This is a genomic window from Leuconostoc sp. C5 (assembly GCF_056530425.1).
Map to the genome: position 1 here is coordinate 440,858 of NZ_CP134351.1, position 115,343 is coordinate 556,200.

103 protein-coding genes, 2 tRNA genes, 1 riboswitch and 1 other annotated feature (2 of these 107 running past the window's edge) are annotated in these 115,343 nt (G+C 38.0%); of the genes, 93 read left to right on the top strand and 12 right to left on the bottom strand.

Features of this window, described 5'->3' with window-relative positions; genetic code table 11:
- The 7 genes from RHP56_RS02380 to RHP56_RS02410 all read left to right on the top strand — a co-directional run.
- On the top strand, window positions 1–516 hold the 3' portion of the coding sequence (locus RHP56_RS02380) for an ABC transporter ATP-binding protein (RefSeq protein ID WP_011679323.1). Its footprint begins 270 nt before the window's first position; only the last 516 of its 786 coding nucleotides appear in the window; its start codon lies beyond the left edge, outside the window; its stop codon occupies window positions 514–516.
- Window positions 513–1,226, top strand: coding sequence for an ABC transporter ATP-binding protein (locus tag RHP56_RS02385; protein WP_042250808.1), 714 nt, complete (start codon window positions 513–515; stop codon window positions 1,224–1,226). The genes RHP56_RS02380 and RHP56_RS02385 overlap by 4 nt, the downstream gene beginning before the upstream one ends.
- A gap of 37 nt (window positions 1,227–1,263) precedes the next feature.
- Window positions 1,264–1,354: riboswitch (TPP riboswitch) on the top strand.
- 144 nt (window positions 1,355–1,498) lie between these two features.
- Window positions 1,499–2,278, top strand: a complete 780-nt coding sequence (gene thiM, locus RHP56_RS02390) for a hydroxyethylthiazole kinase (protein ID WP_014324356.1) — start codon at window positions 1,499–1,501, stop codon at window positions 2,276–2,278.
- Window positions 2,271–3,104 carry a bifunctional hydroxymethylpyrimidine kinase/phosphomethylpyrimidine kinase gene (gene thiD, locus RHP56_RS02395; protein ID WP_102753104.1) on the top strand — a complete coding sequence of 278 codons (834 nt, stop codon included), beginning with the start codon at window positions 2,271–2,273 and terminating at the stop codon, window positions 3,102–3,104. Before thiM ends, thiD begins: the two co-directional genes overlap by 8 nt.
- Window positions 3,097–3,735: a thiamine phosphate synthase gene (gene thiE / locus RHP56_RS02400; RefSeq protein ID WP_102753105.1), complete on the top strand. Its 639-nt coding sequence runs from the start codon at window positions 3,097–3,099 to the stop codon at window positions 3,733–3,735. The genes thiD and thiE overlap by 8 nt, the downstream gene beginning before the upstream one ends.
- 119 nt (window positions 3,736–3,854) lie before the next feature.
- On the top strand, window positions 3,855–5,261 hold the full coding sequence (locus tag RHP56_RS02405; RefSeq protein WP_102753106.1) for an NAD-dependent succinate-semialdehyde dehydrogenase: 1,407 nt from the start codon (window positions 3,855–3,857) through the stop codon (window positions 5,259–5,261).
- Between the two features lie 111 nt (window positions 5,262–5,372).
- Complete coding sequence (locus RHP56_RS02410) at window positions 5,373–6,113, top strand: DUF1003 domain-containing protein (protein ID WP_102753107.1); 741 nt, start codon at window positions 5,373–5,375, stop codon at window positions 6,111–6,113.
- 49 nt (window positions 6,114–6,162) lie between these two features.
- Here the strand turns inward: RHP56_RS02410 and RHP56_RS02415 are convergent, their stop codons facing one another.
- Window positions 6,163–7,974 carry a M3 family oligoendopeptidase gene (locus RHP56_RS02415; protein ID WP_102753108.1) on the bottom strand — a complete coding sequence of 604 codons (1,812 nt, stop codon included), beginning with the start codon at window positions 7,972–7,974 and terminating at the stop codon, window positions 6,163–6,165.
- 157 nt (window positions 7,975–8,131) lie between these two features.
- Between RHP56_RS02415 and RHP56_RS02420 the strand changes: the two genes are divergently transcribed.
- The gene (locus RHP56_RS02420) at window positions 8,132–9,061 is read left to right on the top strand and encodes an alpha/beta hydrolase (protein ID WP_102753109.1); all 930 of its coding nucleotides are present in this window, start codon (window positions 8,132–8,134) and stop codon (window positions 9,059–9,061) included.
- A 58-nt stretch (window positions 9,062–9,119) separates the two neighbouring features.
- Here RHP56_RS02420 and RHP56_RS02425 read toward each other — a convergent pair whose 3' ends face one another.
- Window positions 9,120–9,524: a Fur family transcriptional regulator gene (locus RHP56_RS02425; RefSeq protein ID WP_036090040.1), complete on the bottom strand. Its 405-nt coding sequence runs from the start codon at window positions 9,522–9,524 to the stop codon at window positions 9,120–9,122.
- Between the two features lie 122 nt (window positions 9,525–9,646).
- On the opposite strand from RHP56_RS02425, the gene RHP56_RS02430 reads away from it, so the two are divergent.
- The 4 genes from RHP56_RS02430 to RHP56_RS02445 all read left to right on the top strand — a co-directional run bounded on the left by RHP56_RS02430 (window position 9,647) and on the right by RHP56_RS02445 (window position 12,546).
- On the top strand, window positions 9,647–10,333 hold the full coding sequence (locus RHP56_RS02430; protein WP_011679331.1) for a VIT1/CCC1 transporter family protein: 687 nt from the start codon (window positions 9,647–9,649) through the stop codon (window positions 10,331–10,333).
- A gap of 14 nt (window positions 10,334–10,347) precedes the next feature.
- Window positions 10,348–11,031 carry a VIT1/CCC1 transporter family protein gene (locus RHP56_RS02435; protein WP_004164582.1) on the top strand — a complete coding sequence of 228 codons (684 nt, stop codon included), beginning with the start codon at window positions 10,348–10,350 and terminating at the stop codon, window positions 11,029–11,031.
- Between the two features lie 77 nt (window positions 11,032–11,108).
- Entirely contained in the window at window positions 11,109–11,969 is an 861-nt protein-coding gene (locus RHP56_RS02440) for a YihY/virulence factor BrkB family protein (protein ID WP_102753110.1), read from the top strand.
- Complete coding sequence (locus tag RHP56_RS02445; RefSeq protein ID WP_102753111.1) at window positions 11,953–12,546, top strand: DUF1054 family protein; 594 nt, start codon at window positions 11,953–11,955, stop codon at window positions 12,544–12,546. The genes RHP56_RS02440 and RHP56_RS02445 overlap by 17 nt, the downstream gene beginning before the upstream one ends.
- A gap of 43 nt (window positions 12,547–12,589) precedes the next feature.
- Here RHP56_RS02445 and RHP56_RS02450 read toward each other — a convergent pair whose 3' ends face one another.
- Window positions 12,590–14,677, bottom strand: coding sequence for a cation:proton antiporter (locus RHP56_RS02450; protein ID WP_084014725.1), 2,088 nt, complete (start codon window positions 14,675–14,677; stop codon window positions 12,590–12,592).
- Between the two features lie 53 nt (window positions 14,678–14,730).
- Window positions 14,731–15,720 carry a LacI family DNA-binding transcriptional regulator gene (locus tag RHP56_RS02455; RefSeq protein ID WP_041775228.1) on the bottom strand — a complete coding sequence of 330 codons (990 nt, stop codon included), beginning with the start codon at window positions 15,718–15,720 and terminating at the stop codon, window positions 14,731–14,733.
- 119 nt (window positions 15,721–15,839) lie between these two features.
- On the opposite strand from RHP56_RS02455, the gene RHP56_RS02460 reads away from it, so the two are divergent.
- From RHP56_RS02460 to RHP56_RS02510, 11 genes are all read left to right on the top strand, one after another.
- Window positions 15,840–16,094 carry a hypothetical protein gene (locus RHP56_RS02460; protein WP_010286019.1) on the top strand — a complete coding sequence of 85 codons (255 nt, stop codon included), beginning with the start codon at window positions 15,840–15,842 and terminating at the stop codon, window positions 16,092–16,094.
- A gap of 10 nt (window positions 16,095–16,104) precedes the next feature.
- A complete protein-coding gene (locus RHP56_RS02465; RefSeq protein WP_011679336.1) occupies window positions 16,105–16,848 on the top strand; it encodes a sugar phosphate isomerase/epimerase family protein in 744 nt (247 codons plus the stop codon).
- Window positions 16,849–16,863: 15 nt separating this feature from the next.
- Window positions 16,864–18,141, top strand: a complete 1,278-nt coding sequence (locus RHP56_RS02470) for a hypothetical protein (RefSeq protein WP_011679337.1) — start codon at window positions 16,864–16,866, stop codon at window positions 18,139–18,141.
- Between the two features lie 21 nt (window positions 18,142–18,162).
- A complete protein-coding gene (locus RHP56_RS02475) occupies window positions 18,163–19,125 on the top strand; it encodes a sugar kinase (protein WP_011679338.1) in 963 nt (320 codons plus the stop codon).
- A gap of 1 nt (window position 19,126) precedes the next feature.
- The gene (locus RHP56_RS02480) at window positions 19,127–20,071 is read left to right on the top strand and encodes a phosphoglycerate dehydrogenase (protein WP_011679339.1); all 945 of its coding nucleotides are present in this window, start codon (window positions 19,127–19,129) and stop codon (window positions 20,069–20,071) included.
- 81 nt (window positions 20,072–20,152) lie between these two features.
- Entirely contained in the window at window positions 20,153–22,687 is a 2,535-nt protein-coding gene (locus tag RHP56_RS02485) for a M1 family metallopeptidase (protein ID WP_462794724.1), read from the top strand.
- A gap of 142 nt (window positions 22,688–22,829) precedes the next feature.
- Window positions 22,830–24,602, top strand: coding sequence for an oleate hydratase (locus RHP56_RS02490; protein WP_102753113.1), 1,773 nt, complete (start codon window positions 22,830–22,832; stop codon window positions 24,600–24,602).
- Between the two features lie 72 nt (window positions 24,603–24,674).
- Window positions 24,675–27,005 (top strand): Xaa-Pro dipeptidyl-peptidase, encoded by a 2,331-nt coding sequence (locus tag RHP56_RS02495; RefSeq protein ID WP_102753114.1) that lies wholly within the window; start codon window positions 24,675–24,677, stop codon window positions 27,003–27,005.
- A 141-nt stretch (window positions 27,006–27,146) separates the two neighbouring features.
- Window positions 27,147–27,632 (top strand): PTS sugar transporter subunit IIA, encoded by a 486-nt coding sequence (locus RHP56_RS02500; RefSeq protein WP_010284928.1) that lies wholly within the window; start codon window positions 27,147–27,149, stop codon window positions 27,630–27,632.
- A gap of 2 nt (window positions 27,633–27,634) precedes the next feature.
- Entirely contained in the window at window positions 27,635–29,149 is a 1,515-nt protein-coding gene (locus RHP56_RS02505; protein WP_011679343.1) for a PTS transporter subunit EIIC, read from the top strand.
- 13 nt (window positions 29,150–29,162) lie between these two features.
- On the top strand, window positions 29,163–30,812 hold the full coding sequence (locus tag RHP56_RS02510) for an alpha,alpha-phosphotrehalase (protein WP_102753115.1): 1,650 nt from the start codon (window positions 29,163–29,165) through the stop codon (window positions 30,810–30,812).
- 43 nt (window positions 30,813–30,855) lie between these two features.
- Here RHP56_RS02510 and treR read toward each other — a convergent pair whose 3' ends face one another.
- Window positions 30,856–31,578 (bottom strand): trehalose operon repressor, encoded by a 723-nt coding sequence (gene treR / locus RHP56_RS02515; RefSeq protein ID WP_011679345.1) that lies wholly within the window; start codon window positions 31,576–31,578, stop codon window positions 30,856–30,858.
- A 9-nt stretch (window positions 31,579–31,587) separates the two neighbouring features.
- Window positions 31,588–32,934, bottom strand: a complete 1,347-nt coding sequence (locus RHP56_RS02520) for an HD domain-containing protein (protein WP_011679346.1) — start codon at window positions 32,932–32,934, stop codon at window positions 31,588–31,590.
- A gap of 61 nt (window positions 32,935–32,995) precedes the next feature.
- On the opposite strand from RHP56_RS02520, the gene RHP56_RS02525 reads away from it, so the two are divergent.
- The 11 genes from RHP56_RS02525 (at window position 32,996) to alsS (ending at window position 45,233) form a co-directional block, all read left to right on the top strand.
- Window positions 32,996–33,442, top strand: coding sequence for a YwiB family protein (locus RHP56_RS02525; RefSeq protein WP_004164570.1), 447 nt, complete (start codon window positions 32,996–32,998; stop codon window positions 33,440–33,442).
- 27 nt (window positions 33,443–33,469) lie between these two features.
- Window positions 33,470–34,057 carry a DNA-directed RNA polymerase subunit delta gene (gene rpoE, locus RHP56_RS02530; RefSeq protein WP_011679347.1) on the top strand — a complete coding sequence of 196 codons (588 nt, stop codon included), beginning with the start codon at window positions 33,470–33,472 and terminating at the stop codon, window positions 34,055–34,057.
- Between the two features lie 205 nt (window positions 34,058–34,262).
- Window positions 34,263–34,336 (top strand) — tRNA-Lys (locus tag RHP56_RS02535).
- 475 nt (window positions 34,337–34,811) lie between these two features.
- Entirely contained in the window at window positions 34,812–36,221 is a 1,410-nt protein-coding gene (locus RHP56_RS02540) for an amino acid permease (protein ID WP_004164568.1), read from the top strand.
- Window positions 36,222–36,302: 81 nt separating this feature from the next.
- The gene (locus RHP56_RS02545) at window positions 36,303–36,845 is read left to right on the top strand and encodes a biotin transporter BioY (protein WP_011679348.1); all 543 of its coding nucleotides are present in this window, start codon (window positions 36,303–36,305) and stop codon (window positions 36,843–36,845) included.
- Window positions 36,842–37,147 (top strand): CHY zinc finger protein, encoded by a 306-nt coding sequence (locus RHP56_RS02550; RefSeq protein ID WP_014324379.1) that lies wholly within the window; start codon window positions 36,842–36,844, stop codon window positions 37,145–37,147. Before RHP56_RS02545 ends, RHP56_RS02550 begins: the two co-directional genes overlap by 4 nt.
- Before the next feature lie 9 nt (window positions 37,148–37,156).
- The gene (locus RHP56_RS02555) at window positions 37,157–38,134 is read left to right on the top strand and encodes a biotin--[acetyl-CoA-carboxylase] ligase (RefSeq protein WP_014324380.1); all 978 of its coding nucleotides are present in this window, start codon (window positions 37,157–37,159) and stop codon (window positions 38,132–38,134) included.
- Between the two features lie 216 nt (window positions 38,135–38,350).
- On the top strand, window positions 38,351–39,964 hold the full coding sequence (locus tag RHP56_RS02560) for a CTP synthase (protein ID WP_102753116.1): 1,614 nt from the start codon (window positions 38,351–38,353) through the stop codon (window positions 39,962–39,964).
- Between the two features lie 117 nt (window positions 39,965–40,081).
- Window positions 40,082–41,881 carry an excinuclease ABC subunit UvrC gene (gene uvrC, locus RHP56_RS02565; RefSeq protein ID WP_011679352.1) on the top strand — a complete coding sequence of 600 codons (1,800 nt, stop codon included), beginning with the start codon at window positions 40,082–40,084 and terminating at the stop codon, window positions 41,879–41,881.
- A 165-nt stretch (window positions 41,882–42,046) separates the two neighbouring features.
- Window positions 42,047–43,366, top strand: coding sequence for a GTPase ObgE (gene obgE, locus RHP56_RS02570; RefSeq protein WP_014324382.1), 1,320 nt, complete (start codon window positions 42,047–42,049; stop codon window positions 43,364–43,366).
- 181 nt (window positions 43,367–43,547) lie between these two features.
- The gene (alsS, locus tag RHP56_RS02575) at window positions 43,548–45,233 is read left to right on the top strand and encodes an acetolactate synthase AlsS (protein WP_102753117.1); all 1,686 of its coding nucleotides are present in this window, start codon (window positions 43,548–43,550) and stop codon (window positions 45,231–45,233) included.
- A 514-nt stretch (window positions 45,234–45,747) separates the two neighbouring features.
- On the opposite strand, the gene RHP56_RS02580 is transcribed toward alsS, so the two are convergent.
- Window positions 45,748–46,977: an aminopeptidase gene (locus RHP56_RS02580; RefSeq protein WP_011679355.1), complete on the bottom strand. Its 1,230-nt coding sequence runs from the start codon at window positions 46,975–46,977 to the stop codon at window positions 45,748–45,750.
- A gap of 144 nt (window positions 46,978–47,121) precedes the next feature.
- Here RHP56_RS02580 and RHP56_RS02585 point away from each other — a divergent pair, with 144 nt between their 5' ends.
- The 19 genes from RHP56_RS02585 (at window position 47,122) to RHP56_RS02675 (ending at window position 63,410) form a co-directional block, all read left to right on the top strand.
- Complete coding sequence (locus RHP56_RS02585) at window positions 47,122–47,859, top strand: GH25 family lysozyme (protein WP_025267840.1); 738 nt, start codon at window positions 47,122–47,124, stop codon at window positions 47,857–47,859.
- Complete coding sequence (locus tag RHP56_RS02590) at window positions 47,856–48,860, top strand: Gfo/Idh/MocA family protein (RefSeq protein WP_050884039.1); 1,005 nt, start codon at window positions 47,856–47,858, stop codon at window positions 48,858–48,860. Before RHP56_RS02585 ends, RHP56_RS02590 begins: the two co-directional genes overlap by 4 nt.
- A 1-nt stretch (window position 48,861) precedes the next feature.
- Window positions 48,862–50,157: a DEAD/DEAH box helicase gene (locus tag RHP56_RS02595; protein ID WP_102753118.1), complete on the top strand. Its 1,296-nt coding sequence runs from the start codon at window positions 48,862–48,864 to the stop codon at window positions 50,155–50,157.
- Between the two features lie 190 nt (window positions 50,158–50,347).
- Entirely contained in the window at window positions 50,348–51,181 is an 834-nt protein-coding gene (gene mutM / locus RHP56_RS02600; protein WP_014324388.1) for a bifunctional DNA-formamidopyrimidine glycosylase/DNA-(apurinic or apyrimidinic site) lyase, read from the top strand.
- 1 nt (window position 51,182) lies between these two features.
- Window positions 51,183–51,917 (top strand): DUF975 family protein, encoded by a 735-nt coding sequence (locus RHP56_RS02605; protein WP_059441941.1) that lies wholly within the window; start codon window positions 51,183–51,185, stop codon window positions 51,915–51,917.
- Window positions 51,918–52,538 carry a dephospho-CoA kinase gene (gene coaE / locus RHP56_RS02610; protein WP_011679361.1) on the top strand — a complete coding sequence of 207 codons (621 nt, stop codon included), beginning with the start codon at window positions 51,918–51,920 and terminating at the stop codon, window positions 52,536–52,538.
- Window positions 52,525–53,814, top strand: a complete 1,290-nt coding sequence (locus tag RHP56_RS02615; protein WP_042250718.1) for a DnaD domain protein — start codon at window positions 52,525–52,527, stop codon at window positions 53,812–53,814. Before coaE ends, RHP56_RS02615 begins: the two co-directional genes overlap by 14 nt.
- A gap of 7 nt (window positions 53,815–53,821) precedes the next feature.
- A complete protein-coding gene (gene dnaI / locus RHP56_RS02620; protein ID WP_004164550.1) occupies window positions 53,822–54,769 on the top strand; it encodes a primosomal protein DnaI in 948 nt (315 codons plus the stop codon).
- Window positions 54,766–55,851, top strand: a complete 1,086-nt coding sequence (locus RHP56_RS02625; protein WP_042250713.1) for a YibE/F family protein — start codon at window positions 54,766–54,768, stop codon at window positions 55,849–55,851. The genes dnaI and RHP56_RS02625 overlap by 4 nt, the downstream gene beginning before the upstream one ends.
- Window positions 55,851–56,627, top strand: coding sequence for a YibE/F family protein (locus RHP56_RS02630; RefSeq protein ID WP_014324393.1), 777 nt, complete (start codon window positions 55,851–55,853; stop codon window positions 56,625–56,627). The genes RHP56_RS02625 and RHP56_RS02630 overlap by 1 nt, the downstream gene beginning before the upstream one ends.
- Window positions 56,628–56,667: 40 nt before the next feature.
- A complete protein-coding gene (locus RHP56_RS02635) occupies window positions 56,668–56,970 on the top strand; it encodes a hypothetical protein (protein ID WP_010289461.1) in 303 nt (100 codons plus the stop codon).
- A 127-nt stretch (window positions 56,971–57,097) separates the two neighbouring features.
- Window positions 57,098–57,168: transfer RNA gene (locus RHP56_RS02640), tRNA-Cys, on the top strand.
- Between the two features lie 338 nt (window positions 57,169–57,506).
- On the top strand, window positions 57,507–59,537 hold the full coding sequence (recG, locus tag RHP56_RS02645) for an ATP-dependent DNA helicase RecG (protein ID WP_096638974.1): 2,031 nt from the start codon (window positions 57,507–57,509) through the stop codon (window positions 59,535–59,537).
- A 78-nt stretch (window positions 59,538–59,615) separates the two neighbouring features.
- On the top strand, window positions 59,616–60,662 hold the full coding sequence (plsX, locus tag RHP56_RS02650; RefSeq protein ID WP_025267848.1) for a phosphate acyltransferase PlsX: 1,047 nt from the start codon (window positions 59,616–59,618) through the stop codon (window positions 60,660–60,662).
- Window positions 60,663–60,711: 49 nt separating this feature from the next.
- Window positions 60,712–60,960, top strand: a complete 249-nt coding sequence (gene acpP, locus RHP56_RS02655) for an acyl carrier protein (protein WP_010284595.1) — start codon at window positions 60,712–60,714, stop codon at window positions 60,958–60,960.
- Between the two features lie 185 nt (window positions 60,961–61,145).
- Window positions 61,146–61,598 carry a SprT family protein gene (locus RHP56_RS02660; RefSeq protein WP_004164537.1) on the top strand — a complete coding sequence of 151 codons (453 nt, stop codon included), beginning with the start codon at window positions 61,146–61,148 and terminating at the stop codon, window positions 61,596–61,598.
- 44 nt (window positions 61,599–61,642) lie between these two features.
- Window positions 61,643–62,476, top strand: a complete 834-nt coding sequence (locus tag RHP56_RS02665; protein WP_050884031.1) for a Cof-type HAD-IIB family hydrolase — start codon at window positions 61,643–61,645, stop codon at window positions 62,474–62,476.
- Entirely contained in the window at window positions 62,477–62,683 is a 207-nt protein-coding gene (locus RHP56_RS02670) for a hypothetical protein (RefSeq protein WP_102753119.1), read from the top strand.
- Window positions 62,676–63,410, top strand: a complete 735-nt coding sequence (locus RHP56_RS02675; protein ID WP_042250694.1) for a CPBP family intramembrane glutamic endopeptidase — start codon at window positions 62,676–62,678, stop codon at window positions 63,408–63,410. The genes RHP56_RS02670 and RHP56_RS02675 overlap by 8 nt, the downstream gene beginning before the upstream one ends.
- 40 nt (window positions 63,411–63,450) lie before the next feature.
- On the opposite strand, the gene RHP56_RS02680 is transcribed toward RHP56_RS02675, so the two are convergent.
- The gene (locus RHP56_RS02680; protein WP_462794725.1) at window positions 63,451–64,548 is read right to left on the bottom strand and encodes an aminopeptidase P family protein; all 1,098 of its coding nucleotides are present in this window, start codon (window positions 64,546–64,548) and stop codon (window positions 63,451–63,453) included.
- 201 nt (window positions 64,549–64,749) lie between these two features.
- Here RHP56_RS02680 and ccpA point away from each other — a divergent pair, with 201 nt between their 5' ends.
- From ccpA to budA, 6 genes are all read left to right on the top strand, one after another.
- The gene (gene ccpA, locus RHP56_RS02685; protein ID WP_011679371.1) at window positions 64,750–65,757 is read left to right on the top strand and encodes a catabolite control protein A; all 1,008 of its coding nucleotides are present in this window, start codon (window positions 64,750–64,752) and stop codon (window positions 65,755–65,757) included.
- A 108-nt stretch (window positions 65,758–65,865) separates the two neighbouring features.
- Window positions 65,866–67,728 carry an acyltransferase family protein gene (locus tag RHP56_RS02690; protein WP_102753121.1) on the top strand — a complete coding sequence of 621 codons (1,863 nt, stop codon included), beginning with the start codon at window positions 65,866–65,868 and terminating at the stop codon, window positions 67,726–67,728.
- 113 nt (window positions 67,729–67,841) lie between these two features.
- Window positions 67,842–69,188 (top strand): MFS transporter, encoded by a 1,347-nt coding sequence (locus tag RHP56_RS02695; protein ID WP_102753122.1) that lies wholly within the window; start codon window positions 67,842–67,844, stop codon window positions 69,186–69,188.
- A 172-nt stretch (window positions 69,189–69,360) separates the two neighbouring features.
- Window positions 69,361–70,317 (top strand): cation:proton antiporter, encoded by a 957-nt coding sequence (locus RHP56_RS02700; protein ID WP_102753123.1) that lies wholly within the window; start codon window positions 69,361–69,363, stop codon window positions 70,315–70,317.
- A 108-nt stretch (window positions 70,318–70,425) separates the two neighbouring features.
- A complete protein-coding gene (locus tag RHP56_RS02705) occupies window positions 70,426–71,346 on the top strand; it encodes a DMT family transporter (RefSeq protein WP_102753124.1) in 921 nt (306 codons plus the stop codon).
- 79 nt (window positions 71,347–71,425) lie between these two features.
- Entirely contained in the window at window positions 71,426–72,145 is a 720-nt protein-coding gene (gene budA / locus RHP56_RS02710; protein ID WP_102753125.1) for an acetolactate decarboxylase, read from the top strand.
- A gap of 70 nt (window positions 72,146–72,215) precedes the next feature.
- Here budA and RHP56_RS02715 read toward each other — a convergent pair whose 3' ends face one another.
- Window positions 72,216–73,070 (bottom strand): MurR/RpiR family transcriptional regulator, encoded by an 855-nt coding sequence (locus tag RHP56_RS02715; RefSeq protein ID WP_004164526.1) that lies wholly within the window; start codon window positions 73,068–73,070, stop codon window positions 72,216–72,218.
- A 129-nt stretch (window positions 73,071–73,199) separates the two neighbouring features.
- Here RHP56_RS02715 and gnd point away from each other — a divergent pair, with 129 nt between their 5' ends.
- The 14 genes from gnd (at window position 73,200) to RHP56_RS02785 (ending at window position 91,272) form a co-directional block, all read left to right on the top strand.
- The gene (gnd, locus tag RHP56_RS02720) at window positions 73,200–74,108 is read left to right on the top strand and encodes a phosphogluconate dehydrogenase (NAD(+)-dependent, decarboxylating) (RefSeq protein ID WP_011679377.1); all 909 of its coding nucleotides are present in this window, start codon (window positions 73,200–73,202) and stop codon (window positions 74,106–74,108) included.
- 107 nt (window positions 74,109–74,215) lie between these two features.
- Entirely contained in the window at window positions 74,216–75,754 is a 1,539-nt protein-coding gene (gntK, locus tag RHP56_RS02725) for a gluconokinase (protein ID WP_011679378.1), read from the top strand.
- A gap of 88 nt (window positions 75,755–75,842) precedes the next feature.
- Window positions 75,843–77,225: a gluconate:H+ symporter gene (locus RHP56_RS02730; RefSeq protein WP_025267858.1), complete on the top strand. Its 1,383-nt coding sequence runs from the start codon at window positions 75,843–75,845 to the stop codon at window positions 77,223–77,225.
- A 223-nt stretch (window positions 77,226–77,448) separates the two neighbouring features.
- Complete coding sequence (locus tag RHP56_RS02735) at window positions 77,449–78,879, top strand: APC family permease (RefSeq protein ID WP_011679380.1); 1,431 nt, start codon at window positions 77,449–77,451, stop codon at window positions 78,877–78,879.
- 74 nt (window positions 78,880–78,953) lie between these two features.
- A complete protein-coding gene (locus RHP56_RS02740) occupies window positions 78,954–80,288 on the top strand; it encodes an aspartate aminotransferase family protein (RefSeq protein ID WP_102753126.1) in 1,335 nt (444 codons plus the stop codon).
- A gap of 256 nt (window positions 80,289–80,544) precedes the next feature.
- Window positions 80,545–83,226, top strand: coding sequence for an alanine--tRNA ligase (gene alaS, locus RHP56_RS02745; protein WP_102753127.1), 2,682 nt, complete (start codon window positions 80,545–80,547; stop codon window positions 83,224–83,226).
- 96 nt (window positions 83,227–83,322) lie between these two features.
- Window positions 83,323–83,574 carry an IreB family regulatory phosphoprotein gene (locus tag RHP56_RS02750; RefSeq protein WP_004164519.1) on the top strand — a complete coding sequence of 84 codons (252 nt, stop codon included), beginning with the start codon at window positions 83,323–83,325 and terminating at the stop codon, window positions 83,572–83,574.
- Complete coding sequence (gene ruvX, locus RHP56_RS02755) at window positions 83,574–84,005, top strand: Holliday junction resolvase RuvX (protein WP_014324408.1); 432 nt, start codon at window positions 83,574–83,576, stop codon at window positions 84,003–84,005. Before RHP56_RS02750 ends, ruvX begins: the two co-directional genes overlap by 1 nt.
- Before the next feature lie 76 nt (window positions 84,006–84,081).
- Entirely contained in the window at window positions 84,082–84,381 is a 300-nt protein-coding gene (locus RHP56_RS02760; protein WP_011679384.1) for a DUF1292 domain-containing protein, read from the top strand.
- A 204-nt stretch (window positions 84,382–84,585) separates the two neighbouring features.
- On the top strand, window positions 84,586–86,064 hold the full coding sequence (locus RHP56_RS02765; protein WP_102753128.1) for a cytochrome ubiquinol oxidase subunit I: 1,479 nt from the start codon (window positions 84,586–84,588) through the stop codon (window positions 86,062–86,064).
- Entirely contained in the window at window positions 86,061–87,074 is a 1,014-nt protein-coding gene (gene cydB / locus RHP56_RS02770) for a cytochrome d ubiquinol oxidase subunit II (RefSeq protein WP_011679386.1), read from the top strand. Before RHP56_RS02765 ends, cydB begins: the two co-directional genes overlap by 4 nt.
- 111 nt (window positions 87,075–87,185) lie before the next feature.
- Window positions 87,186–88,913, top strand: a complete 1,728-nt coding sequence (gene cydD, locus RHP56_RS02775) for a thiol reductant ABC exporter subunit CydD (protein ID WP_102753129.1) — start codon at window positions 87,186–87,188, stop codon at window positions 88,911–88,913.
- Window positions 88,910–90,634, top strand: coding sequence for a thiol reductant ABC exporter subunit CydC (cydC, locus tag RHP56_RS02780; protein ID WP_462794726.1), 1,725 nt, complete (start codon window positions 88,910–88,912; stop codon window positions 90,632–90,634). The genes cydD and cydC overlap by 4 nt, the downstream gene beginning before the upstream one ends.
- Entirely contained in the window at window positions 90,634–91,272 is a 639-nt protein-coding gene (locus RHP56_RS02785) for a glycoside hydrolase family 73 protein (protein ID WP_011679389.1), read from the top strand. The genes cydC and RHP56_RS02785 overlap by 1 nt, the downstream gene beginning before the upstream one ends.
- A 23-nt stretch (window positions 91,273–91,295) precedes the next feature.
- Here RHP56_RS02785 and RHP56_RS02790 read toward each other — a convergent pair whose 3' ends face one another.
- The gene (locus RHP56_RS02790) at window positions 91,296–91,793 is read right to left on the bottom strand and encodes a GNAT family N-acetyltransferase (RefSeq protein WP_011679390.1); all 498 of its coding nucleotides are present in this window, start codon (window positions 91,791–91,793) and stop codon (window positions 91,296–91,298) included.
- Window positions 91,794–91,979: 186 nt separating this feature from the next.
- Here RHP56_RS02790 and pcrA point away from each other — a divergent pair, with 186 nt between their 5' ends.
- From pcrA to RHP56_RS02810, 4 genes are read left to right on the top strand one after another with little or no spacing between them, the layout of a single operon-like run.
- Window positions 91,980–94,229, top strand: coding sequence for a DNA helicase PcrA (pcrA, locus tag RHP56_RS02795; protein ID WP_102753131.1), 2,250 nt, complete (start codon window positions 91,980–91,982; stop codon window positions 94,227–94,229).
- Entirely contained in the window at window positions 94,226–94,714 is a 489-nt protein-coding gene (locus tag RHP56_RS02800) for a kinase (protein WP_025267864.1), read from the top strand. Before pcrA ends, RHP56_RS02800 begins: the two co-directional genes overlap by 4 nt.
- A gap of 8 nt (window positions 94,715–94,722) precedes the next feature.
- Window positions 94,723–96,765, top strand: a complete 2,043-nt coding sequence (gene ligA, locus RHP56_RS02805) for an NAD-dependent DNA ligase LigA (RefSeq protein WP_042252768.1) — start codon at window positions 94,723–94,725, stop codon at window positions 96,763–96,765.
- On the top strand, window positions 96,765–97,907 hold the full coding sequence (locus RHP56_RS02810; protein ID WP_102753133.1) for a CamS family sex pheromone protein: 1,143 nt from the start codon (window positions 96,765–96,767) through the stop codon (window positions 97,905–97,907). Before ligA ends, RHP56_RS02810 begins: the two co-directional genes overlap by 1 nt.
- Window positions 97,908–97,934: 27 nt before the next feature.
- Here the strand turns inward: RHP56_RS02810 and RHP56_RS02815 are convergent, their stop codons facing one another.
- Together RHP56_RS02815 and RHP56_RS02820 are read right to left on the bottom strand one after the other, a co-directional pair.
- The gene (locus RHP56_RS02815) at window positions 97,935–98,627 is read right to left on the bottom strand and encodes a MucBP domain-containing protein (protein WP_102753134.1); all 693 of its coding nucleotides are present in this window, start codon (window positions 98,625–98,627) and stop codon (window positions 97,935–97,937) included.
- Between the two features lie 78 nt (window positions 98,628–98,705).
- Window positions 98,706–100,760, bottom strand: coding sequence for an ATP-dependent Clp protease ATP-binding subunit (locus RHP56_RS02820; protein ID WP_011679396.1), 2,055 nt, complete (start codon window positions 100,758–100,760; stop codon window positions 98,706–98,708).
- 185 nt (window positions 100,761–100,945) lie between these two features.
- Between RHP56_RS02820 and RHP56_RS02825 the strand changes: the two genes are divergently transcribed.
- From RHP56_RS02825 to RHP56_RS02900, 16 genes are all read left to right on the top strand, one after another.
- Complete coding sequence (locus RHP56_RS02825; protein ID WP_179875943.1) at window positions 100,946–101,119, top strand: hypothetical protein; 174 nt, start codon at window positions 100,946–100,948, stop codon at window positions 101,117–101,119.
- Between the two features lie 96 nt (window positions 101,120–101,215).
- Window positions 101,216–102,223, top strand: a complete 1,008-nt coding sequence (locus RHP56_RS02830; RefSeq protein ID WP_004164494.1) for a rod shape-determining protein — start codon at window positions 101,216–101,218, stop codon at window positions 102,221–102,223.
- 161 nt (window positions 102,224–102,384) lie between these two features.
- Complete coding sequence (gene mreC, locus RHP56_RS02835) at window positions 102,385–103,242, top strand: rod shape-determining protein MreC (RefSeq protein WP_011679397.1); 858 nt, start codon at window positions 102,385–102,387, stop codon at window positions 103,240–103,242.
- A complete protein-coding gene (gene mreD, locus RHP56_RS02840; protein ID WP_011679398.1) occupies window positions 103,242–103,769 on the top strand; it encodes a rod shape-determining protein MreD in 528 nt (175 codons plus the stop codon). Before mreC ends, mreD begins: the two co-directional genes overlap by 1 nt.
- A 35-nt stretch (window positions 103,770–103,804) precedes the next feature.
- Window positions 103,805–104,030: a binding site (T-box leader), on the top strand.
- Window positions 104,031–104,255: 225 nt separating this feature from the next.
- Window positions 104,256–104,897, top strand: a complete 642-nt coding sequence (locus tag RHP56_RS02845; RefSeq protein WP_042252782.1) for an amino acid ABC transporter permease — start codon at window positions 104,256–104,258, stop codon at window positions 104,895–104,897.
- Window positions 104,898–104,901: 4 nt separating this feature from the next.
- Complete coding sequence (locus tag RHP56_RS02850; protein WP_004164488.1) at window positions 104,902–105,540, top strand: amino acid ABC transporter ATP-binding protein; 639 nt, start codon at window positions 104,902–104,904, stop codon at window positions 105,538–105,540.
- Entirely contained in the window at window positions 105,540–106,394 is an 855-nt protein-coding gene (locus RHP56_RS02855; RefSeq protein ID WP_102753135.1) for an amino acid ABC transporter substrate-binding protein, read from the top strand. The genes RHP56_RS02850 and RHP56_RS02855 overlap by 1 nt, the downstream gene beginning before the upstream one ends.
- Window positions 106,395–106,476: 82 nt before the next feature.
- Window positions 106,477–107,931 (top strand): cardiolipin synthase, encoded by a 1,455-nt coding sequence (gene cls, locus RHP56_RS02860; protein ID WP_102753136.1) that lies wholly within the window; start codon window positions 106,477–106,479, stop codon window positions 107,929–107,931.
- Entirely contained in the window at window positions 107,928–109,193 is a 1,266-nt protein-coding gene (yfmF, locus tag RHP56_RS02865) for an EF-P 5-aminopentanol modification-associated protein YfmF (protein WP_102753137.1), read from the top strand. The genes cls and yfmF overlap by 4 nt, the downstream gene beginning before the upstream one ends.
- Window position 109,194: 1 nt before the next feature.
- Window positions 109,195–110,466 (top strand): EF-P 5-aminopentanol modification-associated protein YfmH, encoded by a 1,272-nt coding sequence (gene yfmH / locus RHP56_RS02870; protein ID WP_042252789.1) that lies wholly within the window; start codon window positions 109,195–109,197, stop codon window positions 110,464–110,466.
- Between the two features lie 14 nt (window positions 110,467–110,480).
- Window positions 110,481–111,356 carry a helix-turn-helix domain-containing protein gene (locus RHP56_RS02875; RefSeq protein ID WP_014324424.1) on the top strand — a complete coding sequence of 292 codons (876 nt, stop codon included), beginning with the start codon at window positions 110,481–110,483 and terminating at the stop codon, window positions 111,354–111,356.
- 10 nt (window positions 111,357–111,366) lie between these two features.
- Complete coding sequence (gene pgsA / locus RHP56_RS02880; protein ID WP_010285285.1) at window positions 111,367–111,948, top strand: CDP-diacylglycerol--glycerol-3-phosphate 3-phosphatidyltransferase; 582 nt, start codon at window positions 111,367–111,369, stop codon at window positions 111,946–111,948.
- Window positions 111,949–112,087: 139 nt separating this feature from the next.
- Window positions 112,088–113,245 (top strand): recombinase RecA, encoded by a 1,158-nt coding sequence (gene recA / locus RHP56_RS02885; protein WP_011679405.1) that lies wholly within the window; start codon window positions 112,088–112,090, stop codon window positions 113,243–113,245.
- 82 nt (window positions 113,246–113,327) lie between these two features.
- Complete coding sequence (locus RHP56_RS02890; protein WP_011679406.1) at window positions 113,328–114,020, top strand: response regulator transcription factor; 693 nt, start codon at window positions 113,328–113,330, stop codon at window positions 114,018–114,020.
- Window positions 114,021–114,259: 239 nt separating this feature from the next.
- Window positions 114,260–115,168 (top strand): phosphate ABC transporter substrate-binding protein, encoded by a 909-nt coding sequence (locus RHP56_RS02895; RefSeq protein WP_011679407.1) that lies wholly within the window; start codon window positions 114,260–114,262, stop codon window positions 115,166–115,168.
- A gap of 83 nt (window positions 115,169–115,251) precedes the next feature.
- Window positions 115,252–115,343 carry the 5' end (the start) of a sensor histidine kinase gene (locus RHP56_RS02900; protein WP_102753138.1) on the top strand. Its footprint extends 1,249 nt past the window's final position, so the window shows 92 of its 1,341 coding nt (coding positions 1–92); it begins with the start codon at window positions 115,252–115,254; its stop codon lies beyond the right edge, outside the window.

Sequence of the window (115,343 nt, forward strand, 5' to 3'; positions counted from 1 at the left end):
CAAAATATTCGCTTGTTTGAAAGTCGAACAGTATTAGAGAATGTTATGATTGCTATGAATTCTAGTACTCAGGCACATGTATTCAGTTCATTGTTTCGTTTACCTTCATTTTATAAAAATGAAGAGCAACTAAAAAACGAAGCTCGTAAGCTGCTAAGTATTTTTGATATGCTGGAGGTACAAGATACGCTGGCAACAAACTTACCATATGGGCAACAACGACGTTTAGAAATTGTGCGGGCATTGGCCACAAAACCTAAAATCTTATTTTTAGATGAGCCAGCAGCTGGTATGAATCCACAAGAAACGGCTGATTTAACACGTTTAATTAAACAAGTTCAACAAGAATTTAAGATGACAATTATTTTAATTGAGCATGATATGAACCTTGTTATGGCTGTCAGTGAGCGATTATATGTATTAGAGTACGGTAAGTTATTAGCCAGTGGCACACCATTAGAAATACAGCAAAATGCCGATGTGATCCGTGCATATTTGGGAGAAAATAACGAATGAGTGCATTACTGACAGTTGAAAATTTAAACGTAAGTTATGGTGCCATTAAAGCGGTACAAGACGTTAACTTTGTGGTGAACAATAACGAAATCGTATCACTAATTGGTGCTAATGGCGCTGGGAAAACTACAATTTTACGTACGATTTCGGGCTTAGAAAAACCCACTAAGGGACGTATTTTATTTGAAAATCAAAACATATTGACTATGAATTCAGAGCGAATTGTCTCAAGTGGAGTTGCTCAAGTGCCAGAAGGACGTCGCGTGTTTTCTGGCATGACTGTTCAAGAAAACCTACAGTTGGGTGCTTTTACTCGAGGCAAGGGTATTAACTTGAAAGATGAATACGCACTTATTTACGATCAGTTTCCAATTTTAAAGGAAAGACGTAATCAAGATGCAGCGACTTTATCTGGTGGTGAACAACAAATGCTAGCCATGGGTCGCGCATTAATGGCAAAACCAAAATTGTTATTGTTGGATGAACCTTCCATGGGCTTGGCACCGCTATTTATTGAGAAAGTTTTTGATATTATTAAAAATGTTAATGCACAAGGAATGACAGTATTAGTAATCGAACAAAATGCGAATCAAGCGCTAAAAATTGCGGATCGAGGCTATGTTTTGGAAAGTGGAAAGATTACGATGACAGGTACGGGAGCAGAGCTACTTGCATCAGATGACGTGCGCAAAGCATACTTAGGCGGTTGATTATTCATATGGATTCAGGTACACTGAAGTAGAATTAAATAAATATCTGGGGTGCCCAAGCTGGCTGAGAGATACCCATTGAACCTGATTACGGTAATTCGTGCGAAGGAAGATTATAATAATGAACTATTCTAGTGTATAAATATGCCTATTTAGCCGTTAACTAATCTTTTCTGATAGTTAGCGGTTTTTTTATTCATTAATGTTAATTTTTAAAATTAATGAAGATATTTGTTTAAAAACACGAAGCCAAACAAAAAAGGAATTTAATCATGAATATTACAGACATTAGAACGAAATCACCTCTTGTCCTTACTTATGCAAATTTTGTTACACCACAATTTGTAGCTAATGTAGTTAATGTTGTTGGTGCCTCACCGTTAATGAGTCGCGAGCTAGCAGAATTTAAGGAATTAGCCGGAATTGCCAATGCGGTGATTATTAACACAGGGACGCTTCAAAAAGTAGAAATTAACGATATTATTAAACTTTCTCAGGAAGCATACCAATTAGGCAAGCCAGTCGTATTAGATCCGGTTGCTGTATCAGTTCCATTTAGGTCTAAAGCCATTACACAATTTTTAGCATCTGGTCATGTTGATGTTATTCGTGGTAATGCAGCCGAAATTGCTTGGTTTGCCGATATTGATTTTGCTAGTCAAGGTATTGATGCTACTGGAAAAGGTGACGTAATTGAAATTGCACAGCGTGCCGCCAAAAAAACAGGTGCAGTGATTGCGCTAAGCGGGGCTTGTGACGTTGTCAGTGATGGTCAATACACACAAACACTTGATATAAATGTTGAACAATTATCTTCTATTGTAGGTACAGGAGATGCCTTATCATCATTAATTGGTGCGTTCATTGCCGATGGGCTAAAGGTTCCTAATGTGATGAATGCAATGGCTACATTCAAACTTGCTGGACAAAAAGCCGCTACAAAAACGAATCAACCAGGTTCTTTTACAAATCAATTATTAGATGAATTATTTGTTATTGATAATATCGATGTTCAAAATTTTATTAAGGAAAGTGTGCTGAATCATGGTTAATAAAACACCCCAAGTTCTAACAATTGCTGGTATGGATAGCAGTGGTGGCGCTGGAGTTAGCGCGGATCTAAAGACGTTTGCCGCCCAAGGTGTTTATGGCGCTAATGTTATTGTTGCTCTAACAGCACAAAACACAATGGGTGTACAGCAAGTTTCGATGACTTCACCATCTATGATCCATGCCCAATTAAAATCAGTGGCTGATGACTTAAAAATAAGTGCTGTAAAAAGTGGCATGCTTGGTGATGTGCCCACAGTAGAATCAGTGTCTGAATTTTTACAACAAGCAGATTTTGGTAACTATGTATTAGATCCTGTAATGGTTGCCAAGGGAGGCGCTCACTTATTGAGTGATGAGGCCATAGTTGCTATTAAGTCTAGTTTGATACCGCTGGCAACGCTCATTACGCCTAATATGCCAGAAGCTGAAGTCTTAAGTGGGTCAAACATTACTAACCATGAAGATGTGATGCAATCAGCTTCAAAGATACAACAATTAGGAGTTGAAAACGTATTATTAAAAGGTGGACATGCCTCCGGGAAAGATGTTTATGACTATATTCTATTGGCTGATGGTAGTCATTTTTGGCTTAAAAGCTCACGGGTAGATACAATTAGAACTCACGGGACAGGGGATACAATTTCTGCGGCCATTACTGCTCGTTTAGCTTTGGGAGATGATATGAAAACGGCTATTATTCATGCAAAAGCTTATGTTGATGCTACCATTCGTGAAGGTATCGATGTTGGGCATGGGCATGGACCGCTTAATCACCAGGCAAGAATGACTGACAGGCATTTTCCAGAGGTGCTAGAAAATGTTTGATCCGAGCATATTAGTAAATTATTTTGTATTAGGAACTCAGGACACCAATGGAGAGAGACATTTTTTTGAAGTCTTAGAGGAAGCACTGCAATCGAAAATCAGTGTGTTTCAATATCGAGAAAAAGGGCAACTGGCTTTAAGTGGATCAGAGAAATTACGAGTAGCCAAAAAAGTCCGGCAACTAACAGCTGACTACCATGTACCATTGATTATTGATGATGACATTCAACTAGCACATGAAATTGATGCAGAGGGTGTTCATTTTGGGCAAAAAGATGGCGATATTATCAATAATATTCAATTAGCTGGGAATCTAGCTGTTGGGGTATCGGTGTCTGATGACAGCCAATATAAAAGAATAGAGAATATTAAAGGGATTGATTATATCGGAATTGGTCCTGTTTTTGCGACGGTAAGCAAAGCTGATGCAAATCCAGAGATTGGGGTTGAAGGTTTAAAATATTTGACAAGCAAAAGTAAATGGCCAAGTGTGGCAATCGGTGGAATATCGGAGACAAATTTGTCATCAGTTTTATCTACGGGTGTTAACGGTGCTGCTGTAATCAGTATGATTAGTCAAAGCGCAAATATAAGCGCTACCTTAAAATATTGGCGTTCATTACATTTATAAATAATGTGTTTTGCTGAAAATATCACAAACAAAATATACTTTGCGAATGAATAATGGTGTTATAGTAGGGGTGTTTAGAACAGAAATGTAATTTGTTAATTGAAGAAAGGTCGAATAAAATGAGCTATCAAACAATTAATCCCTTTAACGACGAAGTTATTCAAACATTTGACAATCATGATGACGCTTATGTTGAGAAGGCAATTGCCGAAGGTCATGCATTGTATAAAAAGTGGCGCAATGACCCGGCTAGTAGTCGCGCAGAGATATTAAACAAAATTGCTGACTTGATGGAAGAAGATGCTGATCATTTAGCTAAGGTACTTACTATTGAAATGGGTAAGCGATTTGTCGAGGCTCAAGGTGAAGTAGCATTAAGTGTTTCAATTGCTCGTTACTATGCCAAAAATGGTGCAGATTTCCTTAAGCCAGAACCAATCAAATCCTCGATGGGGGATGCGCAAGTAATTTCGCGCCCCACTGGGGTATTGATGATGGTTGAACCATGGAATTTTCCTTGCTATCAAATTATTCGTGTATTTGCACCAAATTATATAGCTGGAAACCCAATGCTTTTGAAGCATGCAAGCAATACGCCAATGGCTGCATCAGAATTTGAAAAAATTGTTGAACGTGCTGGTGCACCTACTGGTGCGTTTGCTAATTTATTCATTGATTACGATCAAGTGAATAAAATTATTGCTGACGATCGTGTACAGGGAGTGGCGTTAACTGGTTCAGAACGTGCCGGACAATTAATTGCTGCCGAAGCTGGTAAAAATATGAAACAAAGTTCGCTTGAACTTGGTGGAAGTGATCCATTCATTGTTCTGGATGATGCCGATTTATCTGAGATTAAAAAGATTATCGGGGGTGCTCGTTTGTACAATGCAGGACAGGTATGTACTTCGTCTAAACGGTTTATTGTAACCGAAAAAAATTATGATGCGGTACTTACAATGTTAAAAGATGCCTTTGCTGAAGCAAAACTAGGCGACCCATTGTTGGAAGATACGACATTAGCACCATTAAGTACCAGCAAGGCTAAGAAAAACTTGACCAAACAAGTGAAAGCGGCAGTTGATGCCGGTGCTACTCTTGAATATGGTAGTGTTGTCCAAGATAAACCAGCTGCACTGTTTGATCCCGTTATTTTAACTGGTATTACAAAAGACAACCCAGCTTATTATCAAGAGTTCTTCGGTCCAGTTGGACAAGTCTACAAAGTGAAAGATGAAGAAGAGGCAATTACACTAGCTAATGATTCTAATTATGGCTTATCGGGCGTGGTATTTGGTGGTTCACCTGAGCATGCGACGGAAGTTGCTTCTCGTATTGAGACGGGAGCGGTTTATGTGAATAGTTTTGGTGGAACATTACCTGAGTTACCATTTGGTGGTGTTAAAAATTCTGGCTATGGACGTGAACTAGGACGCTTTGGTATCGAAACCTTTGTGAACAAGGAACTTATTGTTACTAAAAAGGAACCAATTGATTTAGATAATGCTTTTGGTGGATTTGTTTAAAAATTACTAAATGCCGGTTATTACTGGTTAGACGATTAGATCTCGAATAATGCTGAGATTTAATCGTTTTTCGTTACTTCAAATTGAGAACTTGGTTGGAAAGGATAAATAATGACCAGTATGCAAAGAAGTTTTATATGTTTTGTGGATGGTGAAGAAAAGAATGTTGTCGATGGTGTCTTACTGGCAGAACTAGATATTGAACTACAACAAAAGATAAAGCATGATTTTCCTGACAGCATGTTGGCAGATTTTATTTGCTTTGATCATTTGCTTCAATACCGTTTAGAAAAAATCGATAAAATGATATTGGAGAAGCATAGAACAAACAAACATATTAATAACAAACTAACGCACATATTGACAGATAAAAGTTTTAAAGTTGTTAATGTGAATAAGCATCAAAGAGAATCCTATACATTTGGCCAAAAAATAGCAGATAATGTCGCACATTTTGGCGGTAGTTGGGGATTTATTATCGTGTCCATTTGTGCAATGATTATGTGGATCATCACCAATGTTTTTCAATTGTTCAACATGCATTTTGATCCCTACCCTTTTATATTATTAAACTTATTTTTGAGTATGGTGGCCGCATTACAAGCGCCGTTAATACTAATGAGTCAGAATCGATCATCTGATTATGACAGATTGCACGCGGATAATGATTACCATGTGAATTTAAAGACCGAGGAGGAGATGAGGGTACTGCATGCTAAAATTGACCGTATTATTCAAAAAGATAACCCCGATTTATTTGAAATTCAAAAAATGCAGACAAAAATGCTTGGAGAATTACAAAAACAGGTCAATGAGTTACATAGTCACCAAAAAATTAAAAATGTTGACTAATAAAAAGGCCTAGGTGTGATACACTTTAGGCCTTTTGTTCTGTCTATTTTTATTTTATAAATTGCTTAGAAAGTGACAAGAATTCGTCAATATCTTTTTTAACCAAATCGGCACCAGTCTGCCAAAATTCCGGCTTCGTTAGATCAACACCAAGATGCTTTTTTGCTAATTCTTCTGAAGTCATATTAGCAGTGTCACGTAGCAAGGCAATATATTTTTCTTCAAAATTGTCACCATCTTTTTGTGCTTGCGCGTAAATGCTTGATGAGAATAAATAACCAAATGTATAAGGAAAATTATAAAATGGCACAGAATCAATGAAAAAGTGCAGTTTTGATGACCAGAAGTGGGGATGACGGACATCTAAAATACCATCAAAAGCTTCTTTTTGCGCGTTATCCATTAGTTGATTGAGACGCTGTGGTGTCACTAGGCCATGCTTACGTTCTGTGTAAAACGAATCTTCAAATAAGAAGCGGGCATGTATGTTTAAAAACATAGCAATAGGATTAGTCATTTTTGCATCTAATAATACAATTTTCTCGGCATCTGTTGTTGCTTCTTTTACGTTAGCGTCATTAACAATCAATTCGGCAAAAGTCGAGGCTGTTTCGGCAACGTTCATAGCATAGGCATCACGCCAAAATGGTAAGTCAGTTAGCTGCGCAGAGTGAAATGCGTGACCCAGTTCGTGCGCAATTGTCGCAGCATCATTTACTGAACCTGTGTAGGTTAGAAATATTCGAGACTCGTGTAAATCTGGGACAGATTCCATATAACCACCTGGTTGTTTACCAGGACGGTTCTCTGATTCAATCCAATTATTCTCAAAAGCCTTTTGAGCAAACGTTGCCATCTTAGGTGAAAACTTACCAAATTGTTCGATAATAAATTTAGCAGCGTCATCATAAGAAACATCTGATGGTTTGTAGTCACCGATGTTGGTTAGTGGCGCGACTTGATCTTGCCAACCGATGGATTTCAAACCGAGTAATTGCTTTTTACGTTCAAAATATGGTTTAAACATACTCTTGTTAGCATCTACAACTTGCCACATAGCATCCAAAGTTCCGCGAGACATACGGTTGAGCTCCAGTGGCTGTTCTAAGTGTGATTGACGACCATGAGCTTCTTGATTGGTTAGACGAAATCCAGCCAAATGATTTAATGTATCACTCGTTAAATTTTCAGCTTTTGCCCACATTTTTTCATAGTTTGTCATGAGGTTAGCCCGCACCTCATTATCGGGTTCACCATCTAACATGTTCAAAGCTTGTCCAGCGGAAATTTGACGAGTTTTATTGTTTTCATCGGTATAGCTCATCGATAATGAAGCAGATATTGTGTCATAATGCTGGGACCAAGCTTGCTGTCCATCAAGATCAAATTTGTTAATTAACGTTTCTGTTTTATCGTCCAACAATCGTTTAGCATCAGTACGCAACTCTGTTAAGTAAAAAGCAATTGGTGCAAGACGGCTAGTAGTGATAGCTTTTTCAAATGTTTCATCATCTAATTTTGAAAGTAGTTTTTGAAAAGCATTTAAAGGAGATGAGAAAGAAACCCATAAGTTTCCTAATTTATTAAAATGAGGCGCATAAACACTGTTACCATAATCTACAGACGACCAACCATTAACAAAAATATTGGCAGTACCAATTCCAGCACCAATATTTTGTGCTAAATCAGCTAAATCAGCCAACACCGTGAAATCTTTATCCTGTGCGAGGCTGTAATCGGCTATCATATCAGTAAAATCATTGATTTGCTTTGCGATAAGATCATATTTTTGAGTGAGTTGTGGTGAAGTTATACCACCCGGGAATATACTTTCTAAATTCCATTTTTGTGAGTAGGTCACGTTAATATACCTCGCTTTCTTTATAATTTATGATACCATTCTTAATGAAATTCTAGGGATAATAATTTATTAAACTTCAATTTTAATCATAATTTATTTGCTCCATAACCAAAATTAGCGTACAATTTTATGGATTGATTATAAGGAAAAGTGATTTATGAAAAGAAAGTATAAGTGGTTAATTGGTTGTTTGGTTTTTATTGCTATTTTATTGTTATCAGCTGGTATGTATTTTTTTCATGTTGCTGAGGTCCGCGATGTAGCAGCAGATAAGCCAGACAAATTACGTGCTAAAACAAATTCACTTTACCACTACGAACATGATTTTTTGTCTCGTGCAAAGCAAACATGGACACAAAAAACATCTGATAATTTGAAACTAATTGCTTGGTACGTACCTGCTGAGAAAAAAACAGGTAAAACAGCTATTCTGGCTCACGGCTGGCACAACAATAAAACGACGATGGCCATATATGGTGAGCTATTCCATGAGTTGGGCTACAACGTATTAATTCCAGATAATCGTGCACACGGTGATTCACAGGGTGAAATGATTGGCTACGGTTGGTTAGATCGGCGAGACTATATCGGTTGGTTGAATCAAATTTTAGAAAATAATGGTCAAAAATCAGATATTGTCATGTATGGTATGAGCATGGGTGCTGCTACTGTGTTGTCAACTTCTGGTGAAAATGATTTACCGAATCAGGTGAAAGCAATTATTGCTGATTCGTCCTACACAAGTGTTATAGAAGAGATTAAACATGAAGCAGGAGATATGTATGGCTTACCATGGTTTCCACTTGTTAATGTGGTTTCGGGTATCTCGAAGGTACGGGCCGGATACTCATATGAGGAAGCTAGTCCTTTGAGACAAGTTGAAAAAAACACGCGGCCAACCTTTTTCATTCAAGGTGGGGCCGACACTTTTGTGCCAACCAAAATGGTTTACCCGCTGTACAACGCTTCTAGAGGACCAAAGCAGTTATGGATTACCAAGGGCTCAAAACATGTTCAAAGTTTTCATGACTACCCAGTCGCTTATAGAAGTAAAATAAAAGCATTTTTGGAAAAATATGATAAATAAAAGGATCAACTCATTAATGAGTTGATCCTTTTTTGGAACAAAGTTAATATCAGAAACACTACGAATCTTCTGGATTAACCCCAAAGATCTCAATATGATATCCTGTAATATTTAAACCGCTAGCTTTACGTGCTGCGTCAAACAAAGGAGCCATATCGAAATTATCTGCATCAATAATCTCACTAGTTTGTTGATTGATGATGTGATAATGTGGTTCACCATAATAATCAAAGTGGCGCTTACCATCATCATGAATGTCTATAGCGATGATTAATCCAGTTTCAATTAATTTATCAAGCGTGTTATAAACTGTTGCCAAACTAATATTATTTAAATCTTCGTGAATCATTTCTGCTGTGGGGTGGTTTTTATTTGTAGCGAGATATTCTAAAACGGCCATTCGTTGATACGTAGCTTTTAAACCGTGTTCTTGCAATATTGTACGCAATTTTTGATCAGTCATAAGAATCCTCCATATTTATTACTATTATATCATGATATGTAGAATTGTTCCAAATAACTTGATTTATGAAACTAGATGAGTTAGAATGTTCATTAGAATAGTTCTAACAACAAGGGGAAGTTATGTCTGAAAAATCTGAAAAAACAAGCTTTATGCAGCGAAATAATATTATTCGTGCAGCAGTTATGGGCGCCAATGATGGTATTTTATCAGTATCTGGTATCGTTTTAGGTGTTGCAGGTGCTACTAGTCACACAGATACAATCTTACTAGCGGGGTTTGCTGGTATGTTAGCTGGAACTGTGTCGATGGCAATGGGGGAATATGTTTCGGTCAATTCTCAACATGATGCACAAGAAAAAGTGCGTCAAATTCAAACTCGGGCTGTTGCAAATGATTACGATGGCGAATTTGAATTTGTACAAAAAAAATATGAAGAGACAGGTATATCATCAACGTTAGCTCAACAAGCTACGCAGGAGATGATGTCAAAAGATCCCTTGGTCACATCTGTCCGCGAACGCTATGGATTTTCTTTAAACCAAGAATTAAGTGCTGGCCACGCTGCTTTGGCGTCATTAGTTAGTTTCCCCATAGGATCAATATTACCAATGGTTGCTATTTCTATAGCGCCTCAGGGAACGCGAGAAATTGCCACATTTATTGCTGTTATTGTAGCATTAGCCATTACAGGATATGCAGCAGCTCAAGTAAATGGTGCAAACAAAAAACATTCCGTAATTCGTAATGTCATTGCCGGTATCTTTACAATGATTGTGACGTTCTTAATCGGTAGTTTGTTTAGATAAAAAAGGGGACTGAAATGGAAAAAGTAAAAAAACACGAAACCATGGATGAACGATTAAATGCCATTCGAGCAGGGGTTCTCGGATCTAATGATGGCATACTGACGGTTGTTGGGGTTTTGTTTTCAGTAGCAGCAGCAACGACAAATCAATTTGCAATTTTTATTGCTGGGCTAGCTGACTTAGTGTCATGTGCTTTATCAATGGCTTCTGGAGAATACGCCTCTGTCAGTTCACAGTCAGATAGCGAAAAGGTGGCCGTTGAAACTGAAAAAGAATTGTTAAAAACTGATATGCCAGGGCAACACCGTTGTGTACGAGACTTTTACATGGAACGTGGTGTGTCTGAAAAAACAGCAAGTGCAATAGCTGATGAACTGTTGCAGAAAAAACCTTTAGAAACAGTATTAAGTGTTAAGTATGATATTACACTAGGACACTATATGAGTCCATGGTCAGCTGCTTGGTCATCATTGTTTTCTGCAGCTTTAGGTGGTGCCTTTCCATTGTTGACGTTGTTAATTGTGTCAGGAAAGTATCAATTCGTTGCCACAATTGCAGCAACTGTAGTAGCAGTTGCACTTACTGGATTTCTTAGTGCGAAAATTTCTAACGGCTTAGTTAAGCGTGCAGTGATTCGTAATATTATCATTGGTCTTATTACGATTGCAATCCACTTTGGCATAGGAAAAATATTCTAACTAGTATAAGTTAACAATATCTGTTATATTTTTAATTAATGTTGCTGAATACGGGCTATGTTTGAGATAATAGTATTATGAATAAGAAAATTATGCACAAATGGCGTGTTTTAGATGCACGATTAAAAATATCAACTTTAACTACTTTTTTTACGCGCTCACAAATTGGCTATGTTGGACCGACATTTGCTTATTATTCACTTTTAACAGTCTTTCCTATATTGATGGGGGCAGCTTTAATTGTCTCTTTCACGAGCATCAGTACTGCTGATTTACTAGCAATGATGCGTAATGTATTACCAAAAAATATTGAGAATATTGTGATTCCAATTATGGAATCCGTTTTATCATCAAGAAGTACTTCGCTACTTTCTTTTTCCGTCCTGTTTACGATTTGGTCGATTTCACGTGTGATTGCGGTCTTTCGTCAATCATTTAATGCCATTGCAGACGTTAAAGAACACATTAATAGTTTGTTCACACGAGCTTTTTCATTTATATGGTTGTTGTTTATTTTGACATTATTTGCTTTGTTAATGGTTGGTAGCAATGTTTTGACCATCGTCATTCAGCACTTGCCGTATTCAGAATGGACTAACTTTTTACAACATCAAACGCGTTGGTTTATATGGTTGGGTATTTGGCTGGCTTTAGTCATGATGAATTTTTTTCTGCCGGCAAAAGACGCTCGAGCACCATTTCGTTTTGTTTTAGTTGGCAGTTTTCTTGAATTAGTGATGTTGAATCTCTTGAATAGAGGATTCACGTTTTACGCTCAATTTGCTTTGGGGAAATATGATTTTTATCAATCCGTGAGTTCTATGATTGCTATGCTGATTTGGTTAAACTTGATTGCTACAATTTTGGTATTAGGTTATGTAGTCATCAAATGGTTATCGGTCATTAATTGGAGGAAAGAAGATGTTTCGAAACAGTGATTTTGATATTTTTGAAGACAAAACGTTAAATGGTCGAATGGAAAAAATAAGAACGATTATTGATCCAAAGTTTGAAGAGTTTGCGTCGATTGTGTTGCCTATATTGAATACAAATGGGCAAGAATGGTATGCACATGTAGCTAAGCATTTACGAAGAACAACTTATGCGCCGGATAATACGTGGGTAGCCTTTGCGCCAAATAAGCGCGGTTATAAAATGTTACCACATTTTGAATTAGGCATGTGGGAAGATAATGTTTATTTTTATCTTGCTGTTGAAGAAAATATGAAACCTGCTCAAACTAACGTAATCACTCAAAAATTGCGTGAGGTGAGCCCGTTAGTGAGAGAATTACCAGATTCATACCGATTAAGTCAAGATCACATGGTAAACAAGACATACTCATTATTACAATATGACGATTCAGTAGAACGTTATGAATCGGTTAAGCATAGTGAGGTATTGATTGGAGTAGAAATAAAACGTGGTGATAAACTTTGGGATGGCGATGGCATTGTAGATACCTTGGTTCTAGCAATGAAAAATTTGTTACCAATCTACGAAAAAATTAAATAAAAATAATGGCTAGACTTGAATATTAAGTCTAGCCATTATTTTTTTAAGAATTCATTGCTTCTATCTGGTTAATTTGTTGTAACTCTAGCGTTTGGGCTTCATTTATTTCATTGTATAGTACGGCTGCCAGTGTATTGGGAATAATGCCTGTCGAGCTGGCTTGTTGAATATAATTATATTCAAATTGAAATGCTTGAATATATAAATCACTGTTGATAGTTGGCGTTTCTTGATTATATTCACGTTTTATTAAATTAAAATAACGATCAAATCTTTGACGAACATAACTAATGTATTGGTGGTCATCAGTGTCATTCTCTAAACTATTACGTAAGAGATTATCCAAGTGCTGATTAACTTCACCAATGACGTCGTTATTTAATAGCAGTAATCCTTCATGAATATTTTGCCATTGTTGTGCACTACCTTGATGCTCTTTGGCCCATTTTTTACGACCCTTTAGCCGTTGTTTTTTCGTAATTTGGCCATTTCGGACGTGCCACTTTATATGACGATATCTTGCCTTTACATAGTGAAAAAATCTTTGTAGGGGGCTGTGTTGGAAAAAACTGCTGATTTTGAGACGATTAAGAATTTTTTCATATGCATCAATTACTTCAGAACTGTATTTTTGTTCAACACTGTCACTGTGGAGATAATGAATAATAAAATCTTTCGTGTTGTTTAGCAAACTATTATATTTTTGAGAATTATAATTTCTTGTTGAATGGTTGTCGTTTAACCAGCCTTTTTGCGACTGTAATTGTATCATAATTGCCTCTCGAACTGCTGGGTTTGCAGTAGTCTCAGAAACCTTTAATGAGGCATAGTCAACCATTTTGTTACGTGTGTTTTCAAGGTCAGTCTTGGTATAGGTGACCGCTTTCTTTGGTAGGGCGATAGGTAAAATAATTGCACTCATTAACATACTAATTAAGATAATCAAAGTGGCAACTACAATAAGTTCAGCACGATAAGGGAAAGCATGATTGGCAATAGTTAACGGTAAAGAAAATGCCATGGCTAGCGTCATGGTTCCATGTACGCCACTGATGGCGAATATATGGGACAAAAAACGATGTTGTTTGGGATTGCTGTGGCTGTCAAAGAAAGTGTTAGCCGACTGGTTGTCTTCGCGAAATGCCCAAATATATCGCACAGCATACATAGCAATATAAATTAAGATGCTTAAACCTAATAGTTGCATGATTCCAACTAAGCCCATATGAATAATTTCTTGCCAAACAATCGGTAAAGAAATACCTAAAATAATGAAAACAATACTATTTAAGACATTCGATATTGATTCCCAAATAGTGTTGGAAGTCAGTTGTACTCGTGTCGATGTTAAGCGAAGCTTATTAGATTCCCAATTGTGCACAATACCAGTAGCAACCACGGCTAAGATACCGGAAGTGCCAAATGATTCTGCTAAAAAGTAAACAATAAACGGGGTTAAGAGACTAATCGGGATGATCGTTGTTTCTGGGCTAACGGTTCTGAAAGTAATATTGGTTCGGATAGTGACGAGTAGGAAACCAGTAATCACACCAATTAGCGCACCACCAACTGCAACAAACAAGAAGTGACCAATGCCTGCGATGAGAGAAAATTTTCCTTGTTCAAGCACGGATAGGGCTAAGTCTAATAAAACTAGTCCTGTTGCATCGTTGAATAGTGATTCCAATTCAAGAGCCTCGCCCACACCATTGGGCATATCAACTGACGAGGTCATTGATTTGACGGCAACAGCATCGGTAGGCACAACAATTGCAGCTAGAGCAATTGCTAATGGTAATGTCCACTGTACTTCCACGCGATTAGCTATTAAGCCAACAACGATTGCGGTGGCCACAGCTAGGACTACTGATAGGAGAAAGATAATTGAAAAACGTTTTTTTATTTTAGAAAATGATTGTTTTTGTCCATCTAGAAACATTAACGGTGCAATAATCATTAGCATAAAAAACTCAGGTTCAAGTTCGAAATTTTGAAATATCGGTGTAAATGACAGGAAAATACCAACAATAATTAGGATGAATGGTTCCGGAATTTTGGGGAAGAATTGTTTAATTAGGTTAGTACCAATCACACCGATTAACAATAAAGCTAATGTATATAGTGCTGTCATATATCCTCCTTAAGAATGAAGTTTTAGTGGTTACATGGTTACAATAGTTCTAGTCAAAGAGATTCTCTCATTTGGATTGTTGACGGGATTCGAATTGTTTTGGACAAAGTGGTTTTATCATTCATAATCTGCATTAAGTTGGCTGCAGCCGTTCGACCTATTTCTTGGGGGTTTTGTGATACAGAAGTAATTTCGGGTGAAATCATGTCAGCAAACATGTCATCATCATAACCAATTACACCAACATCATCAGGTATAGCAATATGATGTTTCTTTAAAAATCGAACAATTTCCCACAAGACTTGTCCATTGAGCGCATACAGCGCTTTTTTTGTGGGTGATTCAAGCATGGATTGTAGTGTGTTTTGCCAGTCCTTATTGTCATCAATTTCGATTAGTTTAATTGTAATATTTGTGTTTTCAATACCAGTTTTTAGGCCATTGTAGCGATTCATACGGCTAGACACACCGTTGATATGATTGGATAAAACAATAATTTCTTCGTAATTTTTTGATTTCATTAGATCTGCCACTTCTAGTGATTTTTGAAAATTATCCGATACCACTGCTGGCCAAGTAAATGGTTCAGTATAACGATCAACTTGAACAACGGGGATATTTTCATCAATTAATAGTTGGTAGTGATCAGGTTGGTGAACCAATGGTTGTAAGATAATACCGTCGATCCTTTCGGTGACCATCTTTTCCAAATTACTATATTCACGTTCAATTGAATTGTCGCCGTCCATAATCAAAACTTGATAGATTGTATTTTGAAAATAATCACTGATGCCTTTTAAAAGACGCGAGGTATACATATTGGAAATATCTGCTACAGAGATACCGATTAACAGAGAGTTTTTGGCTTTTAAGGCTTGTGCTTGGCGACTAGGATGATAATCTAATTCAGCAATTGTTTCAGCAATACGTTCTTTTGTTGCTTCTGACATATTATCAAATTTCCCGTTTAAAAAACGGGAAACAGTTGTCTTTGAAACCCTTGCCATTTCAGCTATAACGTTGATGGTCACTTTTTTACTCATGAGAACATTATACGACAAATTAAAAAAAGGGGTTGACAAATATTTGGAAGCGTTTACAATATATCATGTAAACCGGTTTCCGAAAACGATACACGTAATAAAAATAAAGGGATGGAAAAATGGAAAAAGAGCAGTTACATATTGATCCAGAAAAGTTTGCGTTACAATTTCTTGAATCTTTTAAACTAAATTTTGATGCTAAAAATCTTGAGGGTATGGCTAAACAACAACTTGCGGCCTATCTATCTGCTTACTTTCTAGTTGAAAAATTTAATAAAATTGAAGGCGAAAACTTTGATCGGTCACAACCTAATCTATCAGATTTAGGATTTGACGAGTTATTGAAACATGTAACAGAACTAAACAAGTATTGAGGAGCGGATAATGAGAAAAGAACAAATTGTTTTAAATAATTTAGTATTCATGAATGATCATGAGAAGGGAATGCAACAACTTGAAATGTTAAAAAAAGCTGTGTCTTTCGGTGTCTCATCGGTTGAATTACGACGGGAGTACTTTGATGACATTGTTAAAGAAACTCCAGCCATTGCACAATATGCAGTTGATAACAAGTTGCGGTTATTTTATTCCGTACCAGATGAGGTATTTGTGAACCATCGTCTTAATCCAAAATTGGCACAATACTATAATGAAGCACAGGCGCTTGGCATTTATGCAATTAAATTTAATATTGGAGATTTCGAAACGTTATCTTCGGAAGATGTGTCTGAATTAAACCAATTATTAGCGCGCGGCATTCAAACAAATATTGAAAATGATCAAACCCAAGTTTCGGGAAAAATAAAAGCGATTGAAAAGTTTATGTCTGCTGTTACCGAAAATAATTTAGATATTCGCTATGTTTATGATATGGGTAATTGGCGTTATGTTGGTGAAGACGAAGTTGTGGCAGCTGAAAAACTAACACAGTATGTACGCTATATTCATGTTAAAGATGATCAAGGACACGGTGATAATTTGGTAACCGTACCGCTTAATGAAGGAGATATTGCATGGCAATCAATTTTGAACATCTTGCCAAGCAACGTTCCCGTAGCGGTTGAATATCCAACAGTTAATGACAAAGTTATACAAGATGGCGTTCAGGCACTCGCCATCTTTAATTAAAGGGGTGTAAGACTTATGACTAATATAATTATTAGTATTTTGCTCTTACTAACATTTGTAGGCTTTATCTATTACATTGTTAAGGGTGGCAATTTAGTTATTGGTTTCTTTGTAATGGCGCTTCTCTGGTCTGTTATTGGGCTGGTACCTTTCGACCAAGTTGTTCAAAAGGTTATTGCAGAGCCAGCATTGAATTATGGACCAACAATTATTTACATTGTTTTTGGTTCTTGGTTTGGTCGTGTACTAGTTGATTCTGGTATAGCTGGATCCATTTCGGCGCAGACTGAAAGAGTTGGACGAAAAGCGCCTATTTTTGCAACGATATTAGTTGTGCTCGTCACAGCATTGATTTTCTCGTCGGCATACGGCGTTGGTTCGGTTATCGCCATTGGTGTTATATTAATTCCAATCTTGTTGTCGATTGGGGTCCCTAAAAAGGTCGCCATTCCAGCATTCACAATGGCTATTGGTGCGCCAATGTACATTAACGTAGTCCTATTTAATCAAATAAAAGCGTTCTTCCCGTCAGTTAGTTTTTCGGGAAAATACTTGATTTTTGGATTAGCAGCCATGGGGGTTCAATTATTAGGCGTTATTGTCTTCATATTGCTTAATAGTAAAAGCATCAAAAATGGTGAAATTGAAACAATTGATGACAGTAAACAAGCAACCTTCCAGAAAACGCATCCAATTACATTTATCATCCCTGTTTTACCGGTGGCCTTGAATATGTTCTTCCATTGGGATGCTATTCCTGCTCTGTTATTGGCAACTATTATTGCGTTGTTATTGACAGGGCAAATGAAATCTTATAAAGGATTAGTTGCTTTTATCAACAAAACAGTTTCACAAGCAATCAATGATATTTCTGGTTTGATCATATTCTTGATGGCATTGGTTATGTTTGCCGGCGCAGCTACTATGAACGTGCCCCATTTTAAAAGCATGATTGAAGTTATTTTACCAAGTAGTCCATTGGTTTTGGCAATTGCCATTGGTATATTAGCACCATTGGCTTTGTTCCGCGGACCTTTGCATGTTTGGGGTGCCGGAGCGGCTACGGCGGCAGTTTTAGCTGCTACAGGTACTTTCCAACCAATATTTTTGCTACCACTTCTTTACACGGCAAGTATTATGGCAGTTTCCATTGATTTAACACAGTCATGGAATACATGGGCGCTAACTTATTCAAAGTTGGAAACAAAGGAATACTTAAAAATGGGCATACCAGTGATGTGGGTAGTATCGTTTGTGAACGAACTATTGGTTTATGGCTTTTTTGGACATTAAAAAGGAGTTAGGAGAAACAAGATGAGTGAAATTTTAACATTAGGTGAACCGGTAGTGACGTTTGCTTCCACCGACTTAAATAAGGGTTTAGTTGATAGTATTAATTACTATAAATTTTTGGGTGGTGCTGAACTAAATGTCATGATCGGTGCTACTCGATTAGGTCATAACACGGAATACATTTCTCAGGTTGGTGCAGATCCGTTGGGTCAATTTACGATTAAGGAAATAGCGCGTTATAATGTTGGTAATCATTATATTGCTACAGATGAAGGCAATTGGACGGCGTTTCAGTTAAAAGAATTAGTTGATCAAGGAGATCCATCAACTTTTAATTTTCGCAGAAATTCAGCTGCGGCACACTTTGACAAATCGTTAATTGATCAAGTTGATTTTTCCGATGTAAAGATAGCCCATTTATCAGGGATTTTCCCCGCAATTTCGCTTCAAGCACGTGAAGCATTCCGTTATTTTGCTGAACAATTAATTGATCATGGTATTAGAACAACATTTGATCCAAACTTACGCCCTGCTTTATGGGAGTCTAGAGAAGTGATGATTGAAACGATCAATGATTTAGCAAAATATGGTGAAATTGTTTTACCTGGTATTGATGAAGGTGAAATCCTAATTGGATCAAGAGACCCAGAGACCATCGCCGATTTTTATCTGAATAATAGTGACCGCACACAAACTGTCGTTGTCAAAATTGGTTCTGATGGAGCCTATGTCAAAAACAAGAGCGGTGAGAGTTACATTGTTAATGGGTTTAAGGTTGAAAAGGTCGTTGATACTGTTGGCGCAGGGGATGGATTTGCGCTTGGCTTGATTACCGGTTTGATTGAAGGATTGACCATGGCAGATGCTGTAAGACGGGGGAACGCTGTAGGTGCTCTACAAGTTCAAACACCGGGTGACAACGATGGGTACCCAACACAGGAAGAACTAGAAGCATTTTTGGCAGATAATAAGAAAGAGGCATAATATGACAAAACAAGTATTCTTACCAGATGATATTCCAGCAGTTGGGAAAAAGATTCTTGAAGAAGCAGGATTAGAAGTAGTTGTTGGTTCTGGTCGTGATCATGAAAAGATGAAGGCTGAAGGGGTAGAGGCAAGTGCTGTATTGATTGGTACACAAAAGTTTGATGCAGATATAATGGACGCTATGCCAAATTTAAAGGTTATTGCACGTAACGGCGTTGGTTATGATGCTGTTGACGTGGATGCTGCAACCCAGCGCGGTATCTATGTTGTGAACACACCTAAAGCTTTATCAGGATCAGTTGCTGAAACGGCTGTCTCTGAGTTATTAGCTATCAGCAAGAACTTATATCAAGATTCAAAAGCAATTCATGATGATAATTGGAATTATCGAAAGGCACACCCAGGCCGTGATATTGAAGGGAAAACTGTTGGTATCTTAGGATTTGGTCGTATTGGTCAGCAAGTTGCTAAAAAATTAAGTGGGTTTGATGTTAAGGTCATTGCCTTTGATCCCTTTGCCAAGGATGTGCCTGGTGTTGAATTGGTTGATCGTGAAACGATTTTTAAAACTGCCGACTATGTGATGGTCCATTTGCCGGCATTACCTGAGACTCAGCATTCAATTGGCGCAGATGAGTTTAAGTTAATGAAAAATGACGCATTTCTAATTAATATGGCTCGTGGTTCTATTCTGGTTGAATCTGACTTGGTCTTGGCTCTGAAATCGGGTGAGATAGCTGGTGCGGCTTTAGATGTTTTTGAAGAAGAGCCATTGCCTGTTACAAACCCATTAGTTGCATTGGAAAATGTTTTGCTCACACCACATATTGCTTCTAATACTGTTGAAACTAAGGCGCGTATGGCGGTTGATGCAACCAATGACATTGTTCGGGTATTATCTGGCAAGAACCCAGAATCAGCTGTGAATAAAATTGGTAAATAACTAGAAAAACGACTGATTAAAAGTCGTTTTTTAATTTCAAGGTGTATAATGTAGCTATTCTAATAGATTACAGGAGAAAACATGACACAATTCACACGGCTTTATAATAATTTTCAACCTGAACACTATGATATCTATTTAGATATTAATCGTGAGACGAAACAGTTTAATGGTAGAACAAAGATTAGTGGTAATGCACTAGTCAACAATATTGCCTTACATCAAAAAAATTTGCAAATTCAGTCTGTTCACATTAATGAAAAAGAGATTCCTTTTGTCATTGATGATAACGCTGATTTGATTAAAATTTCGACAGAAACTATTGGTCAGATAGATATCACTGTGACTTATAAGGCGACGTTAACCGACACAATGATGGGGATTTATCCTTCGTATTACGAGCTAGATGGTGTTAAAAAACAAATTATCGGTACACAATTTGAAACAAGTTTTGCTCGTCAAGCTTTTCCAAGTGTGGACGAACCGGAAGCTAAAGCGACATTTGATTTATCAATCAAGTTTGATGAACAACCAAATGAAACAATTTTAGCCAATATGCCAGAGATACGCACAGAAAATGGCGTACATTATTTTGATACAACAGTGCGGATGTCAACTTATTTAGTGGCCTTTGCCTTTGGTGAATTACAAAGTAAGCAAACGGTTACTAACACAGGGGTAAAAGTTGGTGTATTTTCTACCAAGGCACATGCTCCCAAAGAATTGGATTTTGCACTAGACATTGCTAAACGATCGATTGAGTTTTTCGAAGATTTTTATCAGACACCTTACCCATTACCACATTCTTGGCAACTAGCCTTGCCTGATTTCTCTGCAGGAGCAATGGAAAACTGGGGATTAGTAACTTATCGTGAAGCTTATGTATTGCTTGATCCTGAAAATTCAGCGTTGAATACCAAACAAATTGTTGCCACAGTTATTGCTCACGAATTAGCGCATCAATGGTTTGGCGACTTAGTCACGATGAAATGGTGGGATGATTTGTGGCTCAATGAAAGCTTTGCTAATATGATGGAGTATGTGGCAATTGATGCCATTGAGCCTGATTGGCACATTTGGGAAAGCTTCCAAACAAGTGATGTTGTTTCAGCATTGAAGAGAGATAGCACAGATGGCGTACAATCAGTCCACACTCAAGTAGAACACCCAGCTGATATTGATGCTTTATTTGATCCAGCAATTGTTTATGCCAAAGGGGCAAGACTGTTGGTGATGGTTCGTTCTTTGATTGGGGATAAGGCTTTACGTGAAGGACTAAAAAGATACTTTGCTCGTCATCGCTATGCAAACGCAGCAGGAGCTGATTTGTGGGAGGCTTTGGGTGAAGCTTCAGGTCAAAATATTAAAGCAGTGATGGATTCTTGGTTGGAACAACCAGGATATCCAGTGGTTTCAGCAAAAGTTATTGATGGCCAGTTAACCATATCTCAAGAACAGTTTTTCATTGGTGAATACGAAGAAAGTGACCGTCAGTGGCAAATACCCTTAAACAGTAACTATGATGTGGCACCCCAAATACTATCCAGTAAGCGTGTAGTGATTGGTGATTATGCTCAATTACGTGAATCAGTTGGCACACCTTTTAGGCTGAATGACGGTAATGATTCGCATTTTATTGTTAAATATGATGCCCAATTACTAAAAGATATTTTAGAACATCTTGATGAATTGGATAATATTTCGCAAAGACAAATTCTTCAGGATCTACATTTGCTAGCTGATGGTAGGCAAATTACCTATGCTGATATCGTGCCACTGCTGGTCAATTTTGCGCACAAAGATGCCATGTTGGTTAATGCAGTACTATATAGTATTCTTTCAGACTTGAAGAAATTTGTTACACCAAATTCAGCTGAAGAAAAAGCTTTGAAGGAATTCTATGATGTACTAAGTAGAAAACAAGTAAAATGCTTGGGCTGGGCCGGTCAAAGCGGTGAATCATACGACAATCAGCTCACACGTCCTTATGTTTTGAATGCTTCTTTGTATGCAGAAAATCCTGATACAATTGCAACGGCTCATGAATTATTTGAGAAAAACAGTGATAATCTACAAAACCTATCTGCTGATATTCGTCACTTCGTACTCGCCAATGAATTGAAGCACTTTGGCAACACGTCATTGTTTGAACAACTGTTAACTACTTACCGAAAATCCTCTGATGCTAATTACAAAGCTGACTTACGTTCGGCCTTAACTAGTACCCTAAAGCCAGATTTAATTGTAAAATTGATTGATCAGCTAAAGGACGCTGACACGATTAAACCGCAAGATCTCCGTGGTTGGGTCTATGGCTTGCTAGTTAATGATAAAAGTCAGCAGTTAGTCTGGGATTGGGTTCGTGAGCAGTGGCAGTGGCTAGAAGACACGATCGGTGGTGACATGGAATTTACGATGTATATTACTGTTATTGCCATTGTGTTCCATACACCAGAGCGACTAGCTGAATTTAAGGCGTTCTTTGAACCTAAGTTGAATACGCCTGGATTAACACGGGAAATTACTATGGACATTAAAGTAATCTCAAGCCGTGTTGATTTAATCGCAGCTGAAAAGGATGGTGTGAATAAAGCCATTTCTGAGGCTATAAAATAAACTAGTTAAAAAGCAAACGGTTATATGTTTGCTTTTTTGATATAAATCATTTTGTGGTAATCCTTTTGAATTGCTAATTAATACCGACTTAGAGTAGAATGGGGTTGTATTGAAAGCGTTTTCTATTAGAAAGGGGATCACGATGTATTATAGCAATGGTAATTATGAAGCATTTGCAACACCACGCAAGCCGAAGAACGTAGATCAGAAATCAGCATATATTGTCGGTTCGGGGCTAGCAGGATTGGCTACTGCAGTATTTCTTATTCGTGACGGTCATATGAAGGGAGAGTCAATTCATATATTTGAAGAACTCCCACTGGCTGGTGGTTCATTGGATGGTATTCAACGACCTAATGTTGGTTTTGTCACACGTGGCGGCCGTGAAATGGAAAGTCATTTTGAGTGTTTATGGGATTTATATCGCTCAGTGCCATCATTGGAAATCCCTGGAGCCTCTTACCTTGATGAGTATTATTGGCTGGATAAGGATGATCCTAATTCATCAAATTGTCGGTTGATTTACGATCGTGGAAATCGTGTGCCAAACGACGGTGACTATACGTTAGGTAAATCATCTGAAGAAATTATTAAATTGATTATGACGCCTGAAGCAAAATTAGGCACAACGACGATTGAAGATTATTTTTCAGAAGACTTTTTCAAAAGCAATTTTTGGATATATTGGGCAACAATGTTTGCTTTTGAAAAGTGGCATTCAGCGATCGAGATGAGACGTTATGCAATGCGCTTCATTCACCATATTGATGGGTTACCGGATTTTTCTGCATTGAAGTTCAATAAATATAATCAATATGATTCGATGGTCTTGCCTTTGATCAAGTATCTCGAAGATCATGGTGTTGACGTACAGTTTGATTCTACGGTTGATAATGTCATGGTGAATTTTGATCACGGCAATAAAGTTGTCAAGGAGCTACAGCTCACTGTTGCAGGGAAGCCAGAAACTAAACAGCTTACAGCAAATAATTTAGTTTTCATAACGAACGGTTCCATTACTGAAAGTACGACCTATGGGAGCCATTTTGAACCAGCGCCAGTGACAAACGAACCCGGTGGGTCGTGGCGTTTGTGGGAAAAATTAGCTGAACAATCAGACGAATTTGGTCATCCAAGTGTGTTTTATCAAAACTTACCAGCAAAAAGTTGGTTTGTTTCAGCAACAGCAACAATTAAAAATACTGAAATTGATCCCTATATTGAACGACTTACCAAGAGGGATCTGCATGACGGTAAAATCAATACCGGTGGCATTGTAACCATTACCGATTCAAACTGGTTGATGAGTTTTGCTGTCCATCGTCAACCACATTTTAAGCAACAAAAGCCCAATGAAACAACAGTTTGGATTTACGGACTATATTCTGATGTTCCTGGTAACTATGTTAAGAAGACTATTGTAGAGTCTTCTGGTCAAGAAATTACACAAGAATTTTTGTACCACCTAGGTGTCCCTAAAAGTAAAATTAATCAATTAGCACAGCAAGAATCAATTAACACTGTTCCAGTGTACATGCCGTTTATTACAAGTTATTTTATGCCACGTGTCATGGGTGATCGTCCAAAAGTAATTCCGGATGGCTCTGTCAATTTGGCATTTATTGGAAACTTTGCTGAGTCACCTTCGCGAGATACAGTCTTTACTACGGAATATTCAGTACGGACTGCTATGGAGGCTGTATATAGCTTGCTAGATGTTGAGCGTGGTGTACCAGAAGTCTTTAATTCAATCTACGATATTAGAGAATTATTGCGAGCTATGTACTATATGAATGATAAAAAGCCACTGAGCGAAATGGATTTGCCAATTCCTAAACTAATACAAAAAGTTGGACTTAAGAAAATTAAAGGTACTTGGTTAGAAGAATTATTGGCAGAAGCACACTTATTATAAACTTTGTCAGGCACTCGTCCGCAGATGAGTGCTTTTGTCGTATAATGAGATAAAAACAATAAAAGGTGTATTATGATTAATCAATATGGTCGAATTGCTGTTGATTCAGCAACCGAATTAGAAGAGCTAAGAGCTGTTGGTTTTAATAGTGAAGACTTTGAAACACTATTGCGACGTGCTTTGACAAATTATAAAACGTATGAAGCCCAAAATGACTGGTTACGGGAACATGTCGCCACCGATGAGCAAAATATTTTTCTTTTCTTAGAAACAAAGCAACCACTCACACAAGCCGTCTTTTATTGTATTGCTGCCCAACTGCTAGGATTTACGGAGGCCTTGGCGGGTAACGGATATAATGGGGTGGCTACATTTCGGCAATTAGGTTTACCAATAGCGACGGTAAATAATTTACGTCACGCATGGTATGAGTTGCTAAACAGCCACACAAATAATGGTTTGTTATTTATTGATGAGCTGGCAAGCCAAGGATATTTTGAATCTAATAATCATCGCCTACTCTTTAATGGTAAGTCTTTGCCAACCTATAATACAAACGATTTAATCCGTGAGTCGGTTTGGGTGGAAACTTCTGTTGATACTGATAATGACGGGCGATTTGATTTAGTCCAAGTAGATATTATAAGACCAAATACAAATGAAAAATTACCGGTTCTATTTACAGCATCACCTTATTATCAAGGTTTAAACGAAAAAGAAAATGACGCCAAGGTTCATGACGTTAACGTACCGTTAACAAGAAAGGATACGCATCAATCAGCCCTGAGTAATTTGAATCAGATGGAAGAGACTGTGGCAAAACCGCTTGCACGTCAAATTAATGGTTACGCTGAAGAAGCTTCTGTGATTTTTACTCAAGAAGCAGGGAAACCCGTTGATTTGAATCAGTATTTTTTGTCCCGTGGCTATGCAGTTGTTTACGCTGCAGGTATTGGCACACGTCATTCTGATGGTATGCAGGATACTGGATCTCCCGAGCAAGTTGAATCAATGAAAAATGTTGTTGAATGGTTAGCTGGTAATAGAGTGGCCTTTACTGATCGCACAAGTAATATTGCCATTGTAGCTAATTGGTCAAATCACAATATTGCTATGACGGGACGCTCTTATTTGGGAACTTTGGCTACGGCAGTTGCCACCACAGGAGTTTCTGGTTTAAAAACGGTTATTTCGGAGGCTGCTATCTCTAATTGGTATCAATATTACAGAGACAATGGTCTGGTTGTCGCACCCGGTGGCTTTCCAGGTGAAGATATGGATGTATTAGCCGAATTAGTATATTCACGGATAAAAGATCCAGCTGACTGGTTAAAAACTAAAAAACAGTGGGATGATTTTCAAGCGAATACTGAAAAGTTCACTGACCGTGTAAATGGCAATTATGACTACTACTGGGATACACGTAATTATTTAAATCAAGTCAAGAATATTAAAGTGGATATGATAATGGTTCATGGTCTAAACGATTGGAATGTTAAACCACGGCAAGTTTATCAATTATGGTCAGCACTCCGCGATTTACCAAACGTTAAAAAAATATATTTACACCAAGGCCAACATATCTATATCAACAACAATCGCTCTTTGGATTTTTCAGATCAGATGAATCTTTGGTTGACTGAGAAATTATTGGATAAAGATGTCAAAGCTAACGAAATATTACCTACCGTTACATGGCAAGACAACACTACAGAAGATGCTTGGCATGTCCTAGATGAGTGGGGAGCAAGCAAAAAGGGTAAGTACTATATTGGTAATAATGTGCTTACCACCAATCAAAATAGCGGTGAACTCAATTTTAAGGATTGGTTACCTGAAAATCAGTTCGCTTATTACTGCGAGCATTTTGATAAATGGCGTGACGACACGATTACTGGAAAATTGCCAACAAATCAGATATTTGAGAGCGAAACTTATACGAGCGAACGAACAGTAGATGGGGAAATCTTATTAAACCTGCGAGTGAAATCATCACAGAATATAGGATTGATCAGTGCAATGGTTGTCGACTATGGGAATGACACATATCTCAAAGAAACACCTACTAACCAAGGAGTGGTGATTGACCGTGGTGTGAATTTTAGTCCGACAGATTTGATGTCGTTTGAATCCGAAAAATCTGCTTACAAGATGATTACTATTGGTCATATTAATCTACAGAATCGGACAAGTCCTCGTCAAAATGATGACTTATGGCCCAATCAATATGTCGATTTACATTTTGAGTTACAACCAACCTACTACAAAATGAGACCAGGACATCAATTGGGATTAATTATATATGCGACAGATTTTGAAATGACAATTCGGGGAAACCAATCCATCGCGTACACTATAGATTTATCAAAGAGTTCGCTAGATGTACCATTCACTTGTAAATAATAACTATAAAACATGAAGTTTTATCTTGTAATTAAGATAGGCTTCATGTTTTCAATTGTAACCGTTTACATAATTGCCGGATTGTGTTATCCTTAAGATAGTAACTAGTACGTACAAGTTGTTTAATTAAAGGAGAAGGCTATGTTTGGATTTGGGAAAAAAATAAGCGAAGATGAGCACGTTTACGCACCAGTAACCGGTGAAGTAATTCCTTTAGACAAGGTTTCGGATCCTGTTTTTGCACAGAAAATGATGGGTGATGGATATGCAGTCGAACCTAATGCTTCAAAAATTGTTTCCCCGGTTTCTGGGAAGGTGACGATGGTTCAAGGTCATGCTGTTGGTTTGAAACGCTTTGACGACCTAGAGCTGTTAGTGCATATAGGTATCGATACCGTTTCTTTAAATGGCAAACCATTTACAACGGCAGTGAAAGAAGGCGATATTGTTGATGCAGGTGATGACCTGGTAACAGTCAACTGGGAGCAAGTGGAAGAAGCTGGTCTTCCAAAAACAACGCTAGTGTTGATTACAAATACAGCAGATAAATTAGAATCAATCACAGTTCATTATGGACCAGCAGTTGCAGGACAACAGTTGGGTAGTGCTAAGGCAAGGAGAGACTAATTATGGCTAAGGAAGACTATGAAGGCATGGCTCAAGACATCATTAAAAATGTGGGCGGTAAGGACAATGTTGATAAAGTGATACATTGTATTACACGCTTGCGTTTCTATTTAAATGATGAAACTAAGGCCAATACAGAAGAAATGTCAAAAGTACCAGGAATAGCTGGTGCCGTCTATAACAGCGCGTTGGGACAGTATCAAGTAGTTATCGGACCAGCAGTTGCTGACGTCTACGATAAGGTTGTCGAGCATCTAGGATCAAGTGTAGTGGACAACGAAGCAACGAATGCAGCAGTAGAAGCAACAAAAGCCAAAGAGCAAAAGCCAAAAAATGTACTTGACTGGTTTAAAGGTGCATTCCAAACGCTAATTGGTACAATCACTGGATCAATGATTCCGGTGATTGGATTATTAGCAGCAGGTGGTATGTTAAATGGATTTCTGACTTTATTGTCAGATCCAAATTTGCTTGGTTTAATTAGTACCAAGTCAGATACGTTTACGATTATTCAGTCGATGGCGATGGCACCATTTTACTTTTTACCAGTGTTAGTCGGATTTACAGCAGCGCAGCAGTTAAAATCAGATCCTTTGGTTGTGGCGGCGATTGGTGCGCTGTTAGTTAAACCAGAAATGATTGGGTTATCAGCAGCAAAGGCCTCAGGTGTGTTGTTAGGTATGCCAATCAACGCACATTTCTTTGGTTTACCAATTACAATTCCTAACTATGCTTATTCAATTTTCCCAATTATTTTTGCAGCTTGGTTGGCACGTCCCATTGGGAATTGGCTAAAGGACCATTTGCCAGTTTCAATTCGATCAATCTTCCAACCTTTAATCACTATATTTATTGTTGGTTCTGTTGTATTAGTAATCATGGGACCCGCAATTACAATGATTTCATCCGGTATATCTGTTGCTATTAATGCGTTGCTTAACTTTAACTACGCATTATCTGGTTTGGTTATCGGAGGTTTGTATCAAGTATTAGTTATTTTCGGATTGCATTGGATGGTTGTGCCGCTAATTGCTAACGAAATTGCGCAAACAGGGCAGTCACAATTGAATGCGCTGGTTAACTTCACAATGATTGCACAAGGTGCTGGTGCATTAGCAGTCTTTGCAAAAACTAAGATTGCTAACTTGAAAGGTTTGGCCGGTGCTGGTGCGTTGTCAGCCTTTGCTGGAATTACTGAGCCTGCCATGTATGGTATTAATTTGAAATATGGTCGAGTGTTCTGGATGGCTAACTTAGGTGGTGCCACAGGTGGTTTGATTGCCGGACTATTCAATCTTCATATGTATGGTTTCACCGGCTCATTAATTGGTTTCCCATCATTTGCTTCTCCACAAGATAATCCTAATAACTTATTGATTTTCGTTATCGCCTCAGCAGCAACAATTGCCGTTTCGTTTGTAGCAGTTTATCTATGGGGATTTAAAGACAGCGACACGGAACAAGCAGCCGCACAAGTTGAAAAGAAGAACGTCTTCAAAGATGCCATTTCAAAGTGAGGGATAGAAGATTATGACTGAATTAGGAAAACATGTTGTTTACCAGGTTTATCCCAAATCGTTTCAAGACAGTAATGGGGATGGTGTAGGTGATTTGCCTGGTATCATTCAAAGGCTGCCCTACTTGGCAAAGCTGGGAGTTACCATGATATGGTTGAACCCAGTGTTTCCATCCCCACAAAATGATAATGGCTATGATATAAGTAATTATACGGCGATTGATCCATTATTTGGTACGATGACTGATTTTGAGAACTTGGTCAAAGAAGCTAAAACATACCATATGGGTATTATGTTGGATATGGTATTCAATCACACCTCAACTGATCATACTTGGTTCCAAAAAGCGCTTGCAGGTGATCAAAAGTATCAAGATTATTATTACTTGCGACCTTACCGTGATGATGGACATGAGCCAACTAACTGGGTATCGAAGTTTGGTGGTTCGGCGTGGGCTAAATTTGGTGATACTAATTTAGCCTACCTTCACTTATATGATCCAACACAAGCTGATTTAAATTGGCATAATCCAGCAGTTCGTCAAGAGCTCTATGATGTTTTAAATTTTTGGTTAGCAAAGGGGGTTCGTGGTTTCCGATTTGATGTGATTAATGTAATCGGTAAATCTGAAGTACTAGTTGATGATGAAACTGATAACGGCGGAAAGTTTTTATATACTGATACACCAATCGTCCAAGACTATATACAGGAGATGAACGCAGCCACTTTTGGGAAATATCCTGATGTCATTACTGTAGGTGAATTAAGTTCAACTACTGTGCAAAATACAGCTGCATATACAAATCCTGATAACAAGGCGTTAAGCATGGGCTTCAACTTTCATCATCTAAAAGTTGATTATGATCATGGTAACAAGTGGACAAAAGTGCCTTATGAGTTTGAATCATTGCGTCATATTTGGCATGAGTGGAGTCAAGGATTAATGGAGAATCACGGTTGGCCAGCTTGGTTCTGGAACAATCACGATCAACCACGGGCAATAAACCGTTTCATTAAAACACCAAAATATTATCGTGTCGGTGCCAAAATGTTGGCTATGCTTGTTCATTTAAACCGAGGCACACCATATGTGTATATGGGCGAAGAAATTGGCATGATTGATCCAACGTATCATAAAATTGAAACGTATGTTGATGTTGAAAGTAAAAATGCTTATCAAATGCTATTGGAGCAGGGGTTGACGAAACAACAAGCTTTTGAAATTGTTCAAACAAAATCACGCGATAACTCACGTGTTCCAATGCAATGGCGCAATGAGGATTATGCTGGTTTTTCAACGCATGAGCCATGGCTACAAAATGCGAATTACGAACAAATTAATGTTGCTCAAGATGAAAAATCAGCTGACAGTTTGTATGCATTTTACCAAAATTTGATTCGTTTACGTCAAGAAAATGAAGTGATTGCTGATGGTGACTATACACCAAAGTATGAGGAATCTGAAGAAATCATTGCCTTTGAACGACAATTAGCAGGAAAACATATTTTGGTTGTTACACATTTTGGTGAAACGCCAGTGTCAATATCTATTTCTGATGAGATTGTTAAAAATGGTCAAGTGTTGGTTACTAACTATCCAGCGCAACCTGTTTCGGGGACAATGCTTTTGAAACCCTATGAAAGTTTTGCAATTGCTTACTAAATAAAAAACAACTGCTCAAGTACTTAGTATTTGAGCAGTTGTTTTAAGTTGTTTGTCGTCGTGCAAATTCATTAAACTGAAATTGATCAGGTCTATGTCTTGCAATAGTGCGTTGAAAATATGTTGTGTCAGTTAAGTGACCTTGGCTTTCAACTTGGATTAATCGATTTTCGTCCTCAGGCAAGCCGACCAATAATTTGCGATCCATTGCTGTAACTAGTTCGGCAGTAATTGTTTTTTCAGCATAGGCAACCGACAAGTGTAGGGTATTCTCAATATAAGCATAAATAGAATGCTTAGCTATGTCTTTAGTGAGGCCAGGAACAATGTCTGCACGGATATAATCTTCGTCAATAACACTATAGATACCGTCGATAATGCGAACACGAACAATATGATATAAAGGGGTGCCAACAGGAAATAAAGTTGTTTTCTGAGTCTTTTTTGTGACGGTAAGATGTTCGAATACAGGAACCTCAGTAACAACATGGAAGTGTTGCAGCTCTTCCAATTCATGAAAACTGGTGAGCCCACTGATTGGAAAGTGACGTAACTGATGAGAAATGACTTGTGACCCCTTACCACGCTGTTTTTGAATAAGTCCCTCTTCGTCTAATTTTGCGAGCGCTTTACGGATTGTATCGCGAGATGTTTGAAATTGAGTCACCAACTCATTTTCGCTGGGTAGAAAAGAACCAGCGGGGTAAGTATGGTCACGAATGTCATCTTTAATCTGCTGATATATTTTAAAGTATAATGGAATCATGTTGAACCTTTAGGATTCTGGATTTGGTGTAGTTAATGCATTGTTACGAATAAAACTACGGAATTTTTTGAACGTATCTGCGAATAACTCGTCTGGTTCAATATTGAGCATTTCCTTTGGGAAAAAGAAGCGCTGATCTATGGAGGCCTTACCTTTAATAGCTGCAACTAATGTGGACATATCTGATAATTCACGATGTGAACCATCGGCTAACAAAAAGTCAATTTGTGTCCTGGGCTTGGCGACATTTGGTTTGTAATCATCATAAGGCAAGTCATAGGCATTATTACGCGCCGTGTAAAATCTAGGATTAAATCCAGCATTATCCACAAGTTGCTCGAGTTCTTCAAGCAGTGGGGCCGTTTCGTCGGTGATTTCCATTGATTTTAGTGGGCGACGTCCCATGAAACGTTGTGATAAATCAGACAAAATGGGATCAGAATGTGATTGCCAAATATTAATATAGGTCATAAAAACATTATCATCGAGCTTTAAATATTCAGATAAAGTTAGTTTTTTGTCGCTAAATAAAGGCGCTAGTAGCGGACCAACAAAATCGTTTTCCGCAAACTCGCTAGTTGTATTAGAGCGATACAGTTCTTGTGCGCGTTGTAGTAAATGTTCTAGCAAGACTTCCATGCCACGAGATACTGGGTGGAAGTAAACTTGTAAATACATTTGATAACGTGAAACAATATAATCCTCAACGGCATGCATACCAGCAATGTCAAAGGCAATGCCATCAGGGGTTGGTTGCATAGTACGTAATATTCGATCAATATCGAATTCACCATATTTTGTACCAGTAAAATAGGCATCACGTAGCAAATAATCCATTCGGTCAACATCGATTTGACTAGAAATTAGTTGAACGACTTGTGGATTTTCATAAGTTTTCGCGATAACACTGGCAACTTTGTTTGGAAAGTCTGGTGAAACTTGAGCCAAGACGCGGTGGATTTCTGTATCACCCGTAATAATCTCACGAGTCATCGCCTCGTGATCTGTATGAAATAAGTGTTCAAAGGTATGCGAGAAGGCGCCATGACCAATGTCATGAAGCAGTGCGGCTACTAGCGTTAGTAGGCGTTCTTTCGGTTCCCAAACATCACTGTAATACTGTTCAAAGCGTTCCGTGATACGACGAGCAAGTTCATAGACGCCGACTGAATGGCCAAAGCGAGAATGTTCTGCTCCATGAAAAACAGAACTTGTTATACCTAATTGTTTTACACGGCGCAACCTTTGAAATTCAGGTGTATTGATGAGATCTAAAATAATAGGATCTTCAACATGTATGAAGTTATGGATTGGATCACGCAGTACTTTTTCTTTAGGTAATTTTTCTTTTAACATAGTAAGCCCTTTTGCCGTTTCTTATATTATAATAGATTTTAGATTAAAATAGGGGTAAATTATGGCAATTAAAGACCAAATAGATGTTGAAATTCATCTAAAAACGAAAATTCGTCAAGAAAATGATCTTGAAGAATTCGAATTTCATACAAATGGACAACTTTTTTTGAAAAACGATACACTTTATTTACGATATACAGAAGTAATTGAGAATCAAAAAACACAAATTATGTTTAAGTTTGAAGAGAACCGTGTACGTATGAATCGATCAGGTGACATTTTAACAAAGTTCTCTTTTGTTAAATCACAGCGTATCCCTGCTTTGTATCAAACACCAACTGGGCAGATGCAGTTGGAAACACTGACCACATTAATGGCGCTAAACATAGATCACGAAGAAACGCATGGTGAAGTTGCGATTGACTATGTTCTTTATGCTATGCAACAAATTGTTGGGCAATATGAAATTCGGTTGCAATTTATGCCCAAATCTAGTATGCTAGATTAGTTAGAAACCCCCGAAAGGACGTAGAACATGTCACTTACAACATTAGGCAATCACCCTAAAGAAGAATTTGCATTGGTTGAAATTGCAACAGCCATTTTGACAGAACATAAAGAAGCGATGCCTTTTAGTTCATTAGTTCAAGAAATCCAGGAATTTTTGGAAGTTGATGCAGAGACGTTTAAATCACGTCTTTCACAATTTTATACAGATTTGAACACTGACGGTTCATTCATTTCACTTGGAAATAATGAATGGGCTTTGCGTGCGTGGTATCCAGTTGATGCAATCGACGAATCTATCCATGAGCTTGACGATGAAGAAGACGCTCCTAAGCGTAAGAAGTCAGCAAAAAAGAAGGTTAATGTATTTGCTGATAATGCTTCAGATGATGATGTTATTGATTATAATGACGATGATCCTGAAGACGAAGACTTTGGTACGGTTACTGATGATGATACAGAGACTGACGACGAAGAAACTGAAGTTGAAGTTGAAAGCGATGATGAGAGTAATGAAATCGATTTATCAGATGATGAATCAATTGATGCCAATATGACAGAGTTATCTGGCGGCGATGATCTTGATGATCTGAGCGATGGCGACCAAGAAAAATAATCTAGAATGAAAACTACCTGCTGGGTAGTTTTTTTCTATAATATTAACAAAAAATTTTAATTTTTGTAAGTGACAACGGCTATTTGAATGCCTTTTCAGTTAAATGATAAACGCCAATCAAAAAAAGTAATTTAAATTGAAAAAAAGGGTTGCTTTTTGTTTGGAAAGTCTGTATTATATATAAATGTGCTAAGGCATAAGAAATGCTCCTGTAACTCAGTTGGTTAGAGTAGGGGATTTTTAATCCCAAGGTCCTCGGTTCGAATCCGAGCGGGAGCACTGACGTAAAGTTGGCGACCTTTGGGATAATCCATTTAAAAAGAATTGTTCGTTCAGAACAGTTCTTTTTTTGTATATCAATTAGGATATATAGGGGGGAAATGTGTTTTAAATACTGGTTAAAATTGACTTTGCAAAATAAGCCAATATAGTGTATTATAGGTAAAAACGTTGAAAAGGAAGAGTACTAATAGTTGTTGTTTGAGAGACGTCATGGCTGGTGAAAATGACGCAATGCTGTTTGGAAAACTACCTTGGAAGTGACATACGAGTAGCACGAGTGAAAGTATGACCGGAGTCATTGGTCGTTAACCTGATGAAAGAGTTAAGATGAAGCGCAGCTAATAAGGAATTAATTATTTTTGCTTAAGCTTTATCTTGAACTATTCATGAGGTGGTACCGTGCAAAAAGCGCCCTTAGATTTAAGATTCTAAGGACGCTTTTTTTATTCGTTTTAAAGAAAAGGAAACTGTCATGGCAGAGAAACAGAATAGAGAACTAAGCAGAGATTTATCATCTCGACAGATGCAAATGATTGCGCTTGGCGGCACAATTGGTGTTGGCCTGTTTATGGGATCATCAGCCACAATCAAATGGACTGGTGTGTCGGTATTATTAGCCTACGCGATAGCGGGATTGGTTTTGTACCTAGTGATGCGTGCTTTAGGTGAAATGCTTTATGTCGATCCGTCAGTTGGGTCATTTGCTAATTATGCAACAAAATATATTCATCCGGTTGCTGGATATTTGACCGTTTGGGCAAATGTTTTCCAATGGCTCACAGTTGGTGTCAGTGAGACGATTGCTGTCGGAATGTATTTAGATTATTGGTTCCCGCACATTCCTGGTTGGGTCACTGGGGTGGTAGTATTGGCTATGCTAACAGCCGCGAACCTAGTGACTGTTAAAGCATATGGTGAAATGGAAACATGGTTTTCGTTGATTAAAGTGGTTACTATCATATTTATGATTATTTTAGGCTTGTTGGTTATTGTGTTGGGTTTTGGTAATCATTGGCAACCGATTGGTTTTTCAAACCTTTGGACGCATGGACCGTTCTTTGCTGGTGGTGTTAAAGGATTTTTCTTTGCACTGTCAATAGTTATCACATCATACCAGGCGATTGAGATAATTGGTATAACTGCTGGGGAAGCGGATAATCCACAAGTAGCTATTGTAAAATCAATTAAATCAATTGTGGCGCGTATATTGATTTTTTACATTGGTGCCATATTTGTTATCATTACTATTTATCCTTGGAACGAATTAGATCAAGTCGGTTCCCCATTCGTCGAAACATTTTCACGAGTAGGTATCACAGCTGCTGCTGGAATTATCAATTTTGTGATGATGACAGCAGCTATGTCAGCTTTGAACTCAGGAATCTTTTCGTCTAGTCGGATGCTTTACACATTGGCAATTGGCAAAGAGCTCTCACCAAAATTTTTGAAATTATCAAAGCACCGTGTACCCACATTACCAGTACTAGCAATTTCAGGTGGTATCCTACTAGGGATTATTTTAAACGCCGTATTACCTTTATTTTGGCACGGTAGTTCAAGTATTTTCGTATTAGTTTATTCAGCAAGTACATTACCAGGCATGGTACCTTGGTTTGTTATCTTGTGGAGCCAGATAAAGTTTAGAAAAGAAAATGCTAGTCAAATGGTGAATCATCCTTTTAAAATGCCATTCGCACCATATACTAACTATTTTGCGATTTTGATGTTATTGGTAACACTAGTATTTATGGTATTTAATCCAGATACACGAGTGCCGTTGTTTATAGGCCTTGGATTCTTAGTGATCATGTCAATTGTATTTTTTGCAACAAGAAAGAGTCACCGACGAAATAGTGAAGTAAGTTCATCGAAAACGCTCTGAGCGTTTTTTATTTGCTGTAAACTTGACAACAACATTTTAGTAAACTAAAATAATTAACATGGTTTACTAAAGGAGAATATTATGAAAACAAAAGCCCTTTCGGCTTCGGCTATTTTATTAGCAGTAATTATTGTAATGGGCGCTATTCCAGGGATTCCATTAGGATTCATACCGGCCCCAATTATTTTGCAAAATATGGGTATTATGTTGGCGGGTGTTATTCTTGGAAAAAAATACGGATTCTTCACAGTTCTTGGGTTCTTGATTCTAGCAGCCCTTGGATTACCTATTTTAAGCGGTGGTTCGGGCGGATTTGTTGTGTTCATTGGACCAACAGCAGGGTATTTATTTTCTTATCCAGTTGCTGCATTTTTAATTGGTTGGGTAACAGAATGGTTAGAGAAGAACAACAAGCTTAGTTTTTTAACACTGTTGATAACATTACTCATTTTTGGAATGTTGTTCATTCTTGTATCTGGTGCGATTGGATTAAATATAGTGGCACACATGTCATTAAATAAAGCGTTGATTTATCAAGCAGCCTTCTTGCCGGGAGATACTATCAAAGCTGTCTTGGCAAGTATTATTGGCATTATCTTGCATAAAAGACGTTTGACATTGTGATTAAAGGAATAAATTTAGATCAACAAGGCCGTTGCAAGCATTGGCATACGGATGTCGATGTGGTGGCTAATCGTTGCGCTAAATGTCGAAAATACTATGCTTGTTACTTATGTCATGATGCATTAAATACGCATCCATTCGTGCCAGTTTCTCTAGATACTGAAGAGACGGCCGTCTGCTGTGGCGTTTGTTTGCATCAAATGACACCCGCACAATATCTACATGCTCACTATCAGTGTCCCAAGTGCCATCATTTGTTTAACGCGCAATGTGCATTGCACAAAAATACCTATTTCTGCTAAACTAAAACTATGAAAACAACTGATCAGCTTTTAAAATACTTTCTGAAACACGAAGGTGAATATTTAAGTGGCGAGACGTTAGCTAATCGATTAGGTGTGAGCCGCGCGGCTATTTGGAAAGCAGTTCAGAAACTAAATGAAGACGGGCATCAAATCGATAGTCAACATAGAAAAGGCTATCGCTATGAAGAAACAGGCGTTTTGAGCGTACCAGCTATTAAGGCGCTGATTGCCACTAATTGGGACATTCAGGTATTTGATCAATTAGATTCATCAAATTCATATGCTAAGGAAGCCCTAGCGGCTGGGAAGATAGTTCACCCAACTGTTATCATTGCCGATCAACAAAATGCCGCATACGGCCGCTTTAGACGCTCTTTCGTTGCACCGGAAAAAACAGGGTTGTATTTATCCATTGCGTTACCGGTGATGAATGATAGGGTGTTAGAGCCAGGACTACTGACCACCGCTACAGCAGTAATTGTTCGACACGTTATTGCATCATCCTTAGGATATCAACTCTCCTTTAAATGGGTTAATGACTTAATCTTTAATGATAAGAAAGTTGGCGGTATTTTAACAGAAGGTGTTCTCGACATAGAGTCGCAAAGTTTGACATCTTTGGTTGTCGGTATCGGTTTAAATTTAATTCAACCCACAAATTTACCTGATCAGTTGGATAAAAAAGTTGGTGGCATCGTTTCGGATTTAGTTTTTTCACGAAACATGATGATTGCAAAGTTGGTTGATGAATTTGCTGACATGATTAATCAATATCAGACAGGAAAGTATTTGCCTGAATATAGGGCGCACAATATTGTCTTGGGACACGAAGTTGTAGTTCAATATGCTGGTCAAAAAATTCATGGAAAAGCGGTTGAAATAAGCGATCAAGGTGCATTAATTTTAGTGACATCCGCTGGCGAAAAAATCACAATATCCTCAGGCGAAATTACCAAACTCAATGTTAATGGTAAGGAATATTGACTGAGCACCTTTTCCTCAACCCAAAGTTAAAAATAATTTCAATATTTATTTGACAAATCTACAGCAACTCTGTAATATATATTAGGGCTCCCGTTAATGGGACAGACGTTAAAAGCTCCCAAGTTGATCTTGGGGGCTTTTCTATTTTATTTTTACCCCTAGTTGTCGCAATAAAACGTGTTAAGCCAATGCGCGTTTGAATTATGAGGAGGCATTATGGCAGATAAACAAGTGAAGTATATTTTTGTTACCGGTGGTGTTGTTTCATCTCTTGGTAAAGGAATAGTTGCAGCATCATTAGGTCGATTGCTCAAAAACCGTGGATTGAAATTAGCTATTCAAAAATTAGATCCATACATTAATATTGATCCCGGTACAATGTCACCATATCAACACGGGGAAACATTTGTTACTGGCGATGGTTTAGAAACTGATTTGGATATGGGGCACTATGAGCGTTTCATGGATATTAATACAAACATGTATTCTAACGTGACAACAGGGCGTATTTATTCTGAGGTTTTGGCAAAGGAACGTCGTGGTGATTATAATGGTGGTACTGTACAAGTGATTCCTCATATCACAAATGCCATTAAAGAAAAAATGCAAAAAGCTGCTGAATCAACTGATGCCGATGTCGTGATTGTTGAAGTTGGTGGAACAGTTGGTGATATTGAAAGTTTGCCATTTGTAGAAGCATTACGCCAAATGAAGTCGGATTTGGGTAGTGAAAATGTTTTCTATATTCATACTAGTTTGATTATTTACTTAGCTGCGGCTGGTGAAGCCAAGACAAAGCCAACACAGCATTCTGTAGCACAATTACGTTCGTTAGGTATTCAACCTGACATGATTGTCTTGCGTACACAACGTCCTCTAGAAGAGAATTTGAAGCAAAAGATATCAACATTTACCGATGTTAATGAAAATGCAGTTATTGAATCTCGTGATGTAGAAACTCTTTATGAGATTCCGTTAAATCTTCAAGCACAGGGCATGGATGATGTTGTATTAAATAAGTTAAAGCTTGATGCGCCAAAGGCAGAAATGTCTGATTGGTCAAAGATGGTTGAATTAATTAAGCATCCTAAGAAGACAGTTAACGTGACTTTGGTTGGTAAATATACTGATTTGCCTGATGCTTATATCTCTGTTAACGAAGCCTTGAAGCATGCAGGTTATGCCCAAGATGCCGATGTCAAGATTAATCATGTGAAATCAGAAAATGTTACACCAGAGAACGTTGCTGAATTGTTAGCAGGTGCTGATGGTGTGATTGTACCTGGTGGATTTGGTGAACGTGGTACTGAAGGTAAGATTCAAGCCATTCGTTATGCGCGTGAAAACAATATTCCTTTCTTAGGCATTTGCTTGGGTATGCAACTAGCATCAATCGAATTTGCTCGTCATGTTTTAGGTTATAAGGACGCGAATTCGACAGAATTAAATCCTAATACTTCAGCGCCAATTATTGATTTGATGAAAGATCAAGCTAACGTCGAAAACCTAGGTGGTACGCTACGTCTGGGATTATATCCAGCAATGCTATTACCTGGCACATTGACAGCCAAGGCTTATGGGAATCAATCAGAAATCGGACAACGTCATCGTCATCGTTATGAATTCAATACACAATATCGTGAAGAATTTGAAAAGGCGGGTATGTTATTCTCAGCAACATCCCCTGATAACCGTTTGATGGAAGTTATTGAGTATCCTAAGAATGATTTCTTTATCGCAGCGCAATATCATCCAGAATTTTTGTCAAGGCCAGATCGTCCCGAAGGCTTGTATCATGACTTCGTGGCTGCCTCAATTAAAAATAGTTGATTCATAGCATTTTTTAGTTAGATAAAATATCCCTTTAACACTTTTCGTGTAAATGGGGTATTTTTTAATTAAGATTTTGGGAGCTGACAAACTTGACAGACAAGGTATAATGAAAACATGTTAGCAAATACAACACAACATATCGAACAAAAATTAATTTTATTACCCAGTGAGCCTGGTTCATATCAGATGAAAGACCAGAATGGCAAAATTATTTATGTTGGTAAGGCAAAAAATCTAAAAAATCGTGTTCGTTCATACTTTAAGCAAGATCATGACGGAAAGACAGCCGAATTAGTATCCAAAATAGTTGATTTTGATTTCATCGTGACAAATTCTGATAAAGAAGCTTTTTTGTTAGAAAACGAATTGATCAAGAAGTATAAACCATACTACAATATTCGTTTGAAGTATGGTACAGGATATCCTTATATCAAGATTACAAAAGAACGTAATCCAAAAATGGCTTTAGTCAATGAGGTAAAAAAAGACGGTGGTTTTTATTTTGGACCATACCCAAACGTCTATGCTGCCCAAGAAACGCTAAGGTTTCTAGAGAAGAACTATCCATTGCGCCGCTGTAACGGACCACAAGGTAGACCGTGCTTGTACTATAATATGGGTCAATGTCTGGGCGCTTGTTTCCGTGATGTTCCTGTTCAAGAATACAATGATCAGATCAGCCGCATCAAAAAGTTTCTTGATGGTGATACAAAGATTGTCAAGAAACAAATAGCTGAAAAAATGCAAGTTGCAGCATCGTCATTGGAATTCGAACGGGCTGCAGATTTACGTGATCAGTTAAAGTATATCGACGAAACTGTTGAGAGCCAACGTGTGCTATCAAAAGACACTACACCAAGAGACCTATTCAATTATTATATGGATAAGGGCTGGATGACCGTTGAGGTATTCTTTCTACGGCAAGCCCGTTTGATTCGTCAATTTAAGCGAACGTTTTCCATTGTTGGTGAGGCTGATGAAGAAGTTTCCAGTTTTATTCAGCAATTTTATTCGCAAAAAAACATTCAAAAGCCACGCGAAGTTTTGGTACCAAAAGGTATTGATACAAAAGCACTTTCTGCTGTTCTAGAGGTTCCAGTTAGAATTCCTGTGCGTGGTGAAAAACGGGAGTTACTTGATTTAGCTGCTAAAAATGCTCGTATTGTGTTAGAGGAAAAATTCCGACTAATGCAATTGAATGAGCGAAAAACGACTGGGGCAATGAAGGAAATTACTGATGCACTTCAAATACCTATGGGTCATCGAATTGAAGCATTCGATCACTCTCATACACAAGGAGTTGAGATTGTCAGTGCCATGGTTGTTTTTGACGATGGGATCCCTAATAAAACAGAGTACCGTAAATATAAAATTAAATCGACAGATCATGCAAATGAATGGGCAGAAACGCAAGAGGTTATTCGTCGCAGATATTCTCGTCTATTAAGGGAAGACGGCGATTTTCCTGATTTAATTTTAATGGATGGCGGCGAAATTCAATTGCATGCGGCGCAAGAAGTGTTAGAGGATGAGCTTGGGTTAACAAATATACCAATTGCCGCAATGGTTAAAAATGATAAGCATAAGACGGCTGATCTAATCGATGGTGTGACTAATCAGATAGTTACTCTTGACAAACAGTCAGAGGGTTTCTTTTTAATACAACGCGTACAAGAAGAGGTACACCGATTTGCTATTAGTTTTCATCGTCAGTTACGTTCAAAAAACTCACTTGCTTCACGTTTAGACACGATACAAGGTGTTGGTCCGAAAACAAGACAAAAGCTTTTGCGAGAGTTTGGGTCGTTACCCAAAATTACCGCAGCAAGTGTTAGCGACTTAGTTGACATTGGTATTAATGAAAAATTAGCACGTGTGATTCATTTGTCGCTCTCGGCAGGTGATAATAGCTAAGATGGCTTATATATGTTAAACTAGAGTGTTAATTATTCGCAAGCTCTTCGTTGTAGAGCAGTAAAGGAGAAAAGGCGCCGCAGGATAGTCAGCTAAACGATTAAGTTAAATGTTAATTTTTTGGTTTACAAGCAAAGAATATATCTGCTCGCGCTCTATATAGATATGGCATTCGTAGATCAAGCACAAATAGAAGTAAAGGCCGGAAAAGGCGGTGACGGTATTGTTTCATTCCGTCATGAAAAATTCGTAGCAATGGGTGGACCGTTTGGTGGTGATGGTGGTCATGGTGGCTCAATCATCTTTAAAGTAGATGAAGGCCTGCGCACACTAATGGATTTTCGTTATAATCGGCATTTTAAAGCTCAACCAGGCGGTAATGGTGGCACGAAAGGGATGACCGGTGCTTCAGCTGATAACCGTGTCGTTAAGGTGCCACAAGGTACCACCGTTAGCGACGCTGATACAGGTGAAGTATTGGCTGACATGCTTGAAAACGGCCAAGAACTTGTGGTCGCTAAAGGTGGGCGTGGTGGACGTGGAAATATTCATTTTGCTACGCCAGCAAACCCAGCGCCAGAATTGTCAGAAAACGGTGAACCTGGCCAAATTAGGAATCTAAAGCTAGAGCTTAAGGTACTGGCTGATGTTGGTTTAGTTGGATTTCCTTCTGCCGGTAAATCAACGCTCCTGTCAGTTGTTTCAAATGCTAAACCAAAAGTAGCGGCTTATCATTTTACAACATTATCACCAAACATTGGTATGGTTCGTCTAGACGACGATCGTGATTTTGTTATGGCTGACTTGCCAGGATTAATTGAAGGGGCTTCTCAAGGTATCGGGCTGGGGTTCCAATTCTTACGTCATGTGGAACGAACTAAAGTTATTCTGCATCTAGTTGACATGTCAGGTATTGAGGGAACAGATCCCTACACACAATATCGTAAAATACTAGATGAGCTACAACAATATGATGAAACGATTTTAAACCGACCACAAATTGTTGTACCAACTAAGATGGACATGCCTGACTCTGAAGAAAATCTTGCCAAGTTTAGGGAAGAAGTTGCTACTGATTCTGGGTTACCCATCCAACCAGAAATTGTACCAATATCATCAATCACACGTGATGGTGTCAAGGACTTAATGCGTTTAACAGCAGATATGTTAGCTACAGCACCCGCGCCTGAAAGTTATCGACCAGAGACCAAAAATGATACATCTGAAAAGAGCTACACGTTCAAACCGGAAACACATGATTTCACAGTCGAGTGGATTGCGGATGAAGAACGTTGGTTGCTTAGCGGTGCTGAAATCGAGAAGTTATTCTTAATGACTAATATTCAGCGTGACGCAACAATTATGCGATTTGCTCGTCAACTACGTCATATGGGCGTTGATGATAAACTTCGTGAAGCTGGAGCTAAAGATGGTGACGATGTTCGCATCAATAATTCCGACTTCGTATTTGAATTTAGTGAATAAAATATTCTCAAAAAGGTTTGTCAACAAGACGAACCTTTTTTTTACAATTTTTAAAGAGCTATATCTGTTCTTGTGAAAATAATACCTTGTTGTATAAGCGATCTTCACAATTTTAAGGCTACTCAAATTTAATCAAGAGTGCTATGATGAAAATACTAAGATAAGGTGAGGCAAATGAATCATGTCAAATAAAAAATATGGTGCAGATATTGTTACCGATAGTTTAGTCAATCATGGTGTTGATTTAGTTTTTGGAATTCCAGGTGCTAAAATTGATCGTTTATTCGAAACATTAGAACATCCAGCCGAAGGTCAAAGAGTACCTAAATTAGTTGTTGCACGTCACGAACAAAATGCAGCTTTTATGGCACAGGCATTTGCTCGTATAACAGGAAAAACAGGTGTTGTTATTGCCACCTCAGGTCCTGGTGTCGGCAACTTAGCTACTGGATTAATGACAGCAACCGCTGAAAGCGATCCTATTGTAGCCATTGGTGGTCAAGTACCGAGAAATGATTTATATCGTTTGACTCATCAATCAACAAATTCAGTTGCATTGTTTAGTCCGATCACAAACCTCGCTTCAGAAATTCAAGATCCAAATAATATTTCAGAAATTATTGCTAATGCTTTTGCAGCCGCTAATGGCGCTAAAAAAGGTGCGACTTTTGTTTCATTGCCACAAGATGTAGACGATGCACAAGTAACTATTGAAGCACTTCCTAAAATTACCCCTGCACAGCAAGGCGCAGCCGCTATTAAGGATATTGATTGGTTAGCTGAACAAATTAAGGCTGCAAAATTACCGGTGTTGCTTGTGGGATCACGTGGATCTGATGATGCTACCGTTACTGCACTACACCAATTACTGAAACAAACAACTTTGCCAGTCGTTGAAACTTTCCAAGGTGCTGGTGTAATTTCACGTGAATTAGAACCGGAAACATTTTTCGGCCGTATTGGCCTATTCCGTAATCAAACTGGCGACAAACTGCTAAAGCAATCTGATTTAGTGATTACACTGGGTTATGACGCGATTGAATATGAGCCACGTAACTGGAACAAAGAAAACACTCTGAACATTGTCGCTTTGGATACAACACCGGTTCAAATTGATAATAATTTTGTACCGCAACGGCAGTTGGTCGGGGACTTAGCACAGAGCCTACGTTTGTTGATAGAACGTCTTAACGGATATGAATTGCCAACCACTAGCAAAGAAGTGCTAAAAAAATTGAAAGCAGATCTACGAGCATCTGACGAACCTTCTTATACCCCAGCACAAGGAAATTTGAACCATCCGTTGGATGTTATTAAGTCGATTCAAGCCCATGTGACAGATGATATGACAGTATCAACAGACATCGGTTCACACTATATTTGGATGGCACGTCATTTCAAGTCTTATGTTGCGCGTCACTACCTTATCTCTAATGGCATGCAAACACTTGGGGTAGGGTTACCTTGGGCTTTAGCGGCAGCAATGGTTCGTCCTAATGCCAAATCGGTATCAGTATCTGGTGATGGTGGTTTCTTCTTCTCAGCGATGGAATTAGAAACAGCAGTACGTTTAGGATTAAATACAGTCCACATCGTTTGGAATGATAATGCATATTACGATATGGTCAAGTTCCAAGAGGAAATGAAATACAACGGCCAGTCAGCAGGGGTTAAGTTTGGTAACATTGATTTGGTTAAGTATGCTGAAAGTTTTGGGGCCAAAGGCTTACGCGTTGAAACACCAGATGACCTTGATACTGTGCTAGACGAGGCATTTTCAACACAAGGACCTGTTGTTGTTGATATTCCGGTAGATTATTCACATAACTATGAGCTTGGTTCACAATTGATTGGTTCTGAAGGATAACATTATTACTAAGTTTTATAATTAAAAAGGAACAGGCGCAACATTAGCCTGTTCCTTTTTCTATATGTTAAACTGGTTTTTCTATAGTTCGTGTTAATAGGATGCTTTCAAAGACCACAAATACAATTAACTGAGGCCAAAAGGTAAGGCCAAGAATATTGTTTGTAAAGATATTAGTGAGTACGAAAGTGCAGCCGATATAACAAAAATAGTATAGCGACAATAATTTATAGGGGACACTAGAATTATTTGTTAAACGAGGCAACTGAAGTAAATAAATTAATGCAATTAGGGTTGTAATGATTATCATAAATCGGAATCTTATACTACTTTGGGGATGAAAATACCAAAAATCAACATGACCTATAATTGCGATAAAAATAATGAAAAATAGATCATAAAGTCTTTTTGACCTTGGTCGGCCACCATCCCAATTATCTAATAGATTATTAAACATACGTAAACCTCTAACCTAGTGTATCACTTATTCGAAGTTTGGGTAGGATGCAGGAACTTATGCCCAATCACCTGAACGGAATACTGGTACAACCTCACCATCTTGAGTGACACCATCAATGTCCATATCATTTGATCCAATCATAAAGTCAACATGTTCATCTGAAATATTCCATCCGCGCTTCGCTAAATTCTCCGGTTTTTCTGTTTTCCCACCTGAAATATTAGAAGCATAAGCAGCACCGATGGCCAAATGATCGGAAGCATTTTCATCAAAGAGGGTATTGTAGAATAAAATACCACTTTGTGCAATTGGTGAAGGGTCGGGTACTAGAGAAACTTCACCTAGTGATTTAGACCCTTCGTCAGTATTGATGATTTTTTCTAATACATCTAATCCAGAAGTAGCTTGTGCTTTGACAATGCGACCGTCTTCAAAATCTAATTCAATATTTTCAATGACATTACCTTGATAAGACAGTGGAAGCGTTGCTGCCACATGACCATGGATATTACGGTTATCTGGTGCTGTAAAGACTTCCTCAGTCGGCATGTTTGGAATGAAGATGTTGCCGGCTTTATCTTGGGAGTAAGCAGCCTCCCAGACATGACCTTCAGCTAATCCAATTGTGAAAGCAGATTTTGCGTTTTTGTAATGTAGTTCTTTGAAATTTTGTTCGTTTAACCAATCGGCTTTGTTTTTGAGTTTGTTGATGTGTAGATCCCAGTTATCCACTGCATCACTATCATCATCAATACGCACATCTTTGAGAATTTCTTCCCACAAGCGGTTCACTGCATCTTGTCCTTTTAAATCTGGGAATACTTTTTCTGCCCATTCTTGACCAGCTGCTGCCACAACAAGCCATGAGATATCATCTTTCATCGTTGCTTCACGAACGCGGAATAATGCTTTTTGATTGGCTTTTGTCAATGTAGCTAATCTTTCTGCATCAACGTCAGCCAAACCATCAGGATCCTGTGAAATTAATGAAATGCGGGAGGCGTATTTGTCCATTAATTCATTTGCTTTAGTTACCTGATAATTTGGTACTTCCTTCAGACGGTCTAGCGACGTATGATTTAGAAATTCTTTGGCGATCGTTTGATCTGACCATTCCATAACAACCTCGTGAGCACCTGCTTTATAAGCTTCGGCAACAATTTTACGAGCAAAATAAGCTTCGTCAACTGCTGCGTAAAGGATTATTGTTTGTCCTGGTTGGACGTTAACCCCTTTTTTTACGATGAGTTCAGCGTACTTGTTGAGTTTTGTTTCTAAAGACATGTTTTCTCTCCGTATGAGTAAATTTAGTTTGTCTGTCAATTTTCCCATTAATGCACCATGTTAGCAAGTTTTTTGTTATTGATTTATCATTTTCGTAAGGCATGTTAATAGGCGTAAGTATCTATTTTCTTGTATAATAATAGTATGGAAAATGTATTTGCAAGTGCCTCACAATATAAAACTAAAAAATTACTAACATTTACTTCTTGGCTATTGATTCTGTCTGGTATTGTTTGTTCATTTACTGTCTGGGTTTTTGCGAAACCAGTGGTGACACAAACAAATACAATTCCTAGCGGCTTTTCAGTGCAGGGTGTGTCAATTAACCAAACATCTAACTATGTTGATTTTAATAATCTAGCAAGTAATGGTGTGAGCTTTGTTTATATGCGCACGACATCTGGTAGTTCGGTCATGGATGGTGGTTATAAATCGAGTTTTTCCCGCGCTAAATCAGCCCATTTGAAAGTTGGGACCATTCATGTTTATGATGCGAGCGTCACAGCAGCGACACAAGCACAATACTATATTGACAATGTGGGAAACAATATTGGTGAGCTGCCAATTGCAATTTCAGTGACTGCTGATCAGATTAGTACGGCAACATCCAAGCAACGTTTAGCATCGCTAGTCCAAATACTAGCTTCGCACTATAATCATGACATGATTATTTATACGACACCAAATGTTCAAAAGAAGTTGTCGTCCACAATATCCAAAACAAAATATTGGTTGATTGAAGACAATACAAAAAATACAGACAGCAAGAACTTATTTATTCAATATGATGAAGATCAAACAATTGGATCAGGGTTGAAGGCAATTAAAATGCCAACGACAGTGTTTAATGGCACGCAAAAACAATTTGAGGTGTACAAATGATTAAATTGGGTATTATTGGTACAAGCTGGATCACAGCAATGCTCATTGATGCAGCAATAAAAACAAAAGCGTATGATTTAACAACAGTCTATTCACGTTCACAAGCTAGTGGTGAAAAATTTTTAGCATCATTAGACCTTGATACAGACAATGTTGATGTAGTTACTACTTTAAGTGATTTATATCAAAATATTGATGTGGTTTATATAGCATCACCGAACGCTTTGCATTTTGAACAGGCTAAGGTAGCCATTCAGTCCGGCGTTCACGTGATTGTTGAAAAACCTTCGTTTAGTAACCCAACAGAGTTTGAAAAAATAGAATCTCTGCTAGCAACACATCCAGATGTGCGTTTATTTGAGGCTGCTCGCCATGTTCATCAACCAAATTTCAAGGCCATTCAGGAAACAGTCGCTAAGATGGATCAGTTACAAGGGGCAACGCTAGTTTATCAAAAGTACTCATCCCGTTATGATGCTTACTTAGCTGGGCAGGAGCCAAATGTTCTGACGAAAGAGTTTAGTGCTGGTGCGTTATATGATTTGGGCGTCTATCCAATTTACGCAGCGTTGGCTGTTTATGGTGCGCCTAATGCCGTACAGTATTTACCTAGACTATTACGCAACGGGGCCGATGGTAGTGGTGTAGCCAATCTATTTTACGACAATTTTAATGTAACTGTTATCTTCGGTAAAACTTCAAATTCGTATTTACCAAGCGAGTTTTATGGATTAAAGGATACAATTAGTGTCAGCAATATTGCAGAGCTTGAAAAGGTTACTTATTATGATGGTGAAGGAAACAATAATCATTTAGGAGATGTACCCGAAGAAAATCCCATGATTCGTGAGAGTCAGGATTTTGCAAATATTATTAACGACCCAACTAAAAATCACGCTGAATATAGTCAGTGGTTTCAGTTGGCGAAGCAAGTGAACCAGACATTGTTTGACTTGCGTCAATCTGCAGGCATTGAGTTTCCTGCAGATATAAAGGAATAAAATGAAACCTGAACTTTTAGAAAAATTTAACGCCTCTTTTGATACACCAACGCCTATACAAAGTGCTGTTTGGCAACGCTTGACGGATGGCGATTCAATATTTGGTTTAGCACCAACTGGAACTGGTAAGACATTAGCTTTTGTATTACCAGTTTTATCTCGTATTGACACGAACTTGAAACGTACACAAGTATTGATCCTAGCGCCCAGCCAAGAATTGGCCATGCAAACAACACAGGTCGCTCGAGAATGGGGGAATGTTGTTGGTGCAAGTGTAGCTAGTTTAATTGGTGGCGCAAATGGCCGTCGACAAGCTGATAAAATCAAGAAAGACAAGCCGCACATTGTAGTTGGCACTTTGGGTCGTGTGCTGACAATGGTAGACGGTGGCGTACTAAAATTAGATCATATTGCAACCGTTATTTTTGATGAGGCTGATGCAATGTTAACTGAGGAACGTCATGACAGTTTACAGGAGCTAGCAGATAAGTTGCCTTCACATATTCAATTAGGATTGTTTTCAGCAACTTCTGGTGTGGATCTAAACTATGTCAGCGACACGTTTGAACAAAAAGTGCATCCGATTTCTGTAGGAACAGATGCGCCGGTATCTATTAAGCATGAATTCCAGTACGTGGATCAACGTGCAAAAGAAAAAGTATTAATACAATTAGCCCGAAATAATCAACAGGCTTTGGTATTCTTTAATACAATCAGTGCTTTAGTGAATATGCAAGCTACCTTGCGACACGCTCATGTGAGTGTTATGAGCATCGGTAGTAATGACAAGCGCCAAGTGCAACGTGCAGACGCTTTGCGTTTATTCAAAAAAGGGGAAGTAACTTTATTGTTAGTAACTGATGTTGCGGCGCGAGGATTAGATATTGAAGATCTCCCATTAGTAGTGAACGCACAATTGCCACAACGTAAGAAAACCTATGTCCACAGGACGGGACGAACAGGACGTATGGGAAAAATAGGTCGTATATTGAATCTTGGTAACGATCATGACATTCGTGACCTGAAAAGAGAATTAGGGGATAGCTTTAATCTAGACAAAGCAGAAAACTTGTTTGAAAAAAGTATAAAGTCCCAAGAAAAGACTGTCACAAAAGATACAAACACAAATGATGTTTCATCTGTCTCTAAAGCCAAAAAGTCCTCAAGTGCCGCTCCTTTGGTAACAAAAAAAGAAGTTATAGTTGAGCCTACCACAAAAGTTAAAAAGAAGAAACGTGCAAAAAGTTCCAAAGATAAGGGAAAACCAAAGTGGGCTAAGAACGGGAAAACGAAGTGATTGGGTTAGCTTGATACTTGGTTATTTGCGTGACAATATGATATAAAGTTAAAAGCGCACACAATATTTGATTGGGTGCGCTTTAGTGCCTGTGTGTTAAAATAATGTAATATAGAAATAATGCAAGGCAAATTTATAAAATCAAGCTATAAAACAATTAGTCTTGTTTTACAAGACAGCAGGAGGGAAGATGCCAGAACTACCAGAAGTTGAAACAGTCAGACGTGGGCTTGAAAAACTAATTATTGGCAGCAAAATTATTGATGTACAGTTACCTTACCCAAAAGTTATTACTGGTGATGGGCAGCAGTTTATCACCGGTGTCATGAACACAGAATTTAAACAAATTGATCGTCGTGGCAAATATTTATTACTACGTTTAGCGAATAATCATACGATTGTTTCGCACCTACGAATGGAAGGACAATATTCAGTAGAGTCCCTTGAGACGGTCCCTTATAAACATACAGAGATTGTCTTTGAATTATCTGATAAGCGAGCTTTGTTTTACAATGACACGAGACGCTTTGGGCGCATGGCGTTGACCACAACTGGTTTTGAAAACACAGAAGTGCCTTCGTTGTCCAAATTAGGACCAGAACCGACAGAGGAGCAGCTGACTTTATCTTATATGAAGGCCATTTTCTCAAAGTCTAGAAGGCCTGTTAAAACATTTTTATTGGATCAAACACAAATAGCTGGTATTGGCAATATTTATGCTGATGAGGTTCTGTGGCAAAGCAAAATTCATCCCAAAACGCCGGCCAATGTACTAGATGAAGTTCAACTGAGTGTTCTTAGAGCAAACATCATTTCAGAAATTAAACGAGCGATTAAGCATCACGGTACAACAGTGCATAGTTTTAGTAATGTTTTTGGTGAGGTGGGCAAGTTTCAAAATGAATTACAGGCTTATGGGCATGCTGGCGAACCATGTTTACGTTGCAATACGCCAATGGTTAAAATAAAAGTTGGTCAACGTGGCACGACATTTTGTCCATTTTGTCAAGTGGAGAAGGATTAATATGAATCAAGAACCAATAAGTATTATTGACGTCAAACGCGACGCAAAGAAATTGATGAAGGGTCGACTAGGAACAGCTATCAAAATTAATATTATCGCGATTATTGTGACAGTGACGACCTTATCAATGATGACTTTCACAGTGTATGCGATGATCAAAGACACCAATCTAATGTCTAGCGCTGATGTTTCTTCAACAACAACATCTCTAGGTCTGAATCCGAGCGAAGTAATTGTTTCAGTATTTCAAGATGCAGCTGGGCTAACATTTATGTGGTCTGTTTCTTGGACAATTATTGATTGGTTTAATAATCCTAAAAAGAATCCAAGATTCATTCAAACTTTTCAAATATTTAATAATGGTAAATTTGCGCAAAGTCTGCTATTAGCCGTCGTGCAGTCCATGCTGACTTTTCTTTGGACGATGCTGTTTACAATTCCCGGATTGATTAAGCATTATTCCTACGCTCAAACGTATTTTAGTTATAAACTAGATTTGGATGCTGGAAAACAAGCCAATGCATTGACAGATTATATTACACGTAGCCGAAAAATAATGAATGGCCGTAAGTGGGAATTATTTTTATTAGACTTGAGTTTTATTGGTTGGCATTTATTAGGAATATTGACAGCTGGCTTGGCTTACATTTATGTTATTCCTTATCTGAATGCTACTAAGGTAGCTTATTCACGTCGGTTATTTAAGCTAAATAATGAAGTAAGCGAGGAACAGTAAATGTTGACAATTGGTTTAACAGGTGGAATTGCTACAGGGAAATCAACAGTTAGCGCTTTGTTGCGTCAAGCAGGTTTTCCAATTGTTGACGCAGATATAGTGGCTCGTGAAGTTGTTGAGCCAGGAACACCAACGCTTGAGAAAATTAAATTAGCGTTTGGTCCAGGGATAATTGACAATGGCGTATTAGATCGACGTAAGCTTGGTCAAATTGTCTTTGAAGATGGTGCCCAATTAAAAAAATTAAATGATATTATGCAACCAGCCATTAGCAGTGCTATGGCAGATAAAATTAATTTTTGGCGTTTACAAAATGTGCCAATATTAGTCCTGGATGTGCCATTGTTATTTGAACGAGACTATGATAAAAATAAGTCAGTAGATAAAATAATTGTTGTTACTGCTAGCAAAGAAATCCAATTATTTCGTTTGGAAAATCGTGATCAACTTAGTAATATGGAGGCACGTAATCGTGTAAAGGCACAGTTACCAATGTCGCAGAAAATTGCGAGAGCTGATTATGTTATAGACAATAATGGCCGTATCGAAGAGCTACAGGAACAAGTTACAGTTTTAATCAAAAAAATAAAGGAGATCGCGTCAACGCATGATGCAAAATGATGGCACAATTGAGTTTCACGCTAAGGCTGGTGTTTTTGTGCAGTCAAACACACCAATCACATTGACTGATTTAGATCGTGCTTTTGATTTATACACGCCGTTTATTGGTGCAACTGGATATGCATTGTACCATATGTTGGTAAGAGAATTACCCTACAATACACGACTAGATGCACGTGAAGATCATAATTTTATTTTAGATAGTCTGAATGTCAGTTTACCCGATTTTGTTAAGGTTCGTCGTCGTTTAGAAGCGGTTGGCCTATTGACGACACTTTATACGGAAGATGCTTTGGGAGAAATTTATACGTATCAATTATTTGCTCCGCTTGACGTTGACAGTTTTTTCAAAGAAAAATTATTGGCCGGACTATTGTTTAAATATGTTGGGGAAGAACGTTATTTAACACTCCAGAAACGATATGCTACACAAGGACAACCAAACGTGAAGGGTGATAATATATCCGCCAAGTTTTTACAGGTCTTCAAGCACGACACAGCTACCTCATTACCAACAGTTGAAGTAAAAGCAAGTCATGGCAAAATTGAAATAGAAGATGACTTTAATTTTGAAAACTTTACCGGCTTAGTGAGAGGTACAACAATAGAAAAGTTGGCACAACATCGTGATTTCTTAGTATCGATGCACGTGATCTACGGTGTTGATGAGGTGACGCTGGCTGGCTACACCTCCCAGGCAATCTCATTAGATACGCATGATGTTGACGAAAAGATTTTGCAGCAAGTTATGCGTCAGAATCGTACAACCGTCGTTGCAGAGCCGGTGGTCTCACAGCCAGTACAACAAAACCGTTCCAGAGAAATGTTACAATTAGTTCAAGATGCAAAAACATTAGCGCCTAATGCCTTTATTGAAGATGTTAAGTTTAAAAAAGGTGGCGGATTTGTGACACGAAATGAATATTATTTCATCAGTAAAATGATCAAAGATGTGCGCCTCAAAGCAGAGGTTGTCAACATGTTGGTTTGGTACGAGTTGGGTAAACGAAATCGTGATACTGTCAATGTTGATACAGCGGAAACAATTGCTAATTCATGGTTGAAAATGCATGTGAATTCGGCTGAAGCAGCACTAGATGCAATTGAAAAATATCAACCTAGTCGCCCTACAAAGCGAAACTATACCAAAAAAGTGACGCGTGTCGAACCAAAAATGCCTTCTGATACTTCCCAAAATAAGCCAGCAACTTCTGTGGATGAAGTAGCGGAAGCCTTAGCTGAACTAAAAAAGTTGAATATTAAGACTAAGAATTGAGATTAATATGCAGAATTTATCTGAAGTACTCAAGCAATTTCAGCAACAATATGCTAATAAAGCTAATTTATCGGATATTATTGAATCCATTGGAAAGGATCAAGATATACGTTCTTTTTGGAATGAGCATCAAGATGAATTGAACTCAGATGCTTTTCAACTTAAAATGGGTGATCTGTATGAGTACATTCAACAAAAGAAAAGAATTGCAGCTGGGGAAAAAGTTCTCTATCCAGGATATTATCCACAGTTAACGATTGAAAAAGGTTATCCAATAGTTCATTATGTTGCTGATGAAAAAACACGCAAACAATTAATGCAACGTGAAAAACTGACTTTGTACAAAATGCCAAAATCTGTTCGTTCAGCAGATTGGAGCACTATCGGGCAGGAAATCATTGATCATGCCCAAGAGGAACAGGGTAAAACGGAAGCATTTGTTTCGCTCAATAAAATTCTAAAAAGCTTAACTAGTACGGTCCAAAACAACTTTGTTCAAGGTATTTATTTATACGGTGATTTTGGCGTAGGTAAAACATATATGATGGGGGCTCTTGCTAACGCATTGGCCGTTAATAACATAGGCGTTATGTTATTACATTTCCCTTCATTTATTAGTGATTTGAAGGCAACATTTGATCATAAAAATGAATCTTTGGATGAATTATTAAGTAAGGCAAAAAGTGTTTCTGTGTTAATTCTTGACGATGTTGGCGCAGATACGTTGACAGCGTGGAGCCGAGATTCGATTCTTGGTATTATTTTGGAATACCGTATGCAAAATGAGTTAACAACTTTTTTTACCTCTAATTTTGATGCGAATGGGTTTGAACAATATCTGTCGCAAACTAGGGAAGGTAATGAACCTATTAAAGCTGCTAGACTCATGCAAAGAGTGAAGTTTCTAGCTAAGCCGGTCCAAATGACAGGAAAAAATAAACGGTTAGAAAATTGATATTCCTAAAAAAAACAAAAAATTATTGGTTTGTGGCCATTGCCGTAATTGCTGCTTGGTTTCTATTGAGATCTGATTCATTTTTGTATCAAGAGCCAGTAGGGCAGGTTACGCATGTCAAAGTTCAGTCCAAACAAAAAACGACAGATGAGCATAATAATACAGATAATATTTATCATCAACAATTAACGGTTAAACTGTTAAACAGAAACAAAATCATTAAGTTGACAAATCAATACACCGATTCGCAAACTGTGACACATAAGTACAAAGTTGGAGACCAGCTATTATTAACAGGGCATGCGGGACATTTTCGCATTATATCTCTTAAACGTGACGCAGTCATCGGATCTTTAGTTGTTTTACTATTAGGGCTGTTATTGATTTACGGAAAATGGCGTGCGACGTCATGGCTAACCCTCAGCCTTGTCGCTAATGTGATTCTTTTTGCAATTGCATTATATATAGATGTTCATCTTAAAAATCCGAATGTCATTTTGATTTTTAGTATTTTAGCTATCGTTGTAGCCTCACTGAGTTTGGTATTAGTATTGGGCAGAACCCTTCAGATGGTGGTGACGCTTTTGGCAACTCTTTTATCAACGGTCCTTACGATGTTCATCATGTTTGCTGCCCTTAAAATTACAGGTAATGAAGGTGTTCATTTTGAAACAATGTCGTATGTAACGCAAGTGCCAGTGACTTTGTTTATCGCCCAAACGATTATTGGTGTTCTAGGAGCGGTTATGGATGAAGCTGCAGATATTGTTGCTGCGTTATTTGGTCTGCGTCGTGAAAAAATCGAGCGACACTTCAAGGATTATTGGCATGCGGGAATGAATGTTGGGCGCGATATTATGGGTACATTAATTAATGTACTATTCATGATTTTCATTGCGGAAACAATGCCGATGGTTTTTTTGATGCTACGAAATGGCAATAATTGGCCCTATATACTTGACCAAATTATGAACCTAGGTATTTTACAGACAGTTATTTCTGGAATCGGCATTGTATTAGCTGTCCCTGTCACTAGTGCTTTGGTTGGCTGGATTGCTGAGCGATACAAGGTGGTGGACTAATGAATGCAATTGGATTATTAATAATTATTTTATTTATTTTAATGGTATTTGTTGGCGGTGTTCAGGGAATGAAAGCTTTTGTAGGCTTGGTGTTGAACTTTATCGTCATTTTCATTTTAATGATTTTAATCAATTGGCAATTTAATGCTTACATTGTTACGGCTTTAATGAGTGTCATTATTTTGGCTCTTGCAATTTATTTAGGTGCAGAAAATCAATTTGTGACTAATACAGCTTTTAAGACAAGCTTGATAGTTGTGTCAATTTTGATGGTAGTGGCGATTTTGGTTCAGCATTTAGGCCAGTTTCAAGGATTCGCAACCGAAAATTCGGAAGAACTGGAAGGCTTATCGTTGAATGTCGGTCTTCCTTTCACAAAGGTCGCTGTAATTGTAATGGTTATATCCATTTTAGGGGCTGTTGCTGAAGCCGCAATGGCTATTGTGGCGGACTTGAATGAGGTTATAGAGCGCACACCAAATTTGAGCAAAAAAAGTCTATATGCGCATGCACATATTATCGGTGGGCAAATATTAGGTACAGCTATTAACACACTTTTCTTTGGGGTTTTAGGGGCCAATCTACCGCTTTTAATCTGGTTTATTCGCTTACGATATTCAATCGCAATGTTTTTTAATGCAAAGTTATTAATGATGGAAGTTGTTACAATGTTGTTGGGTATGCTAGGAATTTTGATGAGTATCTGGGTAGCTAGTCGATTAGTTGTACATGAATATGTGAAAATACAAAGCAAAAATATGAGAAAAGGAGAATGAAGTCCACTTCTAAGACTTCATTATTAAAAATTAATTCACTATGAAAGAAACTTTTGATTTAATTGAACGAATCACACGTAATGACGGCAGTTCTTATTTTGAACTAGGAAACATCCCTCATAATGGTCGTGCTGAGTATGCGGCTGAACACGGGTTTATTCAAAGTGTTCAGATTTTGAAAGTGAACATACCACGCTCCACTCACGTAGAAAAAGTGGAAGAGTATATTAATTCACACTATAAACTATTGCCTCTGGAATATGATGGCTGGGAAGAATGGGTTAAGACACCTGAAATTGAAGAAGAGTTACAAAGAATACTTTTGGATAATCGGTTGGGCTAACTGCAAACCGTGTTTAAAGACCGATTAGTAACAATGTATATGAAAAGTAACCAAAATGTTGTAATTTTGATCAATTTTATATATAATTAAGAGCGTTGTTGTTTGATGTGACAACGCAAATAAGTTTGGTAGTGTAGCCAAGTGGTAAGGCAACGGTCTGCAAAACCGTGATCGCCGGTTCGACTCCGGTTACTACCTTCTAAATATGATAAACGCTGTAAAATTTTATGGATGCTAGTTTAATTGAACAAGCTGACATTATAATTTTAGCAGTGTTTTTTATATAAGAAATAGTTATGATTGAAGATTTTGCCTGCAAGCGAATAAAAAGCTATTTGGTGAAAAAATAGATAACATGAAAAATATTGTTGATGTCTTTCAACCATTGAATTGATGTTAGCGTTTGACGAGCAAATACAGGCAGACACTGCCAACTATTTTTTTAAAAATGAAGTCAAGAAATGATATAGATAGCATTGCTCTGCTGTTGCTGTTGCCACGCTATCGGTACTTTTTTATATGTTATAATATTCAAGATGATAACCCTAAATGACAATGTGAATATTTTGCCAGGTGTAGGTCCTAAGCGCCTAGATGCGTTACATGAAATTGGTATTTTTACCATTGAGGATTTAATCAATTATTTTCCATTTCGTTATGAAGACTTAGGAGAACGGCTACCCTCTGAAACATTGGATGGAGAAAAGGCTACTTTTAAGGGAATTGTGAGTACACCCGCTGTTGTGACTCGTTTTGGCAAACGATCTCAAACACGTTTTGGACTAATGATAGAGCATGAAAATGTGCGTGTATCATTCTTTAATCAGCCATGGATTGCTCAAAATGTCGAGGTTGGCCAAGAAGTTGCTGTTTATGGTACTTATGATGCTGCTAAAGCGTCCTTGACAGGAATGAAAGTGATCTCCAAGGCTTCCAATGAACTTGACCCAATTTACCCTTCGTCAAAACAAATAAGCGCTAAAACAATACGTCATTTGATAGAAATTGCGTGGGCCGATGTACGTGGTACAGTTGGCTCGTTAGTGCCCGATAAAATTCGTCAAAAATACCGTTTACTAGACAGAAATACGCAAATTGAAAATATGCATTTTCCCGCTGACATGGAGCAAGCTAAATTAGCACGCCGAAGTATAGCTTTTGAGGAATTTTTTATATTTCAAATGAGATTACAATTGCTCAAATTAGCTGATAAGAACTTTTCCGGTGAAGGTATTAATTATGATAGTAAAGCGCTAAACAAATTTGAAGCTGGCTTACCTTTCACATTGACGGGGGCACAACAAAAAGTTGTTTCTGAAATTTTGAAAGATCAAAAACGTCCAGTTCACATGAACCGCTTATTACAAGGTGATGTAGGTTCTGGTAAAACGGTAGTTGCAGCAATTGCATTATATGCTGTTGTCACCGCAGGAATGCAAGCTGCATTGATGGCGCCGACTGAAATTTTGGCTCAGCAACACGCCATTAATTTAGCTTCAATGTTTGAAAAATCAGGCGTTGACATTCGTATTGAACTATTGACCAGTGGTATGAAAGCTGCGGCTCGACGTCAACTATTAGAAGATTTAGCTGACGGAACAATAGATATCTTAGTTGGCACACATGCGTTGTTACAACCGGATGTAATGTTTCATCACCTAGGTTTAGCAGTGATTGACGAACAACATCGATTTGGTGTCAATCAACGTGCAAAATTACGTGAAAATGGTGTGAATCCTGATATACTAGCAATGACGGCCACGCCAATTCCTCGTACCTTATCTATCACTGCCTATGGAGAAATGGATGTATCAATAATTGATCAACTACCCAATGGTCGCAAGCAAATTCAGACACGAAAGATTAGTCATAATCAAATTGACTCGGCAATTAATTTTCTTAAACAACAACTCTCAGAGGGCGCGCAAGCATATGTTGTGACGCCTCTGATTGAAGAGTCAGAAGCATTAGATGTGCAGAATGCGCAAGCAATGTATGAAGCATTACAACTTGAACTGCCAAATGACACAATTGGCTTACTTCATGGTCGGCTCTCGAACGACGAAAAAAAAGCTTTGATGGCCGACTTTAAAAGAAACAAAATTCAGGTTTTAGTTGCTACTACAGTCATTGAAGTGGGTGTTGATGTACCCAATGCTAGTATCATGTTAATTATGGACGCAGATCGATTTGGATTGGCACAATTACACCAATTGCGCGGTCGAGTTGGTCGTGGTACGAGACAATCGTACACGATTTTAGTCGCAGATCCAAAGACCGATTATGGCCGTGCTAGGCTTGATGCAATGGTTGAGACAACAGATGGTTTTCTCTTAGCGCAAAAAGACCTAGAACTACGCGGTTCTGGCGATATATTAGGAACCAAACAGTCTGGTGTACCAGAATTTGCCGTTGGGGATCCGATTAAAGACTTGAAAATGATGGAAGTCGCTCAGCAAGAAGCAATTAGTATGGTTAGTACTGACGATTGGGATAAATCCTCTGAAAATCAGGAACTAGTGGATTACTTATCAAGAACAATGGCGCATTATCGGCACTTAGATTAAGCAGTGTTGGCGTAAGAATAGAGATTAAAAATGGAAAGGAACGTGTTCAGCTAATATTAGTTGACACATTTAAAAAATATGAAAATCGCAATAGATGCAATGGGTGGCGATTACGCACCGATGGAAATAGTCAAGGGTGTAGAAATAGCTCGTGATCGTTATCCAGATATTGAATTTTTACTCTTTGGAACAAGTGAACAGGTTAAGCCACTTGTAAAGGATTGGTCACATATTACCTTAATTCCCACAACTGAAGTTATTGAGATGGGTGATGAGCCGGTTAAAGCAATGCGACGTAAAAAAGACTCATCAATGGTTCGTGCCGCAAATGCCGTTAAAGCTGGCGATGCCGATGCTTTATTTAGTGCTGGAAATACAGGGGCCCTACTATCAAGTGCTATTTTCTTGATTGGTCGTATCAAAGGTGTTGACCGTCCAGCTTTGGCCACCGCTTTACCAAGCTTTGCTGGTGAAAATGATCAATTTGTATTTATGGATTTGGGTGCAAATGCTGAAAGTAAAGCCTCACATTTATATCAATACGGAATATTAGGGAGCTTTTATGCTTCTCATGTTTTAGGAATTAATGATGCACGAGTGCGTTTATTGAACAATGGTGCAGAAGAGGATAAAGGGGATGAGGTTCATAAAATAGCGCATCAGCTGATGAAAAACTCACAATCTTTTAATTTTTTGGGTAATGTGGAAGCACGTGAATTATTAGAAGGAACTGCAGACGTAGTGGTAGCTGATGGCTTTTCGGGTAATGCAGCATTGAAAGCAACGGAAGGCACTGCATTGATGATGTTGAAGCAAATTAAGCAGGCTATTATGCAAACAGGGCTTCGTGGTAAGATGGGCGGTCTCTTGTTAAAGCCAGCTTTCAAAGATATTCAAAAGAAGTTGGACTATAATGAAGCTGGTGGTGCAGTAATCTTAGGTGTTAATGCGCCTGTCGTTAAAACGCATGGTTCTGCCAAAGCTAATGCAGTTGCTAATACAATGGGACAGATTAAAAAAATGATTGAAAAAAATCTAGTGCCAGATATTCGAACATACATTGCAGACCATAAGGATGAGTTGCAAGCTGCGAAGAATGAATTGCAGTCACAAATTAGTGAATAAGTTATGGTATAATAGTTCTTTAGATTAAAGATTCTGGGAGTAATTACTGATGGCAATGGAAAAAGAAGCAATTTATAATATGATGGCGGATGAAATTGCAGAACGATTTAATGTGAAAAGAGATACCATTACGCCGGATTTGAATTTTTTGACAGATATCGATGCGGATTCTATCGACTTTGTTGAGCTGGTATTAGAAGTAGAAGATATGTTTAATGTCGAAATTTCTGATGATGATGCTGAAAATTTGGTTACGTTGCAACAGACAGTCGACTACATTGTTGAACACCAAAATTAAATGTTTAAATACTTTGTGTCATTCATTGGACTAACAAACATTTACAATATAGATACCTTTTAATGATTGCAGGCATTGTACTGAATCATGATATATTTTTGTTAAAGTAAGTCCTCACAAATTGTTATTTGTTTGGGGACTTTTTGTATGGTTGGCCAAAATATTAATTGAAACGATGTGTTAAAATGACAGATAACGAATTACAAAATCTTGTTGAGAAAATATCATTTGATAGTTTTGATCGTCCATTTCAACATCATGCAACATTCAATAGTCATCTACGAACAACAGGTGGTCGCTATCTTTTGAAAACACATGATTTAGAATTCAATCCTAAAATGGTTACATTAGAAGACTTTAACAAAATTATCAAGCATGAATTGGTACACTATCATCTACATTTAAGTCATCAAGGGTACCAACACAAGGATAGCGATTTTAAACAATTATTAGTACGTGTGGGCGGTATTCGATATGCACCTGATATTGGTGAAAGACAATCATCTAAGTGTCAGTGGTTATATCGTTGTGAAAATGGGCATGATATTATTCGAAAACGCCGATTTCAAACTGAACGCTATCGATGTGGTCAGTGTCAAGCACGGATAAAATTTATTGGTAAATTATCGAATAAATAAACTGTTTTGTTATAATGAATGTACAAACACAATTGGAGATTATAATGATAAAATTGATTCTTTCAGATTTAGATGAAACGTTGCTCGATGATGATGGTACGATTAATTCTCAAAATGTCACTGCTGTTCAAAAATTTGTGAAAAATGGCGGCTATTTTGTTCCTAATACTGGGCGTTCTTATAAGTCTGTTTTTGGTACATTAAAGGATCTAGGCTTAAACAAGCAAAACAAACAGTACGTGGTTTCATACAACGGTGGTGCAATCGTGGAAATCCATGAAGATGGTGGCGAAAAGATTATTGTCCAACACGGCATGGATTTAGAATTAGCCAAGAAAATTTTCTCTCTTGGCCAGATTCAGGCGGACATTGATACACACATCTACACGATAGATACACTATTCATTTATAATATTTCAAAAAATGATGAACAATATATGAGAGAACGTAGTGTGCCATATCAAGAAATGGCCAACGATAAGTTAGATTTTCTTTCGAATGAAAAAACGATAATGAAAGTTATTTTTGAACATCATGATCCAGATGTATTACAAAAAATTGCTGACACGGTTAATGCTCAGCTTGCTGATAGGGTATTGACAACATTCAGTTCCAATCGTTATGTTGAGTTCAATCCCAAGGGGAGTGACAAGGGTTCTGCCGGATTAGAATTAGCTGACATGCTGGGAATATCACGAAACGAAGTTGCTGCGTTGGGTGATAATTTGAATGATGCAGCTCAAATCAAAGCCGCAGGCGTAGGTGTTGCCGTGGCAAATGCTAAACCGGAAATTAAAGAAATGGCTGACTTGGTATTGTCAAAAACAAATAATGAAGGCGCGGTTGCGGAATTCATTAATGAACATACAGGAAAATAAATGGGTAATTTAATTACGAGAATCATACTGTCGGTTGTTAGTTTCGCACTTTTTGTCGTAATATTCTTGTTGAGTGACCAACAAAACTGGCCATTATGGGTAACGATAACGCTTGTTGCTGTTTTGTTCATCGTGTTTAACATTTGTTTTGTATGGCTGTATTGGCAAAAGAAAAAGCGCACACTGGATGAGGATGACGATGCTTGAAACGACAAATGAAGTAAGACCAAAATCTTTACTGCTTAGAATAATCAATGTTGTTTTTACGCTATTTTTAATAGTTGTGGCACCCATCCCTTTGGTCCTTGCTACAAAAACAGATAATATATTTTTACAAATATTGTGTGCCGCAACAATGTTCATTTTTTATATAGGCATTGGGTTCTATGCTTATAGACTACTAAGAAAAAATGTATCTGGCCCAGTCTTTACCAAACCAGATATTCGAAACTGGCGAGGCCTCTGGTGGCTAGTAGGTATGTGGTTTGTTATGATAGCCATCGAGATGATACTAGCTCAATTACGGGTTCAACTAACAGGGGTTACCACAACCGAAAATCAAGAGGCTATTAATGAGCTAACTTCAAATTTAAATGTGACAATGGTTGCTATGGTAATTTATGGTACGTTTTTAGCACCTGTAGTTGAAGAATTAGTTTTTCGTGGGCTTATTTTAAATTATTTTTTCCGCAAAAGTTGGTGGTGGGCAAATATTATTTTGTCGGGGGCAGTTTTTGCACTGCCACACATGGATACGATTCCCACTAATCTCGCCGACACCTTAAGTTATGTGATATACGCTAGCATGGGGATGGTGCTCGCCTACATTTACAAAAAAACTGGTGATTTGAAAAATAGTATTGCCGTTCATATGTTGAATAATGGTATAACAATGATACCATTGCTAGTTGTAGCAATTATGAATGCTATATAATAAAAGACCAATGACTTAAGTCATTGGTCTTTTATTTATTTCAGAATTGTAGTAGTTCTTTGGTTGTGTGTGTATAAGGAATGAAACCTTCTTTACTCATATAACCACTATCTTCAATACGGACACCAGCAACACCTGGAACGTAGATACCAGGTTCAATAGAAAAGACCATGCCTTCTTCAAGAATCATATCATTTCCCGCCATGATTGAAGGAAACTCATGTACTGATGAGCCTAAGCCATGTCCGAGTCGATGATTAAAATATTGACCATAGCCAGCTTTTGTAATGATATTTCGTGCGATGGAATCCAGTTCGCTGGCTGTCATACCAATTTTAGCTTGTGATTGGGCCGTGAGTTGTGCTTCGAGCGTAATAGCATGTATTTTTTTGGCTTCGTCGCTCACGTTTCCAAAAGCTACTGTCCTTGTGGCATCTGAGGCATATCCTTCAGTCATCGTTCCTAAATCAAACAACGCCATTTCACCATTATTGAGTGTATTTGTTGATGTTGAACCATGTGGGTCAGCGGCGTGGGCCCCAAATTGAACTAGCGTTTCAAAACTCATGCTAGATACGCCTGCTTTTTTGAGTTCATATTCTAATTCAGCGGCAACAGCTAACTCTGATATACCACTCTCTAGTGCGTTAAAGCCAATCTCAAAGGCGCGATCGGCATCACGACCAGCGGCCTTCATATGTGCTATTTCGTCTGGTGTTTTTATTAGGCGAAGTTGATTAATTTGATCTGTAATGTCAATAGAAAACTCTCCATCAGGAAAAGCGGTTTGCAGTAATTTAAGACGTGCAACTGTTAGATTATCGGCCTCAATGGCAAACTTTTTACCGTTGGTTAATGTTCTAATATGGTTAGTTAATTTTAACCAAGGATTTTCATGGTCTTCATAGCCAAAAGCAGCATAGCGCCAGCCACTTTCTTTCATACTGTTGACTTCCAGTGCCGGTCCAAACAAAAAAGGTTCACTATTTTCCAGTAGAACGAGCGCTAAAACACGTTCTATTGGATCAGATTCAAAACCGCTTAAATAGGCAACACTGTGGTAATTTGTAATGATAGCGCCTGACAACTCTTGTTTGGTCAGCCAGCTAGTTAATGCGCTGATTTTTTCTGCATTCATGACACTAACTCCTGTGAAATTTTATATAAATACATTGTATCACTTTCATCATGATGAATCTTTTCTTGTAACAAAGTGAAACAATGATGAAAACACTTATAATTAATGTTGTAAGCGTTTGCAATTTGATTCTGATTTGATATAATAGTGTAGATAACTTCTAAAAAAAATAATAATAAATGTATTAAAGAGGAATAAATTATGCAAAAAAAGCAAACGGCTACAATTTATGATGTTGCTAGTCGAGTTGGTGTATCACTAGCAACAGTATCGCGAGTTGTAAATGGCAACAGTAATGTCCGTGAATCTACGAAACGTAAAGTATTGGATGCGATTGAAGAATTAGGTTACCATCCCAATGCTGTAGCACGTGGGCTGGCTTCAAAAAAGACGACTACCATTGGTGTTGTGATGCCAGACGTAACAGACATGTACTATTCAGAGCTGGCACGAGGCATTGATGATGTCGCTAATATGTATCATTATGATGTCTTGCTAACAAATACAGATGAAGATCCTGTGCGTGAAACAATGGCTATTAACAATCTTGCCAGCAAGCAAGTTGATGGCATTATTTTTATGGGCAATGAATTGGATCGTGAAGTTTTAAAGACAATCTCCTCTGTTGATGCACCGGTTGTTTTAGCTGGTTCTATTGATGCTGAAAAGGTTTTGCCAAGTGTTAACATTGACTATATTGCAGCTACTAAAGAAGCGGTTGAAATGGTAGTTAAAAATGGACATGAACGTGTAGCGTTAGTTACCGGACCAATGGAATATGCAATTAACAAACAACATCGCTTAGTTGGCTACCAAGCAGGTCTAGAAGCTGCCGGACAAGAGTTTGATGAGGATTTGTTATTTGCCTCTCATCAGGACTATTCTGCTGGCTATCAAATCGCTGATAAAATATTTGCAACTAATGCAACAGCAGCCATTGTTCATGATGATGAAGTTGCATTAGGAATCATGAATTATATGCGCGATCAAGGGAAGTCAGTTCCTGAAGATTTTGAAATCATCACATCAAATGATACAAAATTTGCAATTGTGACGCGTCCTGCGCTAACATCAATCGGTCAACCTAAGTACGATATTGGTGCAGTCGCAATGCGTATGTTAACTAAATTGATGAATAATGAAGTGGTGGATAACATGCAAGTTACGTTACCACATACATTTGAAAAACGAGGAACAACAATTAATTAAGAAATAATATTGAAATATTTGACATGTTACGTTAATAAAAGTAAAATTAGAGAAATGATGTAGATTTCGTGTATTTGAGATTATTGAGGGAACATAACGGTCAAAATTATGGAAAGTCCAAAAAGACGTTATATCAAGGGATTTGATGGCTTACGTGCTTTAGCTGTCATTGGTGTTATTTTATTTCACTTAATGCCCACAAAATTTGTCGGTGGCTGGTTTGGCGTGCCACTTTTTTTTGTGATTTCAGGATATTTAATTACTGATCAATTGATACAAGAGTTTGATCGTAATCACAAGATTGCAATTTTTAAGTTTTATAAACGCAGATTAAAGCGTTTGTATCCTGCTTTAGTAGCCATGATGTTGATAGTGACTGCGGTGATTTTGCTTTTTGATCATCAGTTAGTCTACAATTTACGTCCTACTGTTGAAACTAATTTATTGTATGTCTTTAACTTTTGGGCAATTGGCCATGGACCGTCCTATTTTCAACAATTTGGTGGTGCTTCGCCTTTCACACATCTATGGTCACTTTCGATAGAGGGACAATTTTATTTTATTTGGCCGATAGTTGTTTGGGCTATTTTACGATTGGGTTTGAAGCGAATAAATATTGCTAGAGTACTAATTTTGCTTTCATTAATTAGTGCAATATTAATGGCTGTTTTGTATGATCCTACTGCTATTAATCGAGTATATTATGGCACGGATACCCGACTATTTGCTATCCTATTGGGCACAGCCCTAGCATTTGTTTGGCCCTCGATTAAGCTCTCTAATCATGTTAGTAGCAAGGTGCAACGCTATCTTAATATTGCGGGATTCTGTTCCTTTTTACTTTGGGGATTAGGAACACTATGGTTGAATGGGCAACATCCTGCGACTTATTATGGATTAATGTACTTGTTAACTATAGCAAGTACTGTTTTGGTTGCTGTAACAGCTCATTCGGCTTCCTGGCATGCCAAAATATTGGATAACAAACTTTTAAATTATTTAGGGAAACGTTCCTATAGTATCTACTTATATCAATTACCAGTTTTTGTGTTTTACGAAAAATTTATCCCACATTATCAACCAAGTGTTTTGAATATATTGATTGAAATTGCGCTTGTTCTGCTGCTAAGTGAAATGAGCTACCGCTATGTTGAAAATTTGTTCCGTAATGGAGAAAACCTGCGCCAAGTTGGTCACTGGTTGGTGCAATCACGTAATCGATTTTTCTTAATTTTAACGCCTGCGCTGATTTTTTTGCTTTTCATAGGTCATGGATTAGCAAGTCAAAATGCTGGTCAACCGCAACCACAGACTGAATTACAAAAGAAATTACTCAAAAATAAATTGGCGGTGAAAAAAAGTAATCAAATCGCTCAAAAATCGGCTAAACACTCTTCTAAGCGATCAAGTAATAAAAACATGTCGGCAGCTGATAAAAAAGTAATTGCAACATATGATTTAAACGCTGCACAATACATGAGCTTCAAGAATATGTCATTTACAGCTATTGGTGATTCGGTTATGTTAGATTCAGCACCATATCTCCAAGACATTAATCCCAAGATAGTGGTCGACGCAAAGGTGGGGCGCCAAGCCTATGAGGCACCGAATTTAGTGAAAAAAATGGCTCGCAACGATGAGTTGGCACCGAACATCTTGGTAGGATTAGGAACAAATGGTGAGATTAGAAGACAAGATTTAGATTGCATGATGAAAACCTTTGGTACAAAGCGACAGGTTTATTGGATTAATAATTTAGTACAGAGTAAACCTTGGCAGAAAGATAACAATGATATGTTGGCGAAAGCTAATAATGATTATAAAAATCTACATATTATTGACTGGTATCGTTTGGCAAAAAAACATTCGGATTGGTTCGCTGATGATGGTGTCCACCAAGGACCTCTTGGCGCACGAAATTACGTCAGATTGATTGTTGAAAAAACAGGTGATGTGAACAAAATCAAGTAAGAATTAGCGCATGCAACGTTTTAACACAATATCATTATAAATTATCCGTCAAAAGTTGAATTTTATACTTATTTATATTAGAATGAATATAAATAAGTGTTTGAGGGGGTATTATGTTTAAAAACATCAGAAAATTAACACCATTTTCACTTGCGTTATTATCGATTGCATTTATCATGTCGATTAGTCAATCTACTATGACAACGGCTTATCCGATTTTGATGAAAAGTTTTAATGTTAACGCGAGCACTGTTCAGTGGTTAACAACAGGTTTTATGGTTGCAATGACACTAGTCATGCCGCTAAGTCCTTGGCTTTTGGATAATGTGTCCTTACGTAAATTACTCAATGGAATTGTAGCCCTTTTTTTACTAGGAACGTTTTTGGCTATGGTTACACCCAACTTTACCGGTATTATTATCGGTCGATTGTTAGAAGGTTTAGCGGTGGGGGCCTTATTTCCAACATTTCAAAGTGTCATCATGGAAAATACTGATAAAAATCAACGAGGTGTCGCTATGGGCGTAGTTGGTTTAGTTATGGGTTCAGCCTTAGCTGTTGGTCCGATTATTTCTGGCGTTGTCCTGCAATGGATTTCTTGGCGTGCTTTATTTATGTTATTTTTTGTCATATTGCTGATTTTGATTATTGTTTTGCAAAATAAAATAGAAAACACGCACACTATGAAACCATCTGAATTCGATTGGTTTTCGGCTATAACCTTACTCGGATTTGGCGGCATTTTGTATGACATTTCAATCATTCCAACATCAGGAATTAACTTCTCGTGGTGGTTGATTTTAATAATTAGTGTCAGTTTATTAGCCATATTTATCGTTCGTCAAGTAAAGTTACCTCAACCGTTTTTAGATTTAGCGGTGCTCAAATATAGAGGCTATGTTCCAGCTATGTTTTTAACGGGATTATCATATTCAGGACTAATTATTGCAACGGTTCTGATGCCTTTGTTTTATCAAAAAGTTTTTCATTTTAGCCCATTGTGGTCAGGACTACTCATGGTACCTGCAGCAATCTTTCTCAGCCAATTGAATCCAAGATCAGGGGCGATGCTCAACAGAATTGGGTTAAAAAAATTAGTTTATATTGGTATGGCAATGATGCTTGTAGGGTATGCGATTTTGGGTACTTTAGGGTCATTTTCGTGGATAGCGTGTTTGATAGCAGCTATGTTACTTGAAGGTGGCAATGCTTTCATTATGATGCCCGCAATTACTGCGGCAAATAACGCACTACCTAAAAATTTAGTTAGTCATGGTACTGCGATTATTACTACGATGCGTCAAGTCATTGGTGCAGGAAGTGTGGTTGTTGCTTCTATTTTAATCACCGCAATTAATACCAATTCATCATTTGTACATGCGTTGTTAATGACAAGTCGCTGGTTTATTGTTGTGCCACTCATTGGATTACTACTGACAGTCAGAATCAAGTCGAATTAACTATTCGGTTGAGAAGACGTGATGCCGACTTGATTGCGTTCCACGATAAAGCATGCTAGTATTGGATATAATAAATTATTAACGGTTGGGCGAAAGCTTCAAGAAGTTAACTAGTCGGGGAGCTAGTTGATTTTTGAAGCTTTTTTCTTTTTGTTTAGGAGAAATAAACGATATGATAAATGTTCTATTATTAATCACAGTAACTCTATTTTTCGGGAAAGTAGCTGTAAAACTAGGCCTTTCAGAGGTCATAGGTCAATTACTTGCTAGCATTGTCTTGGGCATGAGCTTTTTAAACGTCGTTCATAGCACACATTTAGTTCATGTGCTGTCTGAAATTGGTATTTTTATATTGATGCTAAGTTCTGGATTGGCGTCAGATATGAAAACAATGAAAAAATATGTCAAAGCTTCATCATTAATAGCAATCATGGGTGTTGTTATTCCGATGATTGCATTTCCAATTGCGTTTATTTTAATGAGATATAGTGTATCAGTCTCTTTGTTTTCGGGTATAGTTTTTTCTGCCACATCAATATCAATTACATTAGCTGTTTTAGCTGAGCAAAAAAAATTAACATCAGCAGTTGGCGCAATAATATTGTCAGCCGCCATAATTGACGATGTTATTTCATTGCTAGCCGTTACTTTATTTTCCGTATTTATTGGTAATGGTGGCTTCAATATGAGTAGCCTGTTACCATTAATTGCTTTTGTTATCGGCATTTTTCTGAGGAAAACATTGATTGCGGATCAAATATTCGAAAATACAAATCGGGTTGGACAGTGGATTTTTTATCCTATGTTCTTTGGATCAATAGGCTTGAATGTTTCGATAGGACAATTGAACAATAAAATTGTAGCGATTGCCTTATTTATTTTGTTAGCGATTATCACAAAATTTGTTGGATCATGGATTGGAGCTAAAATATCTGGCTTGAACGATACAGCTGCAAAAGCTATTGGTGCGGGTATGGTATCGAGAGGGGAAATGGCATTAGTCATTACACAGATAGGTTTATCATCACAAGTCATTAGCGCTGCAGTCTCAGGAGAGCTTATCTTGGTGATTATTTTTTCTACGCTCATTGCGCCAATTTTAATGAAACCATTATTTGCTAACATATAAAAAGCTTATTTTATATTAAAAAAAGAATATAATGACAAAATAGGTATACGAATCTCATCGATTAGGTTATTCTAAATTATAACTAGTATTCGAAAGGGATCAATTGGGATGAAAAAGCAGGGCATAATTTGTGGGGTTTTAAGTGCGACTTTATTTGGGATTAGTGGCATATTGGCAAGTATTTTATTTCGTAATCAAAATATTAATCCGGAGTGGCTGGTTGGTGTCAGAATGAGCTTGTCAGGAATAATTTTGTTAATTGTATTATTTTGTTTTTCAGGCCGTCGGGTTTTTGAAATATGGTTGAACAAAAAAGATGTTGTTCTAATTATTTTATACGGTATCGTTGGTGTTTTGTTAGCACAATCCAGTTTCTTTTTATCTGTATACTTTGGTGACGCAGCAACAGCAACCATTCTGCAATCACTTGGCCCAACTATCATTGTTATTTTATTGAGCTTAGCGACGAGAACGCTTCCTTCTCGCTTAGATATTTGGTCAATTCTGATTGCCTTAACTGGTGTATTTTTGTTAATTACTAATGGCAACATCAATCAGTTAGTAGTAAACTCTAAAGCTTTATTTTGGGGTATACTATCTGCATTTGGTTTAGCTGCGTATACACTTATTCCAAAACCTTTGCTTGAAAAACAGTCACCCTTGGTTGTAGTTGCTTGGGGGTTATTGGTGGGTGGAACAGCTGAGAACTTTTTTCATCCCATTTGGTATATACCATCTCAGGTGAGCACTAAAGACTGGATTATCATGGTGTTTATTATTATAGCTGGCACATTACTACCATATGCTTTATATGTTATGAGCCTGAGCCAATTAAAACCTACTACAGCAAGTTTATTATCTACCATTGAGCCGATGGTGGCGACTCTTTTGTCGGTGACACTTTTACATGTTCACTTAAGGATGTTTCAAGTTGTAGGAATCTTGTTCATTATTTCAACAATATTTTTAATCAGCTTACCCCTCGAACGTATCTTTAAAAAAAGGCTTAGTGATCCCAAAATAAATTAAGTATTTGCTCAATTTTTCTGGTTTATTTGCATTATTATACTGATAAACTTAAAATGATAGGTAAGAAGTGAGGCAAAACATGACAACAATATATCAACATGGTACATTAGCACAATTAGTAGCGCGCCAAATGTCAGGGACAATAACAGTCGCTGAAATGTTGGAACATGGGGACACTGGCATTGGTACTTTTGAGGGCCTCAATGGTGAAGCTATTTTTCTAAACGGGGAAGCCTATCAAGCTGATAGTACAGGAAAAGTTCACCACATTACTGATAAACAAACTACATTACCTTTTGCATCAATCCATTTTGATCAACCGGAGGCAAGCCAAAAATTACCTTTTAAAAAAATAAAATATAGTAATTTGACTCAGAACTTGAAAGATAAGCAGTTATTTAACGTTTTCTCTGCCTTAAAACTGCGTGGTGAGTTTTCCCACGTTCACGTTCGTATTGTAACAAAACAAGAGAAGCCATATCCAAGTTTGTTACAAGTAGCTGAACAGCAGCCTGAATTCAAAGCAGACAACATAACTGGTACATTAGTTGGATATTATGCACCAAAAGTTTTTGGCGGTCCAACCGCAGCAGGGTGGCATTTACACTTTTTGTCAGATGATTTAACCTTTGCTGGGCACGTTTTGGATTTTGAAGCAACAGATGTCGATGGTACTTTAGAAGTTTTTGATAACTTTTTGCAACATCTACCTATTAATAATGCTGACTTTAGAAGCATGAATCAGGATATAGCTGGTTTGGATAAAGCCATTGAGGCCAGTGAAGGCGGAAAAAATTAGCAGTATTTCCTTTGGCGAATGCTATGTGAAAAGTAATAATATCAAAAAAAGGAGCTCATTGAGCTCCTTTTTAATGTGATCTTGTTTCTTCAATAACATCGCGCATGGTATCAACAACACTCTGAGTATCTTGCGATAAATGTGAACCAACTAAAGTAAATAAAGTATCGATGATTGTAAGTTGTGCGATTAACGAACTCATGGATTCACTTCGGAAATTAACTTCTTCTGCCAATGATAATAATACTAGATCCGCTAGTTTTGCTAGCGGCGAATCTTTAAATGAAGTTACTGCGATAATTTTAACATGTTGTTCGTGCAACTTTTTTGCGATGAGAAGTGTGTCTTTATTTCGACCGGAATGTGAAATAACAACTGCAGTATCATTTGAATTAAGTTTAACGGCTTGCATTAATTGAACATCGTAATCTGGATGAGCGATGACGTCAATTGGAGTACGCAAGAACTTATGGTAAGCATTAAAAGCAACAATAGATGATCCACCGATACCAAAAAAGCCAACGCGACGAGCTGATATTAAAGCCAATGTGGCTTCGTCCAACTGTGTTGCTGTTAAGTTACTAACGGTTGCTGCTAAAGCATTTTCTGCACCGCCAAAAACTTTTTGAGCAACCGCAATGGTATCATCTGTATCAGCTATTTCTCCAAATAAATCGACAGATGCTGCCATTTGCGTGGCAGCACTTGCTAGTGAAACAGAAAATTCACGAAATGATTCTAAGCCGATTTTTTTGACAAAACGTGAAATAGTGGCGGTAGAAACACCTGATAATTCAGACATTTCCTGAATGTTGGCCTCTCGAGCTTCACTAACATGATTAATAATGAAATCAATTAATTTTTGTTCAGTTGTATTATATTGTTTACGTTGTGCCCGTAATTGGGCTATGATGTTATTTGCCATTTTTAATGCTCCAATAAACTAATAATACAAGATTAGAAAACAATTTTCAATAATAAGGTTGCAATGTGTAAATTATTTTCATATAATAAAAGTGTATTAAAAACTCAAAAAACAAAGAGGTAAGTAGACATGAAGTTTGCGATGATCGGCCTTGGTAAGATGGGCTTGAACTTGGTAAAGAACGCCGTTGATAACGGTCACGAAGTTGTTGCGTTTGATTTAAACGCTGACTTTGTTAAGGAAGCAACTGACTATTCAGCATCAGTTGAAGCTGCTTCTGACATTGATGATATGTTGTCAAAGTTGCCATCTCCAAAGGCAGTTTGGGTTATGGTGCCAGCTGGTGTACCAACTAACTCAACAATCGATACATTGATTGAGAAGATGGACAAGGGTGACATCATTATTGATGGTGGTAACTCTAACTACAAGGATAACTTGGAACAAAACAAGCGCACATCTGCTGCTGGTATTAAGTTCTTTGATGCCGGAACTTCTGGTGGAATGAATGGTGCCCGTAATGGTGGTAACTTCATGATTGGTGGCGATGATGCCGAAGCTTGGAAGATCATCGAACCTTTGTTTAAGTCAATTTCTGAAGAAGATGGTTACTTGTACACAGGTCGTTTGGGTTCAGGTCACTACTTGAAGATGGTTCACAATGGTATCGAATACGGTATGATGCAAGCAATTGCTGAAGGATTCGAAGTATTGGAAGCCTCACAATTTGACTACGACTATGAAGCTGTTTCAAAGTTGTGGAACCACGGATCAGTTATCCGTTCATGGTTGATGGAATTGGCTGAAGAACAATTCGCCAAGGATCCACATTTGGATGCTATCGCTGGTCGTATGCATTCTTCAGGTGAAGGTAAGTGGACAGTTCAAGAATCATTGGACTTGGACGTACCTGCACCAGTTATCTACTTATCATTAGCAATGCGTTACCGTTCATTGCAAGATGACACATTTACTGGTAAGGTTGTTTCAGCTTTGCGTAACGGCTTCGGCGGTCACGCAATGGACGCAGCTAAGTAATTAATAGAAAAACTGTTCAGCTTAATGAACAAAGCTCCCGCTTAAGGGAGCTTTTTCTGTTTAGGAGAGAAAATATTAAACGCTTAACATCGATTGGAGGTAAACAAATGGAGTATATGATAGGAGTTGATATCGGCACGACATCAACGAAGGCAGTTCTGTTTGATGATAAGAACGTTGTCGTAGCAAGTGCGAATAAAAGTTATGCTTTGTACCGTGATTTGCCTGATATGGCTGAAGAAGATCTTGATGAACTTTTTGAGGCATTGGTTTCCGCATTATCAGAGGTTGTACGTGTAGCTGATTTGAATAAAGGTAATCAGATTACTGCCGTATCATTTAGTTCAGCAATGCACTCATTAATTGCATTTGATGAAGATTGGAACCCATTGACACGCGCCATTACTTGGGCAGATACGCGTGCGGTGAAATACACCGAAGAATTGAAGGCCAACGGTATAGGCCAACAAATTTATAAAAATACCGGTACACCTATCCATCCAATGGCGCCATTGTCCAAGCTATTATGGTTAAAATCAGAACATACTGATATTTATCAAAAAGCAGCGCATTATTTGGGCATTAAGGAATACTTATTCCATCGACTTTTTGGTTCAAATAAGATGGACATTTCTATTGCTTCTGGAACTGGTTTGTTCAACATTTTTAATTTGGATTGGGATGACCAAGCCTTGTCAGTAACTGGTGTTCGTAAAGAACAGCTGCCACAACCAGTTGAACCTTATGAATACGAAACAAGTATGTTTGAAAAATATGCTGCGTTGATTGGTCTTCCAGCAAACACACCATTTGTTTACGGTGCCGGTGATGGGCCACTTTCAAACCTAGGTGTTAACGCAGTTAAACCTGGTGTTGCGGCAATTACAATTGGTACTTCAGGTGCTATTCGAGTCGTGTCAGAGCAACCGGTTATCGACCCTAAAGGTCGTACGTTCACCTATGCTTTGGATAAAGATAATTGGGTTGTGGGTGGTCCTGTTAATAATGGTGGGGATGTCTTCCGTTGGGCACGTGATAATATGTTTGATGCTGAAAAATCAACAGCTGCCTTACTTGGAAAAGATTCCTATGATTTGTTAACGGAAATTGCCGAGCGTATTCCAGCTGGGTCCGAGGGGTTGATTTTTCATCCATACCTAGGTGGTGAACGTGCACCAATTTGGGATGCCAATGCGCGAGGATCGTTCTTTGGTCTTAATCATGGGCATACGCGTGCACATATGTTACGCGCAGTATTAGAAGGTATTACTTTTAATGTGTTTATGGTTAGCTTGGCACTCGAAGAAGTTGTAGGTGATTTGAAATCAATCCAAGCAACGGGTGGCTTCGCACGCTCACCACTATGGCGGCAAATGTTTGCGGATATTTTTGAACAACCTGTCACAGTTCCAGAGGCATTTGAATCTGGGGCGCTGGCCGCAGTTATTGTTGCACAAAAAGCACTAGGAAAAATTGATAGTTTATATGAGATTGAGAAATACATTGGGGCAGCTAATACGTATTTTCCTGAGCCAAAAAACTTTGAAGCCTATCGAGAATTAGCACCAATCTTTATCCGATTATCTCGTCAATTGCAGACAGAATATCAAAATATTGCTAATTATCAAAGGAAGCATTCAAAATAGTTTAGTAAATAGTTACTGTGTATGAGTGGGGAAGAATGTATTTGTAAATGAAAAGGAGATAACGGTCAGAGACCGTTAATGCAAGTAGATGGAATTTGTTATGTTGATTGTGTCAATTTTGATTTTGCTTATTTTGATTGCAAAGTTAAAGTTAAACACATTTGTTTCACTAATTATTACTGCTTTTATTCTTGCCTTGTTGCTTGGCATGAAGCCCATGGAGATACCAAGTGCCGTGCTTGGTAGCGAAGGAGTAGGAAATATTCTTGGTCCAAACTCGGTAATCTTTATTTTTGGGGGTATGATTGGCCGCTTAGTCGCTGATGCAGGTGGATCATACCGTATTGCCAAAACATTGATTGATTGGTTTGGTGTTAAGCGTCTGCAGTGGGCAGTATTGATCGCATCGTTTATTATTGGTATCTCAATGATTTTTGGTGTTGGTATGGTGTTGTTAATTCCAATCGTATTTGCTGTTGCTATTGAAGCTGGCGTGCCATTGCTTTACTTAGGTATCTCAATGACAGCTGCCTTAAGTTCGGCACAAGGATTTTTGCCACCACAGCCGGCGCCAACAGCTGTTGCCTCAGCTTTAGGTGCTAATATTGGAATGATGTTGATTTTTGGTTTGATTGTATCAGTAATTACTGCAGTTGTGGCCGGCCCAGCATTTACAAAATTAGCACAAAAATATGCACCAGATGCTTTTCAATTTAAAACAGAAATTGAAGCAGTTGGACCCGCAAAAAAGTATGACTTGGATGCGACACCAAAGTTCGGTTTGTCCGTACTAACTTCTGTCTTTCCATTGATATTCATGATCATTGCTACAATTTATAAGTTAATTTACACAGGTGGTGTAACGCCAAAGAACCCAAATACAATTGATCAAATTGTCGAGTTTGTGGCTAATCCTGCAGTAGCTATGACAATCGCACTAGTTTTTGCTATTTTTACAATGGGTATTTGGCAAAAGAAAACAATGGTTGAAGTAGGAAAATCATTGAACGAAGGAATGTCAGCTGTTGCTGGAATTTTGTTAATTGTTGGTGGTGGTGGCGCCTTGCGTGGTGTCTTGGTTACTTCGGGGTTGTCTGACAAGATTGCGACGATTTTCCAAGCTGGTGGTGCCATGAGCCCGATTGCTATTGTGTTGTTTGCTTGGGCTGTTGCGGCAGTCTTGCGAGTTTCAGTTGGTTCAGCTACAGTGGCTGGTATGACTGCGGCGGGGATTGTTACGGGTATTTTAGCCGCCAATCCTGGTAACACATTATTGCCAGTATTCGTAGCGTTAGCTATTGGTGCCGGGTCATTAATAGCTTCACACGTGAACGATGCAGGATTTTGGATTTTTAAAGAATTTTTCGACTTATCAGTTAAGCAGACATTCCAAATTTGGACTGTTTTGGAAACAATTATTTCCGTAACTGGTTTGATTATTATTTTGATTTTAACGTCAGTATTTGCTTAAATTAAAAATGCTATTCCGATTGGAATAGCATTTTTAATTTGGAAAGGTGGTAAGTAACAGATTTATTCTATTAAACTTTATCGAAACGCTATTTTATTATCAAAATCCAACGAAAATAATAATTTGATTGGCATAATCATTCCTTATATGGGAAACGTTGACAATAAAATTAGAAAATGTTAATATATTAAAGTAACTTTTATAGAGTTGAAGGGATAAACATATGTCAGAATCAAAAACAAGAACAGGGTGGCTACATAAAGCGACTCCTGCTAGTTTTACCACTAGTGATCGACATCTACGTAAGACGTTAGGTGTTAAAGAAATGTTAGCTTTAGGTATTGGGACTATCGTATCTACAGCTATCTTTACCTTACCAGGTATTGTTGCAGCTAACCATGCTGGACCAGCGGTTGCAATTTCATTCGTAATTGCGGCAATTGTTTCAGGACTTGCTGCGTTTGCTTATGCGGAGTTTGCTTCGGCATTACCATTTGCCGGATCTGCTTATTCTTGGGCAAACGTTGTCTTTGGTGAAGTATTTGGCTGGATTGCCGGTTGGGCACTTTTGGCGGAATATTTCATCGCTGTCGCTTTCGTGGCTTCAGGGTGGTCAGCAAACTTCAAATTATTCCTTGGCTCACATAACTTAGTATTGCCAAAGGCTTTGGCTGGTTCATTTGCTGCTGGAAATGGCGGTGTCATCGACATAGCTTCACTATTTGCGGTTTTGATTGTCGCAGTATTGCTATGGCGCGGAACAAACACGACGGCTCGTGTTGAAAATGTGCTGGTTGTTGGTAAAGTATTAGTTATCTTAATCTTTATTGGTGTTGGTTTAACAGCTATTCACCCTGGTAATTATGTACCATTTATACCTGCTCATAAGGCAGGCACTGATTTTGGTGGTTGGTCGGGTATATTCGCAGGTGCTTCACAAATTTTCTTAGCCTACATTGGATTTGATTCAATTGCTGCTAGTTCAGCTGAAGCAAAGGATCCCAAAAAGACCATGCCTCGAGGTATCATTGGTTCATTAATTGTAGCAACAATCCTTTTCGTGACAGTAGCGCTTGTATTAGTTGGTATGTTCCACTATACAGAGTATAAAGACAATGCCGCTCCTGCTGCCTGGGCATTATTGCACTCAGGTCATGAATTTACATCTAATTTGTTATCAGTGGTTGCCTTAATCGGTATGTTTACAGCAATTATTGGTATGATGCTGGCTGGTTCACGATTGCTTTACGCCTTCGGTCGTGACGGTTTGTTACCAAGTTTCTTAGGAAAAGTTAATGATAAAGGATTACCTAACAATGCTTTGTTAGTATTGTCAGTCATTGCTATCTTGATTGGATCAGTATTTAGCTTTACTGAATTAGCTGGTTTGATCTCTGCCGGTACATTGATTGCCTTTATCATTGTTTCTCTTGGTATTTATGCATTGCGTCCTCGTGAAGGTAAAGATATACAAGAACCTGGCTTCAAAATGCCATTTTACCCAGTGATGCCAGCATTGGCCGCATTGGGATCTGGATTTATTTTCTATGAGTTGGATAATCAAGCAAAGATTTATGCCTTTGGTTGGTTTGTGGTCGGTATAATCATTTATGCCGTTTACGGTTCTAAGCATAGTAAGTTGTCTCAAAAATAATCTAACAAAAAGTCCTGAATTTACAGGGCTTTTCTTGTATATAAATCTAAAAATAAATGTGAAAGCTGCTAAAAATGTCAAAAAATAAAGAGATTTTAGAAGAAGAAAAAATTCACTTGGCAAATGCAACGCGGGTTAAATATTTTGATATTGTCATTGATCACGGAAAAGGAGCCATTATTACGGATGCAGATGGGCATGAGTATATTGACTTATTGGCTAGTGCAAGTGCCACTAATACAGGTCATTCACATCCAAAGGTTGTGGAAGCAATTACTAGCCAAGCTCAAAAATTAATTCAGTATACGCCTGCATATTTTGCTAACACGGTGACTGCAAAATTAGCTGATCGCTTAGTGAATGTAGCACCAGGAAACTTCCAAAAACAAGTTGCTTTTGGTAATTCGGGATCGGATGCAAACGATGCGATTATCAAGTTTGCCCGTGGATATACTGGGCGACAATATGTTGTCAGTTTTACGGGTGCTTATCACGGTTCCACATATGGTTCGCTTTCTATCTCAGGAGTCAGCTTGAATATGACTCGAAAAATTGGGCCACTATTGCCAAACACGGTGAAAGTACCTTTTCCTGATCAGACGCAACGAATAGCCGGAGAAAGCGACAATGATTTTTCCGAACGTTTATTTAAACAGTTTAAATTACCATTTGAGACTTATTTACCAGCAGATGAAGTGGCGTTAGTTATTATTGAACCTATTCAAGGTGATGGTGGAATTATCAAAGCACCACAACATTATGTTGAATTGGTTTATGAGTTTACACGTGAACATGGCATTGTTTTTGCTGTCGATGAGGTTAATCAAGGCCTTGGACGAACTGGTAAAATGTGGTCAATTGATCATTTTGGAATTGCCCCAGATTTAATGAGTGTTGGTAAATCGATTGCCAGTGGATTGCCTTTAAGTGCAGTTATTGGGCGCAAAGAAATTATGGACAGTCTGCAAGCACCAGCTAATGTTTACACGACCGCTGGTAACCCAGTAACAGCAGCGGCAGCGCTAGCAACGCTAGACGTTATTGAAGAGGAGAACTTAGTTGCACGTTCTCGACAACTGGGTGAGTTGGCTAAAGCATTCTTTGAGTCTGCTGCTAAACGTTATGCCTTTATTGGAGACGTCCGTTTATATGGTTTGAATGGTGGTATTGATATTATCAATGATCATGGTGAACCTGATAATGAGGCAACTAATAAGTTAATTTATCATATTTTTGAGTTAGGGGCGATTATGATTAGCCTAAGAGGAAACACCTTGCGTTTTCAACCCCCACTAGTTATTCAAGAAGAGGAGTTGCAGCGCGCCTTTGAAATATTAGAAAAAGCATTTTCTGATTTAGCGTCGGGTAAAATTGCATTACCAAAAACTGATAATCACATTGGTTGGTAATATGATATAATGATTAGGAATTCTGGACATACGAATTAGCCGTCCGTCAGTTAGAAATGTGCTGGGTGATGAAAAGCACACGTTGGCTTTTTTGCGCTACCAGACTTAATTGTGATTGAAAAATCACCGCTGCTCAGCGTTATGAGACATAAAGGTAAAGATTTTATTCAAGATCATTACAAATTGCGGTGGTACCACGGTAGAGCGTCCGCATTTTGTTTTGGTCTTTTTATATTATTTAAGGAGAAAATTTTTTATGAAAGACTTGAGTTCAGCAGAAATTCGCCAAATGTTTTTAGATTTTTTTGCTTCGAAGGGTCACGAAGTTGTACCTTCAAAAAATCTAATTCCGCAAGATGATCCAACATTGTTATGGATTAATTCCGGTGTTGCGACTTTAAAAAAATATTTTGATGGTACAGTAGTCCCAAATAATCCACGTATCACCAATTCTCAAAAGGCAATTCGTACCAATGATATCGAAAACGTTGGAAAAACAGCTCGACATCATACACTTTTTGAAATGATGGGCAACTTTTCAATTGGTGATTATTTTAAAGAACAAGCAATTCCTTGGGCTTGGGAGTTATTGACTAGTCCTGAGTGGTATGGCTTAGATGCTGAAAAATTGTATGTAACTGTGTATCCTAAAGATCAGGAAGCCAGAAAAATTTGGGAAGAAAAAACTAGCTTGCCGGATGGTCACATTTATGAAGTTGAAGACAACTTTTGGGACATTGGTGAGGGACCTTCTGGCCCTGATTCTGAAATATTCTTTGATCGTGGCAGTTCATTTCAAGATTTACCTGATGATGATCCAGAAATGTATCCGGGTGGTGAAAATGAACGTTATCTAGAAATTTGGAATCTTGTTTTCTCTCAATTTAATCATTTACCAGGATTAACAGATAATTCACAATACCCTGAGTTACCGCACAAAAACATTGATACTGGTATGGGGCTTGAACGTGTCGTATCTGTTTTCCAAAATGGCCGCACTAACTTTGATACAGACTTGTTTTTACCTATCATTCGGGACACAGAGAAATTATCAAATCAATTTACCTATGATGATAGCCAAGATTCAGAGGTCAATACGAGCTTTAAAGTAATTGCCGACCATATTCGTGCAATAACGTTTGCAATTGGGGATGGGGCTTTGCCTTCAAACGAGGGACGTGGATATGTCATTCGTCGCTTGTTGCGCCGCGCAGTTTTGCATGGACAAAAATTAGGCATTAAAGGACAGTTTTTAACTAACTTGGTACCAATTGTTGGGGACATCATGGAAAGCTACTACCCAGAAGTTAAAGCCAACACTGCCAAGATTCAAAAGACTGTTGCTGCTGAAGAAAAGCGTTTTAATGCAACATTAACAGGCGGACTTTCTTTGTTGAATGATGTGATTAAAGAAGCTAAAAAGACGGGTCAGACACAAATTAGTGGTGCTGATGCCTTCAAATTATCTGATACTTATGGATTCCCACTTGAGTTGACGCAAGAGCAAGCTGAAGATGCTGGGTTGACAGTGGATGTGGATGGATACAATGATGAGTTGCAAGCGCAACGCGTTCGCGCTCGTGCTGCACGCTCTAATACTAAGTCAATGGGCGTTCAAAATGCTGTATTAACTGATTTGCGTGTCGATTCAAAGTATGTCGGTTGGTCCCAAACTGAAGTCAATCATGCGGAAATCGTTGCTATTATTGGCGAAGATGAACAAGGTGTTGATGCGTTATTGGATAATGCTGATGTTGATGCTACCGTACAAGTAGCCTTTGATGTAACACCTTTTTATGCCGAAATGGGTGGACAAGTGCCTGACTTTGGTGATGTTTTGAACACCAATGGAGATGTGATTGCTCATGTGACAGATGTTCAAACAGCTCCAAACGGACAACATATTCATACTGTTGATGTCATTTCAAGCTTTACTCTTGGTGATAAAGTAGATTTGAAGGTTGATATGGCACGTCATATCGCCGTATCCAAAAACCATACAGCAACGCATATGTTAGACCAATTATTACGTAATGTACTTGGCGGTGATGTTCATCAGGCGGGTTCATTAGTAGAACCGGAATATTTAAGGTTTGATTTCAATAATGAGGGACCCGTTTCAAGTGAAGATCTTGATAAAATAGAATCAATGATGAATCAAGAAATTGCTAAGAACCTACCGGTTACTTGGTTAGAAACTGACATTGAGTCTGCGAAAAAATTAGGTGCAGTTGCCGTATTTGGTGAGAAATATGGTGATCAGGTCCGTGTTGTATCCATTGGTGACTTCAACAAAGAGTTTGATGGCGGTACTCATGCTAATTCAACCGCAGAGTTAGGTCTGTTTAAAATAGTTAGTGAATCAGGAATTGGTGCAGGGGTACGCCGTATTGAAGCGGTAACTGGTCTACAAGCACTTTCACAATATAAGGCTCAGGAAAAAGCTTTGAAGGAAATAGCTACTGCTTTGAAAGCACAAAAACTGACCGATGCTCCGGAGAAAGTATATGATTTGCAAGCTGATTTACGTACGGCACAGCGCCATGCCGAATCATTAGAAGCTAAATTAGCTAATGCTACAGCAGGTGAAATATTTAATGATGTAAAAACTGTCAATGGACATACTTATATTACTGCCCAGTTACAGGTTTCTGGCATGGATGGCTTACGACAAGTTGCGGATAACTGGAAAGAAAATTATCCATCAGATGTTTTAGTACTAGCAACCGTTGCTGATGAAAAAGTAAGTTTGATTGTTGCTGCTGCTCCAGATGCTAATCAATCGGGCATTAAGGCCGGCGAACTCATTAAATCTATTGCACCACATATAGATGGCGGTGGCGGTGGACGTCCGGATATGGCTCAAGCTGGTGGAAAAAAGCCTGCAGGTATTCCAGATGCATTTGCCGCAGTTTCGGCATTCTTAGCAGATAAGTAACTTGTTTGTAACTTGATTGATGTGATTATAGCGTAGTATAATGAGTGAATAAACAAGGCAGTATGGAGATAATTTCTAAAGAAAGGAGCGTGTACTATGACAGTAGGAGATGAAACAGCAATATTTGATTTTGGTAATCAAATGCCAAAAGATATCCATGAAACACTTGAGATTGTGTATAGTTCATTGGAAGAAAAAGGGTATAATCCAATTAATCAAATAGTTGGTTACTTGATGTCTGGCGATCCGGCCTATATTCCACGTTTAAATGACGCACGTAATTTAATTAAACGTCATGAACGCGATGAAATCATTGAAGAACTTGTACACGCCTATTTGAAAAAATAATGCGCATATTAGGACTAGATGTTGGTAGTCGAACAGTTGGTGTATCGGTTAGTGATCCGATGGGGTGGACAGCGCAAGGTGTTGAAATCATCCGCATCAACGAGGATGATAAAGAATTTGGCATTGATCGATTGGGAGAGATCATCAAAGAGAAAAACGCAACAGGTGTTGTTCTTGGTTTGCCAAAAAACATGAATAATAGTGAGGGACCACGTGCGGAAGCATCCCGAAACTATGCAAAGTTGATTGAGGAAACCTTTGGTTTACCAACTGATTTTCAGGATGAACGGTTAACTACGGTAGAAGCTGAGCGTATGCTCATTGAAGAAGCTAATATATCACGTAAAAAGCGAAAAAAAGTTATCGATAAAATAGCTGCTGAATTTATTTTACAAAATTATTTAGATTCGAAAGGCAAGTTAACCAAGTAGAATAAAAGCCTTGTCCCTATACGGAACAAGGCTTTTATTGTATAATGAACTTATGACATTTGATAAGGAAAAGAAAATGAGCGAAAATAACGCAGAAGTACAAAAAATTACGTTAATTGATGAAAGTGGCGATGAAGCATTATATGAAGTGTTATTCACATTCCATTCAGATGAGTACAATAAAGACTATATTTTGTTAGTACCAGAAGGTATTGAAGATGATGAAGAAGTTGATATTCAAGCATACATTTTCAACCCCGATGAAAACGGCGATGCTACAGAAGAAGAATTAATTCAAATTGAAGATGATAAAGAATGGGATATGGTTGAAGAAGTTTTGAATACTTTCCTTGAAGACGATTCAAATTTTAATTAATAGTGTGCATTAATAATAAATACTGATATTCATGATTCAAACATCATGGGTATTTTTATTTTGTGTTAAAAAGGGGCAAATTACTTTCAACGTAGCTTATCAAGTGATAAACTAGAAAAGGTAGAAACTACTTAGTTTAGAGTTAGTTTAAATATTTGAGGTAGACATGTCGAAATTTTGATTGTGTCTTTTGGAGGAATTATTATGGTTACGTTAGTGGGCATACTTGATTTAGCGCGTTTTCAGTTTGCGATGACCACGATTTTTCATTTTTTCTTTGTACCGATGTCAATTGGTTTAGCAGTTGTCGTTGCATCAATGGAAACAATGTATGTGATTAAAAAGGAAGAAGTGTATAAGAAAATGGCCCAATTTTGGAGCAAAATTTTCTTACTTAGCTTCGCCGTTGGTGTGGTAACGGGTATTATTCAAGAATTTCAGTTTGGTATGAATTGGTCGGCATATTCACGTTATGTAGGTGACATTTTTGGTGCACCATTAGCAATAGAAGCGCTCGTTGCTTTCTTTGCTGAATCAACCTTCATTGGTTTATGGTCATTTACCTGGGACCGTTTTAAACCGGCAATTCATGTCATTTTTATTTGGATTGTAGCCATTGCCTCTAGCCTATCAGCGTTATGGATTTTGGCCGCTAACTCATTTATGCAAAATCCTGTTGGGTATGCCATTGATAATAATATGGGGCGTGCCGAGCTGACAAGTATTTTTGCATTAATGACAAATCAACAGCTATGGATTGAATTTCCGCACGTTTTGATGGGGACTTTTGTTGCCGGTGGCTTTATCATTGCAGGAATGTCTGCATTTAAGTTGTTGAAGCTTAAAAAAGATGATGTGCAGGTTGATTTTTTCCGTAAGTCCATTAATATTGCTTTAGTTGTTGGTTTGATTGGTGTTGGTGGTACGGTAATTACCGGGGATCGTCATGCTTTTGAGTTGCAGTCTATGCAACCAATGAAGTACGCTGCTATGGAAGGCGTTGATGAGACAATGGATTCGTCAAAACGCGCTGATAAAGCACAGCCTTGGTCATTGTTATCTGTTACTAATCCGAAAACACATAAAGTAATCGCAAGAATTGAGGTACCATACGTACTATCAATTCTAGGAAATCATTCCTTAACTGGTGGCACAACTGTAGGGACAACTGAGTTAAACAAGCAATTTGAAAAAAAATATGGAAAAACACATGATGGCATTAAAGATTACTATGTGCCAGAAAATACGTTATTCTATGCTTTCCGTGTGATGGCAGTTGGCGCCGGATTATTAGGTATGGTGGCTCTTGTAGCGCTTTGGTTCAATCGTAGAAAAACGAATTTAATTTTGACTCAGCGTTGGTTCTTATGGATTCTAGGAATTATGACGTTCTTCCCATTTGTTGTGAATACCGCGGGATGGTTGGTAACAGAATTAGGACGTTATCCTTGGGTTGTATATGGATTAATGACAATCGCTGACGCTGTATCACCGAATGTTTCTGCCGCTTCGTTACTCATTTCAAATATAGTTTACTTCTTAACCTTCGCGTCACTTGGCGGCGTTATGATCTGGTTGTCTCGTCGTGTGTTGCATGATGGACCTGATGCAGAAAAAGAGGAAGAGCTATCACCACGTGATCCATATGAGGATTTAGCAGGAAGTGAGGAGGCAACAAGATGAGTTTCTTACAAATATTATGGTTTGTTTTGATTGCCATATTATGGTCAGGATTCTTCTTTTTAGAAGGCTATGATTTTGGCATTGGCATGCAGTTTATTTTTAATTCCCGTAATCAAGATGATCGAGAAGCGTTGTATGAATCTATCGGACCTCATTGGGATGCCAATGAAGTTTGGTTAATTACTGCGGGTGGCGCAATGTTTGCAGCTTTCCCTTACTGGTACGCATCACTGTTTTCAGGATTTTACTTACTATTGTTTATTGTACTAATGGCATTGATTTATCGCGGTGTTTCCTTTGAATTTCGTGAACATATGCCTACCATTCAGGGGTCACAGTTGTGGGAACGTTTCATTGCAATTAGCTCGTTTATCGCACCATTTTTCTTAGGAATGATTTTTACTGCAATGGTATCAGGTATGCCAATGGATGCTAAGGGAAACTTGTCGGCTGGATTTTTCGATTATGTAACACCATTTACGCTTGTGGGCGGTATTGCTGTCACATTAATGAGTTATGTACATGGCTTGAATTATACACGACTGCGTATTATCGGTGATATTCGCACAAGAGCAATGGCACAATTGAAAGTTCTATATCCAATTTTGTTGGCTGGAGAAGCACTATTTGCAATTCTGCTGTTCTTCTACACGGATTTTTTCCAAACTAAATTGTTATGGACATTAATTATACTAGTGGCAATTGTCCTATCCACAGTTATTGGTTGGTATTTAACGGTTAATAAGAAAAAAGAAGTGTTCCCATTTATTTTATCTGGTTTGACTTTGGTTGAAGTCGTTATCTTAATATTCGTTGGCCTATTCCCACGTTTAATGGTAGCTAACAATCCGTTACACAGTTTAAAAATTATTAATGCATCGTCATCGCCATATACATTAAAAGTGATGTCATTTGTTGTATTAACAGCTTTACCATTGACATTAGGATATCAAATATGGAGTTTCTGGGTTTTCCGTAAGCGTATTGTAGCTGATAAGGTAGTTGAATAATAATTCTAAAAACGTTTACAATTGATTGTAGGCGTTTTTTTATTTAAGGAGAGTGTTTGGCAGGGTATTGTTATAGAGATAACAAACCATTGTTTAACACATATAAAAAATATGATAGATAAAAGACTTTTTGCGTTACCAGGTATTATTAGTTCTTTGGTAATCTTAGTTATTTTGACAGGAATTCAAGCATTTTCGATTATATTCCAGGGAGTTTTCTTGGCCCGAGCAATTGCTGATTTATGGCAAGGTAAAAGCATTGACCAAACACTCATTAATGTATTGTTTTTTGCGTTTTCTTTTTTGATGAGACAACTATTGATTGTGTTAAAAAATAACTATATGTCGAAATTTGCTGATCGTACAGTGGAAAATTATCGTATTCAATTGTTGGCTAAGTATGCCGAAATTGGCCCTAGTATTATTAAACAATCGGGTACAGGAAATGCGGTTACAACACTAGGTGCGGGATTGGATAATGTTAAAAACTATTTTCAACTACTACTTATTAAAGTTTTTGATTTGAGTATTATTCCTTGGTTAATTCTGCTATATATTGTTTATCTTAAGTGGGAACAGGGACTATTTTTATTGCTAGTATTTCCAGTGGTTATATTGTTTTTCATCATTTTGGGCTTGGCAGCACAAAGTAAAGCTGATGCAGAGTTCGCTAATTTTAAGAACTTAAATAATCGTTTTGTAGATGCTTTACGAGGCCTGCCAACCTTGAAGCAACTAGGTTTATCGCAATCATATGGTGACGAAATTTATAATATTTCAGAAGATTATCGAAAAACAACCATGCGAACTCTGAGAATTGCGATTACATCAACATTTGCGCTTGATTTTTTTACGACTTTATCAGTTGCAATTGTTGCTGTGTTTTTAGGAATGGATTTAATGAACGCCAAAATGGCACTTTTCCCGGCGTTGACAATTTTGATTTTAGCGCCAGAATATTTTCTTCCTTTGCGTAATTTTGCTGATGATTATCACGCAACTTTGAATGGTAAAAATTCACTAACTGATGTTTTGGAAGTAATTGATACCAAAATTGTCGGTCCACAAGATGAACTTCAATTAAATAAATGGCAAGCAGAGAGTGAATTGTCATTGAACGCTGTGCAGTTTTCTTATGACTCAAAAGTCACCTTGAAAGATATTTCGTTGCACGCTAAAGGGTATCAAAAAATTGCTTTGGTTGGGGAAAGTGGTTCTGGTAAATCTACACTACTAAGTATTTTGGGAGGCTTCTTACAACCTGAACAAGGAACGATAAATATCAATGGACAGGAGATCAAACATTTAACACAACAGCAATGGCAGAAGCAGTTTTTTTATATGCCACAAACACCTTATATTTTTCATGAATCGTTACGTGATAATATTAGGTTTTACGCACCAAGTGCTAGTGACGAAGCAATCAATGAAGCTGTTGAAAAAGCAGGTTTATCCAGTTTGATTGATGAATTGCCAGCAGGGTTGAATACAGTAATTGGTGAGAGTGGGCGTCAACTATCTGGCGGGCAGGCGCAGCGTGTAGCCTTAGCAAGAATGTTGCTAGATTCATCTCGTAAAGTGCTCCTTTTTGATGAACCAACGGCTCATTTAGATATTGAAACTGAAATTGATTTAAAGAGAACAATGTCAACTATCTTGGATAAGCACTTAGTTTTTTTTGCAACACACCGGTTACACTGGTTAAATCAAATGGATTTAGTTATTGTGATACGTGACGGGCGCATTGTGGAAACTGGCGTGCCTGGTGTCTTGCTAGCTGATACCAATAGTGCTTTGAATGCGCTGCGTCATGAATTGCATAAAGGTGGTCTGAAATGAAGCGATTGAAAAAATTATTATCACAAGATAGATGGATTCTTCCGTCCTTACGTCAACAAAAATCTGGCCTTTTTTGGTCGATATTTTTGAATTTTATGATTACTTTTGCCGCTGGTGCATTAATGTTTGTATCCGGATTTCTAATTTCTCGTTCTGCGCAACATCCTTCTAATATTCTCATTATTTACGTTCCAATTGTGCTGACACGTGCATTTGGCATTGCGCGTCCAGTTTTTCGTTATGCACAGCGTTTGGTGTCACACAATTGGGTATTACGTGTCGTTTCGAAAACACGTAAGCGTTTATACGAAAGTGCGGCCAGCACGGCTAGCAGTATTCGAGGACAACTGCAAACAGGTGAAGTGCTTAGTTTACTTGCTGACGATTTAGACCGTTTACAAAATCTCTACCTTAGAACGCTTTTTCCATTAGGTTCAGGTATGGTATTGTACCTTTTTCTCACAATAGCAATTGGCACAATTAATTGGTTATTCATGTTGTGGTGGTTTGTTATGTTGGCTGTTATCTTGGTTATTGTGCCATTATTGAGTTTGGCAGTGAACTATAAAGTTGTGCAACAACAAAAGAAATTACAGCAAAGTCTTTATATAGATGCAACCGATGCTATTTTAGGTTTGCAAGATTGGGTGCTATCAGGACGACAAGAAGATTTAGTACAAAATCAAGGCGAAACAATGTCAAGATTAGCTCATGTTAAGAACCGAAGTATGAAATTTGGCTGGTGGCGTGATTTTGTCATTCAAGTTTTAGTATTGATATTGACTATAACAACTTTAATGTGGGCAACCAATCAGTTTTCTGATAGTTCAAGTACAGTTAATTATATTGCGGCTTTCACACTTGCAATATTTCCTCTAATTGATAGCTTTATTGCTGTGAATCAAGGTGTAAGTGAATCCTCATTCTACGAAGATAGCATTGTGCGGTTAAATGATTTACCAGAACCAACCTTGCTACAGGAGACTAGACACACAACTAACTCAGCAGTAATTAATTTTAATCAAGTCACATTTAAGTATGGGGACAAAACAATTGTTGATAATTTGTCATTTGAAGTTCAGCCTAAAGAAAAAATTGTGTTACTTGGTCGTTCAGGCGCAGGAAAAACAACTTTATTAAAGCTTTTGGCAGGTGATATCCAATCATCTTTGGGTGAAGTAGTAATCGATGAAACGCCAGTCCAGAACTTACAAGGGAGTATGTCTAGTTTGGTGGCTGTGTTGGATCAACAGGCGTATTTATTTGATACAACGATTATGAACAACGTGCGTATGGGAAATATTCATGCCACTGATGAGCAAGTTCAAAAAGCAATTGAGCAAGCTGGGTTACAGCCATTAATCAATTCCTTACCCAACGGATACTATACACAAATGCAGGAAGCAGGAACACGCTTTTCTGGCGGAGAACGGCAAAGATTTGCCTTAGCACGAATCATGCTGCAAGATGCGCCAATTGTGGTGCTAGATGAACCAACAGTATCACTAGATCCCAAAACAGAGTACGAGGTTTTATCCCAAATATTTTCAGTTCTCAAAGATCGAACGATTATTTGGGTCACACATCATTTGACAGGAATCGAAAATGTTGATAAAGTTTACTTTTTAGAGAATGGAAAATTCACGTTGAGCGGTTCACCAGCTGAATTGCATCAAACTTCAGCAAGATTTAAACAATTATTACTCATGGATCAATATTAATGGCGAAAAAAAAGCGAAGAAGATCAAAAAAAGGATTACAAAAACAGCGATTGCGTATGTTGTGTGGCTTGTTAGTTGCATTGGTTATTTTAGCCGCCATCACATCCAACACTGCGATTTATGAAAGACCTCAAAACAATCAGATCAATACAAACAGTGAAGAAGCAAAGAAGGTGGCTTGGATTAATGAACTAGCGCCATATGCTCGTGAACTGCAAGAAAAATATGGGGTCCTGGCATCAATTAGCATTGCGCAAGCTATCTTAGAGTCTGACTGGCACACAAGTACGTTGTCAACAAAGTATAATAATCTATATGGCATTAAAGCGGATGCAGGACAAAAAAGTGCTGTATTACCAACGCAAGAGTATGTTAATGGTGAATGGATCACCATTCAAGGACGTTTTGCGGCTTATGATAGTTGGCAAGAAAGTATGAAAGCACATGCAAAACTATTGCATGATGGTACGAGTTGGAATGCAAAACAATATCAACACGTCTTGGATGCAGATGATTACGCTTCGGCTGCCAAAGCATTAACACAGGATGGTTACGCGACGGATCCTAATTACGCTAAAAAGTTAATTACAATTATTCAAACTTGGCATTTGGAAAGATTTGATGCAACAAAAAAGTAGACGTTAGTCTACTTTTTTTGTTTTTAAAATGTAAATTCATGCGGGAAAATACCCATCATTAAACTGTCATGGTATTCTCCTTCAGCAAAAAAATGTTGACGGAGAGTACCTTCAGGAATGAAACCAATTTTTTTATAAATGTGAATAGCTGCCGAATTATTCACATCAACATACAGGTAAACTTTATGCATATTCAGTACTGTGAAGGCATACTCTATTCCTGCTCTCATAGCAGCCTGTGCGTAACCATGACCTTGGAACTCTGAATGGATAATGATTTGAATTTCTGTGTGTCTGTGTAGCGTATCGATATCCATTAATTCAACAACACCGATAAAACGATCGTTCTCTTCCACAACAAAACGACGTTCAGTTTGATCTAAAATATGACGATCGTAAAGAATTTGTAATTCATCAAAAGATGTATAGGGTTCTTCAAACCATAATGCCATCACTTTACGTGAATTTTCTTGTTCGTAAATATAAGGGAGATCTCTTTTTTCAAGTGGTCTTAATTTCATAGAATGCTTCTTTCCTTCAATGTGCTTTTACTGGTGATTATGCTTATTATTTTATCATTGATTATGAGGGACGTGTGCGTAAAAATGTTAGAATAACAATGGAAGCATGTTCGGAAGAGCCATTAGAGTTATTACATTAAAAATGGTAAAATAAAGGAAGTTATTTTTACAAGTAAGGACATAAAAATGCCAATTGAAACCCTAATTCAAGGAATGAATGATAAACAGTCAGAGGCTGTTCAAACCACTGAAGGACCATTATTGATTATGGCTGGCGCTGGTTCTGGTAAGACTCGCGTTTTGACACATCGTATTGCCCATTTGGTGCAAGATAAAAATGTATACCCATGGCGTATTTTGGCAATTACATTTACCAACAAGGCTGCTCGTGAAATGCGTGAACGTATTGCACAACTAGTTGATCCAGAAATTGCAAGAGAAATTTGGGTCTCAACATTTCACGCTATGGCCGTGCGAATTTTACGTCGAGATGGCGAGAGAATTGGCCTAGCACGTAATTTTACAATTATCGATACAAGTGCCCAACGCACGTTAATGAAGCGGGTTATTAACGATCTGAACTTAGATACTAATCAATATGACCCACGCACAATTTTAGGCACAGTTTCCAATGCTAAGAATGATATGTTGACAGCTAAGGATTATGCTAAGCAGGCTGGTAATGTATATGAGGAAACTGTCGCTGAAGTGTATGCCGCATATCAAGCAGAGCTACGTCGCGCTCAGAGCGTTGATTTTGATGACCTAATTATGTCTACGATTGATCTATTCAAACAAGCGCCAGACGTTCTGGAACGATACCAAAATCAGTTTGAATACCTGCATGTTGACGAATATCAAGATACCAATGATGCGCAATATACGATTGTTAACTTACTAGCGAAACGTTCACGTAATTTAGCTGTTGTAGGTGATGCAGATCAGTCTATTTATGGTTGGCGTGGTGCTAACATGAATAATATTTTAAACTTCGAAAAAGATTATCCAGATGCTCACACAGTTTTGCTTGAACAAAACTATCGTTCAACCCAAAATATTTTAGATGCAGCGAATGCAGTTATCAATAATAATAATGAGCGCATCGACAAAAGCCTTTGGACTGAAAATGGCAAAGGCGATAAGATTACTTATTATCGCGCGCAAACAGAACGTGATGAAGCTAACTTTGTCTTGGCCAACATTCAAAAATCACGCCAAGAGAAGAATGCAGCATACAGTGATTTTGCAGTATTATATCGTACGAACGCGCAGTCACGTGGTATTGAAGAAGCACTTGTGAAAGCTAATATGCCATACACCATGGTTGGTGGACATAAGTTCTATGAGCGTAAAGAAATTCTTGATATCATGTCATACATGAATCTGATGACAAATCCTGCTGATAATGCGGCGTTTGAACGAGTAGTTAATGAACCTAAACGTGGTATTGGTGCAACATCGATTAATCGGTTACGGGATTTTGCCAATCGAATGAATTTGTCTTATATGGGCGCAATTGAAAATATTGAATTAGCACCAGAAATTACAGCTAAGGCAGCTTCAAAATTAATTCAGTTTGCTGAAATGATGCACAATTTGCGTCAACAGACTGAGTTTTTAACTGTGACCGAACTTGCTGAATTAGCGATGACAAAATCTGGCTATCGTCAAAAGCTAGCCGAAAAAAATGATCCTGAAAGTCAAGGTCGTCTAGAAAACTTGGAAGAATTTTTGTCAGTTACAAAGGAATTCGACTCAAAATACAATCCAGACGATCCCGAATCCGTTGATCCGATGACTGATTTTTTGAGTTCTACTGCACTAATGAGTGATTTGGATGATTTTGAAGAAGGTGACGGGGCAGTTACCTTAATGACTTTACACGCAGCTAAAGGATTGGAGTTTCCTGTTGTCTTTTTAGTTGGTATGGAGGAAGGTATTTTTCCTTTGTCACGGGCTATGATGGATGATAACCAACTGGAAGAAGAACGTCGTCTGGCTTATGTTGGTATTACACGAGCGATGAAAAAATTATATCTAACTAATGCTTTTTCACGCTTATTGTATGGTCGTACGCAAGCAAATGAACCTTCGAGGTTTATTGATGAAATTTCAAGCGAGTTATTGGATACACAATATGGTGGTATCTCTTCTTCATCAAATGATCGAGCTTTTCCATTTGATAAGAAAATGCAACGAGCAACAGCCACAACCTATAAGGCGGCTAGCCCAGTAACCAAAATGACTTCAGGAGCAACTGGTGCTGATAGTACGGTTTGGCAGCCTGGTGATAAGGTGTCTCATAAAAAATGGGGAATTGGTACGATTGTTTCTGTGTCGGGATCTGCACAAGATCAAGAATTAAAAGTTGCTTTCCCATCAGAAGGGGTAAAGCAGCTATTAGCCGCTTTTGCACCAATTAAACGAGCAGAATGACAACGCTAATTATTATACGTGGCAATTCTGGTAGCGGTAAAACAACATTAGCCCATCAATTACATCGTGTTTTACCAGATAGCCTACTCATATCTCAAGATATTGTTCGTCGGGAAATGCTCAATGTTAAGGATCAGGTGGGTAACTTATCGATATCGCTAATCGAACAGTTACTTGAGTTTGGTAATCAACAAGAACAGTTTGTGATACTAGAGGGCATTTTGAAAAATAGTGTTTATGGTCCAATGATACGTAAGCAAATCCAATATTTTAGTCAAGTGGTTACTGTTTATTACCAATTATCCTTGAACGAGACAGTTCGGCGCCATTGCACTAAGCAAGTCACTGACTTTACTCCTAATGATTTAACTCGTTGGTATCAAAGGGATGACTCACTTCGCATAGAAGGTGAAATGATTTTTGATGAGTCTGTGAGTTTGATGATGGCGGAAAAACAAATACTTACTAAAATAAATAAATATTGAGGTCGAGAATGTTACCAGATTTTACGCCAATTGAAAAATTAACAACACAAGACGCGCAACAAGAAACCGCGCGATTACAAAAGCAGCTTGTGCAATATGGCACGGCTTATTATGAAGATGACGCGCCACTAGTTGAGGACTACATTTACGATGCATTATATGCGCGGTTAGTTGCGTTAGAAGAAAAATTTCCACAATATGTGATTCCAGATTCACCAACACAGAATGTTGGTAGCGCAGATACAAAGTCTGAATTACAAAAAGTGGTACATCCTGCCCCAATGCTGTCGTTAGGTGATGTATTTAGCTTAGACGAACTTAACGACTGGGATGCAAGAACAACCAAGTCGCTTGGAAACCAAGCACCTTATAATTTAGAGTTAAAAATTGATGGCTTAGCAGTTGCATTGACCTACGTTGACGGGCAACTAGTACAAGCTTCTACGCGTGGAAATGGTATCGTTGGTGAAGATGTTACAGCGAATGTGAAAACAATTAAAGCAATACCAAAAAAACTGACTGAACCATTAACCATTGAGGTACGTGGCGAAATTTATATGCCAAAAGCTAGTTTTGCTGCTCTAAATAAGCAGCGAGAGGCTGATGGTTTAGAACCTTTTGCTAATCCTCGTAATGCTGCAGCCGGTTCCTTACGTCAATTGAACGTTAAAATTACTAAGTCACGAAACCTAGCGGCTTTTGTATACTATACGGCTGAACCTGAAATGCTAGGAGTGACAACTCAAAGTGGTGCGTTAGAACGATTTGCAGAATTAGGTTTGCCAACAGACACACACAATCGTGTCATCAATAAAATGGCCGATATTGCTGACTATATTGATGAGTATACTTCGGAGCGCGAAAGCTTGTCTTATGGTATTGATGGTGTTGTTGTTAAAGTGAATCAACTAGATTTACAGTTTGATTTAGGGAATACAGTTAAAATCCCACGTTGGGCTATCGCTTATAAATTTCCTCCGGAAGAAGCTTTGACAATCGTTCGTGACATTGAATGGACTGTTGGACGAACTGGGGCGGTAACACCTACTGCAGTTATGGACCCCGTTTTGCTAGCGGGTACAACTGTGCAACGTGCTAGTTTGCATAATCCTGATTATTTAAGGGAAAAGGATATTCAAATTGGTGATACGGTTACGCTACACAAAGCGGGTGATATCATTCCAGAAATCGGGCAAGTCATTTTAGAAAAACGTCCGACAGATAGTGAAACTTATCAGGTTCCGACAATATGTCCTGCCTGTGAATCAAATTTAGTTCACATTGAAGGTGAAGTAGCACTCCGCTGTATTAATCCATTCTGTTCAGCTCAAATTCAAGAAGGACTAACACATTTTGCGTCAAGAAATGCAATGAATATTGATGGCATGGGACCAAGAGTTGTCGGTCAACTACTAAAGGCAGGCTATATTAAAGATGTGGCGTCCATTTACCGCATAACGGTTGAACAATTACTAACTTTAGACAAGTTCCAAGAGAAATCAGCTGTGAAGTTAATTGATGCAATTAACAGTTCAAAGGAAAATTCTCTTGAACGCTTATTATTTGGCTTAGGGATTCGCATGGTTGGTGCAAAAGCGGCTCGACTGATAGCAGAAAAGTTCAGGACCTTATCAGCTGTTTCAGAAGCCTCTGTTGAAGACATCGCAAATATTAATGGTATTGGTCACACGATTGCCCAGTCAATTGTTCAATACTTTAGTACGCCAGAATCTAAGCAACTACTTGTCGAACTAGCTTCTTCCGGTGTTAACCAATCATATTTATCTGATACAGTGATTGACGAAAATTCATTTTTCTATGGCAAAAAGGTAGTCTTAACTGGTAAACTAGAACAGAGTAGTCGACCTGCTGCAACAAAATGGTTGCAAGATCATGGGGCTAACGTCGCCGGATCAGTGTCAGTGAAAACAGACTTAGTTATTGCAGGAGAAGCTGCAGGTAGCAAACTTGATAAAGCTAGTCAATTAGGTGTTACAGTTTGGACCGAACAACAGTTTGTTGATGAACAAGTAAAAGAGGACGGAAAATAATGAAGCGGATTGGTTTTCGTGGTTATATAGCGATTGTCGTTGGTATTTTGATTATCGCCGTTGGCATTTTATATTTTTTCAATGTGAATCGTGTCACACTAACAACAAGTAAAAAAACAAGTGGTGTCCAGTTGACTCAGAGCACACCAGGTCAGTACCAAACGGTGATCAAAAATGGTCGTTATTTGGTGAGTGCAGCTCGTGGTATTACGTCAACTTCTGAGACGAATAGTCTTGATGTGAAAAACTTTGAATCATCATTGCTTGATTTGGCTAAAACACATTTTAAGACGAGCAGTTATATTTTTCAAGAGGGACAATATTTGAGTTCGTCTACTGTTTCTTCATTACTTGAGCGTAAAAGTAGCAGTAATAGTGATGAATTAAATCCTGAAGATAATGGTAAGACAGATAGTTCACGTAATCCGATTTACGTTCAAACACTAACCGAACAAGATTTCATGACCAAAGATGGTGACGACCTTAAATTAGCTGGCATGGTTATCGGCGTAGCGATGAACACACAGGATGAATACCAAAAAGAACAATATGGTGCTACATATACACAAAATATTTCAGATGCTGATCGCATAGCTTATGGTAAAAAAATTGCACCAGAAATTATCAAAAAAGTTCGAGAACAAAAAGGGGTTGATTCAGATACGCCTATTGTGATTGCCATGTATGCCAATTCAAAAACAGATTCATTAGCGCCAGGTAACTTTTATGCAGAGTCTACAAGTAGTAGCGGAACTGACTTGAAAGAATGGACTAGCATTAATCAAAAGTCTATTGTTTTGCCTAAGGAATCAACTGATACATCAAGCTTGGGTTCAGAGGCTAACACATCTTTTGCTAACTTTAAAAATGATGTTTCAAATTTCTTTCCCAATATAGCTGGTGCTACGGCAGTTGCTAATTTTAAGTCAGGTACGCTTTCTAGTATGAAAGTTACAGTGACAACACAGTTCTACAGTCAAACTGAGATTGAAAGTTTTGCGACATATGTATCTCAATCGGCGTTAAAGTATTTACCAACGAATGTACCGATTCGAATAATTATTAAAGCGGCCAATGAAATGCAAGCAATTCTAATCCGTAATTCAGGTGACAAAACATTTACGACAACAATATTAGACTAAAAAAATCGACCAACTTGGTCGATTTTTTTATAGCTTGTTAATATAAATACTGTTAATCCATCCTTTAGTAGCTATTTTATACCAAACAATGTTATTATCATCGTGAATTTCTTCCGTTATTGCCACAAAATCACTATCGGAAACACTACCGATTGGCAACCCATAAGGTTCAGCATAGACTTCTATAGATCGATCGGGAAGGAAATTAACAACCGCGTTAGGCTGATTACTTTTACTTTTTTCTGCATCATTAAAATAGTTAATATTTTCAACTTCTGGAGCTGTGTCTGACAGTTTCATTTGGGTAGCATCATAACGAATCCAATGATAGTCACCAATTTGATACCAAAATTGACCATTACCAGAAATAGCGCGTAATTGAGTTGCCCAAAAAGTATTTGGGTTTAAGTTTGTCGTAACGTTTGATAAATTATCTGGCTCTAGAAAAACCTGTACACTGGTTACTGTTTCGATAAACATGTTAATACGGTGTACAGCTTGCCATTCTTGTGGCCGATAATAAAGCTCTAATGACTGAGGTAGGCTACCAAACAATCCCGTCAAAGATCCTGAAGTATCGATATACTGATAATTGACGATATCTAAAATTGCGATTTCGTAAGGTGCGCCTGCTTCGCCATCTAATCTTGTTGGTTCGTGTAACTCATCACCAGTTGCTATATTTTTATAATAAACCCATACGGGCGATGTATTTGCCATAATATCCCCTTTGAATATACCTACATATTATATCACAAACAAAAAACGACCTGAAAGTCGTTTCATATCACACGTAAGTTAAATTTTATTTACAGTAACTGGTTCTGGCTTAACTTCACTAATAACAAATTCATTATGAACAATGTCAGCTTGCAAATGATGAACATCTGGGTGTTCTAAATAGAAATCGGCGATACCATCGGCAATTTTATCTTGCATGACACGACGGAGAGGTCGAGCACCCATCGCAGGGTCATAACCGAGCTCCACTAATTTCTGCTTAGCAGCAGTGCTTAAATCAATGTGCAAATCGTTGTCAGACAAGTTCTCATTCATATCAGTCAATAATAAGTCGACAATTTTTAGTAGATGATCTTGTGACAAAGGTTGGAAATCAATGATATCGTCTAAACGGTTCAAGAACTCTGGACGGAAATAATTTTCCAAACGTTGCATCAAACGATTTTGTTGATCAACTTGGGCGAATCCCACAGGTGTATTTCCTGTGTCTGTTGAACCAGCGTTAGAAGTCATAATAATGACAGTGTCTTTGAAACTCACTATGTGACCTTGTGCATCAGTTAGACGGCCATCATCAAGAATCTGTAAGAACATGTTCATTACATCTGGATGTGCTTTTTCTACTTCATCAAAGAGAACCAATGAGTAGGGACGACGGCGAACTTGTTCTGTTAATTGACCAGCCTCTTCGTAACCGACATAACCGGCAGGAGCACCAATCATTTTAGAAACGGTATGTTTTTCCATGTACTCTGACATGTCGAAACGAATCATAGCATCTTTGCTACCAAACATTTCCTTAGCTAATTGCTTGGCAGTTTCAGTTTTACCAACACCGGTCGGCCCGACAAATAGGAATGATCCAATTGGACGACCAGATTTTGTGAGACCAATACGATTACGGCGAATCGCCTTGGCTAGTTTTTCTACTGCCTCATCTTGACCAATAACATGTTTCGATAAGTTTTTGTCCAAATCTTTTAGTTGATTAGCCTCGTTTTCTTTTAAAGCTCCAACAGGAATATCAGTTTTATCTTCAACAATTTTTAATATATCTTGCTCTGTTACTGTTTGTGGCTTTGACATCTCGGGGTGAGCCTCGACTTGTGCCTTTTGTGACTCAAGTTGGTTTACCTGATCACGCCAATAGCTTGCTTTTTCAAAATCTTCTTTATCAATTGCTTCTTGCTTTAATTTATCAGCTGCTTCGATATTCACTTGAATAGTTTTGGGGTCCGCAACTTTCATTGTCAAATTTTTACGTGAGCCAGCTTCATCAAGTAAATCAATTGCTTTATCCGGTAGGAATCTTTCTGGAATGTAACGATCAGATAGTTCAACAGCTGCTTGAAGGGCAGAATCACTGAATGTAACATAGTGATACTTTTCATACCGTTCACTAATTCCTTCTAAAATCGTGATAGTTTCTTCTTTAGAAGGTTCTTCAACTTGCACTGGCTGGAAACGACGGGCAATAGCACCATCTTTTTCAATTTTTCGATACTCATTTAAAGTTGTTGCACCGATTAATTGGAACTCACCACGAGCTAGGGCAGGCTTCAAAATATTACCTGCATCCATACCACCTTCAGCATTTCCGGCACCCATAATTTCATGAATTTCATCAATGAACAAGATGACATCATCGCTGTTCGTAACTTCTTTCATTAATTCACGCATCCGTGCTTCGAATTGACCACGCATGCTCGTACCTTGAACTAAGGCCGACATTTCCAAACGAATAACTTCTTTATGCTGTAACTTTTCAGGCACCTTTCCAGCTACAATAGCTTGCGCTAGGCCTTCAACAATAGCTGTTTTACCAACACCAGGTTCACCAATTAGTACTGGATTATTCTTTGTACGACGATTTAAAATTTCAATTGTGCGAGCAACTTCGTTATCTCGACCAATAACAGGGTCGAGCTTTCCGTCGCGAGCTTGTTTGGTTAAATTAATACCAAACTCATCAAGTAAGCGTCTTTTTTTATTACCATTATTATTTTTTTGTGCTTGTGTATTTTGTTGTCCTTGTGCTTGCGCCATTTGTTCATTCATTGCGCGAAACATTTCATCTAAATTACCAAAACCAAACGAATCTTGTTGTGCCATATCTTTTACTTAGTGTGAAGCACCATGGAATACAGTTATTGCATTTCACCATAGTATTGCACACGATTCCTTTCTGTAGGTTATGCTTTAATTATAGCACGATTTAAGAAAAATGCAATTAAAATTAGCACTCTTTAAAGTAGAGTGCTAATTTTAAAAATGTTATACTGTCTATGAGGTGAATTATGGATTATACACAAGCATTAAATGATTTGCGTGATGGGAAAATAGACGAAATTGAAGTGACACCAGCAGTATTTCCGGAATTTCAAAAGGCATGGGCAAATTTCGCATATCAGAATACTATTCGTGGTATTGCTCACGCTCAGGGTAAAGTTACATATGTTCGCTCAAATTGATGTGCGAATTAAACCAGTTTTATGCTACAATATTATAAGTTAAGTAAAATTTAAATGTGTTGCAATTGCAGTCGTAACACGATAAGGGGCAGTACAGTGGCATTTTCATTTGGACAAAAAAATGTTGGTATCGATCTGGGTACCGCTAACACATATGTATATATCGAAGGTCGTGGCATCATATTGCGTGAACCATCAGTAGTTGCGCGTAATACACAAACCAATGAAGTCGTTGCTGTAGGTTCTGAAGCTAAAGACATGTTAGGCCGAACACCTGCAAGTATCGCTGCTATTCGTCCGATGCGTGACGGTGTTATTGCCGATTATGATACAACCGTTGCAATGATTCGTTACTATTTGCAAAAAGCACTTGGCGGACGTATTGGCAAACCTTATGTAACGATTGGCGTACCTTCAGGTGTAACAGCTGTTGAAAGACGTGCTGTTATTGATGCTGCTCGTGTTGCTGGCGCGCGTGACGCTTATGTTATAGAGGAGCCTTTTGCCGCAGCGGTTGGTGCTGGGTTACCAGTTATGGATCCTACTGGATCAATGGTTGTTGACATGGGCGGCGGAACGACTGATGTTGCGACAATTTCATTAGGTGGAATTGTTTCAAGCCGTTCAATCCGTATAGCCGGAGACAAGTTGGACGAAGCAATTGCTAATTTTGTTCGTAACAAATATAATGTTACCATTGGTGAGCCGACAGCTGAAAGACTCAAAATCGAAATTGGTGCTGCATCACTTGCTTTAGCACGTACCTTACCAAATGCTACGGTCAGAGGTCGTGACTTATTGACTGGTTTGCCTAAGACAATTGATGTTACCGCTGAAGATGTAGCCACATCAATTCAAGAACCAGTGCAAGAAATCGTGGCAGCTATTCGTGAGACGTTGGAATCGACTCAACCGGAGTTAGCTGCAGATGTTATTGATCACGGTATGATTTTGACCGGTGGTGGAGCATTATTGCGCGACATTGAAAAAATTATTCAGGATGCAACTAAGGTACCAGTTTTAATAGCTAACGAGCCATTAGATGCAGTTGCTATTGGTACTGGTGAGGCGTTGAAATCTATTGATGTCATGCGACAAAAGTAATGGTAGTTTAAAATAGCGTGGCGCTTGCGCTACGCTATTATTTATTTTCAAGAATTAATGTCAAATAAAAGTTTCTAAGTAAAACAAGGTAGCATACCATTGAAAGTAGATGAAACTGTCAACTGTTTTTAGAAGTGGTAACTGGCTTTTTGGGGAAATACATGAAAAAAATATTTTCATCACGCACGTTGGTATCAATAATTGTTGCGTTTATAGTAATTGTAAGTTTAATTGCAGGATCAAATTGGTGGGCCAAGAGAACGAATACGCCACCTTTTTTACAGCGGTTTGGGAATGATTTAGCGGGTGGCGTTAGTCGTATTATTGCTGTTCCAACGACTGCCGTTGGGCGTACAGCAAATAGTATTAGTAACCTGTTAGATACATTTGAAGAAAACAAGCGGTTGAAATCTAAGATTGATGAATTTGCTCAAGACAAGGTTCACCTACAAACAGTTGAAGAAGAGAACAAATCTCTGAAGCAACAATTAAAACTAAAAGCCACATTGACAGACTATAAAACAGTTTCGGCTGTGACCATTAGTCGTTCACCGACAACATGGCAGTCACAATTAGTTATCGATGAAGGATCCAATTCAGGTTTGAAAAAAGGGATGCCAGTGCTTGCAGGTGCCGGAATTATTGGCCGTATTAGTGAAGTAAACACAACTAATTCAAAAGTGGCTTTGATTTCTGATACTAGTTCCGATGCCAATAGATTTGCGATTAAAATTAAGGGTGATGATGGCGATGTTAACGGCATTGTAACAAGTTTTAACCGTGAGAAAAATCAACTAATTATGGGGCAAGTTACGTCAAATAATAAAATCAGTAAAGGTGATTTAGTTGAAACTTCTGGCCTCGGTGGTGTTATTCCAGCAGGATTGTACGTTGGTAAGGTTGCTAGTGTCACGACGGATGATTATGGTTTATCCAAGAAAATATACATTGAACCTGCGGCTGATCTAGGTAATATCACCACAGTTATGGTTGCAATTTCACAGATAGGAGCAAATTAATGGCATTTTGGCAATTGACGAGATTGCGTGTAATTTATCCTGTGTTATTATTTTTGATACTGTTTGTTGATGGAACATTCATGTCTAGTATGGGGGGGTTATTTACACAATTTCCTTGGCACATTTTACCCACTTTGACACTTGGTTGGCTCTTTTTGGGTGTCCAATTTGATGTTGAAAACGAGTTACCTTTATGGTTTTATATTGTGGTCATTGGTATATTGTTTGATATGTACTACACTGGTATTTTTGGTACATATACTTTTGCATTTATTGCCGCGGTAGCTGTGATGAAGCAACTGCATAAAGTGCTAGATGAGCGTCTAGTAAGTGGCTTGCTTTTATATTTAGCTGGCTTGCTTATTTACCTACTGATTTCTTATGTTAGTGGATTTGTTACTGGAATTGCTAATGTTAGTATGTTATCGTTTTTATTGTACGAGGTATTGCCAACAGTAATTTTAAATCTAGTTTTTGCGGCTGCATCATATTATCCCGTATGGTCTTTATTTCAGTTTCTGCGTTGACAAGTTATCTTTTTATAGTATAATTATGACCATATAGTAAAACGTTGAGTAGAAGAGTAGTTCATTTTAAATTTAGAAGAGAATTTGCGGTTGCTGTGAGCAAATAGTTAAATTGAACGAAACACATCTATGAGTATAAAGCTGAACAAAGTAAGCTTTGTCGGAAGTGTCCGTTATCACATAACAGTCTTTGACTTATTGAGATGCTACTAGTGATAGTAGCATAACAAAGAGGTGGAACCGCGATGAAACGCCCTCTAAATACATTTCTTGTATTTGGGGGCGTTTTTAATTGGTTAGAAGACTGGTGGAGAACTTTTGTGTGAGCAAAAGTTGAATTCGAGGTGGAACCACGCTTTTGCGTCCTCTTGCAGTAGAAATACTGTAAGAGGATTTTTTCGTTTTATAAATACATTATAAATGTGATTGTTCTTTCTCGTGAAAATATATGAGTTATAAGTGCAATTCAACAAAGGAGTTTCAATTATGAGTTATCTAACTACAATTCTTCCCAGTTTATTGGCTGGACTAAAAACGACGCTAGGGGTGTTCTTCCTAACAATCATTGGATCTGTACCATTGGGAATTTTAGTATCCTTAGGGATGAAATCACCTTACTTTACAATACGTTGGTTGATTAACGGTTATATCTGGATTATGCGTGGTACGCCGTTACTTTTACAATTGATTTTTATCTACTATGGTCTTGGAATGATGGGTATAGCATTTCCACGATTTGAAGCTGCTATCATAGCGTTTATTATCAATTATGCAGCCTATCTTGCTGAAATTTTCCGTGGTGGACTACAATCAGTCCCAAGAGGGCAATATGATGCTGCTAAAGTACTTGGCTTTAGTAAAATACAAACATTTTTTAAAATAATTTTGCCACAAGTAGTCAAGATTGTCGTTCCTTCATTTGGTAATGAAGTGATTAACTTGGTCAAGGACACTTCTTTAGTTTATGTTATTGGCTTAGGTGACATCTTGCGAGCAGGGAATATTGCGGCTAGTCGTGACGTGACTTTGATGCCATATCTATTAGTTGGATTGATATATTTGATTATGACGGCGGTTGTCACATTATTATTGCGCCGTAGTGAAACAGTTTTGAATACATGGAGGTAATTTAATGTTAGAAATCAAAAACTTAACTAAAAAATACGATCAAAATGTGATCTTTAAATCCTTGAATTTAACAGTACATGATGGTGAAGTATTAAGCATTGTCGGCCCATCTGGCATTGGTAAAACAACCTTAATTAAAATTATGGCAGGATTAGAAACTGCAGACGATGGCGAAATTATTTTAAATGGTGAAAACATCGATATTAAAGGTGAAAGCTCCGATACGAATATTGGCATGATTTTCCAAGATTTTAATCTATTCCCAAACTACACAGTCATTGACAATATCACGTTAGCACCTATTAATGTTAATAAACAGTCTTCATCAAAGGCCGTTGAACAAGGGCAGGAGCTTTTGGAATCCTTAGGCATGTTAGATAAAGCTAATTTGTTTCCCTATCAATTATCTGGTGGTCAAAAGCAGCGTGCAGCAATTGCACGTGCACTGGCCATGAACCCGAAAATTTTGGCATATGATGAACCTACAAGTGGATTGGATGAAGCATCGACACACCAAGTCGCTGATGTTGTTAAAACGCTTAAGAAACGTGGTGTAACACAAGTTATTATTACGCACGATCAGCCATTTGCTGAAATGGTTTCTGATCGCGTGTTTGATTTTGCAACGGAGGTAAAACGCTAATGCCAAGCATGAAAAAGAAGATTGTTGTTAATAGTATTGTTGGTATTTTATTTATCGCACTGGTCGTTATGGCAGCTCTCTCTTTATCTAATAATTCCCAAAAAAGCAAAAGTACAGAACAGACAGTAGTGAAAACAGATCAATGGTCACGAATCAAGAGGGAAAAGCAAATTACGATTGGTCTAGATGATACATTTGTTCCAATGGGATTTCGCGATAAATCGGGTAAATTAGTAGGATTTGATGTTGATTTGGCAACCGCTGTGTTCAAAAGTTTGGGTATCAAGGTAAAATGGCAACCCATTGATTGGTCAATGAAAGAAACAGAATTAAATACCGGAAACATTGATGCTATCTGGAACGGTTATACAATTACAGATGACCGGAAAAAGAAGGTTGCTTTTTCAACACCTTATCACAAGGCAACACAAGTTCTTGTTACTTTAAAGAAAAGTAACATTAATAAGTTTTCTGATATGCAAGATAAAGTATTGGGCGATCAAACAGCTTCAAGTGGTGATCAAACTTTTGCACTGTATCCTAAAGTTTTGAAACAATATGTTAAAGATCAAAAGGTTATTGGCTATGATACATTTGACAAAGCATTCAATGATTTGAATGCGAGTCGCATTGATGGGTTATTGATTGATGAAGACTATGCACGTTATTATGTTGCGCATCAGTCTAACCCAAATGATTACACAATCACAACAGGTGGTTTCCCAGTAAATGACAATGCAGTTGGCTTCCGCAAAGCAGATAAAAAATTACGACAAGCAGTAAATAAAGAATTAAAAACTTATAAAAAAGACGGTCGTTTACAAAAATATAGTACGAAATGGTTTGGTAATTGACACATACTTTAGCAGCACCGTAATGGTGCTGCTTTTATGTTAGAATGGTATTAATAGTTTTTGTTGCGCTGGGGAGGGCAGTATGCTTAGGACATCTTTTTGGATTGTTATATTAATAGCATTGGTTATCAATACAATTATTTCATTTATTGCTGTTTTTCGGCAAAAACGTGAAATTGCTACAATTTGGGCATGGATGCTTGTGCTTTTGTTGTTACCTGTTGTAGGATTTGCCATCTTCTTTTTGGCTGGTAGTCGTATTTCTAGTAAAAAGATATTTCGCCTACGGACCCAAGAACAACGTGGTTTAGATCAGATTGCTTTAAATCAAAAAAAACAGTTACAAGATATTGAGAACTTACTTCCTATTCCATACAGTGCAACAGAATTGTTGAAATTATTTTTATCATCTGATCGCGCAGTTTTGACACGTGGTAATAAAATTACAATTTTTAGTGATGGACAAAAAAAGTTTGATAAATTATTCTCAGATATTAGGGCTGCAAAGGAACATATTCATTTAGAATATTTTTCTATTTTTGATGATAAAATAGGACATCAGCTAGTTGACCTATTAACTGAAAAAGCTGGTGAAGGTGTTGAAGTTCGCGTTATTTACGATCAGTTTGGTTCTCATGGACAACATCCTAAAATGTATAGACAATTACGTGCAGCTGGGGGTGTTGCTGTACCGTTCTTAATGCGACGCTTTCAGCTACTAACTTTGCGCTTCAACTTCAGAAATCACCGTAAAATTGCTATTATTGATGGTAAAATTGGATACATCGGCGGATTTAATGTCGGTGATCAATATATTGGTGAATCTAAAAAATTTGGTTATTGGCGTGATACTCATACTCGAATTATTGGGGATGCAGTATTATCATTGCAAAGTCGATTTTTAATGGATTGGAACGCCACCGCTGAAGGTAGAGAGTTATTGACCCAGACGACAAAGTACTTCCCTGAAAACTTCTCGTTACCAGGGAAGTCTATGGTTCAAATTGTTTCCAGTGGTCCTGATGACGATATGAAGCAGATCAAACAAGGTTACATGAGAATGTTTTCTTCTGCCCGTGAGAGCATAAGTATTCAAACCCCTTATTTCATTCCGGACGGTCCTGTGTTAGAAACGCTTGAAGTTGCTATTTTATCCGGGGTTAAGGTGAAATTAATGATACCTAATCAGCCCGATCATCCTTTAGTTTATCGGGCAACAGAATATTATGCTCAAGAATTAATTGATCTCGGCGCGACAGTTTACCGCTATGATGGTGGTTTTTTACATAGCAAGGTTGTGATCATTGATAACGAGGTAGCAACTGTCGGGTCAGCTAATATGGATATCCGTTCATTTTCTCTTAATTTTGAAGGCAACGCATTTATATATGATCCGGACTTTGCAGCTGATCTAGAAGATTTATTTGAGCAAGATGTATTAAAGTCCACAAAATTAACAATGGAATATTTTGAGAAACAGTCTTCCTGGATGAAGTTTAAGCAAAAGTTTAGTAGACTTTTCTCACCAATACTATGAAAAAAACAATTATTAATCACGGCGCGAATCTTGTGATTCTGCCAACCACACAATTTAAAACATTGCACATCGCCGTTGATTTTTCAACAGCAGTTGAGCCTGAGAACATTAGTGCACGTGCATTAGTGTCTTATTTGACTGCTGTTAGCTCGGCACGTTATAAAACACAACAACAAGTGGCGCAAAAAACAATTGATTTGTATGGTGCCCAATATCAAACTGATGTTTTCCGCATTGGTCAAACGCATCATGTACGCTTTACTTTGCAAATACCAGCACCCACCTACATAGTGGGTGGAAAACAGCTTCTGACCGAAGCTTTTGATTTTTTACGCGAGATGATATTTAATCCTTTGACGGAGAATCATGCATTCAATGAACAAGTATTTGCCAATGAGCAGCAAAGCCTAATTAATGAACTTGCCAGCGTTAAAGATGATAAAAGTCGTTACTCGGTGGCTAAACTTCGTGAAATAACCTATGATAAATCTGGCATGCGTGTATCCGCTAGTGGTAATGAAGAGACTGTTGCTCATTTAAATCCATCTGGTGTTTATCAAGCTTATCAGAACATGATCAACGACGATGCTATGAATATCGTTGTGCTTGGTGATATTAATCAACAGCAAATTATTTCATTGTTAGAGAAGTGGCCGATTGTGCCACATCAAGCTAAGGAAGAAAAAGAGCCATTTTATAGGCAAGCCTCTCGATTACATCTTAGTGAATTAGTTGAGCATAAAACTTCGATTAATCAGGCTATGCTTACCATGGCTTATCAATTAAATGTTAAACCATTTGATGATCAGCGTTTTGCTGTTATGGTCATGAATTCGTTGTTGGGTGGTACGCCACTATCAAAATTATTTATGAATGTGCGCGAGAAGGAGTCACTAGCATATAGCATCTATTCTCGTTGGCAACATGATACTGGATTTTTAACTATTGCGGCTGGCTTGGATACTACAAAAGTGCGTCAGACTGACACGATGATACAAGAACAAATTAAAGCCGTTCAAGAGGGCGACTTTGACAATCAAACAGTTGATGCGATTAAGATGAGCTTAATTAGTGATTACTTAAGTCAACGTGACTCACCTGCAAGTCAAATGGAAGTTGCTTTTTCTCGATTACTCACAAGAAGAGAAACGAGTGAACAGGAATGGATTGATCGCGTTAAGTCTGTGACTGCTGACGATATTCAAAATGCTGCTCAAAAGATATCGCTTCAAAGTCGTTATATATTATTGCCTGAGGTCTAATATGAAAACAAAACATTATCTAAAGCTAAAAGAAGATGTGATTACAGAAACGTTAGATAATGGTCTGTCAATAGTGATGGTTCCGAAGTCTAATTACCATAAAACTTTTGCTGTGTTAACAACGGCTTATGGTGCGTTAGAGCAAAAATTTGCTATCGATGATGCACAACCAATTCAGATTCCTGCTGGCACAGCACATTTTCTGGAGCACAAACTATTTGAAAAAGAAAATGAAGATGCATTCGCAAGATTTGGTGAATTGGGGGCTGATGCTAATGCATTTACCAATGCTTATCAAACAAGTTATCTGTTTTCAACTACTCAAAACTTAATACCAGCCTTAACACATTTATTAGATTTTGTTCAAACGCCTTATTTTTCAAAACAAACAGTAGAAAAAGAACAAGGAATTATTGGGCAAGAAATACAAATGTATGATGATGACCCTAATTGGGCACTCTATATGGGATTGTTAAATACATTATATCCTGACTCGTCAATTGCTAAAGATATCGCTGGAACCCGTGAAACGATTGCAACCATCACACCTGAACTACTATACGCTATTCATTCTGCATTTTATCAACCTACACAGCTGACACTACACATTGTGGGGCATTTTAATCCTGAAGAAATATTAGCAGTTGTTAAAGATAATCAATTCAAAAAAGATTTACGTCCTAAAAAGTTAACCCGTTTCCAGGAAAAAAATTTACCAGCAAAAGAACAACAATCAGAACGCTACTTTAATGTTTCGCGTCCTAAAGTTGCCTTTGGTATCCGACTTGATCAGAATCAGGTCGCTGGTATAGAAGCAACCAAACGTATTTTAATTGCTGATATTTTGGATGATTTATTGTTTGGCGAGCAAACAGATTGGTATCAGAATTTATATAGTCATGGTATTATTGATACAGAATTTGACACATCATTTGATATTATAAAACATTATCAGTATGTGAGTTTTTTTGCGGAAACGGACGATTATGACATTCTGACGCAAGAAATTCAAAGTCAAATTGACGATTATCAAAATGTTTTAGAAAACCAACAAAATGCTTTTGAGTCACTACGAAGAGCTACAGTTGGCGAGGGGATCCAGAAATTGAATTCCTTAGAAAATATGGCTTTGCAAGGTGATGATGTCTTGTTTGGAACTAATCTTTTTGATAAGATAGAGTTGTTACAAGATTTAACATTTGATGACATTCTTGTAACAGCGGATAAAATATATCGAAATGCTACGTTGCAACGATTTGTGTTGCATAAGTAGTCTTGTGGGCTATTATGAATGAAACTTTAACAAATCAAATAGGCGAGCAACTTAAGGCTGCTCGCTTAGAAAAACAATTATCATTGGATGATATCCAAGAAATTACAAAAATCCAACGCCGGTATTTATCAGCTATTGAAGAAAACAATCTTAGCGTTTTACCTGGTGATTTTTACGTTCGTGCTTTTATTCGGCAATATGCATTAGCTGTTGGGTTACATCCCGATGAGTTATTAGGAGAAACAAAACCAATTTCTATGTCTCGAACTAGCGACTTGAGCCGGGCACACAGGGATAATGATGGTATTGTTCGTGCTGGGATAGATAATACCCCAACAGCAAGATCACGGTTGGCAAACTCTATGCCAACAATTGGTTTAGGGCTATTGATTCTTGTGGCTTTAATAGTTATTTGGTTTGTATTGACACACATAGGAACCAATTCTCAACAGACATCTAACGGCGGTAATATCTCTGTTTCTACTTCTGAGGTTTCCAAATCCTCTAGTAAATCATCAGCATCGAAGTCATCTGCTTCTAGTTCCAGTGAGGAATCCTCGACACTTGATTTAGGTACACCAGAAACAAATACAAGTTTGCAGACGACAATCTATAATTTGTCTAATGAAAATACTAAAAAGCATACAGTTGTTATAACAGCAAAGAACACAGGTACTTCAGTTAAGGTCAATGATGCTAGTAGTAACATTTTACTAAATGAAACATTGGCTAGTGGCAGTAAAACAGTAGAAATTCCATCGGGAACAACGGCATTTAATCTACAATTTTCTAATGTTAATAATGCTTCAGTTACAGTTGATGGACAAAATGTCGAAGTAAGTGGTGCAACAACATCATTTTGGAATGTGCTTTTTAATCTCAATAAATAAAGGATGTATCATGAATTTACCCAATAAACTAACTGTTTTCAGAATTATTTTAATTCCAGTATTTATTTTATTGCTGACAGTACCATATGCTTGGTCTAATATCAGCTTTTTAGGAGCAACCATGCCCGTTAATTGGTTGATTGCCGCTGTTGTATTTGCAATAGCCTCTGCAACTGACTTCTTGGACGGTCAGATAGCTCGTAGCCAGCATTTAGTTACCAATTTTGGAAAGTTTGCGGATCCTTTGGCTGACAAACTTTTGGTTATGACAGCGTTGATTTTCTTAACGAGCTTCAATGTTGTTCCAGCTTGGATGACTGCGGTTATCGTTATTCGAGAGTTAGCCGTTACAGGTTTACGTACACTAATTGTTGAAAACAATGGCAAGGTTTTGGCAGCACAGATGCCAGGAAAGATAAAAACATTTTCACAAATGTTTGCTATTTTCTTCTTATATATTCACAACGCGCCATTTTCCATTATTAATTTTCCTATTGGGGATGTCTTATTGTGGGTTGCTGTTATCTTTACAATTTATTCTGGTATCGATTATTTTTGGCAAAATAGAAATGTCTTTTCTGATGGTATGTAAGGAACTAAAAGCGCTTTTAGCGCTTTTTTCGTATAATCAAGAAGAAAGCAAACAGAAACGAACAAATGTTCGAAAAGCACTTGCTTTTGACTCGCGAAAAAGGTACACTAATCAAGTAAGATAAAAGGAGTTAGCCGCAATGGTAGCAAAGAAAACGACTAAAAAAGACGATCAAGCAAAGAAAGATGGTCGTCGAGCCGCGCTAGATGAAGCGCTAAAGAAAATTGAAAAGAACTTTGGGAAAGGTTCAGTGATGACGTTAGGAGATAACGCGCTAACGCAGATCGAAACGATCCCTTCTGGTTCTGTTAAAATTGATGTTGCTTTGGGTGTTGGTGGCTATCCCAAGGGGCGTATTATTGAAGTATACGGTCCAGAATCATCAGGTAAAACAACCATCGCACTTCATGCAGTTGCTGAAGTTCAAAAGCAAGGCGGAACGGCTGCCTATATTGATGCTGAAAATGCTTTGGACGTTAAATATGCTGAAGCCCTCGGCGTTAAAAAAGACGAATTACTTTTGTCACAACCGGATACAGGCGAACAGGGATTAGAAATTGCTGATGCTTTGGTACAATCAGGTGCCGTAGATATGATTGTTGTTGACTCAGTTGCTGCATTAGTACCTCGTGCCGAAATCGAAGGTGAAATGGGTGATGCGCACGTTGGATTGCAAGCTCGTTTAATGAGTCAAGCACTACGTAAGTTAGCAGGAACCCTGAACCGAACGGGAACAATTGCTATTTTCATCAATCAAATTCGTGAAAAAGTCGGCGTAATGTTTGGAAACCCAGAAACTACACCCGGTGGTCGTGCACTAAAGTTTTATTCGACAGTACGTTTAGAAGTCAGACGTTCAACACAAATTAAAGACGGTACTGATGTCACTGGTAATTTGACAAAAGTTAAAATTGTTAAAAACAAGGTGGCTCCACCATTCAAAGTTGCTGAAGTTGATATTATGTATGGCCATGGTATTTCACAAACTGGTGAAATTCTTGATCTCGCTGTTGATCAAGATATTATCGACAAAGCAGGTGCATGGTATGCTTACGAAGGTGAACGAATTGGTCAAGGGCGTGAGAAAGCTAAAGACTATTTGGATGATCCTGAGCATGCCGCATTGCGACAAGAACTATATGTCAAGGTGCGTCAAGCATATGGTATTGATTCTAATGCGAATGGTACTGCCGTTTCAAATACGGAGGCTCAAGCAGAAAAATCTGATGAGCAAATTAATCTGCCGGATTTGGATACAACGACTGATGATTCTTTAACGGACGAACCAATTGTATAAATTACGTAAATATTGAGAAAAACGTTAGGTCGTTTTTCTTTTTTTTGTTACAATGCAAGTATAGAAACGCATGGAGATAGACATGACTAAGATACTTGTTGTTGATGATGAAACGGCAATTGCAACGCTGCTGCAATACAATTTGCAACAGAATGGTTACGAAGTAACAGTTGCATCGGATGGTTTATCCGCTTATCAAAAGGCAAAAGAGCAACAATTCAATGCAATATTGTTGGATCTAATGCTGCCAGAAATGGATGGCATGACCGTTTTAAAGCAGTTACGTCAAGATAAAGTTAGCACACCAATAATTTTGGTGACTGCAAAAGGGGATGAGTTTGATCGTGTGCTTGGCTTAGAATTAGGTGCAGATGATTATATCACTAAGCCTTTCAGCCCTCGAGAAGTTGTAGCAAGACTAAAAGCTGTATTACGTCGTTCACAAGTTAGTACAGATACCAACAAAACGGACGAAATGGTTATTTCTATACAAGATTTGCTCATCAATGATAGCAAAAAAACAGTTATGAAAGAAAATATTGTTTTGTCCTTAACGCCACGGGAATATGATTTATTATTATATTTTGCACAGCGATTGGGACGTGTAATTGATCGTGAAACAATTTTGACGGCTGTGTGGGGATATGAATATACTGGCGAAAGCCGTATGGTAGATATGCATATCAGTAACTTACGAGATAAGATTGAGTCAAATCCAAAGGCGCCTAAAATATTGAAAACAGTTCGCGGATTTGGATATACTATGACGAATTAGTGTTTTCATAAGACATATGTGGCGTTATTATAGTAAATGGCAAACTGTAGACATAGCGTCGGAGGTGAGCCATTTTTGTTTTGTAAATTTTTCTTTACACGCATTTACAAGAATGCGACCAAATTGTGGCGTGTTTCATAACATAACTCCCGTAATATATAAGTTGTAAACAAGGAGCGGCACCCAAGAGCCTCTACTACAACCTTGTTTCACTACATATTTCTAAGGGAGAAATCTTCATGAACAAAAAGATTGTAGGAATTATTGGTGGTATAGTGGTCATTGCGGCTGGAATAGCCTTGTATACTTCTGCTAATGATAAGTCCAGCGATAATAAAACAAGTACGACGTCATCTTCTAATGTTAGTGGAAAAGTGTTATCGTTAGGATCAACAGCATTACAGCCTTTAGCAGAGCAAGTTGCTAAGTCATTCCAAGAGAAAAATCCTAATGTAACAATTACAGTGCAAGGTGGTGGATCGGGTGCCGGGTTAAGTCAAGTATCTGATGGATCAGCACAAATTGGTAATTCAGATGTGTTTGCTGAAGAAAAAGATGGTATTGACGCCACTAAACTAGTGGATCATAAAGTAGCTGTGGTTGGTATTGCGCCAGTTGTGAATAGTGATGTGCAGATCACGAGTTTAACAAAAGAACAGTTGCGTAATATTTTTACTGGTAAGGTAACAAATTGGAAAGAAGTTGGTGGTAACGATGAAAAAATTGTCGTTATCAATCGTGCAACTGGGTCAGGAACACGGGCTGTTTTTGAAAAAAATATCTTGGACGGTCAGGATGCTGTACAAGCGACCGAACAAGATTCCAATGGCACGGTGCAAAAGATTGTCAAAACAACACCAGGATCGATTTCGTACCTGGCATTTGCTTACCTCGACTCTGACGGTATTAAGGCACTGGACTTAAATAAAGTTCATCCTAATAAAAAAAATGTTGAAGATAATTCATGGCCAATTTGGGCTTACGAACACATGTACACTAAGGGGAAGCCAACTGGGGCTACTAAGTCATTCTTAGAGTACTTCACGACCAAAGAGGTTCAAAAAAATATTGTACCTAAGCTAGGATACATTGGATTAACAGATATGAAAGTCACTCGCGATGCAAGTGGTAAAGTGACAGATAAATAAGTATATTTGATAAGGACAAGCAGAGTGCTTGTTTTTTTGTGCGTTACCGTTATGCAAATTCAAAACCATGATAGAATAAACTTATGAAGAAAAGAATTGGCAAAATAACCAGTATATATAGTCTAAATATTTTATTATTATTTATAGTAACTCGAGTGATCCACGTGTCTCATAA

What these genes read in the sequence shown, in the direction of transcription:
- RHP56_RS02385 (WP_042250808.1), top strand. Translation starts at nt 513, where the DNA reads ATGAGTGCATTACTGACAGTTGAAAATTTAAACGTAAGTTATGGTGCC.
- thiM (WP_014324356.1), top strand. Translation starts at nt 1,499, where the DNA reads ATGAATATTACAGACATTAGAACGAAATCACCTCTTGTCCTTACTTAT.
- thiD (WP_102753104.1), top strand. Translation starts at nt 2,271, where the DNA reads ATGGTTAATAAAACACCCCAAGTTCTAACAATTGCTGGTATGGATAGC.
- thiE (WP_102753105.1), top strand. Translation starts at nt 3,097, where the DNA reads ATGTTTGATCCGAGCATATTAGTAAATTATTTTGTATTAGGAACTCAG.
- RHP56_RS02405 (WP_102753106.1), top strand. Translation starts at nt 3,855, where the DNA reads ATGAGCTATCAAACAATTAATCCCTTTAACGACGAAGTTATTCAAACA.
- RHP56_RS02410 (WP_102753107.1), top strand. Translation starts at nt 5,373, where the DNA reads ATGACCAGTATGCAAAGAAGTTTTATATGTTTTGTGGATGGTGAAGAA.
- RHP56_RS02420 (WP_102753109.1), top strand. Translation starts at nt 8,132, where the DNA reads ATGAAAAGAAAGTATAAGTGGTTAATTGGTTGTTTGGTTTTTATTGCT.
- RHP56_RS02425 (WP_036090040.1), bottom strand. Translation starts at nt 9,524, where the DNA reads ATGACTGATCAAAAATTGCGTACAATATTGCAAGAACACGGTTTAAAA.
- RHP56_RS02430 (WP_011679331.1), top strand. Translation starts at nt 9,647, where the DNA reads ATGTCTGAAAAATCTGAAAAAACAAGCTTTATGCAGCGAAATAATATT.
- RHP56_RS02435 (WP_004164582.1), top strand. Translation starts at nt 10,348, where the DNA reads ATGGAAAAAGTAAAAAAACACGAAACCATGGATGAACGATTAAATGCC.
- RHP56_RS02440 (WP_102753110.1), top strand. Translation starts at nt 11,109, where the DNA reads ATGAATAAGAAAATTATGCACAAATGGCGTGTTTTAGATGCACGATTA.
- RHP56_RS02445 (WP_102753111.1), top strand. Translation starts at nt 11,953, where the DNA reads ATGTTTCGAAACAGTGATTTTGATATTTTTGAAGACAAAACGTTAAAT.
- RHP56_RS02450 (WP_084014725.1), bottom strand. Translation starts at nt 14,677, where the DNA reads ATGACAGCACTATATACATTAGCTTTATTGTTAATCGGTGTGATTGGT.
- RHP56_RS02455 (WP_041775228.1), bottom strand. Translation starts at nt 15,720, where the DNA reads ATGAGTAAAAAAGTGACCATCAACGTTATAGCTGAAATGGCAAGGGTT.
- RHP56_RS02460 (WP_010286019.1), top strand. Translation starts at nt 15,840, where the DNA reads ATGGAAAAAGAGCAGTTACATATTGATCCAGAAAAGTTTGCGTTACAA.
- RHP56_RS02465 (WP_011679336.1), top strand. Translation starts at nt 16,105, where the DNA reads ATGAGAAAAGAACAAATTGTTTTAAATAATTTAGTATTCATGAATGAT.
- RHP56_RS02470 (WP_011679337.1), top strand. Translation starts at nt 16,864, where the DNA reads ATGACTAATATAATTATTAGTATTTTGCTCTTACTAACATTTGTAGGC.
- RHP56_RS02475 (WP_011679338.1), top strand. Translation starts at nt 18,163, where the DNA reads ATGAGTGAAATTTTAACATTAGGTGAACCGGTAGTGACGTTTGCTTCC.
- RHP56_RS02480 (WP_011679339.1), top strand. Translation starts at nt 19,127, where the DNA reads ATGACAAAACAAGTATTCTTACCAGATGATATTCCAGCAGTTGGGAAA.
- RHP56_RS02485 (WP_462794724.1), top strand. Translation starts at nt 20,153, where the DNA reads ATGACACAATTCACACGGCTTTATAATAATTTTCAACCTGAACACTAT.
- RHP56_RS02490 (WP_102753113.1), top strand. Translation starts at nt 22,830, where the DNA reads ATGTATTATAGCAATGGTAATTATGAAGCATTTGCAACACCACGCAAG.
- RHP56_RS02495 (WP_102753114.1), top strand. Translation starts at nt 24,675, where the DNA reads ATGATTAATCAATATGGTCGAATTGCTGTTGATTCAGCAACCGAATTA.
- RHP56_RS02500 (WP_010284928.1), top strand. Translation starts at nt 27,147, where the DNA reads ATGTTTGGATTTGGGAAAAAAATAAGCGAAGATGAGCACGTTTACGCA.
- RHP56_RS02505 (WP_011679343.1), top strand. Translation starts at nt 27,635, where the DNA reads ATGGCTAAGGAAGACTATGAAGGCATGGCTCAAGACATCATTAAAAAT.
- RHP56_RS02510 (WP_102753115.1), top strand. Translation starts at nt 29,163, where the DNA reads ATGACTGAATTAGGAAAACATGTTGTTTACCAGGTTTATCCCAAATCG.
- treR (WP_011679345.1), bottom strand. Translation starts at nt 31,578, where the DNA reads ATGATTCCATTATACTTTAAAATATATCAGCAGATTAAAGATGACATT.
- RHP56_RS02520 (WP_011679346.1), bottom strand. Translation starts at nt 32,934, where the DNA reads ATGTTAAAAGAAAAATTACCTAAAGAAAAAGTACTGCGTGATCCAATC.
- RHP56_RS02525 (WP_004164570.1), top strand. Translation starts at nt 32,996, where the DNA reads ATGGCAATTAAAGACCAAATAGATGTTGAAATTCATCTAAAAACGAAA.
- rpoE (WP_011679347.1), top strand. Translation starts at nt 33,470, where the DNA reads ATGTCACTTACAACATTAGGCAATCACCCTAAAGAAGAATTTGCATTG.
- RHP56_RS02540 (WP_004164568.1), top strand. Translation starts at nt 34,812, where the DNA reads ATGGCAGAGAAACAGAATAGAGAACTAAGCAGAGATTTATCATCTCGA.
- RHP56_RS02545 (WP_011679348.1), top strand. Translation starts at nt 36,303, where the DNA reads ATGAAAACAAAAGCCCTTTCGGCTTCGGCTATTTTATTAGCAGTAATT.
- RHP56_RS02555 (WP_014324380.1), top strand. Translation starts at nt 37,157, where the DNA reads ATGAAAACAACTGATCAGCTTTTAAAATACTTTCTGAAACACGAAGGT.
- RHP56_RS02560 (WP_102753116.1), top strand. Translation starts at nt 38,351, where the DNA reads ATGGCAGATAAACAAGTGAAGTATATTTTTGTTACCGGTGGTGTTGTT.
- uvrC (WP_011679352.1), top strand. Translation starts at nt 40,082, where the DNA reads ATGTTAGCAAATACAACACAACATATCGAACAAAAATTAATTTTATTA.
- obgE (WP_014324382.1), top strand. Translation starts at nt 42,047, where the DNA reads ATGGCATTCGTAGATCAAGCACAAATAGAAGTAAAGGCCGGAAAAGGC.
- alsS (WP_102753117.1), top strand. Translation starts at nt 43,548, where the DNA reads ATGTCAAATAAAAAATATGGTGCAGATATTGTTACCGATAGTTTAGTC.
- RHP56_RS02580 (WP_011679355.1), bottom strand. Translation starts at nt 46,977, where the DNA reads ATGTCTTTAGAAACAAAACTCAACAAGTACGCTGAACTCATCGTAAAA.
- RHP56_RS02585 (WP_025267840.1), top strand. Translation starts at nt 47,122, where the DNA reads ATGGAAAATGTATTTGCAAGTGCCTCACAATATAAAACTAAAAAATTA.
- RHP56_RS02590 (WP_050884039.1), top strand. Translation starts at nt 47,856, where the DNA reads ATGATTAAATTGGGTATTATTGGTACAAGCTGGATCACAGCAATGCTC.
- RHP56_RS02595 (WP_102753118.1), top strand. Translation starts at nt 48,862, where the DNA reads ATGAAACCTGAACTTTTAGAAAAATTTAACGCCTCTTTTGATACACCA.
- mutM (WP_014324388.1), top strand. Translation starts at nt 50,348, where the DNA reads ATGCCAGAACTACCAGAAGTTGAAACAGTCAGACGTGGGCTTGAAAAA.
- RHP56_RS02605 (WP_059441941.1), top strand. Translation starts at nt 51,183, where the DNA reads ATGAATCAAGAACCAATAAGTATTATTGACGTCAAACGCGACGCAAAG.
- coaE (WP_011679361.1), top strand. Translation starts at nt 51,918, where the DNA reads ATGTTGACAATTGGTTTAACAGGTGGAATTGCTACAGGGAAATCAACA.
- RHP56_RS02615 (WP_042250718.1), top strand. Translation starts at nt 52,525, where the DNA reads ATGATGCAAAATGATGGCACAATTGAGTTTCACGCTAAGGCTGGTGTT.
- dnaI (WP_004164550.1), top strand. Translation starts at nt 53,822, where the DNA reads ATGCAGAATTTATCTGAAGTACTCAAGCAATTTCAGCAACAATATGCT.
- RHP56_RS02630 (WP_014324393.1), top strand. Translation starts at nt 55,851, where the DNA reads ATGAATGCAATTGGATTATTAATAATTATTTTATTTATTTTAATGGTA.
- RHP56_RS02635 (WP_010289461.1), top strand. Translation starts at nt 56,668, where the DNA reads ATGAAAGAAACTTTTGATTTAATTGAACGAATCACACGTAATGACGGC.
- recG (WP_096638974.1), top strand. Translation starts at nt 57,507, where the DNA reads ATGATAACCCTAAATGACAATGTGAATATTTTGCCAGGTGTAGGTCCT.
- plsX (WP_025267848.1), top strand. Translation starts at nt 59,616, where the DNA reads ATGAAAATCGCAATAGATGCAATGGGTGGCGATTACGCACCGATGGAA.
- acpP (WP_010284595.1), top strand. Translation starts at nt 60,712, where the DNA reads ATGGCAATGGAAAAAGAAGCAATTTATAATATGATGGCGGATGAAATT.
- RHP56_RS02660 (WP_004164537.1), top strand. Translation starts at nt 61,146, where the DNA reads ATGACAGATAACGAATTACAAAATCTTGTTGAGAAAATATCATTTGAT.
- RHP56_RS02665 (WP_050884031.1), top strand. Translation starts at nt 61,643, where the DNA reads ATGATAAAATTGATTCTTTCAGATTTAGATGAAACGTTGCTCGATGAT.
- RHP56_RS02670 (WP_102753119.1), top strand. Translation starts at nt 62,477, where the DNA reads ATGGGTAATTTAATTACGAGAATCATACTGTCGGTTGTTAGTTTCGCA.
- RHP56_RS02675 (WP_042250694.1), top strand. Translation starts at nt 62,676, where the DNA reads ATGCTTGAAACGACAAATGAAGTAAGACCAAAATCTTTACTGCTTAGA.
- RHP56_RS02680 (WP_462794725.1), bottom strand. Translation starts at nt 64,548, where the DNA reads ATGAATGCAGAAAAAATCAGCGCATTAACTAGCTGGCTGACCAAACAA.
- ccpA (WP_011679371.1), top strand. Translation starts at nt 64,750, where the DNA reads ATGCAAAAAAAGCAAACGGCTACAATTTATGATGTTGCTAGTCGAGTT.
- RHP56_RS02690 (WP_102753121.1), top strand. Translation starts at nt 65,866, where the DNA reads ATGGAAAGTCCAAAAAGACGTTATATCAAGGGATTTGATGGCTTACGT.
- RHP56_RS02695 (WP_102753122.1), top strand. Translation starts at nt 67,842, where the DNA reads ATGTTTAAAAACATCAGAAAATTAACACCATTTTCACTTGCGTTATTA.
- RHP56_RS02700 (WP_102753123.1), top strand. Translation starts at nt 69,361, where the DNA reads ATGATAAATGTTCTATTATTAATCACAGTAACTCTATTTTTCGGGAAA.
- RHP56_RS02705 (WP_102753124.1), top strand. Translation starts at nt 70,426, where the DNA reads ATGAAAAAGCAGGGCATAATTTGTGGGGTTTTAAGTGCGACTTTATTT.
- budA (WP_102753125.1), top strand. Translation starts at nt 71,426, where the DNA reads ATGACAACAATATATCAACATGGTACATTAGCACAATTAGTAGCGCGC.
- RHP56_RS02715 (WP_004164526.1), bottom strand. Translation starts at nt 73,070, where the DNA reads ATGGCAAATAACATCATAGCCCAATTACGGGCACAACGTAAACAATAT.
- gnd (WP_011679377.1), top strand. Translation starts at nt 73,200, where the DNA reads ATGAAGTTTGCGATGATCGGCCTTGGTAAGATGGGCTTGAACTTGGTA.
- gntK (WP_011679378.1), top strand. Translation starts at nt 74,216, where the DNA reads ATGGAGTATATGATAGGAGTTGATATCGGCACGACATCAACGAAGGCA.
- RHP56_RS02730 (WP_025267858.1), top strand. Translation starts at nt 75,843, where the DNA reads ATGGAATTTGTTATGTTGATTGTGTCAATTTTGATTTTGCTTATTTTG.
- RHP56_RS02735 (WP_011679380.1), top strand. Translation starts at nt 77,449, where the DNA reads ATGTCAGAATCAAAAACAAGAACAGGGTGGCTACATAAAGCGACTCCT.
- RHP56_RS02740 (WP_102753126.1), top strand. Translation starts at nt 78,954, where the DNA reads ATGTCAAAAAATAAAGAGATTTTAGAAGAAGAAAAAATTCACTTGGCA.
- alaS (WP_102753127.1), top strand. Translation starts at nt 80,545, where the DNA reads ATGAAAGACTTGAGTTCAGCAGAAATTCGCCAAATGTTTTTAGATTTT.
- RHP56_RS02750 (WP_004164519.1), top strand. Translation starts at nt 83,323, where the DNA reads ATGACAGTAGGAGATGAAACAGCAATATTTGATTTTGGTAATCAAATG.
- ruvX (WP_014324408.1), top strand. Translation starts at nt 83,574, where the DNA reads ATGCGCATATTAGGACTAGATGTTGGTAGTCGAACAGTTGGTGTATCG.
- RHP56_RS02760 (WP_011679384.1), top strand. Translation starts at nt 84,082, where the DNA reads ATGAGCGAAAATAACGCAGAAGTACAAAAAATTACGTTAATTGATGAA.
- RHP56_RS02765 (WP_102753128.1), top strand. Translation starts at nt 84,586, where the DNA reads ATGGTTACGTTAGTGGGCATACTTGATTTAGCGCGTTTTCAGTTTGCG.
- cydB (WP_011679386.1), top strand. Translation starts at nt 86,061, where the DNA reads ATGAGTTTCTTACAAATATTATGGTTTGTTTTGATTGCCATATTATGG.
- cydD (WP_102753129.1), top strand. Translation starts at nt 87,186, where the DNA reads ATGATAGATAAAAGACTTTTTGCGTTACCAGGTATTATTAGTTCTTTG.
- cydC (WP_462794726.1), top strand. Translation starts at nt 88,910, where the DNA reads ATGAAGCGATTGAAAAAATTATTATCACAAGATAGATGGATTCTTCCG.
- RHP56_RS02785 (WP_011679389.1), top strand. Translation starts at nt 90,634, where the DNA reads ATGGCGAAAAAAAAGCGAAGAAGATCAAAAAAAGGATTACAAAAACAG.
- RHP56_RS02790 (WP_011679390.1), bottom strand. Translation starts at nt 91,793, where the DNA reads ATGAAATTAAGACCACTTGAAAAAAGAGATCTCCCTTATATTTACGAA.
- pcrA (WP_102753131.1), top strand. Translation starts at nt 91,980, where the DNA reads ATGCCAATTGAAACCCTAATTCAAGGAATGAATGATAAACAGTCAGAG.
- RHP56_RS02800 (WP_025267864.1), top strand. Translation starts at nt 94,226, where the DNA reads ATGACAACGCTAATTATTATACGTGGCAATTCTGGTAGCGGTAAAACA.
- ligA (WP_042252768.1), top strand. Translation starts at nt 94,723, where the DNA reads ATGTTACCAGATTTTACGCCAATTGAAAAATTAACAACACAAGACGCG.
- RHP56_RS02810 (WP_102753133.1), top strand. Translation starts at nt 96,765, where the DNA reads ATGAAGCGGATTGGTTTTCGTGGTTATATAGCGATTGTCGTTGGTATT.
- RHP56_RS02815 (WP_102753134.1), bottom strand. Translation starts at nt 98,627, where the DNA reads ATGGCAAATACATCGCCCGTATGGGTTTATTATAAAAATATAGCAACT.
- RHP56_RS02820 (WP_011679396.1), bottom strand. Translation starts at nt 100,760, where the DNA reads ATGGCACAACAAGATTCGTTTGGTTTTGGTAATTTAGATGAAATGTTT.
- RHP56_RS02825 (WP_179875943.1), top strand. Translation starts at nt 100,946, where the DNA reads ATGGATTATACACAAGCATTAAATGATTTGCGTGATGGGAAAATAGAC.
- mreC (WP_011679397.1), top strand. Translation starts at nt 102,385, where the DNA reads ATGAAAAAAATATTTTCATCACGCACGTTGGTATCAATAATTGTTGCG.
- mreD (WP_011679398.1), top strand. Translation starts at nt 103,242, where the DNA reads ATGGCATTTTGGCAATTGACGAGATTGCGTGTAATTTATCCTGTGTTA.
- RHP56_RS02845 (WP_042252782.1), top strand. Translation starts at nt 104,256, where the DNA reads ATGAGTTATCTAACTACAATTCTTCCCAGTTTATTGGCTGGACTAAAA.
- RHP56_RS02850 (WP_004164488.1), top strand. Translation starts at nt 104,902, where the DNA reads ATGTTAGAAATCAAAAACTTAACTAAAAAATACGATCAAAATGTGATC.
- RHP56_RS02855 (WP_102753135.1), top strand. Translation starts at nt 105,540, where the DNA reads ATGCCAAGCATGAAAAAGAAGATTGTTGTTAATAGTATTGTTGGTATT.
- cls (WP_102753136.1), top strand. Translation starts at nt 106,477, where the DNA reads ATGCTTAGGACATCTTTTTGGATTGTTATATTAATAGCATTGGTTATC.
- yfmF (WP_102753137.1), top strand. Translation starts at nt 107,928, where the DNA reads ATGAAAAAAACAATTATTAATCACGGCGCGAATCTTGTGATTCTGCCA.
- yfmH (WP_042252789.1), top strand. Translation starts at nt 109,195, where the DNA reads ATGAAAACAAAACATTATCTAAAGCTAAAAGAAGATGTGATTACAGAA.
- RHP56_RS02875 (WP_014324424.1), top strand. Translation starts at nt 110,481, where the DNA reads ATGAATGAAACTTTAACAAATCAAATAGGCGAGCAACTTAAGGCTGCT.
- pgsA (WP_010285285.1), top strand. Translation starts at nt 111,367, where the DNA reads ATGAATTTACCCAATAAACTAACTGTTTTCAGAATTATTTTAATTCCA.
- recA (WP_011679405.1), top strand. Translation starts at nt 112,088, where the DNA reads ATGGTAGCAAAGAAAACGACTAAAAAAGACGATCAAGCAAAGAAAGAT.
- RHP56_RS02890 (WP_011679406.1), top strand. Translation starts at nt 113,328, where the DNA reads ATGACTAAGATACTTGTTGTTGATGATGAAACGGCAATTGCAACGCTG.
- RHP56_RS02895 (WP_011679407.1), top strand. Translation starts at nt 114,260, where the DNA reads ATGAACAAAAAGATTGTAGGAATTATTGGTGGTATAGTGGTCATTGCG.